The 111,539-nt window shown below is 62.4% G+C and carries 106 protein-coding genes, 3 tRNA genes, 1 pseudogene and 1 riboswitch (2 of these 111 only partly in view); of the genes and pseudogenes, 62 read left to right on the top strand and 48 right to left on the bottom strand.

All coding sequences use genetic code 11. The features are described 5' to 3' along the window. The 5 genes in view from ACJJVH_RS00275 to arsC are tightly spaced (at most 60 nt apart) and all read left to right on the top strand, a layout consistent with a single transcriptional unit that may run on beyond the window. Positions 1–139, top strand: the 3' end of a protein-coding gene (locus tag ACJJVH_RS00275) for a FitA-like ribbon-helix-helix domain-containing protein (protein ID WP_412064506.1). It extends 152 nt beyond the left edge of the window; 139 of the gene's 291 nt are visible here — the last part of the coding sequence; its start codon lies beyond the left edge, outside the window; the stop codon is at positions 137–139. Continuing rightward, entirely contained in the window at positions 136–555 is a 420-nt protein-coding gene (locus tag ACJJVH_RS00280; RefSeq protein WP_412064507.1) for a type II toxin-antitoxin system VapC family toxin, read from the top strand. The genes ACJJVH_RS00275 and ACJJVH_RS00280 overlap by 4 nt, the downstream gene beginning before the upstream one ends. A 60-nt stretch (positions 556–615) precedes the next feature. Then, positions 616–1,563: a methionyl-tRNA formyltransferase gene (gene fmt / locus ACJJVH_RS00285; RefSeq protein WP_412064508.1), complete on the top strand. Its 948-nt coding sequence runs from the start codon at positions 616–618 to the stop codon at positions 1,561–1,563. Next, positions 1,563–2,366, top strand: coding sequence for a tRNA pseudouridine(38-40) synthase TruA (truA, locus tag ACJJVH_RS00290; RefSeq protein ID WP_412064509.1), 804 nt, complete (start codon positions 1,563–1,565; stop codon positions 2,364–2,366). The genes fmt and truA overlap by 1 nt, the downstream gene beginning before the upstream one ends. Next, the gene (gene arsC / locus ACJJVH_RS00295) at positions 2,344–2,745 is read left to right on the top strand and encodes an arsenate reductase (glutaredoxin) (protein ID WP_412064510.1); all 402 of its coding nucleotides are present in this window, start codon (positions 2,344–2,346) and stop codon (positions 2,743–2,745) included. The genes truA and arsC overlap by 23 nt, the downstream gene beginning before the upstream one ends. Position 2,746: 1 nt before the next feature. Here the strand turns inward: arsC and ACJJVH_RS00300 are convergent, their stop codons facing one another. From ACJJVH_RS00300 to dapD, 3 genes are all read right to left on the bottom strand, one after another. After that, a complete protein-coding gene (locus tag ACJJVH_RS00300) occupies positions 2,747–3,346 on the bottom strand; it encodes a hypothetical protein (protein ID WP_112801006.1) in 600 nt (199 codons plus the stop codon). Next, positions 3,333–4,526 (bottom strand): succinyl-diaminopimelate desuccinylase, encoded by a 1,194-nt coding sequence (gene dapE / locus ACJJVH_RS00305; RefSeq protein WP_412064511.1) that lies wholly within the window; start codon positions 4,524–4,526, stop codon positions 3,333–3,335. Before dapE ends, ACJJVH_RS00300 begins: the two co-directional genes overlap by 14 nt. A gap of 158 nt (positions 4,527–4,684) precedes the next feature. Continuing rightward, complete coding sequence (gene dapD / locus ACJJVH_RS00310; protein WP_412064512.1) at positions 4,685–5,542, bottom strand: 2,3,4,5-tetrahydropyridine-2,6-dicarboxylate N-succinyltransferase; 858 nt, start codon at positions 5,540–5,542, stop codon at positions 4,685–4,687. A 214-nt stretch (positions 5,543–5,756) separates the two neighbouring features. On the opposite strand from dapD, the gene ACJJVH_RS00315 reads away from it, so the two are divergent. Next, positions 5,757–6,644 (top strand): LOG family protein, encoded by an 888-nt coding sequence (locus ACJJVH_RS00315; RefSeq protein ID WP_113392417.1) that lies wholly within the window; start codon positions 5,757–5,759, stop codon positions 6,642–6,644. A 125-nt stretch (positions 6,645–6,769) separates the two neighbouring features. On the opposite strand, the gene ACJJVH_RS00320 is transcribed toward ACJJVH_RS00315, so the two are convergent. Next, positions 6,770–7,393 carry a calcium-binding protein gene (locus ACJJVH_RS00320; protein ID WP_112800998.1) on the bottom strand — a complete coding sequence of 208 codons (624 nt, stop codon included), beginning with the start codon at positions 7,391–7,393 and terminating at the stop codon, positions 6,770–6,772. 113 nt (positions 7,394–7,506) lie between these two features. Further along, complete coding sequence (locus ACJJVH_RS00325; protein WP_412064513.1) at positions 7,507–8,211, bottom strand: pyrimidine 5'-nucleotidase; 705 nt, start codon at positions 8,209–8,211, stop codon at positions 7,507–7,509. Positions 8,212–8,429: 218 nt separating this feature from the next. Between ACJJVH_RS00325 and ACJJVH_RS00330 the strand changes: the two genes are divergently transcribed. Then, complete coding sequence (locus tag ACJJVH_RS00330) at positions 8,430–9,200, top strand: isocitrate lyase/PEP mutase family protein (protein ID WP_112800994.1); 771 nt, start codon at positions 8,430–8,432, stop codon at positions 9,198–9,200. 64 nt (positions 9,201–9,264) lie between these two features. Here the strand turns inward: ACJJVH_RS00330 and argB are convergent, their stop codons facing one another. After that, positions 9,265–10,152, bottom strand: a complete 888-nt coding sequence (gene argB / locus ACJJVH_RS00335; protein WP_112800992.1) for an acetylglutamate kinase — start codon at positions 10,150–10,152, stop codon at positions 9,265–9,267. A gap of 503 nt (positions 10,153–10,655) precedes the next feature. On the opposite strand from argB, the gene ACJJVH_RS00340 reads away from it, so the two are divergent. Further along, positions 10,656–11,369: an anti-sigma factor domain-containing protein gene (locus ACJJVH_RS00340; protein ID WP_113371981.1), complete on the top strand. Its 714-nt coding sequence runs from the start codon at positions 10,656–10,658 to the stop codon at positions 11,367–11,369. A gap of 74 nt (positions 11,370–11,443) precedes the next feature. Here the strand turns inward: ACJJVH_RS00340 and yihA are convergent, their stop codons facing one another. The 4 genes from yihA to rpmH form a co-directional block, all read right to left on the bottom strand. After that, entirely contained in the window at positions 11,444–12,103 is a 660-nt protein-coding gene (gene yihA, locus ACJJVH_RS00345; RefSeq protein ID WP_112800988.1) for a ribosome biogenesis GTP-binding protein YihA/YsxC, read from the bottom strand. Positions 12,104–12,296: 193 nt separating this feature from the next. After that, positions 12,297–14,105 (bottom strand): membrane protein insertase YidC, encoded by a 1,809-nt coding sequence (gene yidC, locus ACJJVH_RS00350; RefSeq protein WP_412065196.1) that lies wholly within the window; start codon positions 14,103–14,105, stop codon positions 12,297–12,299. Then, positions 14,105–14,506, bottom strand: a complete 402-nt coding sequence (rnpA, locus tag ACJJVH_RS00355) for a ribonuclease P protein component (protein ID WP_412064514.1) — start codon at positions 14,504–14,506, stop codon at positions 14,105–14,107. The genes yidC and rnpA overlap by 1 nt, the downstream gene beginning before the upstream one ends. Positions 14,507–14,531: 25 nt before the next feature. Then, positions 14,532–14,666, bottom strand: coding sequence for a 50S ribosomal protein L34 (gene rpmH / locus ACJJVH_RS00360; protein WP_041677194.1), 135 nt, complete (start codon positions 14,664–14,666; stop codon positions 14,532–14,534). Positions 14,667–15,069: 403 nt separating this feature from the next. Between rpmH and ACJJVH_RS00365 the strand changes: the two genes are divergently transcribed. The 3 genes from ACJJVH_RS00365 to ACJJVH_RS00375 all read left to right on the top strand — a co-directional run bounded on the left by ACJJVH_RS00365 (position 15,070) and on the right by ACJJVH_RS00375 (position 18,958). Beyond that, positions 15,070–17,076, top strand: coding sequence for a methyl-accepting chemotaxis protein (locus tag ACJJVH_RS00365; protein ID WP_412064515.1), 2,007 nt, complete (start codon positions 15,070–15,072; stop codon positions 17,074–17,076). 159 nt (positions 17,077–17,235) lie between these two features. Next, complete coding sequence (locus ACJJVH_RS00370) at positions 17,236–18,756, top strand: sensor histidine kinase (protein WP_112800980.1); 1,521 nt, start codon at positions 17,236–17,238, stop codon at positions 18,754–18,756. Between the two features lie 125 nt (positions 18,757–18,881). After that, a tRNA-Arg gene (locus ACJJVH_RS00375) sits at positions 18,882–18,958 on the top strand. Positions 18,959–19,068: 110 nt separating this feature from the next. On the opposite strand, the gene ACJJVH_RS00380 is transcribed toward ACJJVH_RS00375, so the two are convergent. Together ACJJVH_RS00380 and ACJJVH_RS00385 are read right to left on the bottom strand one after the other, a co-directional pair. Beyond that, a complete protein-coding gene (locus ACJJVH_RS00380; RefSeq protein ID WP_412064516.1) occupies positions 19,069–20,619 on the bottom strand; it encodes an MDR family MFS transporter in 1,551 nt (516 codons plus the stop codon). Next, the gene (locus ACJJVH_RS00385) at positions 20,616–21,065 is read right to left on the bottom strand and encodes a MarR family winged helix-turn-helix transcriptional regulator (protein ID WP_412064517.1); all 450 of its coding nucleotides are present in this window, start codon (positions 21,063–21,065) and stop codon (positions 20,616–20,618) included. Before ACJJVH_RS00385 ends, ACJJVH_RS00380 begins: the two co-directional genes overlap by 4 nt. Positions 21,066–21,214: 149 nt before the next feature. Here ACJJVH_RS00385 and ACJJVH_RS00390 point away from each other — a divergent pair, with 149 nt between their 5' ends. After that, positions 21,215–21,679, top strand: a complete 465-nt coding sequence (locus ACJJVH_RS00390; protein WP_113359326.1) for a BA14K family protein — start codon at positions 21,215–21,217, stop codon at positions 21,677–21,679. 50 nt (positions 21,680–21,729) lie between these two features. Here ACJJVH_RS00390 and ACJJVH_RS00395 read toward each other — a convergent pair whose 3' ends face one another. Further along, complete coding sequence (locus ACJJVH_RS00395) at positions 21,730–22,677, bottom strand: oxidoreductase (RefSeq protein WP_412064518.1); 948 nt, start codon at positions 22,675–22,677, stop codon at positions 21,730–21,732. Between the two features lie 217 nt (positions 22,678–22,894). On the opposite strand from ACJJVH_RS00395, the gene ACJJVH_RS00400 reads away from it, so the two are divergent. From ACJJVH_RS00400 to ACJJVH_RS00425, 6 genes are all read left to right on the top strand, one after another. After that, positions 22,895–23,542 (top strand): methyltransferase domain-containing protein, encoded by a 648-nt coding sequence (locus ACJJVH_RS00400; RefSeq protein WP_113359788.1) that lies wholly within the window; start codon positions 22,895–22,897, stop codon positions 23,540–23,542. 62 nt (positions 23,543–23,604) lie between these two features. Then, positions 23,605–24,258, top strand: a complete 654-nt coding sequence (locus tag ACJJVH_RS00405; RefSeq protein ID WP_113371976.1) for a TetR/AcrR family transcriptional regulator — start codon at positions 23,605–23,607, stop codon at positions 24,256–24,258. A gap of 235 nt (positions 24,259–24,493) precedes the next feature. After that, positions 24,494–25,375, top strand: a complete 882-nt coding sequence (locus ACJJVH_RS00410; protein ID WP_412064519.1) for an aldo/keto reductase — start codon at positions 24,494–24,496, stop codon at positions 25,373–25,375. Positions 25,376–25,919: 544 nt separating this feature from the next. Beyond that, positions 25,920–27,224 (top strand): alpha/beta hydrolase, encoded by a 1,305-nt coding sequence (locus tag ACJJVH_RS00415; RefSeq protein ID WP_113436000.1) that lies wholly within the window; start codon positions 25,920–25,922, stop codon positions 27,222–27,224. Positions 27,225–27,456: 232 nt separating this feature from the next. Further along, positions 27,457–28,167 carry an SDR family oxidoreductase gene (locus tag ACJJVH_RS00420; RefSeq protein ID WP_113359330.1) on the top strand — a complete coding sequence of 237 codons (711 nt, stop codon included), beginning with the start codon at positions 27,457–27,459 and terminating at the stop codon, positions 28,165–28,167. A 14-nt stretch (positions 28,168–28,181) separates the two neighbouring features. Further along, the gene (locus tag ACJJVH_RS00425) at positions 28,182–29,219 is read left to right on the top strand and encodes a 4-hydroxyproline epimerase (RefSeq protein ID WP_113359331.1); all 1,038 of its coding nucleotides are present in this window, start codon (positions 28,182–28,184) and stop codon (positions 29,217–29,219) included. A gap of 209 nt (positions 29,220–29,428) precedes the next feature. Here the strand turns inward: ACJJVH_RS00425 and ACJJVH_RS00430 are convergent, their stop codons facing one another. Both ACJJVH_RS00430 and ACJJVH_RS00435 read right to left on the bottom strand, forming a co-directional pair. Then, positions 29,429–29,863: an RbsD/FucU family protein gene (locus ACJJVH_RS00430; RefSeq protein WP_113436001.1), complete on the bottom strand. Its 435-nt coding sequence runs from the start codon at positions 29,861–29,863 to the stop codon at positions 29,429–29,431. Further along, entirely contained in the window at positions 29,847–31,094 is a 1,248-nt protein-coding gene (locus ACJJVH_RS00435; protein ID WP_113359333.1) for an ROK family transcriptional regulator, read from the bottom strand. The genes ACJJVH_RS00430 and ACJJVH_RS00435 overlap by 17 nt, the downstream gene beginning before the upstream one ends. Before the next feature lie 246 nt (positions 31,095–31,340). On the opposite strand from ACJJVH_RS00435, the gene ACJJVH_RS00440 reads away from it, so the two are divergent. The 8 genes from ACJJVH_RS00440 (at position 31,341) to ACJJVH_RS00475 (ending at position 39,536) form a co-directional block, all read left to right on the top strand. Beyond that, on the top strand, positions 31,341–32,366 hold the full coding sequence (locus tag ACJJVH_RS00440) for a sugar ABC transporter substrate-binding protein (protein WP_113359334.1): 1,026 nt from the start codon (positions 31,341–31,343) through the stop codon (positions 32,364–32,366). 171 nt (positions 32,367–32,537) lie between these two features. Further along, positions 32,538–33,602, top strand: a complete 1,065-nt coding sequence (locus ACJJVH_RS00445; RefSeq protein WP_112800955.1) for an ABC transporter permease — start codon at positions 32,538–32,540, stop codon at positions 33,600–33,602. Continuing rightward, positions 33,578–34,387: an ATP-binding cassette domain-containing protein gene (locus ACJJVH_RS00450; RefSeq protein ID WP_412064520.1), complete on the top strand. Its 810-nt coding sequence runs from the start codon at positions 33,578–33,580 to the stop codon at positions 34,385–34,387. The genes ACJJVH_RS00445 and ACJJVH_RS00450 overlap by 25 nt, the downstream gene beginning before the upstream one ends. Beyond that, positions 34,384–35,016 carry a nucleoside triphosphate hydrolase gene (locus ACJJVH_RS00455; protein ID WP_412064521.1) on the top strand — a complete coding sequence of 211 codons (633 nt, stop codon included), beginning with the start codon at positions 34,384–34,386 and terminating at the stop codon, positions 35,014–35,016. Before ACJJVH_RS00450 ends, ACJJVH_RS00455 begins: the two co-directional genes overlap by 4 nt. 145 nt (positions 35,017–35,161) lie before the next feature. Further along, positions 35,162–36,202, top strand: a complete 1,041-nt coding sequence (gene pyrC / locus ACJJVH_RS00460) for a dihydroorotase (protein ID WP_412064522.1) — start codon at positions 35,162–35,164, stop codon at positions 36,200–36,202. A gap of 199 nt (positions 36,203–36,401) precedes the next feature. Then, on the top strand, positions 36,402–37,553 hold the full coding sequence (locus ACJJVH_RS00465) for a GGDEF domain-containing protein (protein WP_412065197.1): 1,152 nt from the start codon (positions 36,402–36,404) through the stop codon (positions 37,551–37,553). Positions 37,554–37,836: 283 nt separating this feature from the next. Further along, positions 37,837–38,532, top strand: a complete 696-nt coding sequence (locus ACJJVH_RS00470; RefSeq protein WP_412064523.1) for an orotate phosphoribosyltransferase — start codon at positions 37,837–37,839, stop codon at positions 38,530–38,532. Between the two features lie 77 nt (positions 38,533–38,609). Continuing rightward, positions 38,610–39,536, top strand: coding sequence for a carbohydrate kinase family protein (locus ACJJVH_RS00475; protein WP_113385422.1), 927 nt, complete (start codon positions 38,610–38,612; stop codon positions 39,534–39,536). 282 nt (positions 39,537–39,818) lie between these two features. Here the strand turns inward: ACJJVH_RS00475 and pgi are convergent, their stop codons facing one another. Beyond that, a complete protein-coding gene (pgi, locus tag ACJJVH_RS00480; RefSeq protein WP_412064524.1) occupies positions 39,819–41,444 on the bottom strand; it encodes a glucose-6-phosphate isomerase in 1,626 nt (541 codons plus the stop codon). A gap of 169 nt (positions 41,445–41,613) precedes the next feature. After that, positions 41,614–43,311, bottom strand: coding sequence for a long-chain fatty acid--CoA ligase (locus ACJJVH_RS00485; RefSeq protein ID WP_112800941.1), 1,698 nt, complete (start codon positions 43,309–43,311; stop codon positions 41,614–41,616). Between the two features lie 347 nt (positions 43,312–43,658). Here ACJJVH_RS00485 and ACJJVH_RS00490 point away from each other — a divergent pair, with 347 nt between their 5' ends. Beyond that, positions 43,659–44,048, top strand: a complete 390-nt coding sequence (locus tag ACJJVH_RS00490) for a PRC-barrel domain-containing protein (RefSeq protein ID WP_112800939.1) — start codon at positions 43,659–43,661, stop codon at positions 44,046–44,048. Positions 44,049–44,108: 60 nt separating this feature from the next. On the opposite strand, the gene ACJJVH_RS00495 is transcribed toward ACJJVH_RS00490, so the two are convergent. After that, on the bottom strand, positions 44,109–44,504 hold the full coding sequence (locus tag ACJJVH_RS00495; RefSeq protein WP_412064525.1) for a VOC family protein: 396 nt from the start codon (positions 44,502–44,504) through the stop codon (positions 44,109–44,111). Between the two features lie 184 nt (positions 44,505–44,688). Between ACJJVH_RS00495 and ACJJVH_RS00500 the strand changes: the two genes are divergently transcribed. Further along, on the top strand, positions 44,689–45,072 hold the full coding sequence (locus ACJJVH_RS00500; RefSeq protein WP_113359340.1) for a YciI family protein: 384 nt from the start codon (positions 44,689–44,691) through the stop codon (positions 45,070–45,072). A gap of 49 nt (positions 45,073–45,121) precedes the next feature. On the opposite strand, the gene ACJJVH_RS00505 is transcribed toward ACJJVH_RS00500, so the two are convergent. The 4 genes from ACJJVH_RS00505 to ACJJVH_RS00520 form a co-directional block, all read right to left on the bottom strand. Then, entirely contained in the window at positions 45,122–45,871 is a 750-nt protein-coding gene (locus ACJJVH_RS00505; protein ID WP_112800935.1) for an ABC transporter permease, read from the bottom strand. Further along, entirely contained in the window at positions 45,868–46,815 is a 948-nt protein-coding gene (locus tag ACJJVH_RS00510) for an ABC transporter ATP-binding protein (protein WP_412064526.1), read from the bottom strand. The genes ACJJVH_RS00505 and ACJJVH_RS00510 overlap by 4 nt, the downstream gene beginning before the upstream one ends. Next, positions 46,812–47,978 (bottom strand): ABC transporter permease, encoded by a 1,167-nt coding sequence (locus tag ACJJVH_RS00515; protein WP_113423038.1) that lies wholly within the window; start codon positions 47,976–47,978, stop codon positions 46,812–46,814. Before ACJJVH_RS00515 ends, ACJJVH_RS00510 begins: the two co-directional genes overlap by 4 nt. 122 nt (positions 47,979–48,100) lie before the next feature. Next, complete coding sequence (locus ACJJVH_RS00520; RefSeq protein ID WP_112800929.1) at positions 48,101–49,009, bottom strand: ABC transporter substrate-binding protein; 909 nt, start codon at positions 49,007–49,009, stop codon at positions 48,101–48,103. Positions 49,010–49,451: 442 nt separating this feature from the next. On the opposite strand from ACJJVH_RS00520, the gene ACJJVH_RS00525 reads away from it, so the two are divergent. The 3 genes from ACJJVH_RS00525 to ACJJVH_RS00535 all read left to right on the top strand — a co-directional run bounded on the left by ACJJVH_RS00525 (position 49,452) and on the right by ACJJVH_RS00535 (position 51,656). Then, complete coding sequence (locus tag ACJJVH_RS00525) at positions 49,452–50,678, top strand: LysR family transcriptional regulator (RefSeq protein WP_112800928.1); 1,227 nt, start codon at positions 49,452–49,454, stop codon at positions 50,676–50,678. Between the two features lie 93 nt (positions 50,679–50,771). Continuing rightward, positions 50,772–50,993 carry a hypothetical protein gene (locus ACJJVH_RS00530; protein ID WP_412064527.1) on the top strand — a complete coding sequence of 74 codons (222 nt, stop codon included), beginning with the start codon at positions 50,772–50,774 and terminating at the stop codon, positions 50,991–50,993. A 276-nt stretch (positions 50,994–51,269) separates the two neighbouring features. Next, positions 51,270–51,656, top strand: coding sequence for a hypothetical protein (locus ACJJVH_RS00535; protein ID WP_412064528.1), 387 nt, complete (start codon positions 51,270–51,272; stop codon positions 51,654–51,656). 65 nt (positions 51,657–51,721) lie between these two features. Here the strand turns inward: ACJJVH_RS00535 and ACJJVH_RS00540 are convergent, their stop codons facing one another. The 6 genes from ACJJVH_RS00540 to ACJJVH_RS00565 form a co-directional block, all read right to left on the bottom strand. Beyond that, positions 51,722–52,021, bottom strand: a complete 300-nt coding sequence (locus tag ACJJVH_RS00540; RefSeq protein ID WP_113359794.1) for a putative quinol monooxygenase — start codon at positions 52,019–52,021, stop codon at positions 51,722–51,724. Positions 52,022–52,178: 157 nt separating this feature from the next. After that, positions 52,179–53,057, bottom strand: coding sequence for a glycosyltransferase family 2 protein (locus ACJJVH_RS00545; protein WP_412064529.1), 879 nt, complete (start codon positions 53,055–53,057; stop codon positions 52,179–52,181). A gap of 204 nt (positions 53,058–53,261) precedes the next feature. Beyond that, positions 53,262–53,663 (bottom strand): PRC-barrel domain-containing protein, encoded by a 402-nt coding sequence (locus tag ACJJVH_RS00550; RefSeq protein ID WP_113385416.1) that lies wholly within the window; start codon positions 53,661–53,663, stop codon positions 53,262–53,264. 225 nt (positions 53,664–53,888) lie between these two features. Beyond that, complete coding sequence (locus ACJJVH_RS00555; protein ID WP_112800922.1) at positions 53,889–54,185, bottom strand: hypothetical protein; 297 nt, start codon at positions 54,183–54,185, stop codon at positions 53,889–53,891. Between the two features lie 259 nt (positions 54,186–54,444). After that, positions 54,445–54,520, bottom strand: a tRNA-Thr gene (locus tag ACJJVH_RS00560). A 138-nt stretch (positions 54,521–54,658) separates the two neighbouring features. Next, the gene (locus ACJJVH_RS00565; protein ID WP_412064530.1) at positions 54,659–55,618 is read right to left on the bottom strand and encodes an NAD(P)H-dependent flavin oxidoreductase; all 960 of its coding nucleotides are present in this window, start codon (positions 55,616–55,618) and stop codon (positions 54,659–54,661) included. A 395-nt stretch (positions 55,619–56,013) separates the two neighbouring features. Between ACJJVH_RS00565 and ACJJVH_RS00570 the strand changes: the two genes are divergently transcribed. Then, the gene (locus tag ACJJVH_RS00570) at positions 56,014–57,255 is read left to right on the top strand and encodes a hypothetical protein (protein ID WP_412064531.1); all 1,242 of its coding nucleotides are present in this window, start codon (positions 56,014–56,016) and stop codon (positions 57,253–57,255) included. A 93-nt stretch (positions 57,256–57,348) separates the two neighbouring features. Here the strand turns inward: ACJJVH_RS00570 and ppk2 are convergent, their stop codons facing one another. Next, positions 57,349–58,230 (bottom strand): polyphosphate kinase 2, encoded by an 882-nt coding sequence (gene ppk2, locus ACJJVH_RS00575; RefSeq protein WP_113359351.1) that lies wholly within the window; start codon positions 58,228–58,230, stop codon positions 57,349–57,351. A gap of 276 nt (positions 58,231–58,506) precedes the next feature. On the opposite strand from ppk2, the gene phoR reads away from it, so the two are divergent. From phoR to phoB, 7 genes are all read left to right on the top strand, one after another. Next, complete coding sequence (gene phoR, locus ACJJVH_RS00580; RefSeq protein WP_412065198.1) at positions 58,507–59,733, top strand: phosphate regulon sensor histidine kinase PhoR; 1,227 nt, start codon at positions 58,507–58,509, stop codon at positions 59,731–59,733. A 185-nt stretch (positions 59,734–59,918) separates the two neighbouring features. Then, a complete protein-coding gene (locus ACJJVH_RS00585; protein ID WP_412064532.1) occupies positions 59,919–60,953 on the top strand; it encodes a substrate-binding domain-containing protein in 1,035 nt (344 codons plus the stop codon). Between the two features lie 62 nt (positions 60,954–61,015). Continuing rightward, the gene (gene pstC, locus ACJJVH_RS00590) at positions 61,016–62,497 is read left to right on the top strand and encodes a phosphate ABC transporter permease subunit PstC (protein WP_113392393.1); all 1,482 of its coding nucleotides are present in this window, start codon (positions 61,016–61,018) and stop codon (positions 62,495–62,497) included. Then, positions 62,494–63,828, top strand: a complete 1,335-nt coding sequence (gene pstA, locus ACJJVH_RS00595; protein ID WP_412064533.1) for a phosphate ABC transporter permease PstA — start codon at positions 62,494–62,496, stop codon at positions 63,826–63,828. Before pstC ends, pstA begins: the two co-directional genes overlap by 4 nt. Before the next feature lie 14 nt (positions 63,829–63,842). Then, a complete protein-coding gene (pstB, locus tag ACJJVH_RS00600) occupies positions 63,843–64,658 on the top strand; it encodes a phosphate ABC transporter ATP-binding protein PstB (RefSeq protein ID WP_412064534.1) in 816 nt (271 codons plus the stop codon). A 51-nt stretch (positions 64,659–64,709) separates the two neighbouring features. Beyond that, the gene (phoU, locus tag ACJJVH_RS00605) at positions 64,710–65,423 is read left to right on the top strand and encodes a phosphate signaling complex protein PhoU (protein WP_112800906.1); all 714 of its coding nucleotides are present in this window, start codon (positions 64,710–64,712) and stop codon (positions 65,421–65,423) included. A 31-nt stretch (positions 65,424–65,454) separates the two neighbouring features. Next, positions 65,455–66,138, top strand: coding sequence for a phosphate regulon transcriptional regulator PhoB (gene phoB, locus ACJJVH_RS00610; RefSeq protein ID WP_004128368.1), 684 nt, complete (start codon positions 65,455–65,457; stop codon positions 66,136–66,138). 94 nt (positions 66,139–66,232) lie between these two features. On the opposite strand, the gene ACJJVH_RS00615 is transcribed toward phoB, so the two are convergent. After that, positions 66,233–66,760, bottom strand: a complete 528-nt coding sequence (locus tag ACJJVH_RS00615) for a GcrA family cell cycle regulator (RefSeq protein ID WP_412064535.1) — start codon at positions 66,758–66,760, stop codon at positions 66,233–66,235. A gap of 425 nt (positions 66,761–67,185) precedes the next feature. Between ACJJVH_RS00615 and ACJJVH_RS00620 the strand changes: the two genes are divergently transcribed. The 3 genes from ACJJVH_RS00620 to ACJJVH_RS00630 all read left to right on the top strand — a co-directional run bounded on the left by ACJJVH_RS00620 (position 67,186) and on the right by ACJJVH_RS00630 (position 70,511). Then, complete coding sequence (locus ACJJVH_RS00620; protein ID WP_113372038.1) at positions 67,186–68,385, top strand: aspartate aminotransferase family protein; 1,200 nt, start codon at positions 67,186–67,188, stop codon at positions 68,383–68,385. A 170-nt stretch (positions 68,386–68,555) separates the two neighbouring features. Next, a complete protein-coding gene (gene argF / locus ACJJVH_RS00625) occupies positions 68,556–69,473 on the top strand; it encodes an ornithine carbamoyltransferase (protein WP_112802932.1) in 918 nt (305 codons plus the stop codon). Positions 69,474–69,521: 48 nt separating this feature from the next. Beyond that, positions 69,522–70,511: an Hsp33 family molecular chaperone gene (locus ACJJVH_RS00630; RefSeq protein ID WP_112802930.1), complete on the top strand. Its 990-nt coding sequence runs from the start codon at positions 69,522–69,524 to the stop codon at positions 70,509–70,511. A 22-nt stretch (positions 70,512–70,533) separates the two neighbouring features. Here the strand turns inward: ACJJVH_RS00630 and apaG are convergent, their stop codons facing one another. Beyond that, positions 70,534–70,926: a Co2+/Mg2+ efflux protein ApaG gene (apaG, locus tag ACJJVH_RS00635; protein WP_112802929.1), complete on the bottom strand. Its 393-nt coding sequence runs from the start codon at positions 70,924–70,926 to the stop codon at positions 70,534–70,536. 613 nt (positions 70,927–71,539) lie between these two features. On the opposite strand from apaG, the gene ACJJVH_RS00640 reads away from it, so the two are divergent. Beyond that, positions 71,540–72,253 carry a DNA helicase gene (locus tag ACJJVH_RS00640; protein ID WP_113371963.1) on the top strand — a complete coding sequence of 238 codons (714 nt, stop codon included), beginning with the start codon at positions 71,540–71,542 and terminating at the stop codon, positions 72,251–72,253. 157 nt (positions 72,254–72,410) lie between these two features. Here the strand turns inward: ACJJVH_RS00640 and ACJJVH_RS00645 are convergent, their stop codons facing one another. Further along, positions 72,411–73,598: an O-succinylhomoserine sulfhydrylase gene (locus tag ACJJVH_RS00645; protein ID WP_112802925.1), complete on the bottom strand. Its 1,188-nt coding sequence runs from the start codon at positions 73,596–73,598 to the stop codon at positions 72,411–72,413. 43 nt (positions 73,599–73,641) lie between these two features. Then, a riboswitch (SAM riboswitch) is annotated at positions 73,642–73,720 on the bottom strand. Between the two features lie 171 nt (positions 73,721–73,891). Between ACJJVH_RS00645 and ACJJVH_RS00650 the strand changes: the two genes are divergently transcribed. Both ACJJVH_RS00650 and ACJJVH_RS00655 read left to right on the top strand, forming a co-directional pair. Beyond that, positions 73,892–74,986 carry a 2'-deoxycytidine 5'-triphosphate deaminase gene (locus ACJJVH_RS00650; RefSeq protein ID WP_162704056.1) on the top strand — a complete coding sequence of 365 codons (1,095 nt, stop codon included), beginning with the start codon at positions 73,892–73,894 and terminating at the stop codon, positions 74,984–74,986. A gap of 53 nt (positions 74,987–75,039) precedes the next feature. Next, a tRNA-Gly gene (locus ACJJVH_RS00655) sits at positions 75,040–75,113 on the top strand. Between the two features lie 6 nt (positions 75,114–75,119). Here ACJJVH_RS00655 and ACJJVH_RS00660 read toward each other — a convergent pair. Then, positions 75,120–76,028 (bottom strand): LysR family transcriptional regulator, encoded by a 909-nt coding sequence (locus ACJJVH_RS00660; protein ID WP_113423234.1) that lies wholly within the window; start codon positions 76,026–76,028, stop codon positions 75,120–75,122. Positions 76,029–76,129: 101 nt separating this feature from the next. Here ACJJVH_RS00660 and ACJJVH_RS00665 point away from each other — a divergent pair. Both ACJJVH_RS00665 and ACJJVH_RS00670 read left to right on the top strand, forming a co-directional pair. Next, positions 76,130–77,355: pseudogene (locus ACJJVH_RS00665) on the top strand (MFS transporter). Positions 77,356–77,470: 115 nt separating this feature from the next. Then, complete coding sequence (locus ACJJVH_RS00670; RefSeq protein ID WP_412064536.1) at positions 77,471–78,046, top strand: acyltransferase; 576 nt, start codon at positions 77,471–77,473, stop codon at positions 78,044–78,046. 83 nt (positions 78,047–78,129) lie between these two features. Here ACJJVH_RS00670 and ACJJVH_RS00675 read toward each other — a convergent pair whose 3' ends face one another. After that, positions 78,130–80,133: a methyl-accepting chemotaxis protein gene (locus ACJJVH_RS00675; RefSeq protein WP_412064537.1), complete on the bottom strand. Its 2,004-nt coding sequence runs from the start codon at positions 80,131–80,133 to the stop codon at positions 78,130–78,132. A gap of 505 nt (positions 80,134–80,638) precedes the next feature. Here ACJJVH_RS00675 and ACJJVH_RS00680 point away from each other — a divergent pair. After that, positions 80,639–81,436, top strand: a complete 798-nt coding sequence (locus ACJJVH_RS00680; protein WP_412065199.1) for a transporter substrate-binding domain-containing protein — start codon at positions 80,639–80,641, stop codon at positions 81,434–81,436. Here ACJJVH_RS00680 and ACJJVH_RS00685 read toward each other — a convergent pair whose 3' ends face one another. The 4 genes from ACJJVH_RS00685 to ACJJVH_RS00700 form a co-directional block, all read right to left on the bottom strand. Beyond that, positions 81,437–81,850, bottom strand: coding sequence for a tellurite resistance TerB family protein (locus ACJJVH_RS00685; protein ID WP_112802915.1), 414 nt, complete (start codon positions 81,848–81,850; stop codon positions 81,437–81,439). Between the two features lie 78 nt (positions 81,851–81,928). Further along, positions 81,929–83,074: a hypothetical protein gene (locus tag ACJJVH_RS00690; protein WP_412064538.1), complete on the bottom strand. Its 1,146-nt coding sequence runs from the start codon at positions 83,072–83,074 to the stop codon at positions 81,929–81,931. Positions 83,075–83,089: 15 nt separating this feature from the next. Continuing rightward, entirely contained in the window at positions 83,090–83,755 is a 666-nt protein-coding gene (locus ACJJVH_RS00695; protein WP_412064539.1) for a helix-turn-helix transcriptional regulator, read from the bottom strand. 138 nt (positions 83,756–83,893) lie between these two features. Next, the gene (locus tag ACJJVH_RS00700; RefSeq protein ID WP_412064540.1) at positions 83,894–84,322 is read right to left on the bottom strand and encodes a hypothetical protein; all 429 of its coding nucleotides are present in this window, start codon (positions 84,320–84,322) and stop codon (positions 83,894–83,896) included. A gap of 105 nt (positions 84,323–84,427) precedes the next feature. Between ACJJVH_RS00700 and ACJJVH_RS00705 the strand changes: the two genes are divergently transcribed. Both ACJJVH_RS00705 and ACJJVH_RS00710 read left to right on the top strand, forming a co-directional pair. Continuing rightward, a complete protein-coding gene (locus ACJJVH_RS00705) occupies positions 84,428–84,784 on the top strand; it encodes a DUF952 domain-containing protein (protein WP_112802910.1) in 357 nt (118 codons plus the stop codon). Continuing rightward, positions 84,781–85,869 carry a quinone-dependent dihydroorotate dehydrogenase gene (locus ACJJVH_RS00710; RefSeq protein WP_412064541.1) on the top strand — a complete coding sequence of 363 codons (1,089 nt, stop codon included), beginning with the start codon at positions 84,781–84,783 and terminating at the stop codon, positions 85,867–85,869. Before ACJJVH_RS00705 ends, ACJJVH_RS00710 begins: the two co-directional genes overlap by 4 nt. Here the strand turns inward: ACJJVH_RS00710 and ACJJVH_RS00715 are convergent. From ACJJVH_RS00715 to ACJJVH_RS00725, 3 genes are read right to left on the bottom strand one after another with little or no spacing between them, the layout of a single operon-like run. Further along, positions 85,845–87,194 carry an MATE family efflux transporter gene (locus ACJJVH_RS00715; protein WP_412064542.1) on the bottom strand — a complete coding sequence of 450 codons (1,350 nt, stop codon included), beginning with the start codon at positions 87,192–87,194 and terminating at the stop codon, positions 85,845–85,847. The genes ACJJVH_RS00710 and ACJJVH_RS00715 overlap by 25 nt on opposite strands. Before the next feature lie 16 nt (positions 87,195–87,210). Further along, complete coding sequence (locus ACJJVH_RS00720) at positions 87,211–87,714, bottom strand: CAP domain-containing protein (RefSeq protein WP_113385400.1); 504 nt, start codon at positions 87,712–87,714, stop codon at positions 87,211–87,213. Between the two features lies 1 nt (position 87,715). Continuing rightward, a complete protein-coding gene (locus ACJJVH_RS00725) occupies positions 87,716–87,982 on the bottom strand; it encodes a DUF6460 domain-containing protein (RefSeq protein WP_112802902.1) in 267 nt (88 codons plus the stop codon). A 265-nt stretch (positions 87,983–88,247) separates the two neighbouring features. On the opposite strand from ACJJVH_RS00725, the gene ACJJVH_RS00730 reads away from it, so the two are divergent. Continuing rightward, complete coding sequence (locus ACJJVH_RS00730) at positions 88,248–89,192, top strand: methyltransferase (protein WP_412064543.1); 945 nt, start codon at positions 88,248–88,250, stop codon at positions 89,190–89,192. Positions 89,193–89,298: 106 nt separating this feature from the next. Next, entirely contained in the window at positions 89,299–89,934 is a 636-nt protein-coding gene (locus tag ACJJVH_RS00735) for a YitT family protein (RefSeq protein WP_112802900.1), read from the top strand. Positions 89,935–89,943: 9 nt separating this feature from the next. Here the strand turns inward: ACJJVH_RS00735 and ACJJVH_RS00740 are convergent, their stop codons facing one another. Beyond that, a complete protein-coding gene (locus tag ACJJVH_RS00740; RefSeq protein ID WP_075855272.1) occupies positions 89,944–90,135 on the bottom strand; it encodes a DUF2735 domain-containing protein in 192 nt (63 codons plus the stop codon). 443 nt (positions 90,136–90,578) lie between these two features. Between ACJJVH_RS00740 and ACJJVH_RS00745 the strand changes: the two genes are divergently transcribed. Beyond that, a complete protein-coding gene (locus ACJJVH_RS00745; protein WP_112802898.1) occupies positions 90,579–91,619 on the top strand; it encodes a glutamine synthetase beta-grasp domain-containing protein in 1,041 nt (346 codons plus the stop codon). 127 nt (positions 91,620–91,746) lie between these two features. Here the strand turns inward: ACJJVH_RS00745 and ACJJVH_RS00750 are convergent, their stop codons facing one another. Beyond that, positions 91,747–92,208, bottom strand: a complete 462-nt coding sequence (locus tag ACJJVH_RS00750; protein ID WP_113501832.1) for a carboxymuconolactone decarboxylase family protein — start codon at positions 92,206–92,208, stop codon at positions 91,747–91,749. Positions 92,209–92,238: 30 nt separating this feature from the next. Next, entirely contained in the window at positions 92,239–92,742 is a 504-nt protein-coding gene (locus tag ACJJVH_RS00755) for an RrF2 family transcriptional regulator (protein WP_412064544.1), read from the bottom strand. A gap of 458 nt (positions 92,743–93,200) precedes the next feature. On the opposite strand from ACJJVH_RS00755, the gene ACJJVH_RS00760 reads away from it, so the two are divergent. Beyond that, positions 93,201–95,711, top strand: a complete 2,511-nt coding sequence (locus ACJJVH_RS00760; protein WP_412065200.1) for a ligase-associated DNA damage response DEXH box helicase — start codon at positions 93,201–93,203, stop codon at positions 95,709–95,711. Positions 95,712–95,792: 81 nt separating this feature from the next. Continuing rightward, positions 95,793–96,533: a ligase-associated DNA damage response endonuclease PdeM gene (gene pdeM / locus ACJJVH_RS00765; protein ID WP_412064545.1), complete on the top strand. Its 741-nt coding sequence runs from the start codon at positions 95,793–95,795 to the stop codon at positions 96,531–96,533. Between the two features lie 3 nt (positions 96,534–96,536). On the opposite strand, the gene ACJJVH_RS00770 is transcribed toward pdeM, so the two are convergent. The 3 genes from ACJJVH_RS00770 to ACJJVH_RS00780 all read right to left on the bottom strand — a co-directional run bounded on the left by ACJJVH_RS00770 (position 96,537) and on the right by ACJJVH_RS00780 (position 102,246). Then, positions 96,537–97,277, bottom strand: coding sequence for a TIGR02186 family protein (locus tag ACJJVH_RS00770; protein WP_412065201.1), 741 nt, complete (start codon positions 97,275–97,277; stop codon positions 96,537–96,539). Between the two features lie 65 nt (positions 97,278–97,342). After that, positions 97,343–98,266, bottom strand: coding sequence for a sulfite exporter TauE/SafE family protein (locus tag ACJJVH_RS00775; RefSeq protein WP_112802894.1), 924 nt, complete (start codon positions 98,264–98,266; stop codon positions 97,343–97,345). A gap of 296 nt (positions 98,267–98,562) precedes the next feature. Then, positions 98,563–102,246 carry a peptidoglycan-binding protein gene (locus ACJJVH_RS00780; RefSeq protein WP_412064546.1) on the bottom strand — a complete coding sequence of 1,228 codons (3,684 nt, stop codon included), beginning with the start codon at positions 102,244–102,246 and terminating at the stop codon, positions 98,563–98,565. Here ACJJVH_RS00780 and ACJJVH_RS00785 point away from each other — a divergent pair. The 4 genes from ACJJVH_RS00785 (at position 102,245) to ACJJVH_RS00800 (ending at position 108,007) form a co-directional block, all read left to right on the top strand. Continuing rightward, positions 102,245–102,649, top strand: coding sequence for a hypothetical protein (locus ACJJVH_RS00785; RefSeq protein WP_112802889.1), 405 nt, complete (start codon positions 102,245–102,247; stop codon positions 102,647–102,649). The genes ACJJVH_RS00780 and ACJJVH_RS00785 overlap by 2 nt on opposite strands. Positions 102,650–102,705: 56 nt before the next feature. After that, positions 102,706–104,502: an acyl-CoA dehydrogenase C-terminal domain-containing protein gene (locus tag ACJJVH_RS00790; RefSeq protein WP_412064547.1), complete on the top strand. Its 1,797-nt coding sequence runs from the start codon at positions 102,706–102,708 to the stop codon at positions 104,500–104,502. Between the two features lie 72 nt (positions 104,503–104,574). Further along, entirely contained in the window at positions 104,575–105,783 is a 1,209-nt protein-coding gene (locus ACJJVH_RS00795) for an acetyl-CoA C-acetyltransferase (protein WP_113423241.1), read from the top strand. 13 nt (positions 105,784–105,796) lie between these two features. Continuing rightward, on the top strand, positions 105,797–108,007 hold the full coding sequence (locus ACJJVH_RS00800) for a 3-hydroxyacyl-CoA dehydrogenase NAD-binding domain-containing protein (RefSeq protein ID WP_412064548.1): 2,211 nt from the start codon (positions 105,797–105,799) through the stop codon (positions 108,005–108,007). Between the two features lie 88 nt (positions 108,008–108,095). Here the strand turns inward: ACJJVH_RS00800 and ACJJVH_RS00805 are convergent, their stop codons facing one another. Continuing rightward, positions 108,096–109,307 carry an MFS transporter gene (locus tag ACJJVH_RS00805; RefSeq protein ID WP_412064549.1) on the bottom strand — a complete coding sequence of 404 codons (1,212 nt, stop codon included), beginning with the start codon at positions 109,305–109,307 and terminating at the stop codon, positions 108,096–108,098. 138 nt (positions 109,308–109,445) lie between these two features. Between ACJJVH_RS00805 and ACJJVH_RS00810 the strand changes: the two genes are divergently transcribed. From ACJJVH_RS00810 to ACJJVH_RS00820, 3 genes are all read left to right on the top strand, one after another. Then, positions 109,446–110,042, top strand: coding sequence for a TetR/AcrR family transcriptional regulator (locus ACJJVH_RS00810; RefSeq protein WP_112802879.1), 597 nt, complete (start codon positions 109,446–109,448; stop codon positions 110,040–110,042). Positions 110,043–110,263: 221 nt separating this feature from the next. Next, positions 110,264–110,695 carry a large conductance mechanosensitive channel protein MscL gene (gene mscL, locus ACJJVH_RS00815; RefSeq protein ID WP_112802878.1) on the top strand — a complete coding sequence of 144 codons (432 nt, stop codon included), beginning with the start codon at positions 110,264–110,266 and terminating at the stop codon, positions 110,693–110,695. A gap of 144 nt (positions 110,696–110,839) precedes the next feature. Next, on the top strand, positions 110,840–111,539 hold the 5' portion of the coding sequence (locus ACJJVH_RS00820) for a pyridoxal phosphate-dependent aminotransferase (RefSeq protein WP_113371577.1). Its footprint extends 467 nt past the window's final position; only the first 700 of its 1,167 coding nucleotides appear in the window; the start codon lies at positions 110,840–110,842; its stop codon lies off the right edge, out of view.

Raw genomic sequence — 111,539 nt, forward strand, 5'->3', positions numbered from 1 at the left:
ACTGTCGGCTTGGGATCTTCTGAGACCGATCCTTTATGATGGTAACGATGCCGCAGCAGCGGAATATGCACTTATCATGGAAGAAATCGAGGCGGAGCGAAAGAAGGACTTCGGCCGTCCTGTCGAGGACTTTGAATGATCGTCCTCGATACGAATGTTATTTCTGAGTTGGAAAGACCTGTTCCGGATCAAAATGTAACTATCTGGATGAAGGCTCGGCCAAGCACGGAATTCTATCTTTGCGATATCGTGGTGATGGAGCAATCCTGTGGTGCTGAGCGCTTCTTGCTTCGCACGCAGTCCGATCGTTACGCGAAAATCTTCAATGCTTTGCTCGCGTCGTTCCACGGCAGGATCCTTCGCTTCGATCAAAATTCTGCCATTGAGACGGGCCGTATTCGTGCCCGCCGGGAGCGTTCGGGCCATCAGATTTCCGTGCAAGACGCCATGATCGCCGCAATCTGCCTCACGAACGGCGCGACATTGGCGACGCGCAACACAAAAGATTTCGAGGGGCTTGATCTCAAGCTCATAAACCCGTTTGAAGACGGCTAGCATTCGCCCCCGATGATGCCCGGGTCGTTCGAAACTTGATATCTCAGCCGGATGGATCGCATGTCGCTCAACATCATTTTCATGGGAACGCCCGAATTCTCCGTGCCGACGCTGCGGTCCTTGATCGATGCCGGGCACAAGGTTCGCGCCGTTTATACGCAGCCGCCGCGCCCTGGCGGCCGGCGCGGGCTGGACCTGCAGAAATCGCCGGTGCATCAGGCGGCCGAATTGTTGGGGTTGCCGGTGTTCACGCCGGTCAACTTCAAGGACCCGGACGAGCGCCAGCGCTTCCGCGACCTGGATGCCGATGTCGCCGTCGTCGTCGCATACGGCCTGCTGCTGCCGGAAGCGATCCTCACAGGCACGCGTCTCGGCTGTTATAATGGGCATGCCTCGCTGCTGCCGCGCTGGCGCGGCGCTGCCCCCATCCAGCGGGCGATCATGGCCGGCGACGCCAAGACCGGCATGATGGTGATGAAGATGGACAAGGGGCTGGATACCGGCCCGGTCGCACTCACACGCGAGGTGGAGATCGGCGGCACCATGACCGCTGGCGAACTGCACGACAGGCTGATGCTCGTCGGTGCGAAAGCCATGGCCGAGGCGATGAACAAGCTGGAGCATGACGAACTGCCGCTGACGGCGCAACCCTCGCAAGGCATTCTCTATGCCGCAAAGATCGACAAGGCCGAGACCCGCATCGATTTCGGCAAGCCGGCGGTGGACGTTCATAATCATATTCGCGGCCTGTCGCCTTTTCCCGGCGCCTGGTTCGAGGCTGATATCGCCGGTCGTCCCGAGCGCATCAAGGTGCTGGGCTCGGAATTGGCAGATGGCAGCGGGCCGGCCGGCCGCGTGCTGACGGATGATCTCGTGGTCGCCTGCGCCTCCGGTGCCGTGCGTCTCACGAAGCTGCAGAAGGCCGGCGGCAAGCCGCTGGCGGCAGCCGATTTCCTGCGCGGCACGCCGATTGCGCCGGGCACCGTGTTTGCCTCGGAGCAAGCCTGATGCCGCGCTATAAAATGACCGTCGAATATGACGGCATTCCCTATGTCGGCTGGCAGCGCCAGGAAAACGGTCCCTCCGTGCAGGGTGCGATCGAAGGCGCCATCCTGTCCCTGACCGGCGAGACCGTTTCGATCCGTGGCGCCGGGCGCACCGATTCCGGCGTGCATGCCATGGGTCAGGTCATGCATGCCGATCTCTCCAAGGAGTGGAAGACCTATACGCTGCGCAACGCGCTCAATGCCCATCTGCGGCTTGCCGGCGACCGCGTCGCCATTCTCGACATCGAGGAGGTCGATGCGCGCTTCGACGCCCGTTTTTCGGCCATCCGCCGCCATTATCTTTACCGCATCATTGCCCGCCGCGCGCCGCTGGCGCTGGAAGCCGGACGCGCATGGTGGGTGCCGAAGGACATGGATCACGAGGCCATGCATGCGGCCGCGCAGACACTTGTCGGCCGGCATGATTTCACCACCTTCCGCTCGGCGCATTGCCAGGCGAACAGCCCCGTGCGCACGCTCGACCGGCTGGACGTGACGCGCAGCGGCGAGTTGATCGAGATCCGTGCGACGGCGCAAAGTTTTCTGCATAACCAGATCCGCTCCTTCGCCGGCACGCTGAAGCTGGCGGGCGAGGGCAAGTGGACGCCCGGCGATGTGCGCGCCGCGCTCGAAGCGCGGGATCGCAAGGCTTGCGGTCCTGTCGCTCCGCCGGACGGGCTCTATTTCATGCAGGTGGATTATCGTGATGATGCCGGTTTGCCTGCCGGCGAAGGGAGCAGCGATGACGGTGACGATCTATCATAATCCCGCTTGCGGCACGTCGCGCAACACGCTGGCGATGATCCGGCAGTCGGGGGAGGAGCCTGTCGTCATCGAATATCTGAAGACGCCGCCCAGCCGCGAAGAGTTGGCGAAGCTCATCGCCGCCATGGGCCTGACAGTCCGCGATCTGCTTCGGCAAAAGGGGACGCCCTATGATGAGCTCGGCCTGGGTGATCCCGATCTCGCCGACGATCAGCTTCTCGATCGGATGATGGAGCACCCGATCCTGATCAATCGCCCGATCGTAGCGACCGAGAAAGGCGTGCGCCTCTGCCGCCCGTCTGAAGTTGTCCTCGATATCTTGCCGAATCCGGATATCGGCCTCTTCACCAAGGAAGACGGCGAAATCGTCAGCCGCTAGCTCAACCCGGCGGATAGACGCCGAGGAAGCGCTGGAGGAAATCGGTCAGCAGCATGGTCGGGATCAACAGCACCAGCGTCAGCGCGCCGACGAAGAGCGGATGCGTGCCGCAGATCATTCTGAGCATGCGCGCCAGCGAAAAAACGATCGCCATCATCAGGACAAGCCATAGAAGCGCCGCCAGCCCGCTCGTGCCGGGAACGAAGGCGATCAATGCGATGAGCAGCGCGTTCAGGTAGGATGTCGGCACGCCGAGCCAGTTCACGACGACGACGATCGGGGCGAATTTGTCGCCGAAACGAAAAACCAGCAGCAGCACGCCGGCGAGAACGAGCGGGATCAGCCAGTTGGCCGCCTCGACCAGCGCTAGTCGCAGAAAGAAGGCGAGACCGGTCGAGGTCTCCGGCGGCATGGCGGTGAGATAGGCCTGCTGCCACCAAAGCCAGGAAATGCCGATCGAGGGCAGGCTCCAGAAGATCGCCCAGAAGGAGCGCAGCATGCCGCGGTCCGATATATCCAGATACTGGAAGCCGCGCGCATCCATGCGGATCAGCAGCCACAGGCCGGACAGATAATATTGGACTTCCCTAAAGGTCGGCATTCTCGAACCAGCGCTGGATGAAGGTCTGGTAGATCCCGGTCAGCGTTTCGAGATCCGCGAGCGCCACGCGCTCGTCGACCATATGCATGGTCTGGCCGACGAGGCCGAATTCCACGACGGGGCAATAATCCTTGATGTAGCGGGCGTCGGAGGTGCCGCCGGTGGTCGAAAGCGCCGGCCTTTGGCCGGTGATGTTCTCGACGGCCGAAGAGAGCGAGGCGATCAGCGCATTGTTGCGCGTGAGGAAGACGTGGCTCGGCCGCTCCGACCAGGTGATGTCGTATTTCGCCGGCGGGCGCCCGGGGCGAAGCGTTTCGTCGGCCGCCGCGGCGTCCAGGCGGGCAAGGATTTCCGCCTTCAGCGTATCGGCCGTCCATGTGTCGTTGAAGCGAATGTTGAAGGTCGCGGTCGCCTTGGCGGGGATGACGTTGGTGGCGGCATTGCCGACATCGATGGTCGTCACTTCGAGGTTGGACGGCTGGAAGCTGTCCGTGCCGGCATCGAAAGGCGGATCGAGCAGTGCTTCCGTCAGCTTGATGATGCTGCGCACCGGATTGTCGGCAAGGTGCGGGTAGGCAGCATGGCCCTGAACGCCATGTACCGTGATGAAGCCGGTGAGCGAGCCGCGGCGGCCGATCTTGATCATGTCGCCGAGCCGTTCCGGATTGGTGGGTTCGCCGACGAGCGACGCATCCCATTTTTCGCCGCGTTCGGCCGCCCATTGCAGCAGCTTGACCGTGCCGTTGATCGCCGGTCCCTCTTCATCGCCGGTGATCAGGAAGGAGATCGAGCCGGCAGGCTTGCCGTGCTTCTCGATATGACGCGCCACGGCCGCGACGAAGCAGGCAATGCCGCCCTTCATGTCCACCGCGCCGCGCCCGAAAAGCTCGCCGTCGGCGATGTCGGCGGCAAAGGGCGGATGGCTCCACGAGGCGGCATCGCCGACCGGCACGACATCCGTGTGCCCGGCAAACATCAGATGCGGCCCATCCGTGCCGAGCCGCGCATAGAGGTTCTCGATATCGGGCGTTCCCGGCTCGCTCGCCGTCATGCGCTCGACCTTGAAGCCGAGCGGCAGCAGCATGTCGGCAAGCGCGGTCAGCGCGCCGCCTTCGGCCGGTGTGACCGAGGCACAGCGAATGAGTGTCTGCAGATTGGTGACGGGATCGGTAACGGTCATCGGAGGCAACTTATCCGGCGGGAAATGGCAAAGCGATGGCAAAGGATCGATGACGAGTCGAAAATCTTTGCCGCGATTCCAGCAATCGCACAGGCATGCTCACCCGGCAAGCATGAGGGAAGCGCGATATGGCAACCGCGCTTCCAAAAAATCAAGGATCAGTCGCGCAGCAGCTCGTTGATGCCGGTCTTCGAGCGGGTCTGCTCATCGACGCGCTTCACGATGACGGCGCAGTAGAGGCTCGGGGCCGGCTGGCCGTTGGCCATGATATTGCCGCTGGGCAGCGCGCCGGCGACGACGACCGAGTAGGGCGGGACTTCGCCATAGGTGATCTCGCCGGTGGCGCGATCGACGATCTTGGTCGACTTGCCGATGAAGACGCCCATGCCGAGCACCGAGCCCTCGCGAATGATGCAGCCTTCGACCACCTCCGAGCGGGCGCCGATGAAGCAATTGTCCTCGATGATCGTCGGGCCGGCCTGCATCGGCTCCAGAACGCCGCCGATGCCGACGCCGCCGGACAGATGCACATGCTTGCCGATCTGCGCGCAGGAGCCGACGGTCGCCCAGGTGTCGACCATGGTGCCTTCGCCGACATAGGCGCCGAGATTGACGAAGGACGGCATCAGGATGGCATTCGGAGCGATATAGGCGGAGTGCCGCACGACGGCGTTCGGCACGGCGCGGAAGCCGGCTTCGCGGAAGCGGTTCTCGCCCCAGCCTTCGAACTTCGAGGGGACCTTGTCCCACCAGGTCGCATTGCCGGGGCCGCCTTCGACGATCTGCATGTCGTTCAGGCGGAAGGAGAGCAGAACCGTTTTCTTGAGCCACTGATTGACGATCCAGTTGCCGTCGGCGCCGCGCTCCGCCACGCGAACCTTGCCGCTGTCGAGAAGTTTGAGCGCCGTCTCGACGGCGTCGCGGACTTCGCCGCGCGTCGACGTGTTCACATTGTCGCGATTGTCGAAGGCAGCCTCGATGGACTTTTCGAGGGAAGCGAGATCGTTGGCGCTCATGGGAATTCCTTAAAACGTCGGTGCCTATCGTGATTTCCGGAAATGGTCCGGAAGCGGTCGATTGGTCCTATAGCATGGAGTACGAAAATGGAATGTCTTTTCCGCGTCGATTGAGCTTGGATTCAAGGCGTTGTAGGGGCATATGCAAGAGCTTGGCCATTCCTGTCCGCAGGCTGGAACGGCCAGTCATGATCGATTCGAAAGGCATGAGTAGATGAGCAAGGCGAAGAATGGCAGGCTGAGGCGCAAGGACGGGGTGTGGGACCCCTTGAAGACGAGCTCGGCGGACAAGAAGCGGGCGGAATCCGTGCCGCGCACGCCGCAGTCGATGTCGCCTTCCTACCGTCTCGCCTATGCGGACGAGGACTTCCTGTGCCGTGAGGAACTGCGGCCGATCCGCCTGCAGCTCGAATTGCTGAAGACCGAAATGTCCCTGGCCGAGCGCGGCATCAAATCGACCGTCGTGATGTTCGGCGGCGCGCGCATCCCGGCGCCCGGCACCAATGCATGGGCTGCCCGCAACGACGTGCAGCGGGCCAATCTCGAAGCCGCATCCGTCTACTACGAGGAGGCGCGCAAGTTCGCACGGCTTTGCTCCCGCTATTCCGCCGGTTTCGACTTCCATGAATATGTGGTTGTCACCGGTGGCGGCCCTGGCGTGATGGAGGCTGGCAACCGCGGCGCGGCCGAGGAAGGGGCGCCGTCCATCGGCCTCAACATCGTCTTGCCGCACGAGCAGGCGCCGAACGCCTATGTCACGCCGGAACTCAGCTTCAATTTCCACTATTTCGCGATCCGCAAGATGCACTTCATGGTGCGCGCCAAGGCGATCGCGGTGTTTCCGGGCGGATTCGGCACGCTCGACGAATTGTTCGAATGCCTGACACTGATCCAGACCGGCCGCATGGAGCGCCTGCCGCTCATTCTTTTCGGCGAAAAATTCTGGCGCGGAATCATCAATTTCGAGGCGCTTGCCGAGTTCGGCACCATCGCGCCCGATGACGTCAATCTCATCAGTTTCGTGGACACCGCCGACGATGCCTGGAAGATCGTTCGCGATTTCTACGAGCCCGACAACGGCCACCAAGACAACGGCCACTGAGAATGAAAAGCCCGCCGTCGCGGAGGCGGCGGCGGGCTTTCGATTGCGTGAGCATCGCTGATGTCGCGATCGATGACGGGCGCGGGCGCGAGGTTTGGTCTCGCACCGCGCCGCGTCAGGCGGCTTTACAGCAGCGGCCGGTCCGGCATGTCGTCCAGCGAGATCACGCCGTCATGGTTGCGGTCCATGCGGTCGAAGAGCTTGTTCGCGGCGTCCTCGGCCTCCTGCTTGCTGATCTGGCCGTTTTCATCCTTGTCGATGCGATGGAAGATCATCATGCCGCGCATCAAGCCCGCTTCGTGCATGAAGCGGCCATGCGGCCGGTGATGATGACGGCCGTGGCCGCCCTTATCGTCGCCGTTAGCCTGATCGTCGCTCTTTGTCTGATCGTTCTGGGCCTGATCGGTCTTGGCCTTGGCGCGTTCGGCCTTCCATTCCTTGAAGCGTTCCTGGCGGTAGGCGCGCAGCTCGCCCGGCGTGATTTCGCCGTCGTGGTTGGTGTCGATCTGATCGAAGATCTTGTCGACGCCGGTCTTGACTTCATCCCGGGTGATCTTGGTGTCGCCGGGCTGGCCGAATTGCTTCAGCATCCGCACATAGACGATTTCCGGTGAAAAGCGCGGTCCGTGCCAGCGTTGGCCATGATGACCGCTCCTTGCTTCACCTTGGGCAGCGAAGCTCGCCTGGGCGGCAGTGCCCAACAGAAGGGCCGCGGAAAGTCCTGCAAGAAGAATTTTTTTCCCGTTCATCGTTTTTCCTTTCGTGTCGAGGAATGATCAAACGATAGGGCGGGTGGTCCAAAACGGCCAATTAAACCTCTGTAAGGCGGATGAAACTTTCGTAACCCCGCCTTAATGAACGGTTAAGTCAGGGCCTTGAGGAAGCTCGTGAGGTCGTCGGTCACATAGTCGATGTGATCGTCCTCGCCGCTGGTGCGCTCCCACCATTCGACGACCGTCGTCTCGAGATTTTGAGGTACGAGAAGCACCGTCTTCATGCCGAGCGCCTTGGGCACGGTGAGATTGCGCGGCAGGTCCTCGAACATGGCGGCCCTCTTCGTGTCGACGCGGTTGAGGCTCATGAATTTGTCGTAGGTCGTGCCGGCCGGCTTCGGCACGTAGTCGGCCGCGACGATATCGAAAATATCGTCGAAACTGTCGAGAATGCCGAGCGCGCCGGCCGTCGCCTGGGCGTGCTTGACGCTGCCGTTGGTGAAAATGAACTTGCGTCCGGGCAGCGCCTTGATGGCGGCGGCCAGTTCCGGTTGCGGTGCCAGCGCCGAATAATCGATCGCATGGGCCTTTTCCAGGAAGTCGTTGGGATCGATGCCGTGATGGATCATCAGTCCCTGCAGGGTCGTGCCGTGATCGAGGTAATATTGCTTCTGCAGCTTGCGCGCCTCGTCCCGCTCCATCCGCAGGAGCGCCGAGACATAGGCGGTCATGTTCTTGTCGATCTGCGCGAACAGATTGACATGATGCGGATAGAGCGTGTTGTCGAGATCGAACACCCAATCGCGGATATCGGAGAAATCTGATGGCTGGGATAGTGTTTTTGTCTGGCTCATGGAGGTCTTATCGCATGCCCTTTCTCGAAAGGGGAAGGAAAATATTCGTGCTGGGGCAAGCAGGCTCCGTCCGCGGAGATTGCCGGCCAATGCAGCGCCGGCTATGGTTTTACTATTGATTTTCGGGGTTTTACTCTATTTCCCATGGTGAGTGAGGGCTTATGCTCTTTCGGGTCGTGGGGAACAGCCACCCCGCGGGGCTTTTCGGAGGGGATGCGATGAGTCAGGTGGAAAAGGCGCAGGAGTTCGCGCGGCTGCACCGCAAGGGTGAGCCGCTGATCCTTTTCAATATTTGGGATGCAGGCTCCGCCAAGGCCGTGACGGAAGCGGGCGCGAAGGCGCTGGCGACCGGAAGCTGGTCGGTGGCCGCCGCCAACGGCTTCGGCGACGGCCAGGCGATTCCGTTGTCGTTGCTGGCAGTTACCGCCAGGCTGATTTCGGTGACAAGCCCATTGCCGCTTTCCGTGGATTTCGAGGGCGGCTATGCCGTCGAGCCCGCGGAAGTCGCCGCCAATGTGGAAAAGATCATGGATCACGGCGCGGTCGGCATCAATTTCGAGGATCAGGTGATCGGCGGCCAGGGCGTCCATCCGCTTGAGGAGCAGGCGGCGCGCATCCGCGCCATCCGCGACATGGCCGATCGCCGCGAGATGCCGTTGTTCATCAATGCCCGCACCGATCTCTTCCTGCAGGAAAGCGACACGGCCCATCATCACATCCTGCTGGACGATGCCTATCGCCGCGCGGATGCGTTCGCCGAGGCCGGCGCCAGTGGCTTTTTCGCGCCCGGCCTTGTCGAGCCGGAGCTGATCGGGGCTTTGTGCGAACGCTCGCCTCTGCCCGTCAATATCATGGTGCGGCCCGCGACGCCCGATAACGAGACCATGGCGAAGCTGGGCGTCAGTCGCATAAGCTACGGACCCGCGCCTTACCGTTCGGTCATGGGAATGCTGAAAAGCGAAGCCGAAGCGATCTACCGCCCGTCTTGACGGGGCACCGGCGCTCCACAAATGCCTTTGCGGAACGCCTGAATTTCATGAAAAGCGCGGCTGATCAGGGTACGATCAGCGTGCCGGCGCCATGCTCGGTAAAGATTTCGAGCAGGACCGAGTGGGCCGTCTTGCCGTTGAGGATGACGACGCCCTGAACACCGGCCTTGATGGCGTCGATGCAGGTCTCGACCTTCGGGATCATGCCGCCGGAAATCGTGCCGTCGGCGATGAGGGCATGGGCCTGGGAAACCGAAAGTTCCTTGATGAGCTGGCCCTGCTTGTCGAGCACGCCGGGAACGTCCGTCAGGAAGAGCAGGCGCGTGGCGCTCAGCGCGCCGGCGATCGCACCGGCAAAAGTGTCGGCGTTGATGTTGTAGGTCGCGCCGTCGCGGCCCGGAGCGACCGGGGCGATGACGGGAATCATCTCGGACTTGGCGAGCAGGTCGAGCAGCGTGCGGTCGACCTCGACCACCTCGCCGACGAAACCGAGATCGAGCACGCGCTCTATATTGGAATCCGGGTCCTTGATGGTCTTGTGCGCCTTTTCGGCGAAGACCATGTTGCCGTCCTTGCCGCAAAGGCCGATCGCCCATTCGCCGGTCTGGTTGATCAGGGCGACGATTTCCTTGTTGATCGAGCCGGCGAGCACCATTTCGACGATCTCGACCGTCTTGGCGTCGGTGACGCGCAGGCCGCCTTCGAATTTCGATTCGATGCCCATCTTCGTCAGCATGGCGCCGATCTGCGGGCCGCCGCCATGGACGACGATCGGGTTGACGCCCGACTGCTTCAATAGCGCGATATCCGCCGCGAACGCTTTGCCGAGTTCGGCGTTGCCCATGGCGTGACCGCCGTATTTTACGACGATGGTCTTGTTTTCGTAGCGCTGCATGTAGGGCAGCGCCTGTGCGAGGAGGCTGGCTTGGAGTTCGCTTTGGGCTTCGGACATGGTGCACCCTTTGGAATTGTTCGCGGCCTTTTATCTCAAGTTTTTGACAGAGGGAATAATCATGTCGGTATTAGTTGATGCCGCGTCACATTCGCGTTGCCGAAATTGATCGCCCTTTCAAGCTTGTCACCGGGTAGTTTTCTCTTAAAGATGACAGGGGTGCCGCAACGGGGGAGGCGGATGCGGCGAGGAGACGGACACGCCGGTCGGTCGTGCCTGCATGCGCGCCCGGAAAGCCTTGCCGCGCTCCGCAAAGCGCACGAGATGGATAGCGACCGTGCCCACCCGGAAACCGGCCTTGAAGAGCAAGCAATCGTGAAGGAAGGGGGAGTCGGATTGACAGGTGCGCGGAAGAGTTGGAAGCTGACCGCGTACGGGCTTCGCGGCGCCCATGTCGAGGGTTTGAGTTGCCAGGAACTTGCCGATCAACACGCGGCGCCGTTGACTATTATGCGCAACTGGCTGCGCCGAAGCCCGATCAGACTGAGAGAGTGCATGGACCGATGAGTACGCCCGATCAAAGCAAGGGAGGCCGCTCCCGCGATGAAGTCCTGGCCGGAGAATACGTGCTTGGCGTCCTTTCCCTGGAGGATCGGCAAAAGGTCGAACGCCGCATGCGCAGCGATCGCCAGTTCGCGGCGATCGTCAGCCGTTGGGAGCAGAACCTCTCGGAATTCAATGAGGAATATGAGGCGGCGATGCCTGCGGCCACCGTATTCCCGAAGATAGAAAAGCGGATTTTAGGGGAGGCCGCGCTCGGCGCCCATCTCTGGAATTCGCTCAAGCTCTGGCGGTCGGCCGCCTTCGGCTCGCTGTTTCTGGCTGTTGGCGTGCTCGTCTTCGCCATCACGAACGAAAACGCCTCGCGTCCTTCGCCCGGCAAACAGCTTACCGCGTCCCTTTCCGGCCAGAACAGTCCCATCAATCTATTGGCCAACTACGATGCCGATAACGGTCGCCTGAAGGTGACGCCGGTCGCCGCCGGCAAGCCGGAGGAAAAATCGCTGGAACTCTGGCTGATTCGCGGCAGCGATCCGGCCGAGGCCCTGGGTGTCCTGCCGCAGACCGGCGAGGGCGAAATCATCCTGCCGCAGGAGCTTCACGGTAAATTGACGGAAGGGGCAATCGTCGCCGTCAGCGTCGAGCCCTTCGGCGGTTCGCCGACCGGCAAACCCACGGGCAATGTCATCGCTTCCGGCACGATCCATTTGCCGTGACGAGTGCCGTCTCGCCTCTCCGCGCTCCCTGAAACCGGATCGGCGTCGCCCGTCTGAATGCGATACCGGAAAGATCAGGCGGCGATACCGACCGTCTGCCTGATCGCCTGCCGCAACTCCTCAAGGCCTTCGCCCATCTCGGAGGAGGTCGCGAGAATTTCGGGATAGGCGGCGGGACGCTTGCGAATCTTTTCCGCCGTTTCGGCGATCAGCTTCGGCACGCCGGCGGCTTTGATCTTGTCGGTCTTGGTAAGTACGATCTGATAGGACACGGCGGCCTTGTCGAGCAGCGCCAGAACCTCCTCGTCGTTCTTCTTGATGCCGTGGCGGCTGTCGATCAGCACATAGACGCGCTTCAGCGTCGCCCGCCCGCGCAGGTAGTCGAAGACCAGCCTCGTCCAGGCATCGACCTGATCTTTCGGCGCTTGCGCGTAGCCATAGCCCGGCATGTCCACGAGTGCCATGGGCGGGAGGTCGCCCGTTTCGCCGGAAAAGCCTTCGGGAACGAAATAGTTGAGCTCCTGCGTCCGGCCCGGCGTATTGGAGGTGCGCGCCAGACCCTTATGACCGACGAGGGCGTTGATCAGCGATGACTTGCCGACATTGGAGCGTCCCGCGAAGGCGACTTCCAGAGGTCCTTCCGGCGGCAGGAACTTCATTGCCGGCACGCCGCGGATGAAGATCCACGGGCGCCCGAAAAGCGGCTTGTCGTCTTTTGTCGTCTGGTCTGCCATGCTGCCCAAGATCTTCCGGTTCGATTGCTTGACTGGCTTCGGGGTTTTACCCGGGAAAGTCAAGTTTTGTTCGCCAGGCGATCGCCCGGCATCTCGTTCCAGGTCATGCGTATCGGGCGGCGCCGATACGGCGATCCGATCCCCGAAATCAGTCGCGCCAAAAAGAAAAGCCCCGCGAAGCGGGGCTTTTTGCTTATTTCGACGGCGCCGGTTTTCGTTTGAAGAGGCCCTTGAGATTGTTGAAGAGCTCCACCTTCACTCCATGGCGCTTCATGATGATCGACTGCTGGATGACCGAGAGCGTGTTGTTCCATGCCCAGTAGATCACGAGGCCGGCCGGGAAGCTCGACAGCATGAACATGAATACCAGCGGCATCCAGTTGAAGATCATCGCCTGGGTCGGATCCGGCGGCGTCGGGTTCATGCGCATCTGCAGGAACATGGTGACGCCCATGATCAGCGGCCAGACGCCGAGATGCAGGAAGGTCGGGGCGGCAAACGGCAGCAGCCCGAAGAGATTGACGATCGAGGTCGGGTCCGGCGCCGAAAGGTCCTGGATCCAGCCGAAGAACGGCGCATGGCGCATCTCGATGGTGATGTAGATCACCTTGTAGAGCGAGAAGAAGATCGGGATTTGCAGGAGCACCGGCCAGCAACCCGCAATCGGGTTGATCTTCTCTTCCTTGTAGAGCTGCATGGTCGCCTGCTGCAGGCCCATGCGATCGTCGCCGAACTTGGCCTTGAGCTCTTCCATCTTCGGCTGCATGCGCTTCATGTTCGCCATCGAGGCATATTGCCGGCTGGCGAGCGGGAAGAAGAGCGCCTTGACGACGATGGTGGTGCAGAGGATGGCGACGCCGAAATTGCCGAAGAAGCGGAAGAAGAAATCCATCAGCTTGAACATCGGCTTGGTGATGAAATAGAACCAGCCCCAGTCGATCAGGCGGTCGAAGCGCGGGATCGAGTAGCTCGTCTCATAGCGATCGATGACCGGAACTTCCTTGGCGCCGGCGAAGATGAGGTTCTTCAGCTCGAGCGACTGGCCGGGAGCGACCGTGACGGCGTCTTCCTTGTAGTCGGCCTGATAGCGCGGCGTGCCGTCGGTGAAGTGCGAGAAATGGGCGTCGTAGGCCGTCGACTGCGGCGGCACGATCGTTGCTGCCCAATACTTGTCGGTAATGCCCAGCCATCCGCCGGTTGCCTTCGCCGGGTTTACGGCTTCCTTCTCCACGGCGGCATACTTGCTCTCGATCAGGCCATCGTCGCCGATGACACCGATGAAGCCTTCATGCAGAACGTAGGCTGACGGCGTTTCCGGCTTGTTGTAGCGCGTGACGCGGCCGTAGCTGGACAGCGAAACCGGTGCCTGGCCGCCGTTGACGATCTTGTCGCTGATCGTAAACATGTAGCGATCGTCGACGGAAATGGTGCGCGAGAAGGTCACGCCCTTGTCGTTGGTGTAGGAGAGCGTGACCGGCGTCTTGTCGGTCAGCTTGTCGCCGCTTGCCAGCGTCCATACGGTCGAGGGGCCGGGCACGGCGCCGGTCGTATCGCCGCCGAGATAGCCGAGTTCGGAGAAGTAGCCGTCCTTGGTGTCGGCCGGGCTGAACAGCGTGATGATCGGGCTGCTCTTGTCGACGGTCTCGTGATAGCTCTTCAGCCTCAGATCGTCGAAACGAGCGCCTTCCAGGTTGATGGAACCGGCGAGCGCAGGCGTATCGATGATGACGCGCGAGGATGCCGTCTTTTCGACGGACTGGTCACGGGTCAGCGTCGCAGTCGCGTTCTGGCCACCCGCTGGCAGCGAACCGTTGACGGCCGTGCCTGCGCCTGCTGCGGCCGGCTGCGTCGTCTGAGCCTGCTGCGTCTGCTGCTGCAGCTTGGCGGCCTGTTCGGCCTTGCGCTGCGCTTCAAGGCGCGGGTTCATATAGAAAAACTGCCAAGCGAGGACGATCAGCACCGACAGGGCAATCGCTATGAAGTAATTGCGGTTGTTTTGCATCATGTTTTCCTGGAGCGGTCCGTTTCCGGTCGCCGGTGTTTCGGCCTGGATTCGATACGCTGGACGAGTTCACCCACCAGCTTTTCGAAAGGTGCGGTCAGCACTTCGCGCCGCGCGACAACCACATAGTCGTGTCCGGGCTGCATTGCAAATCCGGCGTGAAGCCGCACGGCTTCTTTCAGCCTGCGCCGCATGCGGTTGCGCTCCACCGCGTTGCCATGTTTTTTGGTGACGGTAAAACCGACGCGGGGTTCGACGTCGGCGGTCTTGTGGTCCAGCGTCTCAATGAGGAAGAAGCTGCCTCTGCGCTTCTCGCCCTCGCGGACTGCAAGAAACTGCGGCCGGCTTTTCAGCCGCCCGACAGTCTTTTTTGGTCGTTCATTCGTCAATTTGCCCGCCATCCTGGATTATCGGGCACTTCGGCCCTTAGGCCGAAAGACGCTTGCGGCCGCGGTTACGGCGAGCGGAAAGAACCGCACGGCCGCCCTTGGTAGCCATGCGCGCACGGAAGCCGTGACGACGCTTGCGGACAAGCTTGGATGGTTGATAGGTACGCTTCATTTATTTAAACACCGCGGAGTGCGGCCCTTCTTGAGCTTTGCTTCGATAGCAAGGAGCGTTGTTGATTTTGGCGAACGGACTTTGGCCCGCAGATGCAGGCTCCATGACCGGACGTGCGCGGGCTTATAAGGTTCAAGGTGGCGGAAGTCAATTATGAGGGCGCAGATTCCTCGCCTTCCGGCAAATTCGCCCGTTCATCGGGCCTTTTGGGCTCGACCGGCGTATAGGGCGAGGCCGGCCGATCCGCAGAACGCAATCAAGCGATATGTGAAATTCATGGCAAAACTCGCCCGCATATGGGTCAAAAATACCGCAAGCTAACGTTAATGATTTTCATCGATATCTAGTCTTATGCCGGAAAACCAGTCGGTTTTTGAGGGTGGGGCGGCATCGGAGGGATATTGTGAGAATTCGCGGCAAAATAAATCTGCTTGTCTGTGTCATGGCCGGAGCGGCGCTTCTGATCGGTGCGACGGCCCTTTATGCGTTGCATCAATACGATCAGAAACTGCAGAGTTACGAGCGGACGGCAAGCCGCGCCTACATGGGCGAGCACTTGAACCGCTATGTGACCGCGGTGGTCATGGAAGCCCGCGGTATCTATGCGGCCGCCTCGGTGAAGGACTCCAAGAGTTTCGCCGACGGGATGATGAGCGACCTCGACGAGATCGACAAGGTGCTGGCAAGCTGGGCGCCCCTGGTTCCGGAAGCTCAGAAGCCGGATTTCGCCAAGCTGCAGGCCCGCGCCCAGGAGTTTCGCGTTTTCCGCACCGAGACGGTCAGGCTCGGCCTGACGGACGGTCCGGACGCCGCCAGCAAGCAGGGCAACAACGAAGCCAACCGCGCCAACCGCAAGGCATTCCAGGCTGAGATCGATGCGGTCGTCCAGGCCGACAAGGCGGAGCTTGCGAAGGCGGACGCCGAAATTGTGACCTTCCACGATAATGTCATGTGGGTCGTCCTTTGCATCATGGTCGCCGGCATCGGCGCCGGTGTCGGCCTGGGGGCCTATATCGGCACCGTTCACCTGAGCCGCCCGATCCGCGACGTGACCGCGGCGATCAAGAAGGTTGCGGACGGCTATTTCGATATCGAGGTGCCCTTTGCCGGCCGTCGTGACGAGATCGGCGAAATGGCGGCAGCCGTCGACGTCTTCAAGGAGAACGGCAATGCCGTGCGCCGGATGAATGCCGAGGAGGCGGCCATGCGCGCCAAGAGCGACGAGCTTCAGTCGAGCATGTCTCTGGCGGTTTCGGCGGCTGCGGCCGGCGATTTCAGCCGCCGCATCGAAAAGGACTATGGCGACGTCAATCTCAATCGCTTCGCCGGCAATGTGAACGAGCTGCTGATCAGCGTGGATACGGGCATCGGCGAAGTGCGCAGGGTCATTGCGAGCCTGGCCGAGGGCGATCTGACGCAGGCCATGAAGGGCGAGTTCCAGGGCGCCTTCGCCGAGCTGCAGCAGAACGTCAATGCGACGCTCGCGACGCTGAAGACCACCATGCGCGAAGTGCGCCAGACGACCGGCTCGATCAACTCCAACACCAACGAACTGCGACACGCCAGCGACGATCTTTCCAAGCGCACCGAACAACAGGCGGCAGCGCTCGAGGAAACCTCGGCCGCCCTCGACCAGATCACCTCGGTCGTGCAGAACTCGACCGAGCGGGCGCGCGAGGCCAGCGTCATGGTCGGTGAGGCGAAGGACGATGCGGCGCGCTCCGGCACGGTCGTACGCAACGCGATCGATGCCATGGGCCGCATAGAGCAGGCCTCGGGCGAGATCAGCCAGATCATCGGCGTGATTGACGACATCGCCTTCCAGACCAACCTGCTTGCCCTGAACGCCGGCGTCGAGGCCGCGCGCGCAGGCGAGGCGGGCAAGGGCTTTGCCGTCGTCGCGCAGGAGGTGCGGGAGCTGGCCCAGCGCTCCGCCACCGCGGCCAAGGACATCAAGGCGCTGATCGGCAAGTCCGGCGGCGAGGTGCAGGTCGGGGTCAAGCTCGTGCAGGCGACCGGCGAGGCGCTGTCCTCCATCGAAGCCCGCGTCCTCAAGATCAACGATCACATCCACTCGATTGCGACGGCCGCACGCGAACAGGCAACGGGCCTCTCGGAGGTGAACAACGCCGTCAACCAGATGGACGAGGTCACACAGCGCAACGCCGCTATGGTCGAGGAGACATCGGCAGCGACCCATCGCCTGGCGGGCGAGGCGGATGGCCTTGTCCATCTCGTCTCCCGCTTCAAGGTGGATGCAGCCAATGGGGCCGCGCCGGTGCTGGCGCGCGCCGAGACGCATCGTCCAACCGCTTCGCCGGCACGCCGCATGATGGGCAAGGTCGCGACCGCGTTCGGCGGCGGAGCGGCTGCGCCGGCCGCCGCGGCGCAGAACTGGGAGGAATTCTGATCTCTTCGATCTGAGACCGGCGGCCGCGCCCGAGCGCCGCTGCCGGCCTTGCCTGCTCCCCGAAATGCGGAGCCGATTGGAAAAAAGCCCACAATCGCCTATTATCTGGTTTCGAAACGTCGCCATCAGGTCGCTTTTCAGCGAAGCGGGACAATTGAAATGGACAGTGGGCAGGACAAGGACGCCGCAAAAGGCGGCAAGGTCGACAAGGGCGGCCTCAGCCAGTTTTGCCGGCCCACGGGCATCTTCGGCGGTCTTTCCGGCAAGCTCCTCATTCTGACCGTCGGTTTCATCTCTCTCGCCGAGGTGCTCATCTTCGTGCCTTCCGTTGCCAATATGCGGCTGCGCTGGCTGGAGGATCGGCTGAACACGGCCGCGGCGGCCGCCATCGTCATCGACGGCCTGCAGCCGGCGGAGTTGCCGCGCGCACTGCAGAAGGAAACCTTGATGGCCACCGGCACGCGGGCCATCGTTCTGCGCAAGGATGGCACCTCGCGCCTGCTCGCGACGGCCGAAATGCCGGCATCGGTCGACGAGAAATACGATCTGAGCGACGTCTCGCAACTGACGGCGATCAAGGATGCGCTCGATACGCTGGTGTTCGGCGGCAACCGCATCATCCGCGTGTTCGGCCCCGTCGGCGGCGATGCCGGCACCGGCATAGAGGTGGTGCTCAAGGATACCCGCCTGCGAAGCGCGATGCTTGCCTATGCCCGCAGCGTTTTCTTCGTCTCCATTCTGATCTCGCTGTTTACCGCGACGCTGATCTTCTTTGCGATCAACCGGATGATGATTCGTCCGATCCGCCGCCTCACCGACAGCATGCAGGCCTATTCGGACGATCCGGAGGACCCCGGCCGCATTCTCGCGCTGGACGCGGGACGGGACGAACTCGCCGTGGCCGGCCGCCATCTCGCTTCCATGCAATCGCAATTGCAAAAGACGCTGAAGCAGCAGAAGAACCTTGCCGCGCTCGGCCTTGCCGTGTCGAAGATCAACCATGACATGCGCAACATCCTTTCCGCCGCGCAGCTGATGTCGGACCGGCTGGTCGATGTCGATGATCCGATGGTCAAGCGCTTCGCGCCGAAGCTTTTGCGCACCATCGACCGCGCGGTCGGCTACACGACCGAGGTATTGTCCTATGGCCAGACCTCCGAATCGGCGCCGCGCCGCCGCAAGGTTCGCCTGGCCGAACTGATCGAGGAGGTTCGCGATATTCTGGCGATCGATCCGGACAGCGGAATCGAATTCGTCGAACAGCTCAACTCGGATCTGGAAGTCGATGCCGACGGCGAGCAGCTTTTCCGGGTCATCCATAATCTTTGCCGCAATGCCCATCAGGCGCTGCTTGCATTCGCGGAAACGGAGGCGGACAGCGTCAGGCGCATCACGGTATCGGCGCATCGAATCGGCAGTGTCGTCAGCATCACCGTCGACGATACTGGCCCCGGCATGCCGCAAAAGGCGAGGGAGAACCTCTTCATGGCCTTCCGCGGCTCCGCCCGCTCCGGCGGCACGGGCCTTGGCCTTGCCATTGCCCGCGAACTCGTCCTTGCCCATGGCGGCACCATTGCGCTTGTCGAAAAACCGGCCGCCGGCACGCAGTTCCGCATCGAGATTCCCGACCGCCCGGTTTCGCTCGACGACTATCGCAGTAGAAGCTTGCAAGAAAACTGATTGTTTTCAATAGCTTGTCATCATTATGCATTAAAATCGCGATCTTTTTCACAAATCCACTTGCATTCCCCCCGGGGACCCTTTAGAGAACCGCCCACGCCAACGGTTTCTTCCGTTTCGGCCACGCACCCGTAGCTCAGCTGGATAGAGCACCAGACTACGAATCTGGGGGTCAGGAGTTCGAATCTCTTCGGGTGCGCCATTTCTTCATCGACATTCTGAATGATGGCATAAGGCCGGTATGCAGGCGTTATTCGCTCGAAACCGTCGCGTCATGGAACGCGATCAGGCATGTCCATACTCTGGTTTCAGTCAGCGGGCAGCTCCCTGCCCATGATCCGTCGCGAGCGGCAATTCCGGCAGAAACAGCAGCGCGATCAGCGCCAGAGCCACGATGGCCGTTCCCGTCGTGAAGGTCATGGCGATCGCGTGCCGGTAAAGCGCGATCGCCGCGGCGTGGGCTTCGGGAGAGGAGGTGGCAAGCTGCTTCATTCCCGCCTCCGTCAGGGACGACGCATGCATCCCATCCAGCAAACCGCCGGCATTCTGTACGCGATAGGCCAGGATGGCGCCTGAGCCGGTAACACCGATCAGGCCGCCGAGGGAGCGGAAGAAGGCGAGCGTTGCCGTTCCGACGCCGCGATGGGCTAGGGGCAGGGCGTTCTGCACGGCGATCGTCATGGTGGGCATGACGAGCCCAAGGCCGAGGCCAAGGGCAAAGACGGCCGGCTCGATGATCCCGAAGCCCCGGCTGGCCGCCGCCGCCCAGGCGAGCACCGCGAAGGCGGCTGTCGCAAGGCTGAGGCCACAGAGCTGCGCCGGCTTGTAGCGTCCGAAGCGATGCAGCAGCACGCGGCCGTTGACCATGGAGGAGATGACGACGCCGATCATCAGCGGACCCGTCAGCAGGCCGGAATGCGAAGCGCTGACCCCCATCACCATCTGGAAGAACAGCGGAAAGAACAGGCTTGCCCCGAGCATGCCCATGAAGGTCAGCGCCAGCACGATACAGGCGACGACGAAGAGCCGGTTGTGGAAAAGATCGGGCGGCAGCACGGGCTCGGGTTCGCGCCGGATGTGCAAGACGAAAAGCACGAACAGGGCGAGCGCGACGGCGGACAGGCCGAAAATCTGCGGCGAGTTCCAGGCCCATTCGTTGCCCCCGAGCGCAAGCACCAGCAGGAAGCTGGTCGTGCAGCTCGTCAGCAGGGCGGCTCCCAGATAGTCGATGCTGCGGCTGTGTGCGTGATGCGGCCGCTTCAGCGCGCGGCCGATCATGACCAGCGCGACGGCGCCGATCGGCAGGTTGACGTAGAAGATCCAGTGCCATGACAGGAGATCGGTGATGATGCCGCCGGCGATGGGGCCGATGACGCTGCAGACGGCGAACACGGCCGCGATGGAACCCTGGTTTCGCCCGCGTCTGGCCGGCGGCACGATGTCGCCGATGATGATCTGCGCCAGCGGCAGCAGTCCGCCGGCGCCGATCCCCTGGATCGCCCGGAAGACGATGAGCTGCAGCAGCGTCTGTGCCATGCCGCTGAGGGCCGAACCGACAAGGAAGATGAGGATCGCCGCATAGATCATCGGCTTGCGGCCGTACTGGTCGCTAAGCTTGCCGTAGAGCGGCATGGTGCTGGTCGAGGCGAGCACATAGGCGCTGACGACCCAGGAGAGATGCGTCAGTCCCCCGAGATCGCTGACGATGCGCGGCAACGCGGTCGCGACGATGCTCTGGTCGATGGCGGCGAGGCCGAGCACGATCATCAGACCGAGAATGACGGCGCGGATCTCGCGGCGATCGGGCGGGCTGTCCGTAAACGAAGCTGAGGGGCGCGCTGCGCTCGTGCCTTTGGCGGTCACTGGCCGATCTCCATGAGCGGCTCGATCGCGGCGCGGATGGCGTCGCGCTGCCGGGGCGACAACCTGGCGAGTTCGAATGCGAGCCAGTCGGTCCTGCTTTGCTTCAGGCCGCGGATGATCTCCTGGCCTTTCCCGGTCGCAACGAGGCCGTTGCGGCGCCGATCGCTGGGATCGGGCTCCGAGCGGGCAATGAGGCCGTCCCGTTCCATCGCCTTCACATGCCCTGAAATCGTCGGGCCGCGCAGCCTCTCCATGCGCGCCAGCTCGGCAACGCCGATGCCCGGTTGGCGAATGATGGCGGCGAGCAGCAGGCCGTGCAGCGGTGACAGCCCGGCATCGCCGCTCTCGCGGCGCAATTGCCGGTACAGGCGGTGGAGGGCGGGGCGCAGCGCCTCGGCGAGCCCATAGGCATCTTCGAGCGTGGGGTGACGGTCGGCTTTGCTCATGGAGTCTCGCTCGCGGCTGTAGATAGGTAGGCTTCCTATCTAAAAATCTAGCGGACCGCATTTACTTGCGCAAGCGATCATATTGTGAAACATTTTCAATCAATGCGCGTTATCTGTCAGTATTGCGACCTGCGAGGAGGAGAAGAGCTGTGAAACGATTCCTGACAACCGCAACGGTGACTGCACTGAGTGTCCTGCTTGCCGTCACTTCTTTCGATCCGGCCGCCGCCGCGCCGATCCAGCCCTTGATCCAGCCGGCAATCCAGCAGACGGGCACCCCGTCCGCAGGGATGACCGAGGTGCAATATCGCCATCACAACCGGCACTACCGTCCGCATTATCGGCCGCACTACCGCCCGCATAACCGGCCGGGCTACTGGCACGGCCACCGCGGCTATCGCTACGCCCGCCCCGGCTATCGCCGCTATAATGACGGCTGGTGGTATCCGCTGGCCGCCTTTGGCGCCGGCGCGATCATCGGCGGCGCCATTGCCCAGCCGCCGCGCGGCGGCGCCCATGTTCGCTGGTGCGCCAGCCGGTACAAGACGTATCGTGCGTCCGACAATACCTATCAGCCGACCAGCGGCCCGCGCCGCCAGTGCGTCAGCCCGTGATGTGACGCGTCTTGAAAATCCCTCTCCGGTCTGCGGGGAGGGATTTGCTTTCAGGCCGTTGCGGGCAGCGGCGTTTGCAATCCCGTCAGTTGCTCCGAAACATCCCACAACCGCCGCCAGAGAGCCTTGTCGCGGGCATGCGAAGCGATTTTCGCTCGCACCGGCGGGCCTTTGAGTTCGTAGAAGCCACCCGGGCCGTACATGACGCCGCCTTCCGCGGTCGGCGAGGTGGCTGCAAAGAGCGTCGGCAGGGCGCCCGCCGCCGCCGATTGCGATAAAAACGGCTCCAGCAATTTCATCATAAATTCGAAACTGCCCGGTGCGTCGCGGCCCATGCGGGGACCCGTGGTCTGCAGCCCGGTCACGGCATAGCCGGGATGGGCAGCCATGCTTTTCAGCTTCCAGCCTTCGGCGCGTGCTATCCGGTCGAGTTCCAGGCTGAACAGCAGCGTAGCCAGCTTCGATTGGCAATAGGCAGGCCAGGGCCGATAACGCCTGCGCCACTGCAGATCGTCGAAATTGATCCTGCCGGCGCGGTGCGCGAGGCTGCTGACCGTGACCACGCGCGGATTCTCCGCCTCGAAGACCTTTGGCAACAGCCGCATGGTCCACGCGAAGTGCCCGATATAGTTGGCGCCCATCTGCATTTCGAAGCCGTCTTCGGTCTCATGTCTGTCCGGGATGGCCATGACGCCGGCGTTGTTGACGAGCAGGTCGATGCGCGGCAACGTGCTGGCGATGCGCTCGGCCGTGCGGGCAACGGAATCGAGGCTGGAAAGGTCGAGCGCTTCGAACGCCACATCCGCGTCGGGTGTCGCCGCACGGATCCTGGCAAGCGCCTCGTTGCCCTTCGTTTCGTTGCGCGAGGCGATGATGACCTTCGCGCCGGCGCCGGCCAGAGCCTTTGCGGCTTCGTAGCCGATGCCGCTATTGGCGCCGGTGATGACTGCGATGCGGCCCGTCTGCGGCGGGATGTCTTTCACTGTCCAGTCTGGCATTGCGGAGCTCCCGTGGAGATATTTTGCGCTGCCCGTTGTATCTGATAATTTTTGCACTAAATGCAAGTTTGCAATAAATAAAAATTAATGCCCGCCCAAAAGCGCGGAAATGCTTTCGTATGGATGATTTTCCACGGCCTGATGGCGCGGCATGCCTTCGAATTGCCACGCTGCTCAGCCCTCATCGCGCCACATGGCCGAAGATTGGATTCGCGGAATGACGACAAAGAGTTCATGCGCCGATTTTGTGCAGTTCTTCCGTTCCTGGGTGAGCGATCCGATGCGGGTTGCGGCGGTCGCGCCGTCGGGCGAGCGCCTCGCCAGGCTGATGACGCAGGAAATCGAGCCGCTCACGGGGCCGATTCTTGAGCTCGGTCCGGGAACGGGCGTGTTCACGCGGGCGCTGCTGGCGCGGGGTATCCCGGAAAGCGAGCTGACGCTGATAGAATTCGGCGAGGAATTCGCCGTTCGCCTGCGCGGGCGCTTTCCGCAGGCGCGCGTGGTCCATATGGATGCGGCGCGGCTCGGCCAATGCGGTCTTTTCGACGATGCGCCTTTCGGCGGTGTCGTCAGCGGCCTGCCGCTCCTTTCCATGCCGCCTTCGAAGATTGCGGCCATTGTCGGCGGCGCTTTCGAAACGATGAGGCCGGACGCGGCTTTCTATCAGTTCACCTATGGGCCGCGCTGTCCGGTGCAAAAGTCGATTCTTGCCGATCTCGGGCTGAAGGCAGCGCGCATCGGCAGTACGGTGCGCAATATTCCACCTGCCGGCGTCTACAGGATATCGCGGCAAAATCCGCTGGAGCTCTCGATCGCCGGCTCCGAATATCGTAGCACCGGAGACACTGCCGGAATCGGCGCCTAGGCGCGGGGGATCGGCAAGGCCGCGATGGGACGGCCGAAACGGGTGCCTTGCAGGGGAAGCGGATGGCGAAGGAGCCGGAGGTCGATATCGCGGTGAAGGAAGGCCGGCGCGAGCGCAAGCGCCGCCAGACGCGTGAACGCATCGAATCCGCCGCCCTGAAGCTCTTCCTCGAGCGCGGCTTCGATGCCACGACCATCGAGGATATCACCGAGGCGGCAGATGTTTCCAAGCGCAGCTTTTTCGACTACTTCCCCAGCAAGGAAGAGGTGGTCGCCGCCTGGCAGGACAGTTTCGCCGGCGAGCTGATCGACGCCGTCCTGGCGCAGCCCCGCGACGCCGCCATCGCCGACGTCATCGAGGCGGCTGTCAATTCCGCGCTTCGTGCCGCCATTGCCGATCCCCAGCGCCTCGCCTTGGCCGCGCTGATCCGCAATACCCCGGCACTCTGCGCGCGCGATCAGTTGAAATATGCCAAGCTGGAAAGGAAGCTTGCCGATGCGCTGCACGCCCGCAGCCAGGGCGGCGACGACGAGCGTTTTCGCCTGAGCATGCTGGCGGCTGCTGTCGTCACGATGCTGCGCATTGGCGGCGAGCGCTGGACATCCGGCCGGCAGGACAGTTCGCTCGACCAATTCGCTCGCGGCATGTTCGACGAGCTTTGGGCGGCGCTTGCCGGTCTCGGCGAGCAGGTGCGCCAGCGCACACCGCCCGCTTGACGCCGGAAGACGGAAGACCGGCGGGGGACGTCTGCGACGGCGCTGCGGTGCCGTGCGGCTGAAAAGGGCGCGCATCGGTGCATTGCATCTGCGGCCTTGCAGACCCATCTAGTATCGGGTCGCGACTTCAACTCCTCTCCTTCGCGAAACGTTCGATTTGCTCGACAAATCTCGGCTCCTCCCCGGATGCCGAAAATGATGGATAGATTTCAGATCAGCAAAAGGGACTAAAACCATGTCAGAATTCGATGCAGCCAAGTCCGGTCAATTCAAGATCGGCGGCGATCTCCCCGTTCATCGTCTCGGTTTCGGTGCCATGCGCATTACCGGCGCCGGCATATGGGGCGAGCCCGAAGACCATGACGAAGCCGTCCGCACCTTGAGGCGCCTGCCGGAGCTCGGCATCAATTTCATCGATACCGCCGATTCCTACGGCCCCGACGTTTCCGAACGCCTGATCAAGGAAGCGCTCCACCCCTATGGTCACGGCCTCGTCATTGCGACCAAGGGCGGCCTTACCCGTACCGGCCCGAATGTCTGGGTGCCCGTGGGTCGCCCCGAATATCTGATCCAGCAGGCGCACAAGAGCTTGCGCAATCTCGGTGTCGACCGCATCGATCTCTGGCAGCTTCACCGCATCGATCCCAAGGTGCCCGCCGCCGAGCAGTTCGATGCCGTAAAATCGCTTCTGGATGACGGCATCATCCGTCATGCCGGACTGAGCGAGGTCTCCGTTGCCGACATCGAAGCCGCATCGAAGCATTTCAAGGTGGCGACGGTGCAGAATCGATACAATCTTGTCGATCGCACCAGCGAGGACGTGCTCGATTATTGCGAAAAGCACGGCATCGGCTTCATTCCCTGGTTTCCGCTCGCCGCCGGCGACCTTGCCAAGGAAGGCTCGCTGCTCGATAGCATCGCGAAGAAGCACAATGCCGCTCCGAGCCAGATCGCCCTTGCCTGGGTGTTGAAGCGCAGCCCGGTGATGCTGCCGATCCCCGGCACCGGCAAAGTCAGGCACCTCGAAGAGAACACCGAGGCGGTCGATATCGTCCTTTCCGACGAGGAGTTCGCGGCGCTGGATGCCGAGGGCAAGAAGGCGTTCAAGGCAGCCTGAGCCGACAATCGCCCGGCCGGTGAGGTCACTCATCGGCCGGAATGCAGCGAAAGCGTTTCCAATGCAAAAAGCGATGATCACGATCATGTGAATCGCGCGTTTTCGACGGATAACGACTGCAAAATAGGCGCTGGAAAGCCCGGATCGGCGGCGATATGCGGAATTTCCGGCCTATGAGAGTCAAAGCAATGCGCTTAGTGCATTGCTGCATTGCGAAAGCCGGTCTGTTCATGCGCCCTCCGGCGTTATATCTACTCCCTCGAAGGCAGCGCACCTCCTCCTCCCAGCGCTCCTTCAATGATTGGCAACACTCCTCCTCCCAGTTGCCAATCCGGATCAAGAGCCCGATGCATCCTCCTCCCGCATCGGGCTCTTTTTTATTCCGGCTTCCTCCATGACTTTCCGGACGCACGAAGGCGTTGCCCCTTTGCAATGCCGTCGCGAATTAGCATCGCATCATGAGGGCGTGAACCGCTGGAGCCGCTTGCGCTGCGGACGTCCATGCGTAGAGTGGCGCGACATTCTGGCAGTAAGGAAAGGTTGCATGATGCAGCGCAAGGCGGGTTCGGGCCGATGGGGCAGCGTGTTTCTCCGAGCCGTCGCCGTCGTCGCGACGTTATCGCTGGCAGCCTGCGGCCGTCCGATCGGCGTCATGCAGCCCGTGGCTGAAAATGTACCGGGCACCTCGAAGGTCGACCTCCTCGTCGCCACGACGCGCCTGCCGGACAAGGACCCGGCGATCCTGTTTTCGGGCGAACGCGGCCCGGGGCTGAAGATCGATGCGGTCAACGTTTCCATTCCGCCGGAGGCCAATCGCAAGGTCGGCCAGGTTCAGTGGCCGAGCCGGCTGCCGGGCGATCCCCTGAAGAATTTCGTCACCATCGGCGTCAAGCCGTTACCGACCGAGGCGGACGGACGCGCGTGGCTCCACGCGGAATTGCCGAAGAACAGGCGAGTGCTCATCTTCGTGCACGGCTTCAACAACCGGTACGAGGATGCGGTCTATCGTTTCGCGCAGATCGTCCATGATTCGCATGCGGATGTCGCGCCGATCGTGTTCACCTGGCCGTCGCGCGCCAGCATTTTCGATTATGCCTACGACAAGGAAAGCACCAATTATTCCCGCGATTCGCTGGAGGAGCTGCTGCGGCGTGTCGCGGCCGATCCGTCCGTCGGCGATATCACCGTCATGGCGCATTCGATGGGCAGCTGGCTCGCGGTCGAATCCCTCCGGCAAATGGCGATCCGCAACGGCCGCGTCGCCCCGAAGATCAAGAATGTCATCCTGGCCTCGCCGGATCTTGACGTCGATGTCTTCGGGCGGCAGTTTGCTGCGCTCGGCAAGGACAAGCCGCATTTCACGCTGTTCGTCTCGCGCGATGACCGCGCGCTCTCCCTGTCGCGGCGCATTTCCGGCAACATCGACCGCCTTGGTCAGATCGATCCCGCAGCCGAGCCCTATCGCAGCGAGCTGGAGAAGCAGGGCATTACCGTGCTCGACCTCACCAAGCTCAAGACCGGCGATAGCCTCAATCACGGCAAGTTCGCCGAAAGTCCTGAGGTGGTGAAGCTCATCGGCGCCCGTCTGATCGAGGGCCAGACGATCACCGATTCCGATGTCGGCATCGGCGATGCCGTCGGTGCGGTCGCCATGGGAGCCGCCCAGACGGTCGGCAGCGTAGCCGGCGCCGCCGTCAGCGCCCCGATCGCCATCTTCGACCCCCGCACGCGTCAGAATTACGGCGAGCAGCTTCGCCGCGTCGGCGCTTCCGCCGGCAATACCGTCGGCTCCCTCGGCGACAGCGTCGAGGCAACCGGCAGCAATGTCGGCGAAGCGCTGGGCCGATGACCCGCCTCTCATGACATGATCCTCTGCGGTGACTTTCATCGTCGCCGCAAAAGCCCATAGCCATGCCGTGCAATCTGATATATCAGAGGATTGCGTCAGGCGGCGCATGGCTTATTTGCGAGTGGCTTCACACATCGGCGGCGACAGTCCGGCTGGCGGCCGATATGATGACCGGCATGGAACGCCGGCCGACAGACTGCCGCTCGCATAAACCGCTACCAGGAGGAAATCCATGTCCGATTCCGAAAAGCCCGTTGCACTCATCACCGGCGGCGGCCGCGGCATGGGCGAGGCTATCGCCCGGGAGCTTGCCGCCAACGGCTATCGGCTGGCGCTGATGTCGCCATCGGAAAGCTGCGAGACGCTGGCGGCCGAACTTGGCGGCGTCGCCTCGCGCGGCGTAGCCGAAAAGGCCGAGGACATCCAGGCGATCTTCGACCTGACGATGAAGACCTATGGCCGCATCGACGCCGTGGTCAACCATACCGGCCATCCGCCGAAGGGCGATCTGCTGGATATTTCCGACGAGAGCTGGACGCTCGGCTCCGACATGATGGTCCTGTCGCTTGTGCGCATGGCGCGGCTGGTGACGCCGGTCATGCTGAAGCAGGGCAAGGGCGCCTTCGTCAACATCACCACATTCGCCGCCTACGAGCCGTCGCTGATCTTCCCGGTTTCCTGCACGTATCGGGCTGCCGCCGGCGCCTTTACGAAGCTCTATTCCGATCGGTATGCGGCCGACAATATCCGCATGAACTGCATCCTGCCCGGCTATATCGATAGCCTGAACCACAAGCCGGAAACCGCCGATAAGGTGCCGATGAAGCGCATCGGCCTGACGAGCGAAATCGCCAAGACGGCAGCATTCCTGCTGTCGGATGGCGCCGGCTACATCACCGGCCAGAATATCCGCGTCGATGGCGGTATTACGCGACACGTCTGATTGGAGCACATGATATGAGATGGAAGCGCACGATCCAGCTGCTGGACGTTCATTGCGAAGGGGAAATCGGCAAGGTCGCCATCGGCGGCGTGCCGAAGATCCCCGGCAATAGCATTGCCGAGCAGCTGCATTGGCTGAACACGGATCCGAAGGGCCAGGAACTGCGTCGCTTCCTCGTGCTGGAGCCGCGCGGCGCGCCGATCGGCTCGGTCAACCTGCTGCTGCCGGCCAAGCATCCCGAGGCCGATGCCGGCTTCATCATCCTGCAGCCTGATCAGGCGCATGCAAGCTCGGGCTCCAATTCCATCTGCGTGACCACGGCCCTGCTCGAATCCGGCATCGTCGAGATGAAGGAGCCGGAAACGGTCGTCACGCTCGACACGGCTGCCGGCTTGATCCGCGCGACGGCGACCTGCCGCGACGGCCGTTGCGAGAAGGTGCGGCTGACCATGGTCCCGTCCTTCGTGCACGAGCTGGATGTCGGGCTCGACACGCCGCAATGGGGCAGGATCAAGCTCGACCTGTGCTATGGCGGCATCTTCTATGCACTCGTCGATGTCGGCCAGATCGGCCTGACGATTGAAAAGGCCAATGCGGCGGCCCTCGTTCAGGCCGGCATGGTCCTCAAGGACGCGATCAATCGCACCATGTCCGTGGTTCACCCGGAAATTCCGGCGATCTCCGGCGTCGCCTATGTCATGTTCCGCGATGTCGATGCCGATGGCGCCATCCGCACCTGCACGACCATGTGGCCGGGCCGAGCCGACCGCTCCCCATGCGGCACCGGCAATTCCGCCAATCTGGCGACGCTGCATGCCCGCGGCAAGGCCAAGGTCGGCGATGTCTTCAAGTCCCGCTCGATCATCGGTTCCGAGTTCGAGGTGGGCCTTCAGGCCGAGACCGAGGTTGCCGGCAAGCCGGCCATCATCCCCACCATCACCGGCCGCGGCTTCACCTTCGGCTTGAGCCAGGTGGCGCTCGACCCGTTTGACCCGATGGCGGAAGGTTTTGCGATGACGGACGTCTGGGGGCCTTCGGCAGGGGATATCTGAGAGCGAGTGAAGGCTCGGTTGTTCTAGGTCGGGCGGAGAGTTCAGCCCCTCACCCTCTCCCCGCAGGCGGGGAGAGGGGGCTACCTCTCAGTATCGTCTGAGCAATTGGCTAAAAAGAAGGCTGTGGGCGCTCCCATCCCCTTCGCCCCGCAAGCGGGGAGAAGGTGGCCCCTTCGACAAGCTCAGGAGGCCGGATGAGGGGCACTTTCCTATCCCTTCGGATAGATCACACCCTTGCGCAGAATGATATTGCCGTAGAGCCGCGGCTCGCTGGTCTGGATCAGCGCATGCGCTTGTTTCACCCGCTCATAGAATTCCGCCGGCAATAGCGGCACGACCTTGATGTCGGGCACATGCCGGGCGCAGCACTCGATCATTTCGGCATGAACGGGATCGACGGCGTCGCGGTCCTGACGGACGGTCGCCCGGAAAATCGCCTGCGGCACGAAATCGTCGACCGGCAGGACGCTGAGCACAGCGTCGAGCACGCGGATGACGCCATGGCCGTCGAGGCGGATGAGCCGGCGCGCATGTTCGAGCCCGGGATAGTTGCCATCCACGAGTGCGATTTCGTCGCCATGACCCATGGCGCGCAGCGTTGCCAGCAGCTCCGGGCTCAACAGCGGGTCAATGCCCTTCAGCATGCTCGATCTCCTTGAAGAGGACGTTCTGGTCGATGAGATAGCGGGCGAAGATCGGCAGGCTGGCGCCGCCGATGGCGCGTGCCTGCGGTCCCACGGCGCCTTCGACGATCTCGGGCATGACGACACCCTGCAGATCCAGTTCGGCGGCCGCCTTGATGGTCGCACGCACCACCCGTTCCCGAACCCAGTCGGGGAAGCCGCCGTCGATGACGGCAGCGCTGAAATCGATCACGGAGGCAGCGGCGACGATCGCCTGCGCCAGCGCCTTGGCCGTATCCTGGATCCAGATTTCCAGCGGCTCGCCGAAATCGATCCAGTTGTCGGCCGAGTACCACAGCGGGCGTGGATCGAAGCCGTGATCCCTCAGAAGATTTTCGAGCACGAAGATCGAGGCGATTTCCAGAAGCTGGCGGTTCTCGCCGTTGCGGCCGCGCACGGGCAGGGGGCCGAGCGCCCCGGCCGTTCCCGTCCGGCCGACGAAGATCGACGAATTGAGGACGATGCCGCCGCCGAGGAAGGAGCCGATGAAGAAATAGACGAAGTCCGGATAATGCGAGCCGACGCCGAAGACGAGCTCTGCGCCGCAGGCGCTGGTGGCGTCGTTCTGCAGGAAAACGGGATAGGCGACGCGTGAGGCGATTTCCGCCCGCAGGTCGAAGCCGCGCCAGACATCCATCGCCCCCGGAGGGGCGCCCACCTGTTCGGCCCAGTTCCACAGTTCGAACGGAGCGGCGACGCCGATGCCGGCGAGCTTGCGGCGCTCCTCATCGCTGAGGCGTCCCTCCAGCGCCTTGATGCCGGCCGTGACGAAGGCGATGATCTCCTGCGGCAACGGGTAGGGATAGATCTGGTGGAGCTGCATCCGGATGCCGCCGACGAAATCCATCAGCACGAGGTCGGCGCTGCGCCGGCCGATCTTGACGCCGAAGGAAAGCACCGCATCCGGGTTGAGCCGCATGGGAATGGACGGCTGTCCGACGCGCCCGCGCACCGGCGCATCGCGCGACAGCAGCCCGTCCTTTTCGAGCGCCCGCATGATGACGGAAACGGTTTGCGCCGAAAGGCCGCTGCGCCGGGCGATATCGGCCTTCGAAAGCGCGCCGTGGCGGCGCACGAGCGACAAGACGAGCCGCTCGTTGTGAGCGCGCACGCCAAGCTGGTTCGCGCCCCCGCTGGGGTCGAGAATCGCTGGCGTTGTATGTGTGTCCTCCGGATCGTGCACGAGAGACATGGGCCTGCTCCTTCCACCATGGCCATGCCTTATTTTTTTCCAGAATGCCACATCCAATTAATAATTCAATCCGATTTATTTATTGACAGACGGAAATCTTTAGGCTCAGATATGGGCCGTCGGGGATGCATACATGGCCTTGGAGGAGGTCCGCCGGAACGATCCGAGAGGCATTGTGTATCTCTACGCCGGGTTTTGCCCCGGAGGCGCCGGAACGTCCGGCCTTTCAAACATCGGGAGGATTGAATGAAGAAATCTGTTGTTTCCGCCGCGCTCGCCGCTCTGGCGATCGGCGTCGCCTTCGCCGCGCCGGCCAAGGCCGCCGACGTATCCGCCTGCCTCATCACCAAGACCGACACCAATCCCTTCTTCGTCAAGATGAAGGAAGGCGCGACCGCCAAGGCCAAGGAACTCGGCGTCACGCTGAAGTCCTATGCCGGCAAGATCGATGGCGACAGCGAAAGCCAGGTTGCCGCGATCGAGAGCTGCATCGCGGATGGCGCGAAGGGTATCCTGATCGCCGCTTCCGACACCAAGGGCATCGTGCCGACGGTCAAGAAGGCGCGCGACGCCGGCCTGCTGGTCATCGCGCTCGATACGCCGCTGGAACCGGCCGATGCCGCTGACGCCACTTTCGCGACGGACAACCTGCTTGCCGGCAAGCTCGTCGGCCAATGGGCGAAGGAAACGCTCGGCGACAAGGCAAAGGATGCCAAGATCGGCTTCCTCGATCTGACCCCGTCGCAGCCTTCCGTCGACGTCCTGCGCGACCAGGGTTTCATGATCGGCTTCGGCATCGATCCGAAAGACCCGAACAAGATCGGCGACGAAACCGATCCGCGCATCGTAGGCCATGACGTCACCAACGGCAACGAGGAAGGTGGCCGCAAGGCCATGGAAAACCTTCTGCAGAAGGACTCCGGCATCAACGTCATCCACACGATCAACGAGCCTGCCGCCGTCGGCGCCTATCAGGCCCTGAAGGCCGTCGGCCTCGAAAAGCAGGTCCTGATCGTTTCCATCGACGGCGGTTGCCCGGGCGTCAAGTCGGTCACCGAGGGCGTCATCGGCGCCACTGCCCAGCAGTATCCGCTGATGATGGCGGCCCTCGGCGTCGAGGCCATCAAGAAGTTCGCCGACACCGGCGAAAAGCCGAAGCCGACGGAAGGCAAGTCCTTCTTCGACACGGGCGTCTCCCTGGTGACGGACAAGCCGGTTTCCGGCGTCAAGTCCATCGACACCAAGGAAGGTCTCAACAAGTGCTGGGGCTAAGCCCCGCGCGGATGTGATATAGTCCCTTCGGGAGCCGCGCCATGCGCCTGCTGGCGCGGCTCTTCTTAACGGGAGCAGACAATCGCAACAATCACGTCGGCCGGGTCAACCCCTGGCTGGCTCCTAACAGCCGGCGGTTTCCGCGCGCGTGCGCGGTGGCGGAGGAATAATATGTCCGGAGCACAGGAATTCGAACGTGTTCTCGACGGCAGCGACAAGAACGTCGCTTCGTTCGAGCAGCACGATGCCTCTCTTCTCAAGCGCGTGCAGCACTTTCTGCATTCGACGCCGGCGGCCGTGCCGCTGATCGTTCTGGTGCTGGCGATCGTGATTTTCGGCATCGCCATCGGCGGACGCTTCTTCTCCGCCTATACGCTGACGCTGATCCTGCAGCAGATCGCCATCGTCGGCATTCTCGGCGCTGCCCAGACGCTGGTCATCCTGACCGCCGGCATCGATCTGTCGATCGGCGTGATCATGGTCATCTCCTCCGTCGTCATGGGCAATGTCGCCGTGACATACGGCCTGCCGACACCGATCGCCATTCTGGCCGGCATGATCGTGGGCGGCCTGTGCGGCCTGCTCAACGGTTTCCTCGTCGCCAACATGAAGCTGCCGCCGTTCATCGTGACGCTCGGCACCTGGAATATCGTCATGGCGACGAATTTCATCTATTCGGCCAACGAGACCATTCGCGACACCGATGTCGATGAACAGGCGCCGCTGCTGCACTTCTTCGCCATCAGCTTCCGCCTCGGCGGCGCCGTGCTGACCCTTGGCGTCATCGCCATGGTGCTTCTGGTCATCGTCCTCTGGTACGTGCTCAACCACACCGCCTGGGGCCGCCACGTCTATGCCGTGGGCGACGATCCGGAGGCGGCGAAGCTCGCGGGCATCCAGACCAAGAAAGTGCTCCTTGCCGTCTACGGCGTTTCGGGACTGATCGCGGGCCTCGCAGCATGGGTCTCCATCGGACGCAACGGCTCGGTTTCCCCCTCTTCGGCGGTGACGGACTTCAATCTCCAGGCGATCACCGCGACGGTGATCGGCGGCATCTCGCTCTTCGGCGGCCGCGGCTCGATCCTCGGCACGCTCTTCGGCGCCATGATCGTCGGCGTCGTCTCCATGGGCCTCAACATGCTCGGAGCGGACCCGCAATGGAAGGTGCTTCTGACCGGCGTGCTCATCATCGGCGCCGTCACGATCGACCAATGGATCAGAAAGGTATCGGCATGAACACGACCGTCGAACCCATTCTCACTGCCCGCGGTCTCGTCAAGCGCTATGGGCGCGTGACCGCGCTCGACAATGCCGATTTCGATCTTTACCCCGGCGAAATCCTCGCCGTGATCGGCGACAACGGCGCCGGCAAGTCCTCGCTGATCAAGGCGATTTCCGGCGCGGTCATTCCCGATGAGGGCGAGATCAAGCTGGAGGGAAAAACCGTCCAGTTCCGCTCGCCGATGGAAGCGCGCGAAGCCGGTATCGAGACGGTCTATCAGAACCTGGCCCTCTCGCCGGCGCTGTCGATCGCCGACAACATGTTCCTCGGCCGCGAGGTGCGCAAACCCGGCGTTCTCGGCTCCGTGTTCCGCATGCTCGACCGGCCGGCCATGGAAAAGCGCGCCCGCGACAAGCTCACCGAGCTCGGCCTGATGACGATCCAGAACATCAATCAGGCGGTGGAAACGCTTTCCGGCGGCCAGCGTCAGGGTGTGGCGGTGGCGCGTGCCGCCGCCTTCGGTTCCAAGGTCGTGATCATGGACGAGCCGACGGCCGCACTCGGCGTCAAGGAAAGCCGCAAGGTCCTCGAACTCATCCTCGATGTGCGCTCTCGCGGCTTGCCGATCGTGCTGATCTCGCACAATATGCCGCACGTCTTCGAGGTGGCGGATCGCATCCATATCCACCGTCTCGGACGCCGTCTGACCGTCATCAATCCCAAGGAATATTCCATGTCCGATGCCGTTGCCTTCATGACCGGCGCCAAGGCCCCGCCGGTGGAGAATGTCGCTGCATGAGTATCTCTCTCGAGGAGGTCGCCGGCGATATCATCGCGCGTGCCGGCAGCGCGAAGCGCTTCCTCGTGGCGATTGCCGGCCCTCCGGGTGCCGGAAAATCCACGCTGGCCGACAATGTCGCCAAGGCGTTGAAGGCGAGGGGCGAAAGCGCCGAAGTCCTGCCGATGGACGGCTTCCACATGGACAATGCCGTCCTGATCGAGAAGGGGCTCCTGAAGCGGAAGGGCGTGCCGGAGAGCTTCGACGTTCGCGCCTTCCTCGATATCGTCAAGGCAGTGCGTGCCGCCGACCAGGAGGTGCTGGTGCCGGTCTTCGACCGCTCGCGCGAGATTGCCATCGCCTCCGCCCGTATCGTGTCGCCCGATCACCGCTTCATCGTGGTCGAGGGGAACTACCTGCTGTTCAGCCAGGGCAAATGGGCGGAGCTGGAAGGCATGTTCGATTACTCGGTCATGCTCGCCCCGCCGATGGGGGTGCTGGAGGAGCGGCTGTGGGCGCGCTGGAAGGGCTACGATCTCGATGACGAAGCCTCCCGCGCCAAGGTCTATGGCAACGACCTGCCGAATGGCCGGCTGATTCTGGAAAACCGCCGCCCGGCCGACGTCACCATCGATATCGTCCAGGGCTGAGCTTCTTCATCATTTAAACCGCCGTCGCCGATTGTTTTACGGGGGCGGTTGGTGCTATCGAAGCGCGATATCAAAAAGCACGATGCCGAAAGGCCCGGACCGGCTTTCGCGCAAGATCGTGCTCTCACGTCCAGAGGTCGCGCCCATGCAAAAGCTCACCATCCGCCGTCCCGACGATTGGCACCTGCATTTGCGTGACGGAGCCATGCTGGAAGGCGTGATCGCCGATACGTCCAGGCATTTCGCCCGCGCCATCATCATGCCCAATCTCGTGCCGCCGGTCGTAACCACGGCGGATGCGACCGCTTATCGCGAGCGTATCCTGAAGGCACTGCCGGCGGGCGATCGCTTCCAGCCGCTGATGACGCTCTATCTCACCGAGCACACCAGCCCGGACGATGTCGAGGAAGGCAGGAAGAGCGGCCTGATCACCGCCGTCAAGCTCTATCCGGCGGGTGCGACGACCAATTCCCACGGCGGCGTGCGGGATCTCGACAAGGCCATGCCGGTACTGGAACGCATGGCGAAGATCGGCCTGCCGCTCTGCGTCCATGGCGAGGTAACGACGCCGGACGTCGATATTTTCGATCGTGAGGCCGTGTTCATCGAAACCGTGCTCGATCCGTTGCGGCAGCGATTGCCGGAACTGAAGGTCACGATGGAGCATGTGACGACGTCTAATGGTATCGACTACATCAAGTCGGCGAAGGCGAACCTCGCCGGCTCCATCACGACGCACCATCTCATCATCAACCGCAACGCCATCCTCGTCGGCGGTATTCGCCCGCATTACTACTGCCTGCCGGTCGCCAAGCGCGAGAGCCATCGTCTGGCGTTGCGCGCCGCTGCGACGAGCGGCGACGCCAGGTTCTTCCTCGGCACGGATTCGGCTCCGCATGTCGATCCCTTGAAGGAATGCGCCTGCGGCTGCGCCGGCATTTATACGTCGATCAACACCATGAGCTGCCTTGCCCATGTCTTCGAGGAAGAGGGTGCGCTGGACAGGTTGGAGGCTTTCGCATCGCTGAACGGGCCGGCCTGGTACGGGCTTCCCGTCAACGACGACATCATCGCCCTGGTTCGCCGTCCTGAAGCCGTGACTTTTCCGGCGAAGATCGAAACGGGCGCCGGCCCCGTTACCGTTTTCGATCCTATGTTCCCGTTGTATTGGGATGTCGAAATATAATTTTCGGGTTTACTTATATAGGCGCTGGTAAAAATATGCGGCGGTGGCCGGTAAAACAATAGCGTTTTGCCGCGATATGGGACGTATATTTTATTGAAATATATTTTCTTTATTATTTGCTGTAACGAATTTGATACCCCTTGAGGCCTAGCGTATCGGCGATCCCCCGCGGTATCAATGAAGCCGTCGAAAGAGCATGATGCTGGTCGATTACAACTCCCTTCTTCTGGCCCTCGGTGTTTCCGCAACATGCCTTGCGGTTACTTTGGTCGGAAACTGGTTTTCTCGCCGGCCCGATACCTTTCTTCTGACATGCGCCGCCGGTCTCGTGCCTCTCGTCGGCGGTATTTTCATCTATGGCTCCTACGTCGATACGCCGCGGCCGATTTTTGCCATTCTGACCTTCGTGCTGTTCTTCATCGGTTTCTCCACGATCTGGATGGCCGGTTATCAATTTCGCACGCGCCGCCTTTCCAAGGGACGCTTCCTGCTTGGCAGCCTCACCGGGATTATCGCGTCGGTCGTGCCGATGCTGGCGGGCTACGACGGCCTGGCATTCATGAGCGACAACGCCATCATCGGCCTGCTTCTGCTATTGACGGCGCGCGAATACTGGCTGAGCCGCCATGAGGCGCCGACGCCGCTCTACGGCATCACCATCCTCTACACATTGACTGCCATTTCCTTCGGGCTCTGCGCGGGTGTTCTGATTGCCGATGGCAAGCTTGTGCTCGGCCATGCGCCGGATAATTGGGCGGAGGACTTCAGTCTCGCCATCTGCATCGCCGGAATGACCGGGATCGGGGCGCTGTCGCTTGCCCTGCACCAATGGCGCCAGGCCGCGCTGCATCGCCACGAGGCGATCACCGACTCCCTGACGGGATTGCTGAACCGCCGTGCGCTGTTCGACCTTTACGGACACCGCTCCTTCGGACCGTCGATGGCCGTCATCATTTTCGACATCGATCGTTTCAAGGCGATCAACGATCAGCATGGTCATGCCGCCGGCGACCTCGTGCTCAAGCTGTTCGGCCAGGAACTCTCCGTTGGCTTGCGGCCCTCGGATACGGTCGCCCGCCTCGGTGGGGAGGAATTTGCCCTCGTTCTCGACAATACGCTGCCGGGGCGCGCGGAGCAGGTCGCCGAGCGGGTGCGCGATGCTTTTGCCGCGGGGACGATCAGCGTCGATGACAAATCCATGGTCTGCACGGTCAGCGCCGGGGTCGCGACCGGCACCGTCAAGGGTCTCGCTTTCGATGATGTCCTTCGCGCTGCCGACAAGGCGCTCTATGAGGCGAAGCGCAACGGCCGCAACCGTGTCGAGGTCGCGGCCTATCTGCACGCCGTCTAGACCGGTTCAGCTTCTCATGACGCGCGAAACCGCTCCGGCTCTTTCTCCTGATGCAATTCCGCACGGAAAGCCGCCCCGGCACGATCATGCGATCTCCATCGGCAAGGAGAAGCGAGGCAAGGCGGTGCTGACCGCCGACACCGGCATGGCCCGATAGGCGGCTGCCGACGGCGGGATGCCGGCGGTGTCCGACGGATGCCTGCAAAACCTTCCATATGTCTGGAAACTCGGCCCGCTTGCTGCTATTGCCGCTGGAACGTTAGCGCTGCGAAGGAGGCCCCGCATGACCCAGATGACATTTACCGATCGCGCCGTCATGGCTGAGCTGGTGGCCAGGATGCTTTGGGAGATCAAGGCGGTCCATTTCAGCGCCGACAAGCCCTATAAATTCGCCTCCGGCATGGCGAGCCCGGTCTATATCGATTGCCGCAAGCTGATCTCCTATCCGCGCATCCGCTCGACGGTCATGGATTTCGCCGCAAGCATCATCGTGCGCAATGCGGGCTTCGAGCAGTTCGATTGCATCGCCGGCGGCGAGACGGCCGGCATTCCCTTTGCCGCCTTCCTGGCCGAGCGCCTGAACCTGCCGATGATCTACGTCCGCAAGCAGCCGAAGGGACATGGCCGCAACGCCCAGATCGAAGGCGATATGAAGGACGGCGCCCGCGTGCTCGTCATCGAGGACCTGACGACGGCCGGCGGCAGCATGTTCACCTTCATCGACGCGATCCGCGCTGCCGGCGGCATCGTCGATCATGGCATGGCGCTGTTCTACTACGGCATCTTCCCCGAGGCGGAGGAGCGCTTTGCCAATAGAAAGGTCCGCCTGCACCACATCGCCACCTGGCGCGATGTGCTCGCCGTCGCCAAGGAGCAGAAGCTCTTTGACGAGAAAACGCTTGAGGAAGTCGAGGCCTTCCTCAACGCGCCGCTTGCCTGGTCCGGCTGGAACGGCGGCATTTCGAAGCTGCCCAAATGACGCTTTGCTTTTGCCGCGAATTTATCTAATCGATTTATGAGACTGGATAAGACAGACGCGCTCTTTGGGAGGCCGGAATGATATTGTGCTGTGGCGAAGCTTTGATCGACATGCTGCCGCGGGATACGACGCAGGGCGAAAAGGGCTTTGCGCCCTATGCCGGCGGCGCCATCTTCAACACCGCGATCGCACTCGGCCGCCTCGGCGTTCCCACCGGCTTCTTCACCGGCATTGCCGATGACATGATGGGTGATATCCTGCGCGAAACGCTATCGGCCTCCAAGGTCGATTTCAGCTATTGCGCCATCACGCCGCGTCCGAGCACGATCGCGTTCGTCAAGCTCGTCAATGGTCAGGCGACCTATGCCTTCTACGACGAAGGCACGGCCGGCCGCATGATCACCGAAGCCGATCTCCCGGCGCTCGGCGACGATTGCGAAGCGCTGCATTTCGGCGCGATCAGCCTGATCCCCGATCCGTGCGGCGCGACCTACGAGGCGCTGATGAAGCGCGAGCACGAGAGCCGCGTGATCTCGCTCGATCCGAACATTCGTCCGGGCTTCATCAAGGACAAGGCCGCCCACATGGCGCGTCTCAACCGTATGATCGCCATGTCCGACATCCTGAAATTCTCCGATGAGGATCTGGAATGGTTCGGCATAGCGGGCAATCATGATGAGTTGGCCGCGCACTGGCTGGGCCGAGGCGCCAAGCTCGTCGTCATCACCAAGGGCGCGGAAGGCGCGACCGGTTACACCAGGTCGCTGAAGGTCTCCGTACCGAGCGAGCGCGTCACGGTCGTCGATACGGTCGGCGCCGGCGATACCTTCGATGCCGGCATTCTGGCGTCGCTGAAAATGAACAAGCTTTTGACCAAGGCACAGGTGGCTTCGCTCGACGGGAAATCCTTGCAGGATGCCTTGGCTTTGGGCGCCAAGGCTGCCGCCGTCACCGTGTCGCGCGCTGGTGCCAATCCGCCCTGGGCAAGTGAGATCGGGCTTTAGTCTTTCATCGGCCTTGCGGGTGCGGAGAGGCCGCCCCCCTCTGTCCCTATCGGGACATCTCCCCCCACAAGGGGGGAGATCGTTGGGAGTTTGCCGCGACCTTGCAAAGTCAACTGCCTCAGTCTCAGCAGACGCAATATTGGTTTTGGGCGGTGAAGTACCGCGCATTACCAATCTCCCCCCATGTGGGGGAGATGTCCCGATAGGGACAGAGGGGGTATTCTCACCGCTTGCTCAGAGGGCGAGAAGGGGCAGGATCACACCCGCCCCAGCGCCCAGAGCTTACTTCGCCCGGCTTGCCAGCGCAGCCACCAGCCCCTGCGTCGAGGAATCGTGGCCGGCAGCGCTTTCCTTGCCTTCGATGACCGGAAGCAGGCCGGTTGCCAGTTCCTTGCCGAGTTCGACGCCCCACTGGTCGAAGGAGTTGATGCGGAAGAGCACGCCTTCGACGAAGACGCGGTGTTCGTAGAGCGCGATCAGGCGGCCGAGCGCAAAGGGCGTCAGCTTGTCGTAGACGAAGGTGATCGACGGACGGTTGCCGGTGAAGACGCGGTGCGGCGCGATGAAATCGGCCTTTTTGTCGTCCATGCCCTTGGAGGTGAGCTGAGCCTTCGCCTCTTCGAAGGTGCGGCCCTTCATCAGCGCTTCCGACTGCGCCAGGCAATTGGCCATCAACAGGTCGTGCTGATGACGCAGGTTCGGTTCGAAGCCGTTGGCGGCGATCATGAACTCGGCCGGGATGATGCTCGTGCCCTGGTGAATGAGCTGGTAGAAGGCGTGCTGGCCGTTGGTGCCGGGCTCGCCCCAGACGACCGGGCCGGAATTGCCCTCGACCGGTGTGCCGTCGATGGTGACGCCCTTGCCGTTCGATTCCATGTCGAGCTGCTGCAGATAGGCCGGGAAGCGCGACAGGCGCTGGTCATAGGGCAGGATCGCGCGCGTCGGATAACCGAGCACGTTGCGGTGATAGAAGCCGATGAGGCCGAGCAGCATCGGCAGGTTTTCCTTGAACGGCGCCTTGCGGAAATGGTTGTCCATCGCATGCGCGCCATCGAGAAACTTGCCGAAGTTTTCCGGGCCGATGGCGATCATCAGCGGCAGGCCGATGGCCGACCAGATCGAGTAACGGCCGCCGACCCAATCCCAGAAACCGAAGACGCGCTCGCTGTCGATGCCGAAGGCGGCGACCTTGTCGAGCGCCGTCGAAACGGCGGCGAAGTGATGCTGCACGGCGGCCTCGCCGAGCGCATCGGCGATGAACTTGCGCGCCGTCTGGGCGTTGGTCATCGTTTCGATGGTCGTGAAGGTCTTCGAGGCGACGATGAAGAGCGTCGTTTCCGGCTGAACGAGCTTCAGGATATCGGCGATATGAGCGCTGTCGATGTTGGAGATGAAGTGCGAGCGCGGACCGTCATGGTAGGGCGCCAGTGCCAGCGTCGCCATGACCGGGCCGAGATCGGAGCCGCCGATGCCGATGTTGATGACGTCGGTGATCGCCTTGCCGGTCGAGCCCTTCAGCGCGCCGGAGCGGATGCCGTCGGCAAACTTGCCCATGGCGGCGAGCACGGCGTTGACGTCAGGCATGACATCCTTGCCGTCGACCAGCACCGGCGTATTGGAGCGGTTGCGCAGCGCGGTGTGCAGCACGGCGCGGTTTTCGGTGAAGTTGATGGCGACGCCCGAGAACATTTCCTCGCGCTTGGCGGCAACGCCGCCTTCGGCTGCCAGCTTTTCGAGAAGGGCGAGAATGTCGTCGTTCACCGCCGTCTTGGAATAATCCATCAGCAGGTCGTCGACCGAGGCGCTGAAGCGGGAAAAGCGTTTAGGATCAGCGGCGAAGGCGGCGCGAATATCGGTGGCCTTCGTTGCCGACGCGGTGCTCTTCAGTTGATCGACGAGGGCGGTCATGGGGGGACTCCTTGCGGTTCGCGCCGCTTGCCGTCCGAAGAGGCAGGGCACTCTGAGTTGGTCGCGGAAACTATTCCCTATGTAGGGCGTAAATCAAGTTCACGTATCATCCAAAACGAAAAAAGCCGCTCGCGAAACGGGGCGGCTTCCTGCATGACACGGAATTATGTCAGCCGCGCAACTCCTTGCGCAGGATCTTGCCGACATTCGATTTCGGCAGCTCGGTACGGAATTCGATGAAGCGCGGACGCTTGTAATTGGTCAGGTTCGCGGCGCAATGAGCCTTGACGTCGGCCTCGCTCAGGGCCGGGTCCTTCTTGACGATGAAGAGCTTCACCGCCTCGCCGGAATGCGGATCGGGCACGCCGATCGCCGCCGCCTCCAGAACGCCCGGATGCATGACGGCGACTTCCTCGATCTCGTTCGGATAGACGTTGAAGCCCGACACCAGGATCATGTCCTTCTTGCGGTCGACGATCTTGGTGTAGCCGCGCTCATCCATGAAGCCCATGTCGCCGCTGCGGAAGAAGCCGTCCGGCGTCATCACGCGCGCGGTTTCGGCCGGCTGCTTCCAGTAGCCGGCCATGACTTGCGGTCCACGGATGCAGATCTCGCCGACCTCGCCGAGAGGCAGCGACTTGCCGTTCTCGTCGCGGATGTCGAATTCGGTACTCGTGATCGGCAGGCCGATCGTGCCGGAGAATTCGGAGCTGTCGAAGCGGTTGGCGCTTGCGACCGGCGAGGTCTCGGAAAGGCCGTAGCCTTCGGTGATCCAGGCCCCCGTCATCTTCTGCCAGCGCTCGGCGACCGGCCGCTGTACCGCCATACCGCCGGCAAGCGTTGCGGTGTTGGACAGGTCGAGCTTGCTGAAATCGGGATTGTTCATCAATGCGTTGAACAGCGTGTTCAGGCCGGGGAACATGTCGAACTTGTACTTGCCCAGTTCCTTGATGAAGCCCGGAATATCGCGCGGGTTGGCGATGAGGACATTATGGCCGCCGAGCGACATGCCCATCAGCGAATTCACCGTCAGCGCGAAGATGTGATAGAGCGGCAGCGCGCAGACGAAGGTCAGCTGTTCGGGGCGCGGCTTGCTGATATAGGCGGATTGCAGCCAGAGCAGCAGTTGCTGCTGGTTGGCGAGCAGGTTGGAATGGGTGAGGATCGCACCCTTGGCAACGCCGGTCGTGCCGCCCGTATATTGCAGGAAGGCGATATCGCTGCCGGTAAGCCCGGCCGGCTTCAGCGGCAGGCGGGCTCCTTCGCCCAGAACGCTCTTGAAGCCGCGGTGGCCGGGAATGGACCAGGCCGGCACCAGCTTCTTCACCTTGCGAACGATGAAGTTGACGATGTGGCCCTTGATGCCGAGCATGTCGCCGAGCGCGGTGACGACGACATGGCGCACATCCGTATGTGCCAGAACCTGCTCCACCGTATGGGCGAAATTCTCGAGCACGAAGATCGCCTTGGCGCCGCAATCGCGGAGCTGGTGCTCGAGTTCGCGCGGCGTGTAGAGCGGATTGACGTTGACGACGACGAGGCCGGCGCGGAGGATGCCGTAAACGGTGATCGGATTTTGCAGCACGTTCGGCATCATGACGGCGACACGGTCGCCCTTCTGAAGGCCGAGGCTCTGCAGCCAGGCGGCGATTTTTCGCGTCTGCGTGTCGAGATCGCGATAGGTGATGGATTTGCCCATGCTGGTGAAGGCAAGCCTGTCGGCATAGCGCGCGCAGCTTTCCTCCAGCAGTTCGACGAGGGATGCGTGCTCCAGCGGCGGCAGTTCGGCCGGTACGATATCCGGATAGGAAGCAAGCCAAATCTTCTTGACTTGCGGTCTATCCGAAGGAGCGGAGACTGAATTCATGCGCACTTCCTCCTTGACGCACCATCACCACGCCCCGCCGTTTGAGCGGCGGATATGTAAACTGTCACTGCCCGATCGAAAAGTCTCCCGCTTTTCGCATCGCTGCAGCCATTGCTCTCAACTAAATCATCGAAGCATGGCAAATGCTACAATAACCTTGACGTAAACGTCAATAATCGGCGGCCGCTCACGTTTTTTTACAGTTTTGAAAAAAATGCTGGAACTTTTGCGATAACGGAGCGTTAATAGGTCCATGGGCGTAGACCCATCGGAGCATCGTGCTGCCCCAAAGAGCAGGTCGGACGCTCCTTGGTTTATGTGACGCGTATCCAAAAGGAGGTGCGCATATGCATAAAGAGAGTGCCGATTTTTCGGGTCGTGACCTTTACATCAAGGATATGTCGATGCTGGTCGCCTGCGACCGGGTCGAAGGATCCAGGGTATTCGGTTCGGACGGCAAGCAGATTGGTCATATCGAGCGCCTGATGCTTGAGAAAAGCGACGGACGCATCGCTTTCGTCATTCTGAGCTTCGGCGGCTTTTTCGGCATCGGCCAGGATCACTACCGGCTGCCATGGGAAAAGCTGCGCTACGATGCACGCATCGACGGCTATCGCGTCAGCATGACCAAGAACGACATTGAAAAAGCCCGACGTTTCGCCAGCAAGGACGAACCCGACCATAGTCATGGCCACAAGACCCATGATTATTTCGGCGTGCCGCCCTATTGGATGTGAGCGCGCTGAGGGAGCCGATGCGGTAAGCCCCGCCGGTGCGGGGCTATGCTTTGTCAGGCGCTATAGAAACCGCCCGTGCCTTTGTACGACCTCGATCTTGTAGCCATCGGGGTCGGTCACGAAGAAGAGCAGCGCGAAGAGCTTCCCATCTCGATTGAGCTCGACGATCTTGCCGGGATTGAGTCCCAGTTCCGTCATGCGCGCATGCTCGTCCCGCAGTTCGGTAACGGAGACCGCGAGGTGGCCATACGCTTCCCCCTGCGCATAGGGCTCCACGCGGCCCTGGTTGACGGTCAGCTCCAGTTCGAAGCCCGTCTCGGCATTGTTGAGATAGATCAGCGTGAAGGTGTCGAAGACGATGCGGTCGGCCACCTTCAGCCCGAAAGCTCTATCGTAGAATTCGGTCGAGCGCGCCTCATCGAGCACGCGGATCATCGAGTGAATCATCTTGGCCATCGGCGCCTCCATCGATCGGTCTGGACATGTCAGCCGAAGCCAATGCCATTGCCGGTCGATCAAGGCAAGCAAGCGCATCGAAAATAGCATGGCCCGCCTTCAGGCGCGGATCGGAGGTTTCTGAATTTCGATCGATCTGCTTAACTCCCCGGCACCCGGCTTTGCGACCGAAGGGGGAGAAACCATGTACTACGCCATTTTGGCCTATCATGAGGAAGATATCGTGGAATCCTGGAGCGAGGAGGAGGATGCCGCGCTCATGAGCGAGTTGCTCGAAATCAATGACCGCATGGTCGCGCAGAAGTCGTTGGGACCGGCTGCGCGGCTAGGCTCGACCCGGAATGCCGTCACGTTGCGGGGGAGGGGCGTGGGAATGGTCGTCGACGGCCCGTTTGCCGAAACCAAGGAGCAGTTGCTCGGCTTCTACGTCGTCGATTTTCCAACGATGGAAGGAGCAGTGGCGGCGGCGCGCGAGTTGCGCCGCGCCAATCCTACCGCCGTTTACGAAATCAGGCCGATCTCGCTTTACGTGCCCGGCGCGTCCCTGCCTTCCGGCGAGGGCAATTGACCGCTTCATCCATGCCGCCGGCCATGCGCGGCGGCGAGGACCGCCCATTTCAATGGGATTGGAGGCCGATCTTGCTGGTGACGGACCGCTCGATCATCTCCATGCCGTCATAGATCAGCACGGCCATCAGGCCGACGATCAGGCCGCCTTGCAGGATGAAGGCGGTGTTGTCGTTGATCAGCCCGGCGATGATGACCTCGCCCAGCCCCTTGGCGGCGACGGTCGAGCCGATCGTCGCCGTGCCGATATTGATGACGGTCGCGATCTTCAGCCCCTCGATGATCAAAGGCAGGGCGAGCGGCAGCTCGACGCGGAACAGGCGCTGCCAGCCATTCATGCCCATGCCGTCGGCGGCGTCGAGCACGGAGGGCGGCACCTGCTGCAGCCCCGCAACCGTGTTTTCGAAGATCGGCAGCAGGGCGTAGAGGAAAAGCGCGATAAATGTCGGCACGGCGCCGAAGCCGGTGGTGGAAATGGCAAGCGCCAGTACCGCAACGGGAGGAAAGGTCTGGCCGGCATTGGCGATCGCTCGCGTCAGCGGCAGGAAATCGGCCCCGACAGGCCGCGTGACGAAGATGCCGCCGAGCACCGCCAGAATGGCGCTGGCGACGACCGAGACGAGGATCAGCTCGAGATGGCTGAGCGCCAGGCTCGGCAGGCTGTTTTGCGTATAGATCGGCGACGCCCCGAATTTGGTCAGCGGCGCGAGGATGGGTGTCAGCCACTCCGGCCGGAACAGCATCACCAGCAGCAGCGCCAGCGCGAGAAGGCGGAAGAGATTGGCGGCGAAAAATCTCATGCCTTGCGGCCCAGCTCGATCAGGTGCCGGATCGAGATCGAGCCGACGGGCACCTTGCGTTCGTCTTCGACCGTTGCCTCGTCCGCGCCCTGCCAGATCAGTTCGGCCAATGCATCGCGCAGGTTGAGCGTCTGCGGCAGGCTATAGCCCAGGCCCGGTTGCGGCGGCTGCATGCTCTCCTTCAGCGGCAGCAGCGACATCAGTTTCAAGGCGCGGTCGGAGGTGCCGGTCAGCTGCTGCACGAAGGGATCGGCCGGCTCCGTCAGGATCTTTTCGGGCTCCGAGCACTGCAGCAGCTTGCCGCCGCTCATGACCGCGATCCTGTCGCCGAGATGGAAGGCCTCGTCCATGTCGTGGGTGACGAGGATGACCGTGGTGCCGAACTGCTTCTGGATCGCCAGAAGGTCGTCCTGGGCCTTGCCGCGAATAACGGGATCGAGCGCGCCGAAGGGCTCGTCCATCAGCAGCACTTCCGGTTCTGCGGCGAGCGCGCGCGCCACGCCGACGCGCTGCTGCTGGCCGCCGGAAAGCTGGCTCGGATATTTGCCGGCAAAGGTGCCGGGATCGAGATGAAAGAGATTGAGGAGTTCTTCGACACGTTGGCCGATGCGGGCCTTTTCCCAGCCGAGAAGCTCGGGGACGGTGGCGATATTCTGCGCCACGGTGCGATGCGGAAACAGGCCGTGCCCCTGGATGGCATAGCCGATGCGGCGGCGAAGCTCGGTAGCCTGCACGCTCATGATATCCTCGCCGTCGACGGAGATATGTCCCTCGGTGATCGGCACCAGCCGGTTGATCATCCGCATCAGGGTCGATTTGCCGGAGCCGGACGTGCCCACGATGACGGTGATCGTGCCCTTCTCCATGCTCATGCTGACGTCGTCGACCACGGTGGCGCTGCCATAGCGCTTGGTGACGCCCTTGAGCTCGATCATGTTGGTCATGCGCGTTGTCCCCGGATGCTGTCGATGACCGCATCGAGGATGACGGCCGACGAGAAGGCGAGAAAGACCGTCGGCACCGCGCCGAGCAGCACAAGGTCGTTGGCCGTCTGGCCGATGCCCTGGAAGATGAAGAGACCGAAGCCGCCGCCGCCGATGAGCGCGGCGACCGTCACGAGGCCGATCGCCTGCACCAGGACGATGCGGATGCCGGTCAGGATCACCGGAAAGGCAAGCGGCAGATCGATGCCGGTCAGGATCTGCCTGCGCGTCAGGCCCATGCCTGCGGCCGCATCGCGCACGGAAGGGTCGACGCCGGCAAGACCCACGACCGTATTGGCGACGATCGGCAGCAGCGAATAGATCACCAGCGCCACCAGCGCCGGGGCCACGCCGATGCCCTGGACGCCGATCGCGGCGGCAAGCGGCACATGCGCGGCGATATAGCCGAGCGGCAGCATCAGGATGCCGAACAGCGCCAGGCTCGGAATGGTCTGCACCAGGCTCAGCGCCCGCAGCACCACGGCGCGGGTGCGCGGGTGCCAGTAACAGAAGATGCCGAGCGGCAGTGCAAGCACGATGGCGATGGCGACGGAGCCGAGGGACAAAAACACATGGCCGAGCGCCTCGTGCCAGAACTTGTCGGCGTTGTTGGCGTATTCCTTCATGATCGACAGGTTGTCGAGCAGGCCGGAGCGCAGCACGATCACGAGCAAGGCAGCATAAAGCGCCAGCGCCGCGACCCTCAGCCAGGGCGTCAGGCGCAGCTTCACCAGTGCATCAGAGATCATCAGGCCGACCACGGCAAGCAGCACCCAGAAGCAGCCGCCGGGCGTAATGCGCGCCACCGTGCTGCCTGCCGGCGTCGCCGCCGTCGAAACCAGCCCGAGCGTGACGATGAGCGCGGCGATCGCAAGCGTGGCGATGCCGAGGCGGACGATCTGGTTGCGCAGGAAAAGTGCGGCAAGCGCCGCCGCCGCCAGAAGGACGAGCAGGGTCAGGGCCGCCGGCTGGCCGAGAAGCTGTGTGAGCAATTGCGGCTTGCCGGCAGCGATGCGGTTTGCCTTGACGATGATGAACGGCATCGAGGCCGTTGCCAGCGCGCCGCCCGCCACCAGCACCACTCCGAGACGGTCCACTCTGCGGACCGCTAGCGCATCTTCCATCAGGCAAGCTCCGTCAGCGCATGAGCCCAAGAATTGAGGCAGGTTCGGACAAGATCATGCCCATTCGAATGCCCTGCGGCTCCACTCTATCAAAATGGAGCCGCAAGAGCAGCGGCAAAGCCTTACTTCAGGAAGCCGTTGTCCTTGAGGTAGGATTCGGCAACAGCCTTGGCCGGCTCGCCATCGACCTGAATGCGGCCGTTCAGCTTGCGCAGCACGTCGGCGGTCAGGCCCTTGAAGATCGGAGCCAGGACCTCCTCGATCTTCGGGTTGGCCTTCAGCACGGCCTCGCGGATGATCGGCGTCGGGGCGTAGACCGGCTGCACGCTCTTGTCGTCTTCGAGCACGGTCAGTTCGGCGGCTTCGATGGCGCCGTCCGTGCCGTAGACCATCGCCGTATTGACGCCGTTGGTCTGGTCGGCGGCAGCCTTGATCGTCGCCGCCGTATCGCCGCCCGAGAGCACCACTTCCTGATCCGGCTTCATCTTGAAGCTATAGGTGGTCTCGAAGGCCGGCAGTGCGGCCGGGGAGTTGACGAATTCGGAAGAGGCCGCAAGCTTGACCGGACCGCCGCCGGAAACCCATTTGCCGAAATCGGACATGGTCTTGAGGTTGGCCGGTCCGGCGACATCGCTGCGCACGGCGATCGCCCAGGTGTTGTTGGCGGGCGAAGGCGTCAGCCAGACGATCTTGTTGGCGTCATAGTCGAGCTTCTTGGCCAGATCGTAGCCCTGTTGCAAGTTCTTCCAGGCCGCATCGTCGGCCTTGTTGAAGAAGAAGCCGGCATTGCCGGTATATTCGGCATAGATGTCGATCTCGCCGGCGGTAATCGCCTTGCGCAGCACCGGTGTCGTGCCGAGCGCGATGCGATCCTGCGCCTTGATGCCGTTGGCATTGAGCGCGGCGAGGATGATGTTGCCGAGCAGCGTGCCTTCGGTATCGATCTTGGAGGAGACGACGACGTCGGCGGCGCTGGCGCCACTGGCGAGGAAGGCCGTCAGCGTGGCGGCAAGTGCGAGCTTCTTAAGCATGTTGTTTCCCTTTGTACCCCGTTAAACCTTTGTTCCGCCTGTCCGTGCCGCCTTCAGGCGCAGTCCGGACAGGCAAGCTTCGAGCGGGCCGCGGCCCACTGGCGAATTCGTGGCTGCTTTGGCCCGTATCGCACATCGCGGAAAAGTCGATGCCGCTTCGGATTCCCGTTGCAGTCGCGCGATTATGACGAGCGTACTCGACATTCGCGCGAAATTGGATTTCTTTTTTCGGGGGCAAGTGCGTTTGTTTTTGTTCCCCTTACCCGTTTGGCGCTGTTCCGATCTCATTTTTACGTGGATCGGTTAGGCGACAAAGAGACGATAGCCGCCGCATTTCGGCTTAGGGATATCTTTTTTCGAGAACACGTCATATCGTCCGGATATCGTTGATATTGCTGCGGCCGCGTCAGGCCACATGCTGTGGGCAAAAGGGAATTGCGGTTTGTATCTCGGCGCATTGTTCATAGCCGACATGGTGTTCTCCGTCGGCTCCGTGCGCGAAACCGCGCGCCGGCTCTCTTTTTCCGCCTCGACCGTCTCCAGTGCCCTGCGCCGGCTTGAAACAGAGCTTGCCCTGAAGCTTGTCGAGCGCGCTTCCGGCGAGCTTGCGACCCTGCTTGCAAGTTCGAAGGTGCAGAAGGGGCTTCAGCCCATTCTCGGCTGCATCCGCCAGCTTTCCCGCCTGATGAAGGAGCCGCCCACGCCGCAGGGCTATGACCAATGGGCCGCGCGCCTGCCATTGAAGATCGCCACCATCGAACGCTTCCTCGAAGTCGCCGACCAGGGCAGCATCAATCGCGCCGCCCGCCGCCTGCGGCTGGGTCAGCCGCAGCTTTCGCTGCAGATCGCCAATCTGGAGGAATTGTTCGGCTGTCGCCTGTTCGAACGCCAGGCACAGGGCTCGGTGCTGACGGAGGCCGGTCAGGAGGTTCACGCCATTCTCGCCGCCATCGCGCAGGCCTGGGACGAAATGAAAGCGGCGGCGGACGAGCGCTTTCAGCGAACCGCCCGCGCCGTGCGTATCGGGTCGATCATTCCGACCGGCTCGGAAAGCTGGGTTGCGCGCTCGCTGGCAAGCCTGGTGTCGCGCTGGAACATCGGCGGCAACCGCAACATGCTTTCGCTGCTGTTGATGACCGCCGACGATCTGCGCGAAGCGCTCCGGTCCGGCCGCATCGATGTCGCCATCGTCGATTCCGTCTTCGGCCTCGACGCTTTCGAGCATATGGAGCTGGTGGCGACCGATATGGTGGCGATCGCCCCGCTGGACAGCACGGAGCAGACGCTGGCCGCGCTCGTGGAAAATCACCCGCTCTGCGTGCCGAGCCCGCGCACCGGCATCGGCAACGCCGCCACTGCCTTCGGCTACGACAGCCGCGATCGCCGCAAGTTCCGCGGTCGCGACATCACGTCCGCCGATTCCCTGCCCGTCATCGTCGATCTCGTCGCCAATCACGGCTATGTCTCGTTTCTCGGCCGTGTCAGCGCTTTGCCGATCGCCGACAAGGTCCGCATCGTCGATCCGGACGAGATGCTGCCGCTGTCGTACCATCTCGCCCATAATGGCCGCAAAGCCTCGGTCGACGCCTGCCGGCTGATCCAGCAGGCGGTGCGCGAACTGGTGAGCGATATGGCTGTATCGCGAAAGCGCCTTCCATCCCGCGGCTAGCGGAACCATTGCGCGATATTCGCGTTAAGGTAGGTTAAGTCGGTCGAGGCGTACGCAGCCGGGGGGCGCGTTCGGCATCCAAGGAGACCATGAATGAAAATACTGGCAACGGCGCTCGTCGCACTCGGCATTCTCGCTTTACCGGCTACCTATGCCGAGGCACGCGATCATCATCATCACCGCTGGCATCACCATCGCCCGGTGGTGAGGCATCATCACTACCACCATTACTATCACCATCACTATTATCATGGTTGGCGCCATGGACCACACCATCATCGCTGGCACAGCCAGCCGCATTTCTCGCATAATTGACGGCGGACAGGCGTGAAAAACGGTGCCCCAGGCACCGTTTTTTTGTCTATGCGATTGGCGGGACTTCTCGTTTGTGCCGGTAGCGTCGGGTCGAGCCGGTCAGCCGCACGGCGGGTGGCTCGTGAACGGGCGGGCCGATGAAACGATTTCGGGAAGGCGTCCGACGACCCCGCATCGCTCGCGGAACTATCGAGGGCGCAACCGCGTTTATCATATGGTCCGGACGACGCGAATGATCCGAGTCGCGTTTGCGTCCGGCGTTCAAGGAGGCTGGAAATGAAAATTCTGGCAACGGCGCTCATTACGCTCGGTATGCTTGCGCTGCCGGCGACCTATGCGGAGGCGCGACCTCACCATGGACATCATCACCGCGTGATCGTCCATCGGCATCATCACTATCATCATTATTATCGCCACCATTATTATCGGCCATACTATGGCTATTATCGCCCATATTACGGCTATTACGCCCCCTATTATGGCTACTACCAACCCTACTATTCCTTCGGCTGGATCGGCGGCTTCGGCGGATATCGCCACTATCATCACGGCTGGTATGGCGGGCGCAGGTACTATGGCGGCGGATACCACGGCTGGCACCATGGATGGCACGGCGGCGGGCATTGGAGATATCGCAGCCAGCCGCATTTCTCGCACAACTGACCATATCGGCCGATAGCAAAACGGCGCCTCATGGCGCCGCTTCCCGAAAGCCTGATGCACTCAGTTCATGCCGGCTTGAGGACGTGAACGGCACGATCCGCCATCAGATGCTCCACCTTCTTGCCATAGGCGGCCATATGCGCGGACGCCGCATGAGCCTTCAACGCTTCCATGCTTTCCCATTTCTCGACCACGACGAACGTGTCTGGCCCAAAGGCCGGAGCGGCGCCATCGACATCGACGACGGCGGTATATTCGATGCAGCCGTCCTCGGCATGAACGGCCGGAACATTCGCCTGGAAGGCTTCGAGCACTTCGGCGCGCTTGCCGGGCAGGGCTGTGAGGATGGCGAGAACGTGAATCATGAGAGTATCCTTGAAACGATAGACAAGATGGATGAAAAACGACGGGTGCGCGCCGGTCGCGCGGCCGGCTTCCACCATTATCACGGAATGCGGCGAACCGAACGCCGAGCGTCCGATTTATCGGCCGCTCGCCGAAACCCAGCAAGATTGGCCGGCTTCACATCCGGTTGATGTATTTCGGATCGAGCGATCCGCTCAGCAGATGTCCCACCGCAAGCAGGTTGCCCTGCAGGCGGCCACGCCGGTCTATATAGGGCGGCGGCTTGAGCGAACCGACGAGGTTCGAGGCGATGTTGCCGCCCATCAGCTTGAGCGCCCATTTCAGCGAAACGGAGCGCTTCCTGACGAGATAGAGCGGATTGGCCACCTGCGAGTATCCCAGGCGCAGGCCGGATGTGCGGCCGGTCTTGACGCCCAGATGGACGCCGCGCAGGCGATTGAACTTGACGAGCTTGCCATAGGGGCGCAGCCGCCGGCACAGGTCGACATCCTCCTGCCAGGCGTAGAGCGGCAGATCCTCGTCGAAATAGATCCGGTTGGCCAGCAGCGGCCTCAGGCGGAAAATCATGTTGCAGCCATAGGCGTTGTGGGCCGCTTCGATGATTGCGGCGGGATCGGCGCCGGCATCGGCGGCCAGCGCCTCGTCCGCTTCTTCCACGCTCAGGCCAGGCCCGAGAATGCCGTCGCGGATGACCTCGCCTGTCGCGACGACAATCTCTTCGTCGGCTTCGAGCAGCGCTTCGGTCTCGGCAAGATAATTTGCCGCCGGAAAGAAGTCGTCGTCAAAGAAGACCAGCACGTCCATGCCGGCGGCCGCATCGATGATCGCGTTGCGCTGCGGGCAGCTTCCCTGCGGCGAGGAGACCACGGTCACAGGAAACGGCGCCGCGTTCAAGCGCGCCATATCGATATCGTCGGCCTTGGCCGGGCAGAGGAAAAGATGATCCGGCTTGCGCGCCTGTCTGGCCAGCCTGTCGATCATGGAGGCCAGGATCGCCTTTCGCCCGCATGTCGCCACCCCAACGGCAATCTTCATGGTGCATCCCCCCGAATGTTATTCTGAGATGCACAAAACCATCGAAATCTGAATCTTTGGTTGTATTTATCGCGTGCATTCAACGGATCACGCGTGAAGGCCGAATGTCGAGCGCGCCGCATGCGCATGCGTGGGGCGGCCTCTATCGAGTTCGGGGTGCCGCATGTCGGCACCCCGAGGCAGTTTCAACCGCAGGCTACCGCGTTATTTTGCCCACCGGCCTTCGTACTTGAACTCGGGTGCCGTCTTGAGCTCGTCTTTCGTGGCGGCCATCGTTGCGGTCCACTTCTTGTCCGCTTCACTGTAAGTAACTTTCACGGAAGCCGGCGAAACGATCACATATCGTTCGCCCATGCCAAGGAAGCCGCCGACGGAAACGATGTAGCCGGCCAGTTGGCCGTTGGAGATAATCAGGTCCTTAATCTCCCCGATATTCTCCTTGTCGCCGTTTTGAATGTTCAGGCCGATGAGATTGTAGCTCAGAATGTCGGTCGGCTTCGCCGTCAGGAACATATCGGCTATGGTCGTCGTGGCGGTGGCGGTTTGAGCGCTTGCGGCCGTTGCAAGCGCAGCAGTTGCAGCCAGGGCGAGAAGTAAACGGCGCATAGATTTCTCCTAATATATTGATTATGTTGTTTTTATCAACGTAAGTAAAATGCTTGAGCGGGAGAAATGTTTCGCCGCCTGGAAAATAATTATTGAGCCGATTTCTCTTGCAGGTAGCAGGGGCGGGCACAATCAACAAAGACGCCGGCGCATGGCCGGCGTCCTGGATTCGCCATGTCTGACATGAAGCCGTGTCTGACATGAAGTTGTCGCGAAGGTCGATGGTTAGTCCGACAGCTTGCCGACCACCAGCCCGGCAAAGAAGCCGAGCAGCGCGGTTCCCAGCAGTATGGAGCTGGTCGCGGTCGGATTGTCCCGCGCGGCCTGAACGACGTTTCGCCCTTCATATCGTGCCTGATCGGCAATGTCGGATACGGTCGTCTTGGCCGAAGAAATGGCTTCGTCGGCACGGCTCGATGCTGCGTCGAGCCTTTTCCCCAGATCCGCCGAAAGCTTGCTGATCTGATTGCGCAGTTCTTCGAGCTGAGCGTTGATATCCTTGTCCACCGAGACGTCGGCCATGATTTTCCCCTAACGGATAATACGAGTTTGCCTCTTAGGAACGGCCTTCGCCGATATTGGTTCCCTCAAGCTCGTGCAAGAAAGCGCCTCGCGCGCGTTAGCCGGCAAGGTCCCGGACGCGGGGCCAATCAGAGGAACCCGGACCTGTCGATTTATCAAGGGCTGGAGCAGGAGCCGATCGATGCGCCATGGAGGCACGGGATCGGCAAGCCGGATATCGGCCGATATATCGTGTTTTCAGGCGGCTTATTGGAAAGAATGGTGCCGCTTACGTGACTCGAACACGTGACCCCATCATTACGAATGATGTGCTCTACCAACTGAGCTAAAGCGGCATTCTGCAGGGCGTTCGGTTCGGCCCCGCGATTTGCATGGCGCTGATACAGTCTATGCGGTCAGATTTCAAGCACTCAAATCGCCAATCGGCAAAAAAGCCGGAAGCCTGTGAAAAAAGAGCTGTTTTTCAGCGGCGCTCAGAGCGCCAGCCGGGCGCGGGCCTGCCTGTATTCGGCCTCCAGCCTGTCGACGAGCGCGGCGACGGGCTGGATGGACTTGACGGCGCCGATGCCTTGGCCGGAGCCCCATATATCCTTCCAGGCTTTCACGCCTGTCGTGGCGGCCTCGAAATCCATCTTGGAGGGGTCCGCTTCGGGTAGCTTGTCCGGATCGAGACCGGCGGCGCGGATCGAGGGCTTGAGATAGTTCCCGTGGACGCCGGTGAAATAGTTGGAATAGACGATATCGGCAGCGGCCCCCTCGACGATCGCCTGTTTGTAGGCATCCGCCGCGCGGGCTTCCTGCGTCGCGATGAAGGGCGAGCCGATATAGGCGAGGTCGGCGCCGGCCGCCTGTGCCGCCAAAATGGCGCCGCCGGTGGCGATGGCGCCGGCAAGCAGCAGCGGTCCGTCGAACCATTCGCGGATTTCCTGGATGAGGGCGAAGGGCGACAGCTGGCCGGCATGGCCTCCGGCGCCCGCAGCCACAGCGATAAGGCCGTCGGCACCCTTGCGGATCGCCGAGTTGGCATGGCGGTTGTTGATGATGTCGTGCAGCACGATGCCGCCATAGGAATGCACGGCCGCATTCACCTCCGGCACCGCGCCGAGCGAGGAAATGACGATCGGCACCTTGTATTTCACGCATAGCGCCAGATCGTGCTCCAGGCGTCTGTTCGACGTATGGACGATCTGATTGACCGCAAACGGAGCCGCCGGCCGCTCGGGATTTGCGGTATTGTATGCGGCGAGGTCTTCGGTAATCATCGCCAGCCATTCGTCGAGCTGGCTTTCCGGGCGTGCGTTCAGCGCGGGGAAGGAGCCGACCACGCCGGCTTTGCATTGGGCCAGCGTCAGCGCGGGATGCGAGATGATGAAAAGCGGCGAAGCCACGACGGGCAGCCGCAGGCGCTCGGTCAGGATGGGGGGGAGGGCCATTGAACATCATCCCTTTTGACGTTTACGAAAACGTCAAAAGGGATAGCAGATGTCCGTGAAGAGGGGAAGTACCGGAAGACGCAGGCGGTAGCCATGGGCAGGGGTAGAATCCAGACAGTGGGCAATAGGCAATGGGCAGTAGGCAATGGGCAATAGTGCTTGACCGTGCCCACCCCGATATCCCTCTGCTGCCTACTGCCTACTGCCTACTGCCTACTGCCACCCCATTTGCGTCGTCTTTGTCGTTTATCCCCGCCCGAGTGCCCGCAACACTTGCCGGAGGCTTGCGTATTGCGAAACTGGGCGCTACCGAATCCGGTTAACGATTGATAAAACAGAGCTGTCCTGTCGATAGAGTACGCGAGCATGATGCGAGTGAGAATAAAGGATCTGATGTGAGCGGGTTAGAAACGGCTATCAGAAGCGCGTTGGATCGGTCCGATCGCGCCAATCCGGAAATCCGGGCTCGCATCTATCAATCGGCACGGCAGGCGCTTGAAGCCGGCCTCCGCAAGCAGGACATTACCGATAGCGAGGTCATCGCCGCCCAGCGTCAGCGGCTGGAAGCGACGATCCGCGAGATCGAGGCCGAGGAGCGGGCCCAGCTGGGGCAGGCGACGCCGGTTTCGCCGGAGATCGGCGCTCCGCATGTTTCTCCTGCCACATCCCGGCCGGAAGCCGTGCAGGCGGCGCCACGGCCGGAGCCGGCCGTGAACGTGCGCGGGGAGACACGCGATCCGCCGATGTCGGCGGGGGCCGCCGCTTCCGTCGAACCGGCGTTGGGCGAGCCGCAGCGAGGCGCGGGCGATTTCGGCGACATGCGGGCAGGCCCCGCCGATCATCTCGGTGCCGACAGCGATGTGCCGGTATCCGACGCTCGGGCTCCTGCGCGCTCGATGAACTTCAAGCCGGAACGCGCCGCCGTGCGCCGCAAGCCCCGCAAGTTTTTTTCGCGCCTTCTGATCTTCTGCATCCTGCTCGCCTTCCTGGGTGTCGGCGCATGGTGGATCAAGACCTCGGGCGTGTTCATGTCGGCGGCCCAGCGCGATACGAGCGTGCCCAATCCGCCGGCACATGTGGACTCGCAGGATTTCAGCGGCAATGGCGGCGATGACGATACCTCGGACGACGACGATAGCGGTCCCGTCAATCCGGGGCTGGCGACCATCGATCCGCAGAACAGCTTCTCCGAAGAATGGATCGAGATACTGAAGCCGACGGATGCGCCGAAGGTAACGACCGGCCCGCAATCGAAGGCTGAAAACGTATCGGAGAACGAAGGGCCGGCCGTGCGGCTGACCTCGCTCAGCAGCGGCCCGGACGGCAGCGGTTCGGTCGAGGTCCCGGTCAATGTGCTGCAGCAGATGTCGGGCAAGGCCTCGACGATCGCGCTGACATTGCAGTCCACCTCGGACGCGCCGACGCAGATCACGGTGGAATGCGACTTCGGCTCGCTCGGCCGCTGCGGCCGTCATCGCTTCACGGTCAGCCGCCAGAAGACGGATGCGCTGTTCCAGGTCCAGTTCGATCGATCCCTGGCGCCCACCAGCTCGGGCCACCTGATCATCAACAGCGATGTCGACGGCAAGGCCCGCGGCGTCAATCTCTATGCGATCCGCGTTCTGCCCGGGCAATGAGCCTGGGCGGAATACGGGTCTGAACGGAGCGGCGAAAAAGGGTGTGCCGCCGCCTGAACTCCTGCACCGTCAAGCGCTTTTCCCGGAATTGCTTCAGTTGAGAATATCCGATCCCATGCCGAGGATCTTCTCGTCGATCTTGCCGATGGCCTTCTTGTCCTTGCCGTCGTAATCGAGCGTCAGCAGAATATGCCGGATCAGGTTCAGGCGAGCGCGGCGCTTGTCGTTGGCGCGGATGACCGTCCAGGGCGCGTAATCGGTATGCGTCTCCTTCAGCATGCGGTCGCGCTTTTCGCTGTAGTCCTTCCATTTCGACAATGCGGCGATATCCATGGAGGAAAGCTTCCAGACGGCGCGGGGATCGTGCCGCCGGTCATGGAAACGCTTCAGCTGCATCTCCCGGCCGATATCGAGGTAGAATTTGAAGAAGTGGATGCCGTCCTGGACGATCAGCTTCTCCATCTGCGGCGCCTGCTTCAGGAACTGTTCGTATTGCTTCGGCGTGCAGAAGCCCATGACCGGCTCTACGCCGGCGCGGTTGTACCAGGAGCGGTCGAACAGCACGAATTCGCCCGCCGTCGGAAACTGGGCGACGTAGCGCTGGAAATACCATTGCCCGGCTTCGCGGTCCGTCGGCTTGGTCAGCGCGACGACTCGGGCCAGGCGAGGGTTCATATGGGCCGACGTCGCGGCAATGGAGCCGCCCTTGCCGGCGGCGTCGCGTCCTTCGAACAGCGCCATCACCCGCTTGCCCGTCGCCTGCAACCAGAACTGCACCTTGATGAGCTCGATCTGCAGCGCCTTCAGCTCATCCTGATAGTCGTTTTCCTTGAGCTTCTTCTTGTAGGGATAGCTGCCGGAGGTGAGGGCCTTCTCGTCGATCCAGGCCGGCAGAACCGGATCGTCGACATCGAATATGTGCTTCACGCCATGGATATCCAGCTCCACGCTGCGGCTTCCCGCTTCTTCTTCCATAGTCCGGCTCCTCGGCAGTTCATGCCCCGTTAACCCTGCCGCGTGGTCGCGGCAAAAAAGCTCATGAGGGAAACTGGAGCTTTTGTTCAATAGTTTCAAGCCCTTTGCCTGGCCCCTCTTTTGCCGGCTACATTTATTGTTGTCAGTAACGCGCTTCTGTGGATAGAGCCGAATACTTCTGTCATGAATCGCGGATAAGACGCGGAATCCAGCATTCCATGACGGCAGGCGAAGGGACGGGCGCAGTTGGAAGACGAATGGTCATTTCTCAGGAAATTGGCGGTGCGGCTGCGGCAGGAGAGCGCCGTTCTGATCCTGGCGACGCTGATCGCCGCGCTCGCACTCATCGAGGGCATCAATACCGGTGCCGTCGTCTGGATATGGGCCATCGTCGTGATCGTGACGCTGCTTCGCCGGCCGCTGGTGGAGCGGGTAGTGGTGCCCGCACGGGCCGAGCCGGCGTCCGTCGATCCGCAAGCCTTGCTCGGCACTGCTTTCGCGGGACTGGCGGCGCTCGATATGCCGGTGCTGATCATCGATCGCGAGGCCTCCGTGCTGGTGCAGAATGCCGCTGTCGAAAAGGCCTTCGGCGCTTTTCCGATCGGCGCCCATATCTCTTCGAAGCTGCGCTCGCCCGGCCTGCTCGACATGGTTCGCGAAACCATCGCCACCAACGCGCCGAACCAGATCGAACATTCCGAGCGCCTGCCTTCGGAGCGCGTCTACATCGTCCGCATCGCGCCCATCGACCTGCCGCAGGTCGGCAAGGAAGAGGATGCCCTTTTCGTGCTGTCGTTCCGCGACATATCTGAACTGCGCCATATCGACCGCATGCGCTCCGATTTCGTCGCCAATGCCAGCCATGAACTGCGCACGCCGCTCGCGTCGCTGCGCGGCTTCATCGAAACCATCCAGGGGCCTGCCAAGTCCGATGCGAAGGCTCAGCAGCGCTTCCTCGGCATCATGCTCGACCAGACGACGCGCATGAGCCGGCTGGTCGACGATCTTCTGTCGTTGTCCAGGCTGGAGCTGAAATCGCACATCGCGCCGGATCAGAAGGTCGATCTCGTTCCCTTGCTCGGCCATGTCCGCGACTCGCTGCTGCCGCTTGCCGGCGATCTCGACGTGACGATCAATCTGCATCTGCCGGCCGGCAAGGTCGAGGTGCTGGGCGATCGCGACGAACTCGTGCAGGTCTTCGAAAACCTGATCGAGAATGCCTGCAAGTACGGTCAGGAAGGCAAGGCGGTCGAGGTTTCGTTGCTGAACGAGCCGGGCCAGGCCGTCGAGGTCGTCGTCTCCGACAATGGGCCGGGGATTCCCGCAGAGCATGTGCCGCGCCTGACCGAGCGCTTCTATCGCGTTAACGTTGAAGACAGCCGTTCCAAGAAGGGAACCGGTCTCGGCCTGGCGATCGTCAAGCACATTTTGACCCGCCACCGCGCCAGGCTGATCGTCAAGTCCGAAGTCGGCAAGGGAACCGACTTTACGGTCCGCTTCTGAAAGCTGCGCGAGCCGCCTGTTTTCCCTTCAATTTATCCAAGCGATTTCAATTGGATAGACTGTCATAATTGTTTCACTCGCCTGACATAAAAGGACGGTGCTTTGGCCGGTAAGAAAGAAGCGCGGAAACGGGCGGATGCGCCGTTCGTCGTCGTGCTCTTAACGCCCGTCAGGGAGGATTCTTCATGAACGCGTTGAAATTGTCTATTCTCGCGCTGGTCGCATCGGCTGCCTTCGGTGGCGCCACGGTCGCCCGCGACCAGATTCAGATTTCCGGTTCTTCCACCGTGTTCCCCTATGCCAAGATCGTCGCCGAAAGCTTCGGCGAGACCTACACCAGCTTCAAGACGCCCATCGTCGAATCCGGCGGATCGGGCGCCGGCCTCAAGGAATTCTGCAAGGGCGTCGGCACCGATACCATCGACATCGCCAATGCCTCGCGGCCGATCAAGAGCAGCGAGGTCGATGCCTGCAAGGCGGCCGGCGTGACCGATATCCAGCAGGTCAAGATCGGCTATGACGGCATCGTCTTAGCCTTCGACAAAAGCAACCCGGACATCAAGTTCGTGCCTGCCGACCTCTACAAGGCGCTGGCCGCCGAGGTGGTGGTCGACGGCAAGCTCGTTGCCAATCCTTACAGGAAGTGGTCCGAGATCAATCCGTCCCTGCCGGATTTCGAGATAGCGGCCTATATTCCGGGTGAGAAGCACGGCACCCGCGAAGTCTTCGAGGAGAGGGTGCTTGCCGCCGGCTGCAAGGAGTCCGGCGCCCTCGATGTCATCAAGGCGACCTTCAAGGATGCCGACCAGCAGGTGAAGGCATGCATCGCCGTGCGCAAGGACGGTCTGGCCGTCGATATCGATGGCGACTATCCGGAGACGCTGGCGCGCATCAACGCCAACAAGCACGGCGTCGGGGTCTTCGGCCTGTATTTCTATCAGAACAACGCCGACAAGCTGAAGGTCGCCACGGTCGGCGGCATCGTGCCGTCGGGCCGGACGATCGCCGACGGCACCTATCCGGTGTCGCGACCGCTGTTTTTCTACGTCAAGAAGGCCCATCTGGGTGTCATCCCGGGGCTCAGGGACTATGTCGATTTCTTCACGAGCGATCAGATGATCGGGCCGGACAGCCCGTTGGCCGAATACGGCCTCGTGCCGGCGCCGGATTCTGAGCGCGACCAGATCCGCAAGGACGTCGCGGACGGGAAGATCATGTGAATGCGTAAGGTTTGAACGAGGGCGGAGCCTGTTGCTGCGCCGGCGTTCGCCGGGGAATGGGAATGAGTATATCGCTGCTGCTGTTGTGCCTGTCGGTCATCGGCGCCCTTGCATTCGTGCTGGGGCGGGCGAGAGCGGCTGTGCTGTCGGGCGGCAGGTCCTCGTCCATGCATTCCCGGCTCGGCTATCACGGCGCCTATGCCGCCATATGGGCTGTGCTTCCGGCGCTTGCACTGGTCTGCGTCTGGCTGATCGTCAGCCCGGAAATCATCGACCGCCTTGTCGTGAAGTCCTTTCCCGAGGAGGTGAAGTCCCTGCCGCCGGCCGAGCTTAATTTGAGCTATGGGATGGTGCGCAGCATTGCCCGCGGCATGCGCCTGCTCGGCAGCGGCGAGCTTGCCGAAGTGGCCGGCGGCACGGCCGACCTGCAATTGCTGCTGGCGCAAAAGGGCGTGCCGCTCGCCGTCCGCCCGACGGGCTACATGATCGATGCTGCCGACAGATATAACGACATGCGCGAAGTGAGCCGCATCGTGATGTCGGTGGCGGCGCTCGTCATATCGTTGTTGTGCGCAGCCTATGGCCTGCGTGTCATCGCTCCGCGGTTCCGCGCCCGCAACCGTGTCGAGCAGGTCATTCTCGGCGCTCTCATCGTCGCTTCGTCGATTGCGGTGCTGACGACAGTCGGGATCGTCGTTTCGATGCTTTCGGAAGCGGCGCGCTTCTTCAGCGTGGTCCCCGCCGGCGAGTTCTTTTTCGGCACCGTCTGGGACCCGCGCTTCGCCGCAGCCGGCGCTCAAACCTCCGGAACCTTCGGTCTCATCCCCCTGCTGGCCGGCACGATCTACATCGGCTTCGTCGCCATGCTCTTCGCCGTGCCCATCGGCTTGTTTGCCGCGATCTACATGGCCGAATATGCTTCCGCGCGCGTTCGCGCCATCGCCAAGCCGATGCTGGAGGTTCTCGCCGGTATTCCGACGATCGTCTATGGTTTCTTTGCTCTCGTCACCGTCGGGCCATTCCTCAGAGACCTATCGGCCGATATCGACGGCCTTCTGACCGGAAGCTATACCAGCTTCATCGAGGCGCAGAGCGTGCTGACGGCCGGCTTCGTCATGGGTGTCATGCTCATTCCTTACGTTTCCTCGCTGTCGGACGATATCATCATGGCCGTGCCACGCTCGCTTCGCGACGGCTCGCTCGGTCTCGGCGCCACGCGGTCCGAAACGGTCAAGCGCGTGCTGCTGCCGGCGGCCCTTCCCGGCATTGTCGGTGCGCTGCTCATGACGGCGTCGCGGGCGATCGGCGAAACCATGATCGTCGTGCTGGCCGCCGGCGTCGCCGCGCGCATGCAGTTCGATCCCTTCGAGCCGATGACGACCGTGACCGTCAAGATCGTCAATCAGCTGACCGGCGATCTCGAATTCACCTCGCCCCAGACGCTGGTGGCCTTTGCGCTCGGCATCACGCTGTTCTGCCTGACGCTGTGCCTGAACGTCTATGCCCTCTGCATCGTCCGCCGCTACAGGGAGCAATACGAATGAGCGGCATCGTATCCTCCCCGTCACGCAACATGCCGCGCGGCCTCATGCCGGGCGCGCCGGCGCGGCGCGATATCGGCATCAGGCGCCGTTATGCCGCCGAGCGCCGCTTTCGCGCCTACGGATTTACGGCCGTCATCTTCGGCCTTGTCTTTCTTGCCATCCTCGTCTCCACGGTCGTCCGCAACGGCTATTCCGCCTTCGTACAAACCTCGATCACCCTGCCGATCGAATTCACCGAGACGGTGATCGATCCGTCAGGCAAGCGCGCCGGCGATCCGAAGGTGCTGGTATCGGCCAATTACGCGGCACTGCTGCGCGATGCGCTGGTGAAAGCGCTGGAGATCGATCCCGGCAATCGTGCGCTTATTCGCGAGGCAACGGCCATGGTGTCGGACAGCGCCAGGATCGCGTTGCGCGACAAGGTCGCCGCCAACCCTTCGATCATCGGAACGACGCAGAACGTCACCTTCCTTGCCAGCGCCAACATCGACTCCGCCAACAAGGGGCAGATCGATCTGACCGTCGACGAAAAGGACCGCAAGGTATCCGACCGGCAGCTTGCCTGGATGAAGCGGCTTGGCGAAAGCGGCGCCCTGCACGAGGCGTTCAACAAGGGCCTCTTCCTGTCGGGCAATTCGAGCCGGCCCGAGGCCGCCGGCCTTGGCGTTGCACTGATCGGCTCGCTCTATCTGATGCTGACCGTGCTCGTGCTCGCCCTGCCGGTCGGCGTCGCCGCTTCGATCTACCTGGAGGAATTCGCGCCGAGGAACCGGCTGACGGATCTGATCGAGGTCAACATCAACAATCTCGCCGCCGTGCCGTCGATCGTCTACGGCCTGCTCGGCCTCTCGGTGTTCATCAACATGATGGGCCTGCCGCGCTCGGCATCGCTGGTCGGCGGGCTGGTGCTGAGCCTGATGACGCTGCCGATGATCATCATTGCCACGCGCTCGGCGTTGCGGGCCGTGCCGCCGTCGATCCGCAGCGCCGCGCTCGGCCTCGGTGCGTCGCGCATGCAGGTGGTGTTCCATCACGTCCTGCCGCTCGCCATGCCGGGCATCCTGACGGGCACCATCCTCGGGCTTGCCCATGCGCTCGGGGAGACGGCGCCGCTGCTTCTGATCGGCATGGTTGCCTTCGTCTCCAACTATCCGGCATCGCCCCTCGATCCTTCGACGGCGCTGCCGGTGCAGATCTACATGTGGGCGAGCGAGGCAGAGCGGGCCTTCGTCGAAAGAACCTCCGGGGCCATCATCGTCCTGCTCTTCTTCCTCGTCGCGATGAACATCGGCGCGATCCTGCTGCGCCGCCGTTTCGAACGGCGCTGGTAGGGGAGGGCCGGGAAATGAACATGATGACGGAAGCCGCGAGCGAAAGAGCATTGACCAGAAAGATGAAGACGATCCCTTACAAGATGATCGGCCAGGACGTTTCGGTCTTTTACGGCGACAAGCGCGCTCTCTTCGACGTCAATCTCAGGATCCGCGTCAATACGGTGACGGCGCTGATCGGCCCTTCCGGCTGCGGCAAGTCCACCTTCCTGCGCTGCCTCAACCGCATGAACGATACGATCGAGACCTGCCGCGTCACCGGCAGGATCACGCTCGACGATCAGGACGTCTACGACGACAGCATCGACGTGGTGGAACTGCGCGCCCGCGTCGGCATGGTCTTTCAAAAGCCCAACCCGTTTCCGAAGTCGATCTATGAGAATGTCGCCTACGGTCCGCGCATCCATGGCCTGCACGCATCCAAGGCCGATCTCGATCACATCGTCGAAACCAGCCTGCAGAAGGCGGGCCTCTGGGGCGAGGTGAAGGACAGGCTCCACGATGCCGGCACGAGCCTTTCGGGCGGCCAGCAGCAGCGCCTGTGCATCGCCCGCGCCGTTGCCGTCAGCCCGGAGGTCATCCTGATGGACGAGCCATGCTCGGCCCTCGATCCGATCGCAACCGCAAAGGTCGAAGATCTCATCCACGAGCTGCGGGAAAACTTCACGATCGTCATCGTGACGCATTCCATGCAGCAGGCAGCCCGCGTTTCGCAACGCACCGCAATGTTCCATCTCGGCCATCTGGTTGAGGAGAACGACACCGATAAAATGTTCACCAATCCCGACGATTACCGCACGCAGGATTACATCATGGGCCGTTTTGGTTGATGATGCTGCGCGCGCGGCTCCTTTCACACAGTTCACCTTGAGGATAGAAAAATGGTCTCCACCCACATTCTCTCTGCCTATGACGAAGACCTGAAGTTCCTGACGCGCCGCATTGCGGAAATGGGCGGCCTTGCCGAGCAGATGGTCAGCGACAGCGTACGCGCTTTGGTCAACAGCGACGCGGCCCTTGCCCAGAAGGTCATCTCCGACGATGTCATTCTCGACCATGCCGAACGCGAAATCGGCGATAAGGCGATCGTCACCATCGCGCGCCGTCAGCCGATGGCGGCCGACCTGCGCGAAATCATGGGCTCGATCCGCATCGCCTCCGATCTGGAGCGCGTCGGCGACCTTGGCAAGAACACGGCCAAGCGCGTCATCGCCGTGCAGGGCACCGGCGTTCCGCGCCGTCTCGCCCGCGGTATCGAGCATCTCTCCGAACTGGCACTGAGCCAGCTGAAGGAAGTTCTGGACGTCTATGCGACCCGTTCGCCGGACAAGGCCGTGTCGATCCGCGAACGCGACGAGGAAATCGACGCCATGTATACCTCGCTCTTCCGCGAGATGCTGACCTACATGATGGAAGATCCGCGCAACATCACCACCTGCACGCATCTTCTCTTCTGCGCGAAGAACATCGAGCGCATCGGCGACCATGCCACCAACATTGCCGAGACGATCTATTATATGGCGACCGGCGCCCAGCCCGAAGGCGAGCGGCCGAAGGACGACACGGCCAACACCGTCGGCGCGGTGACGGAATAATCTGGAAGCGAAGAAAGGAGACCACAGGCGCATGGTTCCGAGAGTTGCTGTTGTAGAAGACGAGGAAGCGCTCAGCGTTCTGCTGCGCTACAATCTCGAAGCCGAAGGCTTCGAGGTCGATACGATCCTCAGAGGCGATGAGGCAGAGCTGCGTCTCCAGGAGCGCATCCCCGATCTTCTGATCCTCGACTGGATGCTCCCCGGCGTGTCCGGCATCGAGCTCTGCCGCCGGCTGCGCATGCGGCCGGAGACGGAGCGGCTGCCGATCATCATGCTCACGGCCCGCGGCGAGGAGAGCGAGCGCGTGCGCGGCCTTTCCACCGGCGCGGACGATTACGTCGTCAAGCCGTTCTCGACGCCGGAGCTGATGGCCCGCGTCAAGGCGATGCTGCGGCGCGCCCGCCCGGAGGTCCTCTCCACGGTGCTGCGTTGCGGCGATATCGAGCTGGACCGCGAAACCCATCGCGTCCACCGCAAGAGCCGCGAAGTGCGGCTGGGGCCGACGGAGTTCCGCCTGCTGGAATTCCTGATGTCCTCGCCGGGCCGCGTCTTCTCGCGCTCGCAGCTGCTGGACGGCGTGTGGGGGCACGATATCTATGTCGACGAACGCACGGTCGACGTCCATGTCGGCCGCCTGCGCAAGGCGCTCAATTTTTCCAACATGCAGGATGTCATCCGCACCGTTCGCGGCGCGGGCTATTCCATGGAAGCCTGAGCGGCAAGGCTGCTCGGGCATCGACATCGACATGCGGCGGAAATAGAAAACGGGCCCCGAGGGGCCCGTTTCTCTTTGAATTTGCTTATAGCTTTCAGCCGTTGTTGCGCCGGCGATCATGCACTGGCTGGTAGGCCATGCGCTGGTGATAGGTGCAGTAAGGCGAGGAATCCGGGCTGTCGTTGCCGCAGAAGTGGAAATCGTCCTTCAGCGGATCGCCGACCGGCCACTTGCAGGTGCGCTCCGTCAGCTCCGTCAGGCCGAGGCGGCGGGAGATCGGAACGACGACGTTCGATGCCGGACGATATTGGATTTCGTTGACTGAATCGACCTCGACCTCTTCCTTCAGCATGGTTGCGCCCTGCTGGCGGGTAACCACGGTGCGGGTTGCCACGCGCGAGCCGAAGCTGGCAGGGCGCGGTGCCGTGGCGCTGCGCTTCGGGGTGCGCGCTGCAGTTGCCGTGCCACCGGCCTTTGCCCGGCCCGGGAGGTTCAGGCGATGTACCTTGCCGATGACGGCATTACGGCTCACGCCACCAAGCTGCGCCGCGATCTGGCTGGCGCTCAACCCTTCGGACCATAGCTTTTTCAGCTTCTCGACGCGTTCGTCTGTCCAATTCATGCCCTGTCTCCGCTGTCGCGTTTCCGATGGCAGAATCCCTCACCATTGCCTCGCATGGTAACAAGGCGCGAAACGCTCTAAAATTGTGGTGACTAGTTCCGCCGCATGCAGTCTAGCAATTGGTTTTTAACCTAGTGTGAGGCTGACTCCGTGACAAGAGTCGCGGGAATCTTGAGGAATCGATTTCTAGGTTTTCCCCAACTTGCTGTCCGGGCGTGGCATTTCTGCAATAGGCGCCGTCGAACCCATCTCTTTTGCCCGCAAGCGCTTTCTCGCACCTGCTAAAGCGCCAGTTTTGTTGACATCGCGGTGCAAAACATCAATAGTGCCCGAGCCGCCGCAAGGCGGCATTTTTGATTTTTTCGGACCCGTTTCATCAAACGGAAGCGATTGGTCCTTAAAGTTGTGATCGAGGAGACATGGCCATGGCCGAGACCACGCCGCTTTATGACACCTATATGCGTGCTCCGCTGCGGTTCGAGCGAGGCGAGGGCGTCTGGCTGATTACCGAAAACGGCGAGCGCTATCTCGATTTCGCAGCCGGCGTGGCGGTCAATTCGCTCGGTCATGCGCATCCTCACCTCGTCTCGGAACTGAAGGCGCAGGCCGACAAGGTCTGGCATCTCTCCAACCTCTACGAAGTGCCCGGCCAGGAGAAGCTGTCGAAGCGGCTGACGGAAGCGACCTTCGCCGACAAGGTGTTCTTCACCAACTCCGGCGCCGAGGCGCTGGAATGCGCCATCAAGACGGCGCGGCGCTATCATTTCGCCAAGGGGCATCCGGAAAAGTTCCACATCATCACCTTCGAAGGCGCCTTCCACGGCCGCACTATCGCGACCATCGCCGCCGGCGGTCAGGAAAAATACATCGAGGGCTTCGGTCCGAAGGCGCCGGGCTTCGATCAGGTGCCGTTCGGCGACCTCGATGCCGTGCGCGCAGCCATCACCGATGCGACGGCCGGAATCCTGGTCGAGCCGGTGCAGGGCGAAGGCGGCATTCGCCCGGCGACCAACGAGTTCCTGCGCGGTCTCCGCCAGATCTGCGACGAGCATGGCCTGCTTTTGATCCTCGACGAGGTGCAATGCGGCGTCGGCCGCACCGGCAAGCTCTTTGCCCATGAGTGGGCCGGCATCAAGCCTGACATCATGGCCGTCGCCAAGGGTATCGGCGGCGGTTTTCCGCTCGGCGCGTGCCTTGCGACGGCGGAAGCCGCCTCGGGCATGAAGGCCGGCACGCACGGGTCGACCTATGGCGGCAATCCGCTCGCCATGGCGGTCGGCAACGCGGTGCTCGATATCGTTCTGGCCGACGGCTTCCTGGAACATGTGCGCGATATCGCGCTGGTCTTCCGCCAGGGCCTCGCCTCGCTCAAGGATCGTTTCCCCGACATCGTCGAGGATGTTCGCGGCGAGGGCTTGATGCTCGGCGTCAAGGCGGCCATTCCGCAGGCGGAGCTGCTGCAGGCGATCCGCGCCGAGCATCTGCTTGGCGTGCCGGCCGGCGACAACGTCATCCGTCTGCTGCCGCCGCTGGTCGTCACGGCGGAGGAAGCACGCGAAGGCATTGCCCGCCTCGAGCGCGCCGCCGAGCGCGTACGCGCCGCCCGCACCAAGAAATCGGCTTAAGTTTACCGCCCGCAATTTGGGGCGGTTGCTGCGCCGCGCGCCGAGACGACGCGCAAAGGACGCAGTAACATTTAGGAATCGCATAAGCTTTCCTAAAAACGGTGCCGATTTAAGGGCTTATGCGTGCCCCATGCGGGCGTTGTTGTTTTTTCTGGAGTACAGGTAAGGACATGGCTTCTCCGAAACACTTTCTCGACCTCTCGGCCGTCGCGACCGCGGATCTGCGCAACATCATCGATGATGCGATCGTGCGAAAGAAGGCGCTGAAGGCCGGCACGGCCGACAAGCCGCTGGCCGGCAAGATGCTGGCGATGATCTTCGAGAAACCCTCCACCCGTACCCGCGTTTCCTTCGATGTCGGCATGCGCCAGCTCGGCGGCGAGACGCTGTTCCTTTCCGGAACCGAGATGCAGCTCGGCCGCGCCGAGACGATCGGCGACACGGCAAAAGTGCTGTCGCGCTATGTCGATGCGATCATGATCCGCACGACGGATCACTCCCGCCTGCTGGAACTGGCGGAGCATGCCACCGTTCCGGTCATCAATGCCCTGACCGACGACACGCATCCCTGCCAGATCATGGCCGATATCATGACCTTCGAAGAGCATCGCGGCCCGATCAAGGGCAAGACGATCGCCTGGACCGGCGACGGCAACAACGTGCTGCATTCGCTGGTGGAAGGCGCCGCCCGCTTCGGCTATCGCATGAATATGGCCGTACCCCTTGGTTCCGAGCCCAAGGATCACTATCTGAACTGGGCCCGCAACGAGGGCGCCGAAATCATGCTCACGCATGATGCAGACCGTGCGGTCGCCGGCGTCGATTGCGTGGTAACCGATACCTGGGTTTCCATGAATCAGGAGCACCGGGCACGCGGTCACAACGTCTTCCAGCCCTATCAGGTCAACAAGGCTTTGATGGCACAGGCCGGCAAAGACGCGTTGTTCATGCATTGCCTGCCCGCCCATCGCGGGGAGGAGGTGACGGACGAGGTGATCGACGGTCCGCAATCCGTTGTCTTCGATGAGGCGGAAAACCGCCTTCATGCGCAAAAGTCGATTCTTGCTTGGTGCCTGGGCGCGATCTGAGGATATGATGCCGCGTCGCAAGGGCGCGGGCGCAGTAGGAGTAAAGCAATGGCAGAAAATGCCGCCTCGCTGGGTCAGTTCGATTTTGCCGGTGACGATCACGTCGTCCCCTTCCAGGTGGAAGGTCTCGATGTGCGTGGCCGCGCCGTGCAGCTCGGTCCGCTGCTGGATGCCATTCTTGCCCGGCATGATTATCCGGCGCCGGTCGCGCGCCTTCTGGCGGAGGCGATCGTCCTGACCGTGCTTCTCGGCACATCGCTGAAGTTCGAAGGCAAGTTCACCGTACAGACGAAGGGCGACGGTCCGGTCGATCTTCTGGTCGCCGACTTCTCGACACCGGAAAATGTCCGCGCCTATGCCCGCTTCGATGAAGAGGCGCTGGCAAAGGCCATGGCCGAAGGCAGGACCGAGCCGGAGCAGCTGCTGGGCAAGGGCGTGCTGGCCTTCACCATCGATCAGGGCCGTTTCACGCAACCCTACCAGGGCATCGTTGCGCTCGACGGCGCTTCGCTCGAGGAAATCGCCGGCACCTATTTCCGCCAGTCGGAACAGATCCCGACGCGCGTGCGTCTGGGCGCCGCAGAGCTTTTCGATCGCGATGCGGATGGCAAGCCGCGTCACCGCTGGCGGGCAGGCGGCCTGATAGCGCAGTTCCTGCCGGAGGCCCCCGAGCGCATGCGTCAGCCGGATCTGCACGGCGGCGACGGCGATACCGGCGTGCGCGCCCATGTCGAGGACGACGCCTGGGCGGAAGCGCGCAGCCTTGTGGAAACCATCGATGCCGATGAGCTGACGGACCCGCAGGTCGGCACCGAGCGCCTTCTCTATCGCCTCTTCCACGAGCGCGGCGTGCGCGTCTACGAGCCGAAGGCCGTCTACGATCGCTGTTCGTGCTCGCGGGACAAGCTGAAGGGCGTCCTGAAGGGCTTTACGGCCGAGGAGATCGAGGCGAGCCAGGACAATGGCGAGATTACCGTGACCTGCGAGTTCTGCTCGACGACCTATCGCTTCGAAGTGTCCGAGATAGAAGCGGCCTGACGTTGCCGGTTGCGGCGCCGGCTCAGTTCAGCGTGCGCAGCAGGTTGGGCGTGTCCAGCGAAAAGGCGGGGATCTTGACATGGAAGAGTTCCCCGTCGTCCGTTTCCATCTGGTAATGGCCGAACATCATGCCTGACGGCGTGTCCAGCGGGCAGCCCGAGGAATATTCGTAAGTATCGCCGGGCTTCAGATGCGGCTGCTCGCCGACGACGCCGGGGCCCGTGACTTCGTCCACCATGCCGTTCATGTCGGTGATATGCCAGTAGCGCATCACCAGCCTGACGGCTTTCTCGGAGTGGTTGGAGATGACGATGCGATACCCCCAGACATACCGATCGTCGTCCGGATCGGATTGCTCCTCCAGATAAAACGGCTCGACGACAACCTCGATGTCGCGTGTTAGGGCGCGATACATGCCTGATACCTTGCCATTGCACCGAAACGTTGCGTGCTCCTTCAAGCATCAGCGTTGTTTCAATATTTTCAAGTCTGCGGCATATTATCCGCTTTCCACCGCTCCCGCAAAGTGCGGGATATCTAGCGGTATCCTATACCCGATCCGTTCCGTCAAGGAACGGCGTGATGAAATCTCGCCTATGACGAGAGAAACCTCGTCAACTTCAGCTATTACGGCTGATGAAAAAGGTTAGTGGTCTTTCCCCTGAAGTATCTCATTCCTTTTGTCATTTAGTCTTGTTTGCCGTAATGCCAGACGGACAATCCCGTTGCGCACGGATACGCTTCCCGCAACTGCGGGTGCACTTGTATTTTGCGCGTGAATCCGCCGATATCCGTCAAAACATCAGGATCCTATAATACTCGATCCTGTCTTATGTTCCGCGGGCAAGCGGCTGCGCGAGATTTTCCGACGAGCGAATTTCGGTTATCATCTGATTCTGGCACGGCCCGCGCCTCCCCCCTCCATATGGGAAAGCATATTTCATGCGGGGCTATCGATAGCCGAACCGACTGTTCGAGTGAGAAGCATAAGGAGGGATTGCGGTCACCGCTCGCAATAGGAGGTTTATATGAGGCTTTCCGCCCCCGTTTATCATTTGAAACGCAAGGCGAGGCTGTTGTCCCGCCAGCAGAATATACCGTTGCATGCCGCGCTGGATCGCATCGCGGCCGGCGAGGGTTTCGAAGGATGGAGCTTGCTTGCGGCCAGGACAGGCGCAGCCATTCCCGTCGGCGAACTGTATTCGCGGTTGAAGCCGGGCGATCTGGTGCTAATCGGCGCCCGGCCCGGCCATGGCAAGACGCTGATGAGCTTGAGGCTTGCCGTCGAGGCCATGAGGTCTGGCAACCGCGGCGTTCTCTTTACGCTGGAAGATACGGAAAGGATGGTGCACGACCGCTTCCGGGTCATCGGTGCCGATCATGCCGAGTTTGCCGCATTGTTCGATTTCGACAGTTCGGATGCCATCAGTGCCGACTATATCGTGGAAAAGCTGGCCGCAGTACCGCGCGGCACGCTCGCCGTGGTCGATTATCTGCAGCTGCTCGATCAGAAGCGGGAAAAGCCGGAGCTGATGACCCAGATCCGGACGCTGAGGACGTTCGCGCGCGAAAGGGGCGTGATCGTCGTGTTCATCTCGCAGATCGATCGGTCATACGATCCGGCGCTGAAGCCCTTGCCCGGTATTGAGGATATTCGTCTGCCCAATCCGCTGGATTTGGCGCTGTTCGACAAGATGGTCTTCCTGAACAACGGCCGGGTTCAATTCACGGCCGCGAGCTGACGGGCGGCCATGCCCCGGCAAACCTGCCCGGCGAGGGCAGATCGAACCGCCCGGAAAACAAATCCGGGCGGTTCGAGCGATGTCGGCAAGAGTCCGGAATCGCGTAAAAACAAAGGGATAAGAGCGCTTCATCGATTCCGTGAAACGAGGAACCGCTTTAGGCGGAAACCTGCTCCAGGGCGCGGGCGAAATCCTCGACCAGATCCTGGCTGTCCTCGATGCCGGCCGAGAAGCGCACGGTGCCCGGCGAAATGCCGAGCTCGGCGCGGGCCTCGTCGGTGAGGTTCTTGTGCGTCGTGGTGGCCGGGTGGGTGATCAGGCTCTTGGAGTCGCCGAGATTGTTGGAGATCTTGACGATTTCCAGCGCGTTCTGCAGCTTGAAGGCGGCTTCCTTGCCGCCCTTGAGCTCGAAAGCGACCAGGGTCGAGCCGCCGCTCATCTGCTTGGCGATGATATCGGCCTGCGGATGGTCCTTGCGGCCGGGATAGATCACGCGGGCGACCTTGTTGGTCTGCTCGGCGAGGAAATCTGCAACCTTTGCCGCATTCTCCGTCTGCTGCTTGACCCGCAACGGCAGCGTCTCGATGCCCTTCAGCAGCGTCCAGGCGGTAAACGGCGACATGGCCGGGCCGGTATGGCGGTAATAGTCCTGCAGATGTTCGTCCACCCACTGCTTGTCGGAGAGGATGACGCCGCCGAGCGAGCGGCCTTGGCCGTCGATATGCTTGGTGGCGGAATAGACGACGATATGGGCGCCGAGTTCCAGCGGCTTCTGGAAGAGCGGCGTGGCAAAGACGTTATCGACCACGACCTTCGCGCCGATCTGGTTGGCGAGCCTGGCGACGGCGGCGATATCGACCACTTCCAGCGTCGGGTTGGTCGGGCTTTCGAGGAAGAAGACCTTGGTGTTCGGGCGGATTGCCTTTTCCCAGTTCTCGGTGAAACGGCCGTCGACCAGCGTGCATTCGATGCCGTATTTCGGCGCGAGCGTCTCGACCACCCAGCGGCAGGAGCCGAAGAGCGCGCGGGCCGCGACGATATGATCGCCGGCCTTCAGCTGGCAGAGGATGGCGGCCGCAACGGCGGCCATGCCGGAAGCGGTGGCGCGGGCTTCTTCGGCGCCTTCCAGCGCACACATGCGCTTCTCGAACATATCGTTGGTCGGGCTGCCGTAACGGGCGTAGATGAAACCGTCCGTCTCGCCCTTGAAGCGGGCTTCGGCCGCTTCCGAGGTGTCGTAGACGAAGCCCTGGGTCAGATAGATTGCTTCGGAGGTTTCGCCGAATTGCGAACGGAGCGTTCCGCCGTGAATGAGCTGGGTTGCGGGGCGCCAGGTCTTGCTCATGCCATCACCACTTTCAAAACAAAAAAACCGGTCGCGTAAGCAGACCGGTTCAACCCCGGTCTTTTTAGCCATTTGTTTAACGTGGCTGCAAGCCGACCGGCCAAATCACCACGGGATAAGTTGCAATACTGCCGTTGACCGCTTGCGTCAATTCCCCGAGTTTGGTTTTGTCTGCGACAAATTACTGCCCGCGTATCCATGCGGATGCGCAAGGGGCGCGGTAGCATTTTTGAATCGGAGCGTAACCCGGCAGCCTGTTCTCGACTTGCCGGTTTATGCGCTGGGGAAGAGGCATGATGGCTCGCAATACTGGAATTTTGGCCGATCGCGCCATCGCGGCGCTCTTTGAAACAGGGCGGCTGACGAGCGAAAGAGAGCTGGATGTCGATCAGATCCAGCCGGCAAGCCTCGACCTGCGGCTCGGTTCGCATGCCTTCCGCGTCCGCGCCAGCTTCATGCCGGGGCCGTCCCATCTCGTATCCGACAAGCTCGACCGGCTGAAGCTGCATGTCGTCGATCTTTCCGAAGGCGCGGTGCTGGAGACCGGGTGCGTCTATATCGTACCGCTGATGGAGCGGCTGGACCTGCCTGAGGACATGTCGGCATCCGCCAATCCGAAGAGCTCGACCGGCCGTCTCGATATCTTCACCCGCGTCATCACCGACCGGGCGCAGGAGTTCGACAAGATTCCGGCCGGCTATTCCGGCCCGCTCTATCTCGAAATCAGCCCGCGCACCTTCCCCATCGTCGTGCGTCGCGGTTCGCGCCTGTCGCAGATCCGCTTCCGCGTCGGCCAGGCCCTGCTCACCGAGCCGGAATTGCTGGCGCTGCATGAGAGCGAGACGCTGGTCGCCAGCAAGAAGCCGAACATCACCGGCGGCGGCATCGCATTGTCGATCGACCTTGCCGGCGACAAGGAAGGGCTGATCGGCTATCGCGGCAAGCATCACACGGCCGTCGTCGATGTCGACAAGAAGGCCCAGCACGATATCTTCGATTTCTGGGAGCCGCTCTACAGCCGCGGCCGCACCGAGCTGATCCTCGATCCGGATGAATTCTACATTCTCGTTTCGCGCGAAGCCGTGCATGTGCCGCCGCATTTTGCCGCCGAAATGACGCCGTTCGATCCGCTGGTCGGCGAGTTCCGCGTCCACTATGCCGGCTTCTTCGATCCGGGCTTCGGTCATGCGCCTGCGGGCGGGCGCGGCAGCCGCGCCGTACTCGAAGTGCGCAGCCACGAGGTGCCCTTCATCCTCGAAGACGGCCAGATCGTCGGCCGCCTGATCTACGAACACATGCTGGAGCAGCCGAGCAGCCTCTACGGCTCCGGCCTCGGCTCGAACTACCAGGCGCAGGGCCTGAAGCTCTCGAAGCATTTCCGGCTTTGAACCGACCCGGCCTTGACAGAGGCCGTCAACTGGTGGACATCTCTCGGTGTCGCGCGGGTGTAGCTCAATGGTAGAGCAGCAGCTTCCCAAGCTGAATACGAGGGTTCGATTCCCTTCACCCGCTCCAGCATCTTCACGTCAGAAACGGTCTTTTCGACTTCAGCGTTTCCATCAGCGCTTCGCCGAACGTCGCAATCGGACGGGCGAGGCGTCCGGCCGGCGGGCGATGCACGAGCCAGTTGACCACTTTCGGGCGGAAATCCGGAGCCTCGACAATTTCGATGGCATTGCGCCAGCGGCTGTCCTCCAGCGCTGCCGGCGTCATGACGCCGATGCCGAGGCCGCGCGCGACCAGTGACAAGCGCAGATCCGCGCTCATGGCCTCGACCCCGACGTCGAAGGGAAGGCGCTCGGCTTCGAAGCGATGCTGAATGAAGGCCCGGAAGCCGCAGCCGTTCTGGTTCATGATCCAGGGGAAGCGCGAGAGATCTTCGAGCCGGGGCTTCTCGGGAACGCCGAGCGACGGGGCGGCGACGAGAATGACGCTATGGACACCCAGCACATCGCCGACGACATTCTCCGGCGGCCGTACGCCTTCCGCCAGGCAGACCGTTGCCGCATCGAGCTGGCTGTGGGCAACCTGCTCGATGAGCTGTGGCGACCAGCCGGTGGCGATGCGCAGCGTCAATTGCGGAAACTGGCCGCGCAGCTGATCGAGCGGGGCCGACAGGGCCGCCTCTGAGAGATACGGCATGATGCCGAGACGGAACTCGCCGCCGATCGTGCCCCCGGGCGAAACGCCGGCCTTGAGATCGTCGAGCGAGCGCAGGACGCGGCGACCGTGTTCATAAGCCTCGCGTCCGGCTGCCGTCGGCTTCAACGGTTTCGACTGCCGGTCGAGCAGGGTAATGCCGAGGGTATCCTCGAGATTCTGTATGCGCCGGGTGATGCCTGGCTGCGTCAGATGGATGCGCGCTGAGGCGGCAACGATCGAACCCGTTTCGACCACCGCCACGAAAGCTTCCAGATCATGGATATTCATGCCGATCTCGCATAATCATTATTATTTCATTTCAATTGTCGCATTATGCAGCAAAGCGATAAACATGGCCATCGATATTACCAGAAATTATTGGAGGGCCCATGTCCCAAGTTCCCGAATATCTGGCGGGCGAGCCGGAAGGCGAATTGCCCGTGGCCGCATCCCCGCCTTCGACGTTGCTGTTTGCCGTCGCCACCGGCGTCATCGTCATGAATCTCTTCGCGCCGCAGACGCTGGTGGGCATCATCGGCCCATCGCTCGGCTTTTCCGAGAGTGGCGCGGGGCTGGTCGCCATGGCTTCGCTGCTCGGCTATGCCGCGGGCCTGTTCTTCCTCGTGCCGCTGGCGGATCTGGTGGAAAACCGGCAGCTGGTGCTGCGCATGCTGCTGTCGGCTCTGGCGATGGCTGTCGCTGCCGTTTTCGCGCCGACGGGGTGGAGCCTGCTGATCTTTCTCTTTCTGCTCGGGGCGGCGTGTTCGGCCATCCAGATTCTCTTGCCGATCGCGGCGGCGATGGCCCCGCCGGAGCATCGCGGCCGGACCATCGGCAATGTCATGAGCGGCTTGATGGTCGGCATTCTCGTATCGCGCCCGCTGGCAAGCCTCTTTGCCGGTCTCTGGGGATGGCGGAGCTTTTATGTCGCGAGTGCCGCCACGCTTGCGCTCCTGGCGACAGCGCTGGCCATGCGTCTGCCCGAGCGGCGTCCTTTAGCCGCTGCAAGCTACGGAGCCTTGATCGGCTCGCTCTTTCGATTGCTGCGGCAAGAGCCCGTGCTGCGGCTGCGCGCCTTCACCGCCGCCCTGATGATGGCGAGCTTCAGCCTCTTCTGGACCTCCGTCGCTCTGCGGCTGTCGCAGCCGCCATTCTCCCTCGGCCAATCCGGCATCGCATTGTTTGCGCTTGTGGGCGCCGGGGGCGCCGCCGCGACGTCTGTCTTCGGCCGCATGGGCGACCGGGGCTGGACGCAGCAGGCGACGCTGGTCTCGCATCTGATCGTGCTTGCGGCCATGGCCTTGGCCGCCTGGACCGGGGCGGCACGCTCCGGCGGTTCTGCGGCCCTTTTGATCCTCCTGGGCGCCGGCGCCGTCATGCTCGACGTCGGCGTGACCGGCGACCAGACCCTGGGACGCAGAGCCGTCAATCTGCTGAAACCGGAGGCGCGTGGCCGCATCAACGGCCTTTTGTCGGCATCTTCTTTCTCGGCGGCGCGCTGGGCTCGGCGCTTGCAGGGCCTGCCTGGGATTTTGGCGGCTGGATTGCCGTCTGCGCCGCCGCCGCAGGCTTCGGCGTGGTGGCATTGATCGCGGATATCGCCGCGCGTAAGTGAGCCATGAGAGGGATCGGGCCATATTGTGGCCCATTTCCGCACGCGATGTTTCGACTCATTCAGGCGGGTGCCAGACAAGCATGACAAAATGGGCGCCCTCGATAGGAGCGTTCGAATGCGCGTTATACCGTCATTGTACAGGCTACGAGCGATCTTCGTGCATGGCGTGCTCACGATAGCCCGAGGCGCAAGAATTCCATTGGGAACGAGGATCATCTGGAAACGCGGCAGCATCCGCATCGGTGAAAAGGTCCGTTTTCGCAAGGGCGTCGTCCTCCATGCGCAAAAAGGCAGCATTTCCATCGGCGATCATGTGTCGTTCAACGAATACACGATCCTCTTGGGCCGTGGCGGCATCTCCATCGGCAACGACGTGCGCATCGCCGCTCACGCGATGATCGTCTCCTTCGATCATAATTTCGACGATGTTTCCCAGCCGATCCGCCTTCAGGGCGTGACGGAGAAGCCGATCGTCATCGAAGACGATGTCTGGATCGGCGCGGGAGCGAAGATCCTCGGCGGCTCCCACGTCGCCAAGGGATGCGTCATCGGCGCGAACGCCGTCGTCAAGGGAAGGACCGAGCCCTATGGCATCTATGTCGGTGCCCCGGCACGACTGCTGAAGCGGCGCGGAGAGGCGGATGGCGCCAGATCGCGAAATGTCGGGTTGTTCGCCCTTTCGAAAAAGTAGCCGATCAGCGCAATCTCACCCGGGCAATCAAGCTCCATCGAATTGTGTCGCGGGCGGCCTTTTTGTCCGGTGCTGCCTGTTTTCTAGAATTCCGTCCAGTCCGCGTCCTTGCCGTTTGGTGCTGCCGTCTGCCTGGCGCCGAATGCGCTCATCAGCTTCTGGCCGAGCGCACGGGCCGGGGAGGGAGCCGGGCGCACCCTGGCTTCATCCACCGCCCGGATGCGCGCAGCGACGACCGGACGTGACGCGGCGCGCGCAATGGGTTGCGAAGCGGTGGCCGTGGCCGCAGGCTGCCGGAAGGCCTCCCCGCTGGCGGTGCGGAACTGGGCGAGCAGGTTTGCCAGCGAAGCCGCCTCCGTCGCCAGGCCATGGCTCGCGGCGGTGCTTTCCTCGACCATGGCGGCGTTTTGCTGCGTGCCGTGATCCATGGTGTTGACGGCCGTATTGATCTCCTGCAGGCCGGCCGACTGCTCGCGGGAGGCCTCGGCGATGGCATGCACATGCCGGTTGATCTCCTGCACGCCCGAAACGATGGCATCGAGCGCCTTGCCGGTCTCTCCGACAAGGCTGACGCCGGTACGCACATGCGTTTCGGAGGTGGCGATCAGCGCCTTGATTTCCCTGGCCGCATTGGCGGAGCGCTGGGCAAGTTCGCGAACCTCCTGCGCGACGACGGCAAAGCCCTTGCCGGCTTCGCCTGCGCGAGCCGCTTCGACACCCGCGTTCAGGGCCAGAAGGTTGGTCTGGAAGGCGATGTCGTCGATCACGCCGATGATCTGGCTGATCTCGCTCGAGGATTTTTCGATCTGCTGCATGGCGCCGATCGCGTTGCGGACGATCTCGCCGGATCGCTCCGCGCCGGTGCGCGTATGGGCAACCAGCTGGCTTGCTTCCTGTGCGCGCTTGGCGGCATCCTTGACCGTGGTGGTGATCTGCTCAAGCGCCGCGGCGGTTTCCTCGACGGAAGCGGCCTGTTGCTCGGTGCGCTTGGAAAGCTCGTCGGCTGCGCTGCGGATTTCGTCGGCGCCGGCGCTGATGGCGCGGGCATTGGAGCCGGCGGCCTGCATTGTCCCGTTGAGCTTGTCGAGCGAGTTGTTGAAGTCCTGCCGCAACTGGTCGAGATGCTCCACGAGTTGTGTGTCGATGCGCGTCACGAGATCGCCCTCCGCAAGGCGCTTCAAGCCATCGCCGAGCGCCTGGACCGCCTGCTGCAGATGGGCCGCCTCTGCAGCCTGCCGCGCCTCGCGCTGGGCTCGCTCGCTGTCGCTGAGCGTCCGGTCCGCTTCGGCCTGCGCCTCCAGACGCGCCCGCTCGACGGCATTGTCGCGGAAGACCGCAACGGCGGCTGCCATCTGGCCGATTTCGTCCCGGCGTTCGCGACCGTCGATTTCGCTTGCCGTGTCTCCGCTCGCAAGCGTCGTCATGCGCCGATGCAGCCGCATCAGCGGCGTGGCGATGCTCTTCTGCGCGACATACAGGCCGAGGACGATGGCGAGCAGCGTCATGCCTGCGAGAGCGATCAGCGTGTAGTTCACGGAGCTGTTGAGATCGGCCGAAAGGGCATCGGCGCCATCGTTCATGCGGTTCGTCAACGCGTCGTCATTGGCCTGCATGTTCGCGACAAGCGTCAGCAGCCTGGTGTTGACCAGGGCCATGGTCGCCTTGGCGCCGTCGGCATCGCCGTTCTTGCGCTGGTCGAGGGTCTTGTTCGTCAGGGCCTGCAATTCGTCGAGGCCGGCAAGGATATCGTCGATCGGCTGCTTTGCGGAGGGAACGAGACTTTCGGCATGCGTCAGCCTCTGCCTCGCCTCGGCGAAATGGTCGCTGCCGGCGGCAACCGCCCTGTATGCATCGCTACCGGGATCGAAATTCAGCAGCAGGCTTGCCTGCAGCACGGAAGCGAGCGAGGCCGCGCTTGCGCGCGCGGCTTCCGACGCCGCAACCGCTTCCCTGTCGAGGAAGGCGCTGTAGGACCGATCCGCCTTGCGGAATTCGCCGGCGATCTGCAACAGGCCGACGAAGGAAATGACGCCGAGAAACAGGATCACGGCAAGCATTTTTGTTTTGATTTTCAGGTTCCTGAACATGGCGGTCCGCCTGCGTGTGCCGTGCCCTATCCAGGATGAAATCAACAGCTCGCCCGCCTGTTATGGACCGGGAGAGCACATTGCCTGATATGCGCGGGTGAAGCCGAGTTTACGAAATACCTTGCCGAAAGGTTCGGACGACCTGCATCATGCGATCCGCCTTCCAGCCGATGTCGTCGATGCCATGAGTACAATCAACAGAGCTTAATCGACTGCTAACGCCGGCGCCTGCGAATGGTGAATTCCCATGAATTTTGAAGATCTTTCAACGCCGCGCAACCGCCCGCTGCGCGCGGTATCCGCCACTCATCCTGCAGGCGCGGCGGCCATCATTCCGGCGCGCGATATTCCCCCCGCGGCATGACTCTGTTACATCGTGTCAGTGAATCAGGAATGTGCATCCACGACAGGAGGCCGGATCAAGACCATGCGTGTTTGCCTTTCGTCGCCGATCTCCATCGCCCGGCTTGTGACGTGCGCGGCGCTGATCGCCATCTCGTCTGTCATGCCGCTCGCTGCCCAGCAGGCCAAGCCGTCGAACCTGCCGATCCTGTTCGATGCGCGCGAGCGCTTGCCGAAACCCGACCTGTCCTCGCTTGTTCGGCTGCGGTTCCTGACCTCGATCGATTTCCCGCCCTTCAATTTCCTCGATCAGAACGGCAAGCTCGCGGGCTTCCATGTCGAGCTTGCGCGCAAGATCTGCGACGAGCTGGCAATCGCGGACAAATGCCAGATCCAGGCCTTGCCCTTCGGCGAGTTGCAGGCTGCGCTCGCAGCCTCGCAGGGCGATGCGGTGATCGCCGGTGTCGCGGTCACGCCCGAACTGCGCAAGACCTTCGCTTTCTCGCGTCCGTTCCTGATGTTGCCGGCCCGTTTCGTGCGCAATCTCAAGGCGCCGATCGGCGGTACGACCGCCGCCTCATTGGCGGGCCGCTCCGTCGGCGTCGTCAAGGGCACGGTGCACGAGGCGATGCTGGCCTCCTTCTTCCCGGCGATCAAGCCGGTGCCGTTCGATGACAAGGATGCGCTGCTGGCGGCGGTCAAGGATGGTAAGGTCGACGCGGCCTTTGCCGATGGCTTGCAGCTTTCCTTCTGGGTTTCGTCGCCGGCGGCGGAAAAATGCTGCGCTCTGTTCGACGGTCCCTATCTCTCGCAGCAGTTCCTTGGAGAGGGTATGACCATCATGCTGCGCCGGCAGGATGCCGATCTGACGGCCGCGATCAACCATGCCCTCGCGACCCTTTCGCGCGACGGCAGGCTGCAGGAAATCTATCTGCGCTACTTCCCTTACGGGCTCTACTGATCAGGCCTTGCGATAGCGGGCGATCGCGCTGCGCTCGATGGCGGCGCAGGTCAGCTTGTCCAGGCCGAGACGGTCGCGAAGCAGGCTGAGCAGGCGCAGCTCCTCCGCCTTCACCGAGAGGTCGGCGGAAGCGACTTCGACGGCAAGCGCATAGGCCGTATCATAAAGCCGCGCGGGAAGCGTATCGCGCACGGTTTCCAGCACGATATCGAGCCCCTCGCTGCCGGCCAGAAGCTTGGCGCAATCCCGGGAAACGGAAATCAGCTTCTCGTCGTCGAAGCCCTTGAAAACGGGCAGGACGTGGATGAGCTCTCCGATCCGGCTAAGTTCCCGGTCGTTCATCGTGCGATCGACGGCCGATGCCAGGACCATGACGTAGATCAGGGCCTCGTGAGCAGAAAGCGGCTTGTTCATGACAGGCGAAGTCCTCTGAGTTTGGCAGACTGAAAAGTTGCGCGTCTCATGGCAAAAGCTGGTGGCGGAAGCAAGGCGTCAGATCGGGTTGAGCGGATCTTCCTTGGGCAGGGGCGGCGCGAGCGTCGACTTTCCGTTTCGGCGCGGGTCGTCGCCGTACATGCCGCGCTTTTTCTGCCTGGCCTCGTCCACAAGCGATGCAAGCGGCGAGCCGGGTTCCGGATCGGCCCAGCCGAAACGGACGAGCCAGGCGCTGAGATCGACGCGGACATAGCGGCAGGCTCCCGTCACCGTGCCCTTCCAATTGGCGTCCGGCACGTCGCAATCGATCGAGCGCCCGCGCAGATACATGCGGAACGCGGTGCGCGCGGCCTGGCCGCATGGCCAGCTCTTGCCGCTGGGGCCGGTGCACATGCGGTCGACATCGGTCGGAATGACGCCGATGAGCCGGACGCTCCTGCCGGCGAGGGTCAACAGGCCGGCTTGGTCGGCGAAGGGGCGGACCAGCTCTATCGTTGTCGTCTGCTCCTGCGGCCCGGATGCCGGATCGGCCGAGGCTCCCTCGGAACCTGCGGGGGGTTGAGCCGCGGGCTGCGGCGGAAGGGTCTGATGCGCGGCGGCCGCCATCTCCCTGTCGATCTGGTCGGCCGGTATCCGGTTGTCCGGCACCGGATCGCTCTTGGCCTGGTCGACGGGGGCGGTTTCCGGCGGGGCGGCTGCGACCTTGTCCGACGTGGTTTCGTCTGGCTGTGACGCCGGGGCAGAGGCGGTGTCCGTGCCCTTCGCCGTGTCGGCCGTCTCCGCCTTTTCCGGTTTCGTCGCTGCATCGCTCGCGCGCGCCGGATCGGTGGGAACCTTGTCGTCCTGCGGCGCTGCCGGCCCGGTAGCCGCCAGCTTGCTTTCCTCTGGCTTGGCGCCGTCGGCACGCGGCGTCCCGGCGGCATCGTCGCCCGCCGGTGCGGGCGTTGCCGCGGCCGGCTGCGTTGCCTTGTCGGGCTGGGCCGTTTCAGGGGGGGGCGCTGCCTCCATGGCCTTTTGCGGCGTCGAATCGGCCTTGGGGGCCTCGCTCGGCGCGGCTGCGGCGGGCTTGCCCTCGGCCACCGTGTCGCTCTTGCCCCGGCCGGGCAGGCTGAAACCATGCCCGCCGAACTGGACCGCGACGAGGGTCAACCAGGAACCGGCGATCGCACCTGCCACGCCTGCAAGCCAGATATCACGACGCATAACGAGAAAACTTTCCTATTGGCTGGCCCATATGATCCGGGCAATCCATTCCACTTCCATCAGGTCGAAGCTGCGGTTTGGGTGCTCAGGGTTGAGCGACAGCAGTTCTATCGACTTCGGGCTCTGCCGCAGCAGGACCTTGGCCATGACTTCGCCTTCGCGGGTCTTCACCACCACACGGTCGTTCTTTCTGATCTGGGCACCCGGCTCGACGATCAGAATATCGCCGTCTCGATAGAGCGGCAACATGCTTTCGCCCTGCACCTCGAGCGCATAGACCCCGGCCCCTTGCCCGGCCGCGACCGGAAACTCCACCACGTCCCAGCCCTGGCCCGCGGGAAATCCGCCGTCGTCGAAAAAGCCACCCGCGCCCGCCTGGGCAAAGCCGATCAGGGGAATGGAGTGTCCGGCCGGAGAAGTTTCATGAAACGCCCCGGGGGGCGGCAATTCTCCGGGTCGGATGAAGCTGAGGAATTGCTCCAGGCTGGCTCCCGTCGCATCCAGGACCTTGGCGATCGATTCCGTCGAGGGCCAGCGCAGGCGTCCATCCTGACTCAGCCGCTTCGACTTGTTGAAAGACGTGGCGTCAAGCCCGGCGCGGCGTGCGAGGCCGGAGGGTGTCAGTGCATGCCGCTCGGCAAGCCTGTCGATCGCCCCCCATATCTGCTCGTGTGACAGCATCGCCGCTCGGTATCCACGCGCCGGCTCGCCCGGCGCTCAATTCTTTCAAAAACGTTAACCGAGGCGTTTTGGCGAGTAAAGACCGGCATAGGAATGCGGTCCTTTATCCCCTTGCTTTCGTCTCGCAATCTGCCGTCCTCAGGTCTTCTGCGGCAACGGCTTGGCCTGCGGCTCCTCGTTCTGGAATTCCTTCGCCATGCCCATGAAGCCGCGCATGAATTTCTGCATGATGCCGAGCGTCCGGTCGACATCGGCATCGCTGGGCAGGTCCGATCCCTTGTTCGCGGCGACGGTCTTTTCCAGTTTCGTCACACGGTCGGCCAACCGGTCCAGCTCGTCGTCATAGGCGCTGCGTTCGTCGGCGGCCATGCGGCAGACGAGATTGCCGCCCTGGTCCTGGCATATGGACATGGCACCCGTCTGCCGGTTGAGACGGATGAAATGATCGCCGCTGCGCTCCAGCTGGAAACGCGCCGTATCCTGTTCGGCCGCCGTAGCCGGCAGGGATAGAAGAAGAGCGGCGGGCATGAACATGGCTGCAAGGCCGGTTTTCAGTTCCTTCGTCATGTCATCCTCCGGATTTTCTGCGTTAAACCCCAAATCCATCACGGAAACCGTGGACATCGGCCGATGTTTTCGTGCAAAGCCCTATCAGGACAGCTCTACATGGGGATGATGACTGCCATGCCAGTGGTTTACAAGATCGTGCCGGACGCGCTCTGGCAGCAAGCCAGACAAACCGGCGTTTTTCATGGCGCGGCGATCGATCTGACCGACGGCTACATTCATTTCTCCACCGCGAAACAGGCAAGGAAAACCGCAGAGCTCTATTTCGCTGGCCAGACCGGCCTGCTGCTGGTAGCGGCCGATGGCGATGCGCTCGGCGACAAGCTGGTCTTCGAACCCTCGCGCGGCGGCGATCTCTTCCCGCATCTCTACGCGCCGCTGCCGCTTTCGGCCGTGCTGTGGGAAAAGCCCCTGCCGGTCGGCGACGATGGCGCCCATGTTTTTCCGGAGATGGCGGAATGATCGGCGCCTTTCGCGATCTCGGCCGGCGCGGCCTGTTTCTCTTCGATCCGGAAACCGCGCACGGCATGTCGATATCGGCGCTGAAATCGGGCCTTGTGCCGGCTTGCCGCGTCAACGCCGATCCCCGTCTGCGCCAGACCGTGGCCGGCCTCGATTTTGCCAATCCCGTCGGCATGGCGGCCGGCTACGACAAGAATGCCGAGGTGCCGGAGGCGCTACTGAAGCTCGGCTTCGGCTTCACCGAGATCGGCACGGTGACGCCGAAGGCGCAGCCCGGCAATCCGCGCCCGCGCATTTTCCGCCTGGTGGAGGACGAAGGCGTCATCAACCGTCTCGGCTTCAACAATGAGGGCCACGAGGCGGCGTTGCAGCGCCTCAAGTCGATCCGCGGTAACGGCATCATCGGCGTCAACATCGGCGCCAACAAGGACAGCGCCGACCGCATCGCCGATTACGTCGCGGGCATTCGCCGATTCTATTCCGTGGCGCGCTATTTCACCGCCAACATCTCCTCGCCGAATACGCCGGGCCTGCGTGACCTGCAGGCCCGGGAAAGCCTTTCGGCCCTGCTGTCCGCCGTGCTTGCCGCGCGTGACGAGGAAGCGACGAGGGCCGGCAAGCGCATTCCCGTCTTCCTCAAGATCGCTCCGGATCTGACCGAGGAGGGCATGGACGATATCGCCGCCGAGGCCTTGTCGCACGCGCTTGACGGTCTGATCGTTTCCAACACCACGCTTTCGCGCGATGGGCTGAAGGACCAGCGGCAAGCGAAGGAGGCTGGCGGCCTTTCCGGCAAGCCGGTCTTCGAAAAGTCGACTGTCGTGCTGGCGAAGATGCGCCGTCGCGTGGGTGCCACGCTGCCGATCATCGGCGTCGGCGGTGTGTCGTCGGCGGAAACGGCGCTGGAAAAGATCAAGGCCGGCGCCGATCTGGTGCAGCTCTATTCCTGCATGGTCTACGAAGGGCCGGGATTGCCGGGCCGGGTCGTGACCGGCCTGTCGAAGCTGCTTGACCGCGATCGTGCCGGCTCGATCCGCGACCTGCGCGATGCCAGGCTGGACTACTGGGCGAACCGGAACGTCTGATCGGCCCGCTTCTTCAGCCCAATCGCCAGGAAGATGCCGCGAAACAGCAGGAATGCGTTCATGGCCATCCAAAGGCCGTGATTGCCGAGCGTCGGCACGAGGGCGGCAAGCGCTATCAGATAACCGCCGAAGGAGAGCAGCATCTTGTTGCGCATCTCGCGCGACCATGTGGCGCCGATGAAGACCCCATCCATCAGGAAGGCGAGCGCGCCGGTCAGGCCCGTGATCGCTGCCCAGGGCAGGTAGGTTCCGGCTGCGGCGCGTACTTCTTGCGAGGTCGTCAGCAGGCGGATCAGCGCCGGACCGACGGTGAAGAAGAAGACGGCGGCGGCAAGCGCCAGCCCGAAGGACCAAAGCCCGGTCAGCTTCAGTCCGCGTTCGAAAGCGGGTCGATAGTTGGCGCCGATCGAGCGGCCGGTGATCTGTTCGGCGGCGTTCGCCAGCCCGTCGAGATAGTAGCCCGACAAGAGGAAGAAGTTCATCAGCACGGCATTGGCGGCAAGGGTCACCGAACCGAAGCTGTTGCCGATGCGCGTCATCAGCGTGAAGGCTGCGATCAGAACGAAGGTGCGGATCAATATATCCCGGTTGAGCGCGAAAAGCTGGGCGAGCTTGGCACGCGAGAACAACTCGCCGCGGACGGGCCTTTCCTCCCCTGCGAAGCTGCGCAGCACGATCGTCAATCCCAGCAGCGTGCCGCTCGTTTCGCCGATCAGCGTGCCCCAGGCAACGCCGGCCACACCCCAGCCAAGACAGAGGCCGAGAAGGATGGCGAGAGCGATGTTGACGCCATTGATGACGGTCTGCAGCAGCAGTCCGATGCGGCCCTGGCCACGGCCGAGCACGAAACCGAGCAGCGCATAATTGGCAAGCGCCATCGGGCCGGAAAGCATGCGGATGGAGAAATAGGTGCGCGTCGCGTCGGCAATGCCGCCCTGCGGCCCCATCAGCTTGATGCCGAGCCAGAGCAGGATGGGCGACAGCATCACGAGCAGGCCGCCGCTGGCGAGCGCCGAGATCAGCGCCCGCCAGAAGACCGCCTGCTGCTCACGGCGATCGTGGCGGCCGTAGGCTTGTGCGGTAAGGCCCGTCGTGGAAGCGCGCAGGAAGTTGAAGCTCGCGAAGATGAGGTCGAACAGCACCGCGCCGATCGCCAGTCCGGCCAGCGCGTCCGGCTGGCCGAGATGGCCGACGACCGCCGTATCGGCGAGGCCGAGCAGCGGCGTCGTCATGAAGCCGAGCGTCATCGGAAGCGCGATCGACAGCACGAGCCGATGCGTCACGTCGAAGGGCAGAACCCTCCCGCTCCCTTGCTGGACATCCATGTTACGCTATGCCTCCTCAGTTCGAGGACAGCACCATGGACCAATAAGGCCTGCCGCCGGAAGAGGGGGCATAGGCAAGTGCGACGCCGAGACCGTCATATTTGCCGAGCATGTTGTGCAAATGCTTCGGCGAGTTGATCCAGGCCGTCACTGCGGCGTTTACGTCGCGCTGGCCTTCGGCAATGTTCTCGGCGGCCGGCAGCTTGACGCCGCTGGCCTTGACCCGCTTGCCGAAATCGTCGCCGATGCCGATCAGATGCTCCATCTTGCCGGCATCCGCCATGCGCCGCGCCTGATAGACGGCGGCGGTACTGGCGGCGGTGTCGATCTTCAATGGCGGCAGGCCGTTCTTGGCACGCAACGCGTTGACGAGCGGCAGGGCCGAGGCGGTCTGGTCGCTGGCCGGAATATTGGAAACCCTGGCGGGCGGCGTGGCGCAGCTTGCAACGGTTGCAGTGAGCGCAAGGGCAACGAGGCGCATCGCATCGCGGCGCGTGCAATTCTGTGTTTGGAAGGTCATGTCAGCGGCGGTAATTGAACAGACGGAGGATAACGAAGAGCGGGATGACGATGGTTGCGCCGAGCATCAGATAATCGCCGAATTCGCCAAGCGCGGCGAAGCCGCTGTGCCAGAGATCGACGATGAAGCGACGGACGCCATAGAGAAAGTCGAGCGGCCGCCAGCCGAAGAACTTCATCACGAAGCCGACGACGAGCGACACGATGATGAGCTTCACCAGCGTTCGGCCCGGCGAGTCGCCAAGGAATCGGTTCACCTGATCGGACATACTGACGTCTCCATGATGGCGGTCGGTGGTGTTGAGATAGGGCCGGGGCCGGCGACTCGCAAGCACTTTTGCCCGGCATTCACCTCAAACCGAAGGACCCCAGGACAAGTGCCCAGCGGTTTTCCGTCCGGAATGCGGAAAGAAACTGGTCAGAGCGCTTTTGCGATTCGAAGAAAAGCAGAAGATGCTCTCGCATCTGCCTGAAATAGGACTTGAGTTTTTTTGTGGCCGCGTTCAAAGGCGGGCGTCAAACAGGATGAAACATATGCTGCCGAGCCAGCTTTCCTCCGGCGATGTCATCGCCGACCGCCGCGCCGACTATGCGAAGATGCTGGCCGAAAGCGGCGAGCCCGCGAGCGCCGCCGAACTGATGGAGCAGGCGCTGGAGCTGGTGCCGCGTTGGGCGGCGGGCTGGTTCACGCTGGCGGCCTATCGCGAGAAGGCCGGCGATGCGTCGGGCGCGATAGCTGCGCTGAACGAGGTGCTGACGCTCGATGAAGGCGATGTCTTTGGCGCCCGCCTCAAGCTCGCGGTCCTTGGCGGCGCAGACGTGCCGGATCGCCCACCGAGCCTTTATGTCGAGCGGCTGTTCGACGATTATGCCGATCGCTTCGAAACCTCCCTGGTGGAGAAGCTCGGCTACAGCGTACCGGGCAAGCTTGCAGCGCTGATTGCCGGGACGGCCGATATCCCGAACCATTTCCGCCTTGCCGTCGATCTCGGCTGCGGCACGGGACTGCTCGGACCCGAGATTCGCGACAGGGTCGACCGGCTCGAAGGCTACGATCTGTCGAAGGGGATGCTTGCGAAGGCGGCGGAGAAGCATGTCTACGACCATCTCGGTCAGGCCGACCTGTCGCTGGAGCCGGATCTGTCCGGCATGTTTGATGCCGGGCTCGCCGCCGGCCGCGCGGATCTGGTGACCGCCGCCGACGTGCTGATGTATCTCGGCAATCTGCAAGGGGTGCTGGCGATCGTGCGCAGGCTGGCGGCCGATGGTGCAATCTTTGCGTTTTCAGTCGAGGACGCGCAGCAGCCGACCGGCTATGTGCTGCGTGACTCCCTTCGCTTTGCCCATTCGGAATCCTATGTCACGGAGATCTTGGCCGATCACGGCTTTATCGTGCGGGCCCTGGCCCGCAGCGTCATTCGCATGGATGGCGGAAAACCGGTCCACGGCATTCTGTTCATTACGTGCAAATCCGCCTGAATATTCGAATCTTGCGAATTTCAAATAGGTCAGCATTGCTTACGTATTTTCTCTTGATTGTCGCCCGGGCTTTCCGCAGAATTCCTGAAAAACAGAGGGAAAGCACATGGCGAACGCGAAGAGCGCTTTTGGCGTCTGGAATACATCCGCGACCCGGCATTCATGGGCCGAGGACGTTCAGGGCATCCTGACGGGCAGCCTCATTTCCTCGCTCGGTCTGTTCTGCCTTTCGAGCGCCGGTCTGTTGACCGGCAGCACCGCCGGCATCGCCTTTCTGTTGCATTATGCGATCGGCGTGAATTTCGGTCTCGCTTTCTTCGTGGTCAACCTGCCGTTCTTCTATCTGTCGCTGAAGCAGCTCGGTCCGGTCTTCACCGTCAAGACCTTCATCGCCATTGCGCTGACCGCGCTGCTGACCAATCTGCAGCCGCTTCTCTTCGATGTCGCGCATATCAATGCGCTTTGGTCGGCGGTCCTCGGCGGCATCCTGCTCGGCTTCGGGCTGCTCGCGCTCTATCGTCACCGCGCCAGCCTTGGCGGCGTCGGAATCCTGGGAATTTATCTGCAGGAGCGTTTCGGCGTGAGGGCAGGGCTGGTGCAGCTTGCAATCGATCTATGCGTGCTGGCCGTCGCCTTCGCGGTAACGACGCCTCCGGTGGTCATCTGCTCGGTGATCGGCGCAATCGCGCTCAACCTCTTCGTCGCGATCAATCATCGCTCGGATCGCTACATAGCGCTGTAAGGCCGCTGCCTATTGCTTGCGGGTCTCGTCGGATTCGACAATTGCGGCTTCGTGATACCAGCTGTCGAACGCAGCCGTCGCAATGGTCGGGCCGATATCCGGGGTGAGGTTCACCTTCGGACGCTGGCTGACCGCCGTGGAGCGGGCCGTGACGGGAAACTGATAGATCTTTGCGGTTTCGTGCCGAGTACCGATTGCCATTCGTTGTCTCTCCCTTTTTGGTGTTCAAGCGGGCGCGCTTCAAGAGACAGCTCATATATAGCAAAGCCGAAGGCGAATATCACCATTCCGCTTAAAAAAAATGCTAAATGATGAAATTATAGGCAGATCGACGATGGCGGGGTGGATGCCGTTTCTTTGATCTGCCAATTTTCCAATCCATTCCAAGGCTCTCGATCCTGCGACATCTTGGCAATCTGGGTGGAAACGACGCCGACGATTTGAACGAAATCCGGCGGTTGACGCCCGGAAATCTTGCCCGAATACGACTGGATAATAAAAATCTCAGCTAACAAGCCAGCTGTCGATGCAATCTGGCACGGCAAATGCATCTTCCTTGTCAGCCGTTCGTAGTGAGGAATTTTCCGGCGGGCGCGCCGGCCAAGTTTTCCTGCTTCGCCTGATTAACTGTTATGAGGTGCGTAATGACGAAATATAAGCTCGAGTACATCTGGCTCGATGGGTATACCCCGGTGCCGAACCTGCGCGGCAAAACACAGATCAAGGAATTCGACGCATTTCCGACGCTCGAGCAGCTTCCGCTGTGGGGCTTCGATGGCTCGTCGACGATGCAGGCCGAAGGCCGCAGCTCCGATTGCGTGCTGAAGCCCGTCGCCATCTATCCGGACCCGGCCCGTACGAACGGCGCGCTCGTCATGTGCGAAGTCATGATGCCGGATGGCGTTACCCCGCATCCGTCCAACAGCCGCGCAACGATCCTCGATGACGAAGACGCCTGGTTCGGCTTCGAGCAGGAATACTTCTTCTACAAGGACGGCCGCCCGCTCGGCTTCCCGGAATCCGGCTACCCGGCTCCGCAGGGCCCGTACTACACCGGCGTCGGCTACAAGAACGTCGGCGATGTCGCCCGCGAGATCGTGGAAGAGCACCTCGACCTTTGCCTCGAAGCAGGCATCAACCACGAAGGCATCAACGCCGAAGTGGCCAAGGGCCAGTGGGAATTCCAGATTTTCGGCAAGGGCTCCAAGAAGGCCGCCGACCAGATCTGGATGGCGCGCTACCTGCTGCTGCGCCTGTGCGAAAAGTACGGCATCGACATCGAGTTTCATTGCAAGCCGCTCGGCGACACCGACTGGAACGGCTCGGGCATGCACTGCAACTTCTCGACCAAGTTCATGCGCGAAGTCGGCGGCAAGGCCTATTTCGAAGCGCTCATGGCGCAGTTCGACAAGAACCTGCACGACCACATCGCGGTCTATGGCCCGGACAACCACATGCGCCTGACCGGCAAGCATGAGACGGCTCCGTGGAACAAGTTCAGCTACGGCGTTGCCGACCGCGGCGCTTCGATCCGCGTTCCGCACTCGTTCATCAAGAACGACTACCGCGGCTACCTCGAAGATCGTCGTCCGAACTCGCAGGGCTGCCCTTACCAGATCGCTTCGCAGGTTCTGAAGACCATCTCGGAAGTCCCGACGGCTGGCTTCGGCTCGGTTGCTGCCTAAGTATTGATTATGGCGTCGATCTTCCGGATCGACGCCATAATTGTATCTGGGAGTATGATTTGAGGATTGGCCGCAGCTTTTGCACTTGCCGAGCCGCCGATACCTCCACTCAACCGCATCTATCTCGTCAGGCAGCCTTGCTCGCCGCATCCACCGGATGCTGCGAGCGGAAGCCGACGGCGAGCCGGTTCCAGACATTGATCGTGCCGATCGCGACAGTGATCTTCACGATCTCCTCTTCGCTGAAATGCTGCTTCAGAGGCTCGAAATCGGCATCCGGAATGCCGGTCTGGGCGATCTTCGTGACCGAGTCGACCCAGCGAAGCAGCGCGCGTTCGCGGTCGTCGTAGACGGGCGATTCCCACCAGACGCAAATCAGATTGATCCACTGCTCGCTGAGGCCGTCGTGCCGCGCCTCCTTCACATGCATGTCGACGCAATAGGCGCAGCCGTTGATCTGCGAGGCGCGAAGCTTGATGAGGTGGATGAAGCGGCGCTCGAGGCCGCAGGTCTGCACGAAGTTTTCCAGGGCGGACACCGCCTTGTAGGACTCGGGTGAGGCTTTGGCGAAGTTAAAGCGGGGATGCATGCTCTTCTCCTTGGGTAAACTTTCGTGGGTTCAGTTTCTGGTCTTGCGTTCATGCAATTCGAGAAAAGCGCAGCCTCTCGCGGCGATACCGCCGTCCATATCCGTCTGCCTGAGATCGGTCAGCACGTTGGCAATGCTCGTCTTGGCCAATTCGGCACGATAGACGCGCTCGGCCGCCAGCATGGCGGCATTGATGCCGCAGGGCTTGGCGAAGTAACGTCCTTCCAGCGGGTTCGGGCCGCGCTGCCGGATTTCGGCGCAGCGGAAGGCGGGTGCGGGGCCTTCGGCCGCCAGCACGATATCGAGCAGGCTGATCTCCTCCGCCTTGCGCGCCAGCCGATAGCCGCCCTTCGGTCCCGGCACGGTATCAAGGATGCCGGCACCCGAAAGCGCCTGCAGATGCTTCAAGAGGTAGCTGACGGAGACGCCGTGGAATTCGGCAAGCGCCGCCGCCGACAGCACGCCGCCGTCGGACAATCCTGCCAGCATGGCCACGCAATGGATGGACTGTTCGACGCCGTCTCCGAGCTTCATCTTCGTGTCCTTCTAATCATGGATATTTTTTATCTATGATTATGGCGGGAGTCAAGTCTTTGCAGTTGGCGCCAAAAACAGCCGTTCTATGTGCCGCACCCCCGCGCGCTCTTCTATCTCTTTCGGAACATCTCCCCCTTGAGGGCAGGGTAATTGCCTGTGGCTGGGTCAGCATCGGAAGTTCCTTCTCCCCTTGGGGAGAAGGTGGCCCGAAGGGTCGGATGAGGGGGCTTTCCGACCTGAATTCATGGATTTTCGTGCTCTTGGCAGGCACCCCCTCATCCGCCTGTCGGCACCTTCTCCCCGTGGGGGAGAAGGGGGCGGCTACCGTGTAAGCTCATGCGCGATTGCCCTCCTCGTGGAGGAGATGTCGCGATGGGGATGCGTACCTCCCAAAACCCCAACGCCAATAACACGTCCCGCTTCTCATCCGCTGCATATTCACTACATTGAACCTTGTGGACCAGATCGACGCCGACCGCCTCCTTGCCCTGCCTGCCCCCTTCACTCGCTGGTTTGCGGAAAAGGGCTGGCAGCCGCGTACCCATCAGCTCGAATTGCTTGCCCGCACCGAGGCCGGCGAAAGCACGCTGCTGATTGCGCCTACCGGTGCCGGCAAGACGCTGGCCGGCTTCCTGCCGTCGCTGACCGATCTCACCCGTCGCGGCAAGATCCCGCCGGGTTCGGCCTTCACTGGTATCCACACGCTTTATATTTCGCCGCTGAAGGCGCTCGCCGTCGATATCGAGCGCAACCTGATGAAGCCCGTTTCGGAGATGGGCCTGCCTGTATCGGTCGAAAACCGCACGGGCGACACGCCCAGTGGCAAGCGCCAGCGGCAGAAGCTCAATCCGCCCGATATCCTGCTGACGACGCCGGAGCAGGTGGCGCTGCTGCTCGCCAATCGCGAGGCCGAGCGCTTCTTCAAGGATCTGAAATACATCGTCTTCGACGAGTTGCACTCGCTCGTCACATCGAAGCGCGGCCATATGCTGTCGCTCGGCCTCGCCCGCATCCGCAAACTGGCGCCGCGCGTGCAGACCATCGGTCTTTCGGCAACCGTTGCCGACCCGATGGACCTGCAGAAGTGGCTGGTGGCGCAGGAGCCGGGGGAGGAGCGCCACGCTGGCCTCGTCATCGTCGAGGGCGGCGCCAAGCCCGACATCTCGATCCTGTCGACGGAAGAGCGTATCCCCTGGTCCGGCCATTCCGCCAAATATGCGATCCCCGATATTTATCGCGAGCTGAAGGCGCATCGCACGACGCTGCTTTTCGTCAACACGCGTTCGCAGGCCGAAATGCTGTTTCAGGAGCTGTGGTCGGCCAATGACGACAATCTGCCGATCGCGCTTCATCACGGCTCGCTCGATGTCGGCCAGCGCCGCAAGGTGGAGGCGGCCATGGCGGAGAACCGGCTGCGCGCCGTCGTCGCCACCTCGACGCTCGATCTCGGCATCGACTGGGGCGATGTCGATCTCGTCATCCATGTCGGCGCGCCGAAGGGCGCCAGCCGCCTTGCCCAGCGCATCGGCCGCGCCAACCACCGCATGGACGAGCCCTCGAAGGCGATCCTCGTGCCCGCCAATCGCTTCGAGGTCATGGAGTGTCAGGCAGCACTCGATGCCAATTACATTGGCGCGCAGGATACGCCGTCGATCGGCGCCGGCGCACTCGATGTGCTCGCCCAACATGTGCTCGGCATGGCCTGCGCCGAGCCCTTCGACATGCTCGAACTCTATGACGAGGTGCAGAGTGCCGCTCCCTATGCCGGCCTTTTCTGGGAAACCTTCGAGCGTATCGTCGATTTCGTCGCCACCGGAGGTTATGCGCTCAGGACCTACGAGCGCTATGCCCGTATCCGCAAGATGGCGGACGGGCGCTGGCGCGTCTCCAATCCGCAGGTCGCGCAGCAATATCGCCTGAACCTCGGCACGATCGTCGAAGAGGCGATGCTGAACATCCGCATGGTGAAGCGCAATGCGCTGGGCTCGCTCGGACGAGGCGGCGCGCCGCTCGGCAAGGTCGAGGAATATTTCGTCGAACAGCTTTCGCCCGGCGACACTTTTCTCTTTTCCGGCAAGGTGCTGCGCTTCGAAGGTATCCGCGAGAGCGAGTGTCTGGCGTCGCAGGCTTTCTCGCTCGACCCGAAAATCCCCTCCTATGCCGGCGGCAAGTTTCCGCTATCGACCTATCTCGCCGATCAGGTGCGGGCGATGATCGCCGATCCCGACCGGCGGCACCGCCTGCCGGATCAGGTGCGCGACTGGCTGGAAATCCAGAACGACAAGTCGCTGTTGCCGAAGCGCGACGAATTCCTGATCGAGACCTTCCCGCGCGGCAGCCGCGCCTACATGGTCGCCTATCTTTTCGAGGGGAGACTGGCGCACCAGACGCTCGGCATGCTCCTGACCCGGCGGCTGGAGCGGGCGGGCGCCAAGCCGATGGGCTTCGTCGCAACCGATTATTCACTCGGCATCTGGGGGCTGGAGGATATGGGGCTGATGATCGCCAACGGGCATCTCAGCCTTTCCGATCTTTTCGATGAGGACATGCTTGGCGACGATCTCGAAGCGTGGCTGGACGAATCCTTCCTGTTGAAGCGCACCTTCCGCAATTGCGCCGTGATTGCCGGCTTGATCGAGCGCCGACATCCGGGCAAGGAAAAGACCGGCCGGCAAGTGACCGTTTCGGCCGATCTCATCTACGACGTGCTGCGCAGCCACGAGCCGGACCATATCCTGCTGCAGGCAACGAGGCAGGATGCGGCGACGGGACTTTTGGATATTGGCCGTCTTGCGGATATGCTGAAGCGAATCAAGGGCCATATCACCCATCGCGCTCTGGACCATATTTCCCCGCTCGCCGTGCCGGTGATGCTGGAAATCGGCAAGGTGCCGGTGCCGGGCGAGGCGCATGACGTGGTGCTGGCGGAAGCGGCCGACGACCTGATCCGCGAGGCAATGGAATAAGGCATGGTCCCCAGCCGGATGGGACGCACGGTGCGGTTTTCGGAAGGGATCGCGCAAGCAAACGAACGAGGATGAACTGACGTGATCAACCGGCTGGCGCTGGCGCGGAACTTGAACAGCCAAGATGGCGAACGCGCGTTCGCCGCTGGTGTCGAGACCGCCATTCAGGGCGTGGCCGCCGTCTGCGATCCGTTGGGCGCGCTCTATCTGCCGGATGCCGGCATCCTCGTCGTTTCGGACCTGCATCTGGAAAAAGGGGCGGCCTTCGCCCGCCGTGGCATGCTGCTGCCGCCCTACGATACGCTGGCGACACTGACCGTTCTTTCCGCCGTCATCTCCCGCTACGATCCGAAGCTCGTGGTTTCGCTCGGCGACAATTTTCATGATCGGATCGGGTCGCAGCATCTGCCGGAAGAGTTTCGCAGCCTCATCGTCGACATGGCCCGCGGCCGCGAATGGATCTGGATCAATGGCAATCACGATCCGGACGGCACGGTCGACCTTCCCGGCCATTCGGTCGACGAGATGCACTATGGCGGCTTGACCTTCCGCCACGAACCGAAGGCGGGACAGCAGGCAGGCGAGATCGCCGGGCACCTGCATCCATCGGCGACCGTGCGTCGCCGCGAAAAGTCGGTGCGCCGCCCATGCTTTGCGACCGACGGCGCCCGTCTGCTGATGCCGGCCTTCGGCGTGATGACCGGCGGCCTCGATCTCCGCCACAAGGCCATGGCCGGTCTTTTCGAGCGGGAAAGCCTGATTGCCCATCTGCTCGGCCGTGATCGCATCTATTCCGTGCGCTTCGGCAATCTCTCGGCCTGAGCTTTAGCTCTTCCGGAACAGGAAGCTTGCGCCCCAGCCGGTGACGAGAGCCAGCAATACGGAAAACACGCCATAGGCGATCGGCTGCTGATGCGCCGCATCGGTGATCATTTGTTCCATGCCGGTCTTGATGACACGCAGCGGCAGGTATTTCTCGCTGAGGAACTTGCCGCTCTTGAAGAGATAGGCGCGTACGGTGTGCACGCCGTTCGGAACGTCGGCGGGAATTCTGAGCGTCGCCTTGAAAAGCGAGGAGCTGACGAAGCGCACGCCGGCGGGATCGCTTTCGTAGAGGCCGCCTGCTTTCTGCAGTCGCCGGAAGGCGTTCCGGAATTCCGGAACGTCGGCGATATTGCCGACGAAGCCGACCGGCGCCAGCGGAATATGGTCGACGCCGATGCCACGATCGCTGAGTTCGAGCGGTGCGGTGATGTTGTCGACGGCGCGCGTGCTCGACAGCGAATAGGCTTGCGGCACATGTTCGAACGTCATCGAGCGGGTGTTGACCCAGATGCCGAAGACGCGTTCCTTCCGGCGCACCGTTGCATTCTCGCGCGGTCCCTCCAGCACGACGACGATATCGTATTGACCGATTGCCAGAAGCAGCTGGTCGGTGTTGGAAAGGGCGCCGAAAATCGTCAGATCGGCGCCGGTGAAGTCGGACGTTATGGCGATCTCGCTGGTCGAGGTGCCGATCTCCATCGTCTCCCGCGCCGTGGTGGAGGTCGTCGGCTGATCGAGCATCACCTGTGCCTGTCCGGTAAGCGGCGCAAGCAGCAGCGTGGCAGCGATTATCAGGCCGAAGCGCCTCATCGGCTCACTCCTTCCATGACAACCGAATAGATGTCTGCCGGCGTGACGATGAGGGCGATCGCCAGGCGAAGGCCGACGGCCAGGACGAGAAGACCGAGCAGCGCGCGCAATTGCTCGCCGCGCAGCTTCTGGCCGACGCGCACGCCGTACTGCGCGCCAATCACGCCCGCCACCATCAGCAGGAAGGCCAGTATGATGTCGACGGAATAGTTGGTGGCCGCCTGCACGATGGTCGTGAAGGCCGTCACGAAAATGACCTGGAACAGCGAGGTGCCGACGACGACGTTGGTCGGCACGCGCAACAGGTAGATCATCGCCGGCACGAGGATAAAGCCGCCGCCGATACCCATCGGCGTCAGCATGCCGACGAAGAAGCCGAGGCCGATCACCGGAACGGCGCTGAGATAGAGCTTGGACTTCTTGAATCGTAGCTTCAGGGGCAGGCGCTGCACCCAGTTATGATGACGCGGCTTGGCCGTCGACGGCGGCAGCTTGCCGGCCGCCCGGCGCATGGCCCGCACGCTCTCCCAGAGCATCAGTGTTCCCACGGTGCCGAGCAGGAGCACGTAGATCAGGGAGATGATCAGGTCGATCTGGCCGAGCCTGCGCAGGATCACGAAGAGCCATAGCCCGAACGTCGCGCCGGCCAGACCGCCGGCAAGCAGGATCGCGCCCAGTTTCAGGTCGAGCGAGCCACGGCGGAAATGGGTAAGCGCGCCCGACACCGAGGACGCGACGACCTGGTTGGAGCCGGTGGCGACGGCCACGACCGGGGGGATGTTGTAGAAGATCAGGAGAGGCGTGATCAGGAAGCCGCCGCCGACGCCGAACATGCCGGAGAGAAACCCTACGGCTGCACCCATGCCGAGAATAATGAGAATATTCACCGACAGTTCTGCGATCGGCAGATAGATCGTCACGCGCTGTTCCCACTTGCAGGCATTCCGGCACGGTGGCCGAAGCCCATTTTCCCCTTAAACGGCGGATTTTAATCCGAAATCATTGCCAGAGCCTTAGGAAAAGCCGTGCGCTTCGGTTTTCGAACGGCCGGCCCCACTCTAGCGCGGCTTTTTCCGCTTTTCTGTGACGTTGTTTCGGGAGAGCGCGTGAATGGCATGCGACGGGGCTTCGTCGAGCCTTGCCCGAACAAGACAATGCCGGCGCGATCGCGCCGGCATTGTCTTGTTCGGTTGCTTCTCGCGAAAGCCCCGTGCGGTTACTTGTTGCGGGCCAGCAGTTCCTTGACGACCTGATCCGTGACCCGTCCATCCGCCGGCAGGCCGACCGACTTCTGAAAACTCTTCAAGGCGGATACCGTCTTGTCGCCCATGGTGCCGTCGGGGGTGCCGGCGTCGAAGCCGTTCTTGTTGAGGATCGCCTGAATGTTGCGAATGGCCTTTTTCATGTCGATGGAGGCCGTGTTCACGCCCTTGCCGGTCGTCCATTCGTCGGGAACGTCGGTGCCGTTGGCCTTGGGGTCGACCGGCTGTACTTTCCAAAGGTCGACCTTGGCGCGGGCGCTTTCGAGATCGGCCGGCTTCATGGCGTTGGCGACCTCGTCGCGCTTCTGGGCGGCATCCTTGTCGCCGCTCTTTGCGGCGATCGCGAACCACTTGTAGGATTCCTGCAAATCCTGCTTCACGCCGTTGCCGCGCGCATAGAGGATGGCGAGGTTGAACTGGCTGTCGGAAACGCCGAGATCGGCGGCGCGGATGAACCAGTTTGCTGCGGTATCATAGTCCTGCGGTCCGGCCGTGCCCGAAGCATAGAGGACGGCGAGATTGTGCATGGCGCTGGCGTTGCCCTGATTGGCCGCCTGCTCGTAATATTGCTTGGCCTTGACCAGATCGCGATCGACGCCGTTGCCCTTCTCATACATGCTGGCAAGGCGGTATTGCGCGGGTGCGTACCCCTTGTCGGCCGAAAGCTGATACCAGCTCGCCGCCTGCTTCATATCGGCGGTGACGCCGCGGCCGTCGGTATAGCGTGCCCCGATTTCGAAGAGCGCGACCGGATCGGCCGACTTGGCAGCCGCGACCAGCGACGGCGGCTGAATGCCGTCGGGAACGGCGATCTCCGGCGCTGCCGGGGTGGCCGCGGGAGCCGCGGCCGGCTTGTCCGTCTGAACGAAGGCTGCCGTCTGCTGCGCGGGCGCGGGGCTGCCGGCAGGCGTCAAGGTTTCGCTTGGCGCCTGGTTGCCGTCGAGGGGGGTGGCTGCCGTCAGGTGATCGCTCGCCGGCGCGAGTGCGGGATCGGCCGCGGCCGGCGCGGGCTGAGCCTGTGCCGTGTTGGCTGTTGCGGGTGCGGCCGCCGCGGACTGGCCGGCGGCAGGCTGCTGATTGCCGTCGGTCGGGTTCGCATTGGCGGCGACGTTGCCGGTCGCGGCGTTCGCCGAAGGCGCAATCATCGTGGAGACTTCGGCGGGCGGCGGTGCCTTCTGGCCGCGCGTCAGCGTGTTGACCAGCGGGAAAGCCATGATGGCGAGGAGCGCTGCGCCGATGGCAAGCAGGATCGGCCGGCGGAAGCGCGAGAACGCGCCGCCTTTTTTGGCGTCTTTCCTGGAGGCGGGAGCCGAGCGCTGCGTCTGGTCGACCTCCATGGCGGCGGCCTGCGCCGCGCGCCGGGCGGCAGCGATGTAGTCGGCCCGTTCGTTTTCGGTCGGCTGGCGAGCATTTCCATTGCGGGAGGCAGTCTGGCTGGCACGCACACGCTCGAGGATCTTCTTGATGTCGGGCGCGCCGGAACCCGGCTCCAGAAGTTCGTTCGCTTCTTCGGCAGGCAGCATGTCGGCCGGATCGATCGACGGTGCCTGTTCGATCACCGGGCGGTCCGGCGGGAAGATGGGCTCCGCCTTTTCCGGGGTGAAGAAGCGCTTGCCAAGGTTGGCGAACAGGCTGGCCTTGCCGCTCTTCTTGGCGGCAGCCTTGATTTCGGCTTTCGTATTGGCGTCGATCGCCTGTGCGATTGCCGTTTCGGAAGAGACCGCGGCTTCGGCGGGCGCAACCGTGCGGATGATCGGGCCGGCCTTCGGCGACGCAGCCATCGGCGGCTTCAGGGCCGGCATCTCCTCTTCGGCAAAGACGTCGCTTTCGAATGTTGCAGCCGGCATGGCAGGCGCCGGCCTGCGATGTTCCATATGATCGAGCCGGTCGGCAATCTGCAGCAGCGTGTCGTGCAGGGCCTCGAAGGTGCGGTGCGTGCGCTCATCGCTGACGCGGCTGAGGTCTTCCAGATGACGAAGGTCTTCGGCCAGTGCCGTCAGTGCGGACATGTCGGCCGCCTGGACGCCGTGGCCCATGCCTTCGCGCGAATAGGCTTCGACGACGGTTTCCGCCGCATGGCGGGCCGCTTCGATGATGTATTCGTCGTTGGTCGCCATGTAGTCCTCGATCGCGCTCATGCGGCGGTCGAAGTCGGCTGGCATGTGATCGGCGGTAGCGCGCGGCTCGTTCGTCAGCAATGTCGAGAGATGGGCGATCTGCTCTTCGAGATTGCGCAGGGCCTGCGTATCCGTGGGCGGTGCCGCCGTGCTGGCTTCCAGCCGTGCCGCGATGTCGGAGAGGCGTCCTTCCAGCCGGCGCACCACGCCGTCGTCGATGCTGGCGGCCGGAACGGGCGGATGGAAATCCATTTCGTCGATGCGGCGGGCGAGGTAGTCCAGCCGGTCCGCCAGCACGTTGCCGACCGAACCGTGCTCCAGCGCATCGATCTTGTGGGAGATGTCGGCGAGATAGGTGACGAGTTCGGGCTGCGGCGCCGCCTTCTGCGAGCGCTCCATCAGGTGCGAGAGCTGGTCCAGGCGCTCTTCGAGGCGGGCAACGGCCTTGGCGCTGCCGAGCTCGTCGATGCGCATGGCGAGCGCTTCGAGGCGTCCGGAAAGATCGTCGGCCGGCCGATGCCGGGACGCGTCGCGGTGCATCAGGTCGATCTGGTCGGCAAGGCCGCTCAGGCGGCCTTCCAGCCGCTGCATGGCCTGGTCCTGCGGCTGCATCATGGAGCCGAGGCTTTCCATCGCGGATGCGATCGTCAGCAGCTTGTTTTCCAGCGCATGCACGGCCGGGCTGTCGTTCATGCCGCCGAGATGCTGCTTGATGTCATCGAGACGATAGGCGAGCGAAACGAGCTCGTCCTGCAGGCTTGACGTATCGATCGCCTTCACCTGGCGCTCGACGTGGTGCAGGGATTCCTCGCGGGCAAGCCCGTCCATCAGCGAGCGCAGCTCGTCGAACTCGGCTTTCAGGCCGACCGTTTCCGGCTGACCGGCGAGCTGATTGATGCTGTCGGCAAGCCGGGCCATATCTTCGCGCACGTCGGCGGCGAAATGCTTGTCCTCGGTGTTTTCGCGGATATCGCGGATTTCGGCGCGCAATGCGGTGACTTCGCGAGTCACGCTTTCGGCGATGTCGCGCTTGAGATCCTGGCGGAGGTTGACGAGGGCCTGGGCAATGTCGACCGGCGCTTCTGCTGCAGCGGCCCGCATCGGTTGGCGGGCCGGAAAGGAGTCGGCCGGGCGCCGTGCCGCCTGCGGTTCGGCGTGGGCGATTTCCTCGCGGCGGGCGAGAAGCCGCTCGCGGTTTGCCTCAAGCGCGCGCTGGCGCTGGCGGATTTCGGCAAGCGGATCGGGTCGGGGATCGATGTCCTGACGCTCGCTGCGCAGCGGCCGCTCGTAGGGTCGGCTGGGATACTGCTCCCGTTCGGGGCGGGGGGATACCCGCTCCGGCGCGGCGGCCCGTTCGGCTGCGGGCGCATAACCGGCGGCGACATGCTGGCGCGCATCGCGCGAGGCGGCGGTGCCCATCAGCCCCTCGATGCGAGCTTCAAGCCCCTCGATCGTGCGGCTCAGAGCATCCAGCGACGTCCAGTCGCCCGTGCTGCTAGGATTTGATCGCGATCCGCTCATGTCTTTTGCTCGCCTTGAACTTTGGACCACCTGGGCCACCGGACTGAAGGGAACGGGAAATCGCGACATTGCCGCGCTATCCGTATCCCGCCAATCTGAAAGGGATAAATGTATTGGCTTTCCTCAAACAGAGCTGCAAGACAGCGCGCCCTCAAAGGATAAGTTGAAGAAACGCGAAGCATTGCTGCTCATCTCGTACAATTTACGAAACGTGGTAAACAACTCGTTAAGTTTCCTGGAAGTCTTAACCTTTTATTTCGGTTCTGCTGCCGAAAGCCCCGATAGTCTTGTGAGCCGGCTACGGCATGACCTCCTGGACCAGAGCCATGAGCCGCCATTCGCTCACCAAAAATTCAGCGCGCGGGACGAATTTGACGTTTACGCAAACGTCAATATTTTGTAAGAGTAACGCAGTGGCCGGACTCTGAGGTCCGGCGGCGAATTGGAGGAATTCGAAAGATGCCAGTCTACAAGGCCCCGGTGAACGATACGCTCTTCGTCCTGAACGATGTGCTCGGGCTGGATCGCTACAACAATCTTCCCGGTTATGCCGATGCCACGCCCGACATGATCGAGGCGATCGTCGGCGAAGCGGCCAAGATGGCGGAGGAAGTGCTCTTCCCGCTGAATTATTCCGGCGATCAGGAAGGCTGCGTGCGCCACGACGACGGCACGGTCTCGACGCCGCAGGGCTTCAAGGAAGCCTATCGCGCCTATCGCGAAGGTGGCTGGCTGGGTCTGGCCGTGCCGGAAGAGTTCGGCGGGCAGGGGCTGCCCTATGTCCTGCACTGTGCCGTCGGCGAATACACCTCCGCCGCCAACATGTCGCTGATGATGTATCCGGGCCTGACGCAGGGCGCGATTGCTGCCATCCTGGTGCACGGTTCCGACGCGCAGAAGCAGGCCTATCTGCCGAAGATGGTGGAGGGCACCTGGTCCGGCACCATGAACCTCACCGAACCGCATTGCGGCACCGATCTCGGCCTCTTGCGCACCAAGGCGGTTCCGCAAGCCAACGGCAGCTACAAGATCTCCGGCCAGAAGATCTTCATTTCCGCCGGCGAGCACGACATGACCGATAATATCGTCCATCTCGTCCTTGCCCGCATCGAAGGCGCGCCCGAAGGCACCAAAGGCATCTCGCTGTTCATCGTGCCGAAGTTCATGGTCAACGAAGATGGTTCGCTCGGTGCCCGCAACCCGGTCTCCTGCGGCGCGATCGAGCACAAGATGGGCATTCACGGCAACGCCACCTGCGTCATGAACTACGACGAGGCGACGGGCTTCCTGATCGGTGCCGAAAATCGCGGCCTCAACGCCATGTTCGTCATGATGAACGAGGCGCGCCTCGGCGTCGGCCTGCAGGGTCTCTCCATCGCCGAGATCGCCTATCAGAATGCCGCCAACTATGCCCGTGAGCGTATCCAGGGCCGCTCGCTTTCCGGCCCGAAGGCGCCGGACAAGAAGGCGGACCCGATCATCGTCCATCCCGATATCCGCCGCTCGCTGATGACGATCCGCGCCTTCAACGAGGCCGGCCGCGCCTTCCTGCTCTGGACGGCGCTGAAATCCGATATCGCCCATCGCTCTCCCGATGAGAAGGATCGCCAGGCGGCCGACGATATTCTTGGCTTGGCGACGCCGATCCTCAAGGGCGTCATGACCGACAAGGGCTTCGAGCACGCCGTCATGGCGCAGCAGGTCTTCGGCGGCCACGGCTATATCGAAGAGCATGGCATGAGCCAGTATGTCCGCGATGCCCGTATCGCCATGATCTACGAAGGCGCCAACGGCATCCAGGCGCTCGATCTCGTCGGCCGCAAGCTGGCGCTGAACGGTGGCCGCGCCGTCATGGCTCTCTTCAAGGAAATCGGCGATTTCTGCGAGGAGAACCGCAACGACGAGCAGATGGCTTTCTTCACCAAGCACCTGAAGAAGGGCTTGAACGATGTGCAGGCCGCGACCATGTGGTTCATGCAGAACGCCATGGCCAAGCCCGATAATGCCGGTGCCGGCTCGACCGATTACATGCATCTCTTCGGCCTCGTCGTCCTCGGCTACATGTGGGCGAAGATGGCGAAGGCGGCGCAGGCGGGCCTTGCGGGCGGCGACAGCGCGCGCGAGGATTATCAGAAGAACAAGCTTGTCACGGCGCGGTTCTACATGGAGCGCATCATGCCGGAAACGGCATTGCGCAAGGCCCGCATCGAAACCGGCGCCGACACGATGATGGAACTGGCGGCGGAAGCCTTTTGACTGGAATCCCTTCTCCCCTTGGGGAGAAGGAGAGTTATTGAAAGGCGGCTTGCCGCCGCAGGGAGATGAGACATGACCGAGGTTTTCATTTACGACCATGTGCGCACGCCGCGCGGGCGTGGCAAGAAGGATGGGGCGCTGCACGAAGTGCCTTCCGTCCGTCTCGCCGCCAGGACGCTGGAGGCGATCCGCGATCGCAACGGCCTCGATACCGAAACGGTCGACGACATCATCATGGGCTGCGTCGACCCGGTCATGGATGCCGGTGCCGTCATTCCGAAGGGCGCTGCCTTCGAGGCCGGCTATTCCAACAAGGCGCCAGGCATGCAGATTTCCCGCTTCTGCGCCTCCGGCCTCGACGCCGTGAATTTCGCTGCTGGCAAGATCGCTCAAGGCGCCGACGATATCGTCATTGCCGGCGGCGTCGAAAGCATGTCGCGCGTCGGGCTTGGCATGTCCGGCGGCGCCTGGTTCATGGACCCCTCGGTCAACTTCCCGGCCTATTTCATGCCGCAGGGCGTGTCGGCCGATCTCATCGCCACCAAATACGGCTTCTCCCGCGATGACGTCGACGCCTATGCCGTCGAAAGCCAGAAGCGCGCCGCCAACGCTTGGGAAAAGGGCTACTTCAAGAATTCCGTCGTGCCGGTGAAGGATATCAACGGCCTGACCATTCTCGACCGTGACGAACACATGCGTCCCGGCACCGACATGCAGGCGCTGGCCTCGCTCAACCCTTCGTTCCAGCTGCCGGGCGAGATGGGCGGCTTCGAGGCCGTCGCCATCCAGGCGCATCCGGAAATCGAGCGCATCAATTACGTCCATCACGCCGGCAATTCCTCCGGCATCGTCGATGGCGCGGCCGCCGTGCTGCTCGGCTCGAAGGCGGGCGGTGAGAGCATGGGGCTGAAGCCGCGCGGCCGCATCAAGGCCTTCGCCAATATCGGCTCCGACCCGGCGCTGATGCTGACCGGCCCGGTCGACGTCACCGAGAAGCTCCTGAAGCGCACCGGCATGACGCTCGCCGACATCGATCTGTTCGAGCTCAACGAAGCCTTTGCCGCCGTCGTGCTGCGCTACATGCAGGCTTTCGACATTCCGCACGACAAGATCAACGTCAACGGCGGCGCCATCGCCATGGGCCATCCGCTCGGCGCGACCGGCGCGATGATCCTCGGCACGGTGCTGGACGAGCTGGAACGCCGCGATCTCAACACCGCGCTGGTCACGCTCTGCATCGGCGCCGGCATGGGCACCGCCACGATCGTCGAACGCGTCTGAGGGGAGGAAACCAATGGCTTACACGAATTTCACCGTCGAAACCGACGCAGACGGCATCGCGCTCGTTACCTGGGATATGCCCGGCAAGTCCATGAACGTCTTCACCGCCGAGATCCTCGACGAGCTGAACGCCATCATCGACGCGACCGTCGCCGATGCCGCCGTCAAGGGCGTGGTGTTCACCTCCGGCAAGTCTTCCTTCTCCGGCGGCGCCGATCTCTCGATGATCAAGTCGATGTTCTCCTTCTATCAGGAGGAGAAGGCGAAGGATCCGGCCGCAGCCGCTCAGAAGCTTTTCGATCTCGTCGGCCGCATGACCGGCCTGTTCCGCAAGCTGGAAACCTGCGGCAAGCCCTGGGTTTCGGCGATCAACGGCACCTGCATGGGCGGCGCTTTCGAGCTGTCGCTCGCCTGCCACGGCCGCGTCGCGTCGAGCGCCAAGAGCGTCAAGATCGCATTGCCTGAAGTCAAGGTCGGCATCTTCCCCGGCGCCGGCGGCACGCAGCGCATCCCGCGCCTGACGGACGCGCAATCCGCCCTGCAGATGATGACGACCGGCCAGTCGCTGACGGCGGCACGCGCCAAGGCGATGAACCTCGTGCATCAGGTGGTCGAGCCGGATCAGCTGATCCCCGCCGCCAAGCAGATGATCAAGGACGGCCTGAAACCTGTGGCACCCTGGGACGAAAAGGGCTTCAAGGCGCCGGGCGGCGGCATCTGGACGCCCGCCGCAGCCCAGCTTTGGCCGGCAGCACCCGCCATCCTGCGCCGCGAAACATCGGGCAATTATCCGGCAGCACTCGCCATCCTCAAATGTGTCTATGAAGGCTTGCAGGTCCCCTTCGATACCGGCCTGAAGATCGAGCAGCGCTATTTCACGCATGTGTTGCAGACCACCGAAGCCTATTCGATGATCCGCTCGCTGTTCATCTCCATGCAGGAACTCGGCAAGGGCGCCCGCCGTCCGGCCGGACAGCCGAAGACCGAGCTGAAGAAGGTTGGCGTCGTTGGCGCCGGCTTCATGGGCGCTTCCATCGCCTATGTCACCGCCGCAGCCGGTATTCCGGTCACGCTGATCGACCGCGACATCGAAGCGGCAACCAAAGGCAAGAGCGTCGGCGAAGGGCTGGTCAAGGACTCGGTCGGTAAGGGAAGACTGACGCAAGACGAAGGTGCTGCTCTGCTTTCCCGCATCACGCCGTCGGCCGATTATGCCGACCTGAAGGATGCCGATCTGGTCGTCGAGGCCGTGTTCGAGGATCGCGAGGTCAAGAAGGCCGTCATCGAGGCCGTGGAAGCCGTGTTGCCGGCCGGCGCCGTCTTCGCCTCCAATACCTCGACGCTGCCGATCACCGGCCTTGCGAAGAATTCGAAGCGTCCGGCCGATTTCATCGGCGTTCACTTCTTCTCGCCTGTGGAGAAGATGATGCTGACCGAAGTCATCCTCGGCAAGGAAACCGGCGACCGTGCGCTGGCCGTAGCGCTCGACTACGTTGCTGCGATCAAGAAGACGCCGATCGTCGTCAACGACACCCGCGGCTTCTTCGTCAATCGCTGCGTCTTCCGCTACATCCACGAAGCCTACGACATGCTGATCGAGGGCGTGCCCGCGACCATGATCGAGAATGCCGCCAAGATGGCCGGCATGCCTGTGGGACCGCTGGCGCTCAACGACGAAGTTGCCATCGACCTCTCCTACAAGATCCTGAAGGCCACCGTCGCCGATCTCGGCGAAAAGGCGGTCGACCCGCGTCACATGCAGCTGGTCACCGGCCTGGTGGAAGGCGAAGGACGTCTGGGCCGGAAGAATTCCAAGGGCTTCTACGACTATCCGCCGAAGCCGGCCAAGAAATCGCTCTGGCCGGGCCTCAAGGACCTCTATCCGCAGAAGAAGGCGGATGAGGTCGATGTCGCCGTGCTGAAGCAGCGTTTCCTCGTCACCATCGCGCTCGAGGCAGCCCGCACGATCGAGGAAGGCATCGTCACCGACCCGCGCGAGGCCGATGTCGGCTCCATCCTCGGCTTCGGCTTTGCCCCCTATACCGGCGGCGCGCTGTCCTACATCGACGGCATGGGTGTGAAGGTGTTCGTGGAGCTCTGCGAAAAGCTGGCCGCCGCCTATGGCCCGCATTTCCAGCCGACGGCGCTGCTCAAGGACATGGCCGCGAAGGGTGAGACTTTCTACGGACGCTTCGACCCTTATGTGGCCACGAAGGCGGCCTGAGGCGCAAAGCTGAAGCTGACCCAAAATAAAGGGCCGCTCCTGTCGGGAGCGGCCTCGTTTATTGCAAGGCTAAATCGTAAGTAAAATCTTACGCAACACTCAACGGCTTCCCCTGACTGGTCCTTAGCGCGAGTACGCCCCAGCCGACGAGCAGAAGGATCGCCCCCGCGTAGATATCGGCGGCCTCGGCAAACCCGAGCGTTTTCGACAGAAAGCCTGCCAGGATGGCGGGCACGCTGAAGGCGAGATAGCTCTGGATGTAGAAGGCGGAGAGCAGCCCGGCGCGCTCGTCCGGCTTTGCCAGCGGCATGATGCTTCTGACCGTGCCGAGAAAGGTCGCGCCGAAGCCGGCGCCGGCAGTCAACGTTCCCAAGACGAGGATCGACACGTCGGCCGCATGCATGCCAGCGATGACGGTCAATATGCCGAGCGTCATGCCCGGTATGCCGAACTTCATGATCGTGGCCGCGGATCTCTTGCGCAGCAGGAAGACGGCGGTCGCACCGCTGATCGTCAGGGCTGCGACCACGGAACCGCCGACCAGCGGCATCGTGCTGCCGGTCGTTGCGGTTACAAGCGAAGGCACCAGCGACAGATAGAAGCCGGCGAGCGCCCAGACGGCAACATTGATCGGCGTCAGCGCCAGCAGCACCCGTCGCACCTGCGGCGGTACGGCCACCTCGGGCTTCAGCGATGCAAGCAGTCCAGCCCGTCGGCTCGTTGTCTCCGGCACCAGCCAAAGCAGCACCGCCTGAAGCGCCAACAGGGCAAACGTGACGATATAGACGAGCAAGGTGGGGGCTGGCGCGAATTGGATCAGTAGGCTTGCGCCGAGCGCACCGGCGGCCATGCCGGCAAGCGGGGCAAGGCTGTTGGTGATCGATCCTCTGATGGGATCGAGATCGACAAGGGCAGCGCCGATGGAACTGACCGCAGCGCCTGTTGCGAAGCCCTGTACGATGCGGGCGGCAATCAGCCAATCCGGACCCTTGGCCATTAAAAACAGCACCATCGCTACCATATTGAGGAGGATCGACGCGAAGATCACCGGGCGGCGGCCGAGATGATCGGAAATCGAGCCGACGATGAGCAGGGCGGCGAGAAGGGAGAAGGCATAGACGGCGAAGATCACCGTGATCAACACCGGCGAGAAGGCAAAGGCCCGCTGATAAAGGCGGTATAGAGGCGTCGGTACGGATGACGCGGCCAGGAACAGGGCGCTCGTTGCGGCATAATAGGCCGGCGCCCGACGTCCGGCTGGTGAAATCGCATGGCGGGCAGTGGAATGAGACTCGGTCATCGACTATATCCTAGCTTAAAGCTAAAAGATTGCGTTAGGCGGATATAGGATGCACGACGCACAAAAGCAAATAATTTGCGTTAATGGATGGCGCAAGGCTGTTCGCGAATGGCAAAAGGGAAAGATTGGCAAAGACTTATGGGCTATAGAGAAAATCCCCGCCCCGGCGGACGCAGCGCCAGAGTGCAGGCCGCTGTGCATCAATCCGTCCGCGATATGCTCGCCACGATGGATCGGGCAGACGTCACCATACCCTTGATCGCGCAGCGCGCCAATGTGACGCCGTCGACGATCTATCGCCGCTGGGGCGATCTTCAGGCACTTCTGGCCGACGTGGCCGCCTCGCGCCTGCAGCCGGAAGGCGAGCCGGCGAGGATCGGCAGCGCCCGCGATGATCTGGAGGCCTGGGTCGAGCAATATGCCGACGAAATGGCCTCCGGCGTCGGAAGACGGATGCTGCGCGACATTCTCTCGGCCGCCGACGGCGCCAATGCGGAAAAATGCAGCGGCTATACGCAGCATCAACTCGCGGTCCTCATCGCGCGGGCGGAGGAAACCGGCGAACCCTTTCCGACCCAGACGGAACTCATGGATCACGTCATTTCGCCGATCATCTACCGCATTCTTTTCGATCAGGCGCCCGGTGCGGATTACGTGCGTGAACTCATCGCGAAAGTGATGCCGGAGGGAGCGTTGAAAGGCGGAAGCGCAAGGACCAGCCGCGCGACTCGGTGAAGCTTTCGGCCAGCACAGGCGCGGCGACTCTGCTTGCGTTGCGCGCAACTGACGAACATCTATGTGCGCACATGCACGGACAGATTGCCTAACCCGTGGAATTATCTTGGGATATTCGCGTCTGAGTAAGGTTCGCCGCCAATTTGCTGTTGAAAAATAAGGAAAAAGATGGTGCTAATCATCGCCAGCGAATTCAACGGCAACGCGAAGGGGACTGCTCAATGCTTAATGAATTCAAGGCATTTATCGCCCGTGGCAACGTCATGGATCTTGCCGTCGGCGTGATCATCGGCGGTGCTTTCGGCGGTATCGTGAAATCGTTGGTTGACGATATCATCATGCCGATCGTCGGCGCGATTTTCGGCGGCTTCGATTTTTCGAACTACTTCATCGGCCTCGCCTCGGGGGTCAACGCACCGACGCTTGCTGCGGCCCGTGCCCAGGGCGCGGTCCTCGCCTACGGTAGCTTCATTACCGTCCTCATCAACTTCCTGATCCTCGCCTGGATCATCTTCCTCATGGTCAAGGGCGTGAACGCGCTGCAGACCCAGGTCGCGCGCAAGGAAGAGAAGGTTGCCGAGGCAGCGCCGCCGCCGGCTGACGTTCAGCTGCTGACGGAAATTCGCGATCTCCTCGCCAGACGTTCCGCCTGAACCGGCTTTCCCGAGCCTCTGTCAAAGCCCCGGTTTCACAAGGATCGGGGCTTTACTCATCACCAAAATCGATCGGTCGCTAAGGCAAAGTCATGGGATTTGTCCGCCGCTCTGCTTTATGAAGGCAGAAACCGGAGACTTCGCATGTCGATACTAGATAGCCTCAGCCCGCGGGCGCTCGCAGCGCCTGAAAGCGGGATCGTTGAAGTGGTAAACTACGCCCGCGGCCGCGAGGGCCTGCTGCCGCTCTGGGTCGGCGAAGGCGATCTGCCGACGCCGGATTTCATCAATCGCGCCGCCATGGCCTCGCTCAATGCCGGCGAGACCTTCTACACCTGGCAGCGCGGCATTCCCGAATTGCGCCAGGCGCTGGCCGATTACTATGGCCGGCATTTCGGCACGTCTCTGCCGATGGAGAATTTCTACGTCGTCGGCTCCGGCATGCAGGCGATCCAGCTCTCCGTGCAGGCGATCACCTCTCCCGGCGACGAGATGGTCTATCTCTCTCCGGCCTGGCCGAACATCGCCGCTGCTCTCGAGATATCGGGCGCCCGCTCCGTGCCCGTGCCGCTGCAGTTCGAGCATGGCAAATGGGCGCTCGATCTCGGACGCCTGGAAGCGGCGATCACGCCGAAGACCAAGGGCCTGTTCATCAATACCCCATCCAACCCGACCGGCTGGACGGCGACCCATCAGGATCTTCGGGATATTCTTGCCCTGGCGCGCAAGCATGATCTCTGGATCATGGCCGACGAAATCTATGCGCTGTACCACTATGCCGGCGGCCGCGCGCCGAGCTTCCTCGACGTCAAGGAAGCCGACGACAAGATCCTTTTCGTCAATT

The organism is Rhizobium sp. SYY.PMSO (assembly GCF_046840415.1).
Taxonomy (GTDB): domain Bacteria; phylum Pseudomonadota; class Alphaproteobacteria; order Rhizobiales; family Rhizobiaceae; genus Rhizobium.

Coding starts and splice junctions, on each gene's coding strand:
- ACJJVH_RS00280 (WP_412064507.1), top strand. CDS start 136: ATGATCGTCCTCGATACGAATGTTATTTCTGAGTTGGAAAGACCTGTT.
- fmt (WP_412064508.1), top strand. CDS start 616: ATGTCGCTCAACATCATTTTCATGGGAACGCCCGAATTCTCCGTGCCG.
- truA (WP_412064509.1), top strand. CDS start 1,563: ATGCCGCGCTATAAAATGACCGTCGAATATGACGGCATTCCCTATGTC.
- arsC (WP_412064510.1), top strand. CDS start 2,344: ATGACGGTGACGATCTATCATAATCCCGCTTGCGGCACGTCGCGCAAC.
- ACJJVH_RS00300 (WP_112801006.1), bottom strand. CDS start 3,346: ATGCCGACCTTTAGGGAAGTCCAATATTATCTGTCCGGCCTGTGGCTG.
- dapE (WP_412064511.1), bottom strand. CDS start 4,526: ATGACCGTTACCGATCCCGTCACCAATCTGCAGACACTCATTCGCTGT.
- dapD (WP_412064512.1), bottom strand. CDS start 5,542: ATGAGCGCCAACGATCTCGCTTCCCTCGAAAAGTCCATCGAGGCTGCC.
- ACJJVH_RS00315 (WP_113392417.1), top strand. CDS start 5,757: ATGAGCAAGGCGAAGAATGGCAGGCTGAGGCGCAAGGACGGGGTGTGG.
- ACJJVH_RS00320 (WP_112800998.1), bottom strand. CDS start 7,393: ATGAACGGGAAAAAAATTCTTCTTGCAGGACTTTCCGCGGCCCTTCTG.
- ACJJVH_RS00325 (WP_412064513.1), bottom strand. CDS start 8,211: ATGAGCCAGACAAAAACACTATCCCAGCCATCAGATTTCTCCGATATC.
- ACJJVH_RS00330 (WP_112800994.1), top strand. CDS start 8,430: ATGAGTCAGGTGGAAAAGGCGCAGGAGTTCGCGCGGCTGCACCGCAAG.
- argB (WP_112800992.1), bottom strand. CDS start 10,152: ATGTCCGAAGCCCAAAGCGAACTCCAAGCCAGCCTCCTCGCACAGGCG.
- ACJJVH_RS00340 (WP_113371981.1), top strand. CDS start 10,656: ATGAGTACGCCCGATCAAAGCAAGGGAGGCCGCTCCCGCGATGAAGTC.
- yihA (WP_112800988.1), bottom strand. CDS start 12,103: ATGGCAGACCAGACGACAAAAGACGACAAGCCGCTTTTCGGGCGCCCG.
- yidC (WP_412065196.1), bottom strand. CDS start 14,105: ATGCAAAACAACCGCAATTACTTCATAGCGATTGCCCTGTCGGTGCTG.
- rnpA (WP_412064514.1), bottom strand. CDS start 14,506: ATGGCGGGCAAATTGACGAATGAACGACCAAAAAAGACTGTCGGGCGG.
- rpmH (WP_041677194.1), bottom strand. CDS start 14,666: ATGAAGCGTACCTATCAACCATCCAAGCTTGTCCGCAAGCGTCGTCAC.
- ACJJVH_RS00370 (WP_112800980.1), top strand. CDS start 17,236: ATGGACAGTGGGCAGGACAAGGACGCCGCAAAAGGCGGCAAGGTCGAC.
- ACJJVH_RS00385 (WP_412064517.1), bottom strand. CDS start 21,065: ATGAGCAAAGCCGACCGTCACCCCACGCTCGAAGATGCCTATGGGCTC.
- ACJJVH_RS00395 (WP_412064518.1), bottom strand. CDS start 22,677: ATGCCAGACTGGACAGTGAAAGACATCCCGCCGCAGACGGGCCGCATC.
- ACJJVH_RS00400 (WP_113359788.1), top strand. CDS start 22,895: ATGACGACAAAGAGTTCATGCGCCGATTTTGTGCAGTTCTTCCGTTCC.
- ACJJVH_RS00405 (WP_113371976.1), top strand. CDS start 23,605: ATGGCGAAGGAGCCGGAGGTCGATATCGCGGTGAAGGAAGGCCGGCGC.
- ACJJVH_RS00410 (WP_412064519.1), top strand. CDS start 24,494: ATGTCAGAATTCGATGCAGCCAAGTCCGGTCAATTCAAGATCGGCGGC.
- ACJJVH_RS00415 (WP_113436000.1), top strand. CDS start 25,920: ATGATGCAGCGCAAGGCGGGTTCGGGCCGATGGGGCAGCGTGTTTCTC.
- ACJJVH_RS00420 (WP_113359330.1), top strand. CDS start 27,457: ATGTCCGATTCCGAAAAGCCCGTTGCACTCATCACCGGCGGCGGCCGC.
- ACJJVH_RS00425 (WP_113359331.1), top strand. CDS start 28,182: ATGAGATGGAAGCGCACGATCCAGCTGCTGGACGTTCATTGCGAAGGG.
- ACJJVH_RS00430 (WP_113436001.1), bottom strand. CDS start 29,863: ATGCTGAAGGGCATTGACCCGCTGTTGAGCCCGGAGCTGCTGGCAACG.
- ACJJVH_RS00435 (WP_113359333.1), bottom strand. CDS start 31,094: ATGTCTCTCGTGCACGATCCGGAGGACACACATACAACGCCAGCGATT.
- ACJJVH_RS00440 (WP_113359334.1), top strand. CDS start 31,341: ATGAAGAAATCTGTTGTTTCCGCCGCGCTCGCCGCTCTGGCGATCGGC.
- ACJJVH_RS00445 (WP_112800955.1), top strand. CDS start 32,538: ATGTCCGGAGCACAGGAATTCGAACGTGTTCTCGACGGCAGCGACAAG.
- ACJJVH_RS00450 (WP_412064520.1), top strand. CDS start 33,578: ATGGATCAGAAAGGTATCGGCATGAACACGACCGTCGAACCCATTCTC.
- ACJJVH_RS00455 (WP_412064521.1), top strand. CDS start 34,384: ATGAGTATCTCTCTCGAGGAGGTCGCCGGCGATATCATCGCGCGTGCC.
- pyrC (WP_412064522.1), top strand. CDS start 35,162: ATGCAAAAGCTCACCATCCGCCGTCCCGACGATTGGCACCTGCATTTG.
- ACJJVH_RS00465 (WP_412065197.1), top strand. CDS start 36,402: ATGCTGGTCGATTACAACTCCCTTCTTCTGGCCCTCGGTGTTTCCGCA.
- ACJJVH_RS00470 (WP_412064523.1), top strand. CDS start 37,837: ATGACCCAGATGACATTTACCGATCGCGCCGTCATGGCTGAGCTGGTG.
- ACJJVH_RS00475 (WP_113385422.1), top strand. CDS start 38,610: ATGATATTGTGCTGTGGCGAAGCTTTGATCGACATGCTGCCGCGGGAT.
- pgi (WP_412064524.1), bottom strand. CDS start 41,444: ATGACCGCCCTCGTCGATCAACTGAAGAGCACCGCGTCGGCAACGAAG.
- ACJJVH_RS00485 (WP_112800941.1), bottom strand. CDS start 43,311: ATGAATTCAGTCTCCGCTCCTTCGGATAGACCGCAAGTCAAGAAGATT.
- ACJJVH_RS00490 (WP_112800939.1), top strand. CDS start 43,659: ATGCATAAAGAGAGTGCCGATTTTTCGGGTCGTGACCTTTACATCAAG.
- ACJJVH_RS00495 (WP_412064525.1), bottom strand. CDS start 44,504: ATGGCCAAGATGATTCACTCGATGATCCGCGTGCTCGATGAGGCGCGC.
- ACJJVH_RS00500 (WP_113359340.1), top strand. CDS start 44,689: ATGTACTACGCCATTTTGGCCTATCATGAGGAAGATATCGTGGAATCC.
- ACJJVH_RS00505 (WP_112800935.1), bottom strand. CDS start 45,871: ATGAGATTTTTCGCCGCCAATCTCTTCCGCCTTCTCGCGCTGGCGCTG.
- ACJJVH_RS00510 (WP_412064526.1), bottom strand. CDS start 46,815: ATGACCAACATGATCGAGCTCAAGGGCGTCACCAAGCGCTATGGCAGC.
- ACJJVH_RS00515 (WP_113423038.1), bottom strand. CDS start 47,978: ATGGAAGATGCGCTAGCGGTCCGCAGAGTGGACCGTCTCGGAGTGGTG.
- ACJJVH_RS00520 (WP_112800929.1), bottom strand. CDS start 49,009: ATGCTTAAGAAGCTCGCACTTGCCGCCACGCTGACGGCCTTCCTCGCC.
- ACJJVH_RS00530 (WP_412064527.1), top strand. CDS start 50,772: ATGAAAATACTGGCAACGGCGCTCGTCGCACTCGGCATTCTCGCTTTA.
- ACJJVH_RS00535 (WP_412064528.1), top strand. CDS start 51,270: ATGAAAATTCTGGCAACGGCGCTCATTACGCTCGGTATGCTTGCGCTG.
- ACJJVH_RS00540 (WP_113359794.1), bottom strand. CDS start 52,021: ATGATTCACGTTCTCGCCATCCTCACAGCCCTGCCCGGCAAGCGCGCC.
- ACJJVH_RS00545 (WP_412064529.1), bottom strand. CDS start 53,057: ATGAAGATTGCCGTTGGGGTGGCGACATGCGGGCGAAAGGCGATCCTG.
- ACJJVH_RS00550 (WP_113385416.1), bottom strand. CDS start 53,663: ATGCGCCGTTTACTTCTCGCCCTGGCTGCAACTGCTGCGCTTGCAACG.
- ACJJVH_RS00555 (WP_112800922.1), bottom strand. CDS start 54,185: ATGGCCGACGTCTCGGTGGACAAGGATATCAACGCTCAGCTCGAAGAA.
- ACJJVH_RS00565 (WP_412064530.1), bottom strand. CDS start 55,618: ATGGCCCTCCCCCCCATCCTGACCGAGCGCCTGCGGCTGCCCGTCGTG.
- ppk2 (WP_113359351.1), bottom strand. CDS start 58,230: ATGGAAGAAGAAGCGGGAAGCCGCAGCGTGGAGCTGGATATCCATGGC.
- ACJJVH_RS00585 (WP_412064532.1), top strand. CDS start 59,919: ATGAACGCGTTGAAATTGTCTATTCTCGCGCTGGTCGCATCGGCTGCC.
- pstC (WP_113392393.1), top strand. CDS start 61,016: ATGAGTATATCGCTGCTGCTGTTGTGCCTGTCGGTCATCGGCGCCCTT.
- pstA (WP_412064533.1), top strand. CDS start 62,494: ATGAGCGGCATCGTATCCTCCCCGTCACGCAACATGCCGCGCGGCCTC.
- pstB (WP_412064534.1), top strand. CDS start 63,843: ATGAACATGATGACGGAAGCCGCGAGCGAAAGAGCATTGACCAGAAAG.
- phoU (WP_112800906.1), top strand. CDS start 64,710: ATGGTCTCCACCCACATTCTCTCTGCCTATGACGAAGACCTGAAGTTC.
- phoB (WP_004128368.1), top strand. CDS start 65,455: ATGGTTCCGAGAGTTGCTGTTGTAGAAGACGAGGAAGCGCTCAGCGTT.
- ACJJVH_RS00615 (WP_412064535.1), bottom strand. CDS start 66,760: ATGAATTGGACAGACGAACGCGTCGAGAAGCTGAAAAAGCTATGGTCC.
- ACJJVH_RS00620 (WP_113372038.1), top strand. CDS start 67,186: ATGGCCGAGACCACGCCGCTTTATGACACCTATATGCGTGCTCCGCTG.
- argF (WP_112802932.1), top strand. CDS start 68,556: ATGGCTTCTCCGAAACACTTTCTCGACCTCTCGGCCGTCGCGACCGCG.
- ACJJVH_RS00630 (WP_112802930.1), top strand. CDS start 69,522: ATGGCAGAAAATGCCGCCTCGCTGGGTCAGTTCGATTTTGCCGGTGAC.
- apaG (WP_112802929.1), bottom strand. CDS start 70,926: ATGTATCGCGCCCTAACACGCGACATCGAGGTTGTCGTCGAGCCGTTT.
- ACJJVH_RS00640 (WP_113371963.1), top strand. CDS start 71,540: ATGAGGCTTTCCGCCCCCGTTTATCATTTGAAACGCAAGGCGAGGCTG.
- ACJJVH_RS00645 (WP_112802925.1), bottom strand. CDS start 73,598: ATGAGCAAGACCTGGCGCCCCGCAACCCAGCTCATTCACGGCGGAACG.
- ACJJVH_RS00650 (WP_162704056.1), top strand. CDS start 73,892: ATGATGGCTCGCAATACTGGAATTTTGGCCGATCGCGCCATCGCGGCG.
- ACJJVH_RS00660 (WP_113423234.1), bottom strand. CDS start 76,028: ATGAATATCCATGATCTGGAAGCTTTCGTGGCGGTGGTCGAAACGGGT.
- ACJJVH_RS00670 (WP_412064536.1), top strand. CDS start 77,471: ATGCGCGTTATACCGTCATTGTACAGGCTACGAGCGATCTTCGTGCAT.
- ACJJVH_RS00675 (WP_412064537.1), bottom strand. CDS start 80,133: ATGTTCAGGAACCTGAAAATCAAAACAAAAATGCTTGCCGTGATCCTG.
- ACJJVH_RS00680 (WP_412065199.1), top strand. CDS start 80,639: ATGCCGCTCGCTGCCCAGCAGGCCAAGCCGTCGAACCTGCCGATCCTG.
- ACJJVH_RS00685 (WP_112802915.1), bottom strand. CDS start 81,850: ATGAACAAGCCGCTTTCTGCTCACGAGGCCCTGATCTACGTCATGGTC.
- ACJJVH_RS00690 (WP_412064538.1), bottom strand. CDS start 83,074: ATGCGTCGTGATATCTGGCTTGCAGGCGTGGCAGGTGCGATCGCCGGT.
- ACJJVH_RS00695 (WP_412064539.1), bottom strand. CDS start 83,755: ATGCTGTCACACGAGCAGATATGGGGGGCGATCGACAGGCTTGCCGAG.
- ACJJVH_RS00700 (WP_412064540.1), bottom strand. CDS start 84,322: ATGACGAAGGAACTGAAAACCGGCCTTGCAGCCATGTTCATGCCCGCC.
- ACJJVH_RS00705 (WP_112802910.1), top strand. CDS start 84,428: ATGATGACTGCCATGCCAGTGGTTTACAAGATCGTGCCGGACGCGCTC.
- ACJJVH_RS00710 (WP_412064541.1), top strand. CDS start 84,781: ATGATCGGCGCCTTTCGCGATCTCGGCCGGCGCGGCCTGTTTCTCTTC.
- ACJJVH_RS00715 (WP_412064542.1), bottom strand. CDS start 87,194: ATGGATGTCCAGCAAGGGAGCGGGAGGGTTCTGCCCTTCGACGTGACG.
- ACJJVH_RS00720 (WP_113385400.1), bottom strand. CDS start 87,714: ATGACCTTCCAAACACAGAATTGCACGCGCCGCGATGCGATGCGCCTC.
- ACJJVH_RS00725 (WP_112802902.1), bottom strand. CDS start 87,982: ATGTCCGATCAGGTGAACCGATTCCTTGGCGACTCGCCGGGCCGAACG.
- ACJJVH_RS00730 (WP_412064543.1), top strand. CDS start 88,248: ATGCTGCCGAGCCAGCTTTCCTCCGGCGATGTCATCGCCGACCGCCGC.
- ACJJVH_RS00735 (WP_112802900.1), top strand. CDS start 89,299: ATGGCGAACGCGAAGAGCGCTTTTGGCGTCTGGAATACATCCGCGACC.
- ACJJVH_RS00740 (WP_075855272.1), bottom strand. CDS start 90,135: ATGGCAATCGGTACTCGGCACGAAACCGCAAAGATCTATCAGTTTCCC.
- ACJJVH_RS00745 (WP_112802898.1), top strand. CDS start 90,579: ATGACGAAATATAAGCTCGAGTACATCTGGCTCGATGGGTATACCCCG.
- ACJJVH_RS00750 (WP_113501832.1), bottom strand. CDS start 92,208: ATGCATCCCCGCTTTAACTTCGCCAAAGCCTCACCCGAGTCCTACAAG.
- ACJJVH_RS00755 (WP_412064544.1), bottom strand. CDS start 92,742: ATGAAGCTCGGAGACGGCGTCGAACAGTCCATCCATTGCGTGGCCATG.
- ACJJVH_RS00770 (WP_412065201.1), bottom strand. CDS start 97,277: ATGCTCGATCAGCCGACGACCTCCACCACGGCGCGGGAGACGATGGAG.
- ACJJVH_RS00785 (WP_112802889.1), top strand. CDS start 102,245: ATGTCTTTTGCTCGCCTTGAACTTTGGACCACCTGGGCCACCGGACTG.
- ACJJVH_RS00780 (WP_412064546.1), bottom strand. CDS start 102,246: ATGAGCGGATCGCGATCAAATCCTAGCAGCACGGGCGACTGGACGTCG.
- ACJJVH_RS00790 (WP_412064547.1), top strand. CDS start 102,706: ATGCCAGTCTACAAGGCCCCGGTGAACGATACGCTCTTCGTCCTGAAC.
- ACJJVH_RS00795 (WP_113423241.1), top strand. CDS start 104,575: ATGACCGAGGTTTTCATTTACGACCATGTGCGCACGCCGCGCGGGCGT.
- ACJJVH_RS00800 (WP_412064548.1), top strand. CDS start 105,797: ATGGCTTACACGAATTTCACCGTCGAAACCGACGCAGACGGCATCGCG.
- ACJJVH_RS00805 (WP_412064549.1), bottom strand. CDS start 109,307: ATGACCGAGTCTCATTCCACTGCCCGCCATGCGATTTCACCAGCCGGA.
- ACJJVH_RS00810 (WP_112802879.1), top strand. CDS start 109,446: ATGGGCTATAGAGAAAATCCCCGCCCCGGCGGACGCAGCGCCAGAGTG.
- mscL (WP_112802878.1), top strand. CDS start 110,264: ATGCTTAATGAATTCAAGGCATTTATCGCCCGTGGCAACGTCATGGAT.